The following is a 115,343-nucleotide window of genomic DNA, read 5'->3' as shown; positions in this document are numbered from 1 at the left end:
AAACATGGAGCTTAAGGTTCTGGTCATTCGGGCAATCGTTGATTTTTGTATGATAGATCCAAAAATTGGGAGACGCAAAAGAAAGTAATCAAGATAATATTTCGATTTCTTGTTTTGCTTCACCAGCATAAAGAAAACGACGATGAGAATTAAAAACAACACAACAAGATACCAATACTGCTGCATAAAGTGGCTGGAGTCGATAACAAATTGGGTAATAGCAGGCAGCTTCCCCCCAAATTGGCTGAACATGTTTACGAAAGTCGGCACAACGGCCACCAGTAAAAAAATGACAACGGCAATGGAAATGAAGGCAACAACAATTGGATAAGCCAGCGCCGATACGACTTTTTGCTTGGTATTATTTTGTTTTTCATAATGCTCACCAAGCCTGTCAAGTGTTTCATCCATGCTTCCAGAGACTTCTCCTGCCCTGACCATATTGACAAAGAGCGGCTCGAATATCCGATTGTGTTTTGCACAGGCCTCTGAAAAAGATTTTCCTTCACGAAGCTCCTGTTCAATTTCTCCAAGTGCCTTTCCCAGATGCTTGCTTTCCGTCTGGGCAGAAAGGATTCGTGTTGCATCGACAATCGTCACTCCCGCATGGATAAGTGTGGAAAATTGCCGCATAAAAATAACTAAATGCTTAAGCTTTACAGGCTTTCCAATGGAAATATCCTTAGTCAACAGGGTCTCTGGCATCTCCTGCATCTCAATCACTCGGATTCCCTGTTCTTTTAGCTTTATCATTGCCTCTCGTTTTGAATCAGCCGAGATGACACCTGATTTTTTTCCAGATCGGTCCCGGCCCATATATTTAAAGCGCGCCATCTATGACATCTGCTCCTTTAAATAGGGAAGTGCGGCTTCCGTCGAAATTTCCCCCGCCTGAGCCAGTTCCCTAATACTTGTTTCAATCATTTGCATGCCCAGCTCCTTGGATGTCTGCATGACATTTGGAATCTGGTGAACCTTTTCATTTCTGATTAAGTTGGCAACCGCTGCATTATTAATTAGAATCTCCAGTGCTGCTTTCTGTCCTTTTCGATCAGGCGTTGGAAACAGGCGCTGTGAGATAATAGACACAAGCACAGATGCAAGCTGTATACGGATTTGTGCCTGCTGCGAAGGAGGGAATACGTCAATGATACGATCAATTGTTGATGCAGCACTGGATGTGTGAAGGGTAGCTAGTACTAAATGCCCGGTTTCCGCTGCCGTAATGGCTGTATGAATCGTTTCCAGGTCCCTCATTTCCCCCACCAAAATGACATCCGGATCCTGTCTGAGCGAGCTCCTGAGGCCATTCGCAAAGTTTTTTGTATCGAATCCGATTTCCCTTTGATCAATAATCGAGAGCCTGTGCTTATGTAAATATTCAATGGGATCCTCAAGAGTAATAATGTGCTTGCTCATCCGCTCGTTCATGAAATTGATCATTGCTGCTAATGTAGTAGATTTTCCGCTCCCTGTTGGACCTGTAACAAGCACGAGCCCCTGAGGCTTTTCAGCAATTTTCTTCAAGATGTCGGGCAGCCCGAGCTCTTCTAACGTCGGAATTTTTGTCGGAACAACTCTGACTGCCATGGCAAGACAGGATCTCTGATAAAAGGTGTTGATTCGAAACCTTGAAACACCTGGTATGCCATAGGAAAAATCTAGTTCTCCCTGTTCTTTTAATTGGTCCCATAAATGATCTGGGATAATCGCTTTTGCCATTTCTTCGGTATCTGCCGGCTTCAAAATTTCTTTTCCAAACCGTTTGAGCTCCCCATTTAATCTGACGATTGGGGGAGTTCCTACGGTTAAATGAATATCAGAAGCCTTCAACTCAAATGCGGATCGCAGCAAATATTCTATTTTTTCTTTCATTTTCTCACCTATTCTGAGATGGCGACACGCAAGATTTCTTCCGTTGTCGTAATTCCCTGTTTTACTTTTAACAGCCCATCATCAATTAAGAATACCGTTTTGTTCTGGACCGCTATTTTTCTTAAATTCGCTAACGGCTCATTATTTAAGATAACCCGTTTCATTTCGTCATTGAAGACCAGCAGCTCGTGGATAGCAATCCGTCCCCGGTATCCCGTCATGCTGCAGGAGGAGCAGCCGCGCCCGCGAGTAATCTTCTCGATTTTCATCCCCCGTTTTGAGAATATTTCCACTTCTCTCTGGCTGGGTGTATGCTCTTCTGCACAGTCCCTGCATACCTTTCTCACAAGGCGCTGGGCTACAATTCCTGAAATGGATGTAGCAATAAGAAAAGGCTCTACACCCATATCAATTAATCTTGTAATGGTACTAATAGAATCATTTGTATGGATGGTACTTAGGACTAAATGCCCTGTCAAAGATGCCCGGATGGCTACCTCTACCGTCTCCTTGTCACGAATCTCTCCTACCATAATAATGTTGGGATCCTGCCGCAGAATGGATCTCAAGCCAGCTGCGAACGTCATCCCCACATTTTGATTTACTTGTATTTGATTAATACCTTCCAGCTGATACTCAACCGGATCTTCAATTGTAATAATGTTCACTTCTTCTTTGTTCAAATGGTTTAATGCTGCATATAAGGTAGAGGATTTCCCTGAACCTGTCGGGCCTGTAATCATGACAATCCCGGTTGGCTTTTTGATTAGGTTTTTAAAGCGTTGTAGATTCAATTTGTTAAAGCCAAGCTGATTCAAATCATTTAATGAACTACCAAGATCCAGTATCCGCAAGACGATTTTTTCACCGTAAACCGTTGGAAGTGTGGAGACCCGCAAATCAATCTGTCTAAAATCAAGAGTAGTTTTTATTCTTCCATCCTGAGGAATTCTGTGCTCGGTAATATCCAGATTTGCCATGATTTTTATTCTTGCTGTCAGCATGCTTTGTGTACTTTTGGGCAGAGCCCGTTCAGTTTTCAAAAGACCATCTACCCGATAACGAATGAGGAGCTTTGTTTCCTGGGGATCAATATGAATATCACTCGCTTTTTGGACAACGGCATTGGATAGAATCTGGCTGACAATCCGGACAATAGGAGAATCCTGATCGGTGATGGTTTCCTCCTGGAGTACTTCGGCTTCCTGCACTAAATTTTCCTCCAGCTCATCAAACCCTTCTTCAGAATTGTAATACTTGTTTATCGTCCGTAGAATATCATCCTTCGTCGCAATTGCAGATTCAATTTGAAAGCCGGTAGAAAGCCTCAAGTCTTCTATCAGGTAGAAATCCATCGGATCCGCCATTGCGACGAAAAGCTTATCCCCTTCTTTTCGCAATGGGATGATCAGGTTTCTCTTTGCCGTCTCTTTCGGAATTAAAGAAAATAGCTTTGAATCAAGTGGATAACGATAAAGACTGACATGGGGGATACCAAGCTGGAATTCCAGAACTTCAATCAGCTGCTGTTCGGTGATGAACCCCCTTTCCAGCAAGACTTCCCCAAGCCTCTGGCCCTTATTTTTTTCCTTGAGCGCTTGTTGCAGCTGCTCCTCAGTAATCAGTTCTGTTTCGACGAGCAAGTCCCCTAACCGTTTTCTCGTTTGTTTCATGTTTACTCCCCGCTTTTAGAATTACTGCTCTTTTTTGTCTGTGGCTTTGGCTGGCTTTTATCAGTTGGACTGGTGTTGTTTGTTGCACCAGGCTGTGATGTATTGCTATTTCCAGGCGGATTAGTCTGCTCTGAGCTGATACCAGAAGAGCTGCTTCCGATGGTATTTGGAGCTGTCCCTGTTCCAACTGATGGCTGGCCTGGAGCCGATCCATCCAAATTGTCCGTCTGTTGATCTATTAAACTGTGAAGCTCAATTTTAGGTACTGGCGGATAAAAATCTTCGGAAATTTTCTCACTCCCGATGAGAACGCCTGTCTGAGAATGTGTTTCTCGATATGTCTTAATTAAAATGCCGGCTGCCCCTTTATCTTCCAATAAGGGTGCTTGTCCATTCGGAACGGCAGAGCTATATTGAATAACCGTTTTCGGCTGAAAGGTTTGCTTATCTTTTAAAAGTTGATCGTAGCGGTAAGCGAATGGAATACCTTTCAGACTTGCATATAACCCGTTATTTACCTTTTGAAAACAAAGCTGGTAAGCTGTCTTATTTGGGTTAGCAAAAATAAAGTCCTGGTTCATTTGCGGGTCCACTTTTGCTTCAAGGCCAGCTGTTGTATTTGAAGGGAGCTGGGCACTTTGATTTTTTTCCAGAATCGGGAAATTCGTCTTTAGAACAAGCTGAAACATCAGCGAGGCTATGGTACTGAGATCCTTTGAAGATACCCATGTTAAGTTCGCTGTTTTTAACTCCTGTATAAAAGATACCTGGGATCCTGCAGGAATCTTCATTACCGGGAGCTTCTTCAGCACTATATTCATTTCTGAAGTAATAGATAGATTTTGATATGCATCCGCAATCGTCTGATTGGCATTTTTTCCTTTTATATATTGATCCAAGAGAATTTCATCAGGAGCTGAGCCTAATGTGACTGCCTCTTGAACGATGCTGCTTCTAAGAGAGGCTGTGTCAAATTGGTCAGCATTCAAGAATGGAAATTGATCCTCAATGAGCTGTTTCACATCATCCGTTGCGACATCTGCATAAATGGGATTTTGTTTATTTGGAACAGCCTCGGCAACGGACTCTTTGATATGGAATTGAACGATGGATTTTTCCCATTTCACCTTTTCTTCCACATACCTAACCTCAATGGCCCCCTGCTGCTGCCACTGATTGACTTTGTCATTCAACAACTGTTGAGCCTGTACTTTTGTCTTTCCGCTTACATCAAAAGGACCAATCATCGTTCCTTTTGGAAAGGCCCGGTCTGGTTTTAAATAATTATTAAATGCGTAGGCTCCTCCCTGTGAAAAAGCAAGGAGAAAAAAGGTACAAACGAAAAGTATAGAAAATATTTTTACCAGTCGAGTTGTATTCACATTGGCTTTTCCCTTCTGCGCAATTACTCTTCAATATTCATGGACAGCTTTACAAAAACGGTTGGTCCTGCGTCCTGAGCTGCTTCTATTTGGCTGGCTTCCAAGATGGATCCCGCTTCAATAATTAAATCGCCTGCTTGACTGAAGATATTCTCTGTTACTTTCTTCCCTGTAAGAAGCTCTATCTGTTTTTGTTTTAGAGCCCTCAGCTCTGTATCGCTTCCAGCATTTACACTAGTGGGTTCTTCTTGTTTTTCAATAATTAACGGCTTTTCTTCAAATAACTGCTCAGGAGAATCAACAAAAAAGTTTGCGGCCTGTTCGTCGACAATGATAATGTCCTTTCCATATGTCATAACATGGTCAGCATGGAGAATGACATCCCTCTCATTTGAATGCAAGCTTATTCCCACTATGTCGCCTGATTCATCATTTACAAAATATTCTGTCGCCTTTCCTACAAGCTGTCCTTTTCTGCTGATGATACGTGTATCTACAATCTTAATTTTCTTGTTGACAAGCTGATTGGCAATAGGGATTTCATTCAAATCGATGACCGAGCTTTCATTCTCAACCATGACCGCAAATTCTCCTATTCCAATGACTTTCTTAAAAGGGATTGCCTTGACGCTTACCTGCCAATCCTCCTGTTCTACAGTTAAAAAATCCACGGAGCCATTTTCAGGATCAATGACCAGGTCCTTCACTTTACCAAGCTGACTTCCATTTAATATGCTGATGATTGGCAAATTTGTAATTTCAACGCTTTTTTTCATAGTTAGAATTCACCTATTTCTATTTATTTTCTATCCTTTTCATAAGATGCTCAAGCTCTGCATTTACAACAGGATAGGTTTGGTATCTTGGATGTATATTGTTCAAAAAGACTGCTAATGATGAATATTTTTTCATAGAAATGTAATGTTCTATTAATAGTTGTGCAAAGGTTAAGTAATGTTGATCTGATAAGCTTGGTTCAAGATATTGAACGAGGAGCTTTTCATATTCATCATGGCTTAAATGCTGTTTCATCAGAATAACTTCCTCAACCAAACATGAAAACAGGTCCTTTTGAATCTGTGCTGATGGTTTAATAGTATCTGAGACTTCTTTTGAATCGGGAATTGATTCTTCCTCTTCTTTCACGGAACCCATCTCTGCTCCGGTTAGCATTACGAATTCCTCATTTGAAAGCGCAGGAAAGCCTTTTTGTTCTAGCACGTTCATTCCTTCAACTTCGGATGACTCTTTTCGCTCATCAAGAACTAAATTCGCTGTTTCTTCCGTGAGCAAAGGTTCAATGATCTCTGTTTCTTTCAGCAAAACTTCGTACACTAAAGCATCCTTATGATGGAATCTAGATTCATCTTCAGTGAAAGGTTCCGTTATTTCATTGAAATCAAGCGTTTTCGGTATCCCCTCAGATTCTTGTGGCAAAATGCTTTCTCCGCCAGTTTTGAAAGTGTCTCTGTATTCCTCAAAATTCAGTAAAAGCATTTCTATTTCGCTTAATTCAGACTTCTGTCCAACATGTGTTTCATAACTGTTAAGCTCATGTACTCCCTGAATGCTTTCAGCTTTAAACAGGTCAATTGAATCCTCAATGGAAGACATCTGCATTTCGGGGATGATTTCAGTCAGATCATTAACCTCTGCTTCAAGCAAGATTTCCTCTATTTCTATTTCTGTTTCACCGTTTCCTAACACTGTATTTCCACTATTTCCCGAAGACAATTCATTATTTTCAATATATTGCGTCAGTTCTTCGGATTCGTTATTTTCATGCAATGCTTGGATCCTGTCATTGTCGATGTAGCTGCTGTAATCCATCGAATCCATTAAGAGCATTTCCATTTCGCTTAATTCAGACATCATTTCTGTATCCGTAGTTCCGCTGCCGATTACCACATTATAATCCTCGGCTGCTTTCACTTCCTGCATTTCCATATCCGCAGGCTTTGTCTGTTCAAGAGTTTGTTTTTCAGCAGGCCCCTGCAGATAAATTTCCTTAATCTCTTTTTCTTGCTTTACATTTCCAATTGTACCGATAAAAAAATCGCCCTTTACTTCAGGCTGTTTATAGGCACCGGTAAGAATGCGTCCTTCTGTCCCCTTCACATCTGCGAATATGTTGTCTTCAAAGTCGGCTGCTTCTGCCGCTGCTGCCAGTTCAGAGCTTGTATAATAGTGAATAGACCTTTTTTCAAATAAATAGGAAAATAGTACGATTAATAGAAGTAATATCAGGCCGGTCTGCCAGAACGGAAATACACCATCTGCAGCAATTCCCAAGACAGTAAAGAGAAGTGCAGCGGCGGCAATAACGTACTTCTCACGGGGCGCTAGTCCAAGCGGTGCAAAGTATAGAATTGGCAGAAGAATTATTAATCCAATGACCGCCAATACGGTTGCGGGAATCATCACATCTCTCCTTTATAAGACTAATTGACTAAAAATTTAGCGAAATAAGACAGAATTTGACTAAACATATTGTATAATAAAGTGAGTTATTTTGAAAGAAGGTGTAGGGGTGAATCTATTAAAAAAACATGAGAATAGTGAAAATGGACTAACCTTAATTGAAGTTCTCATTTCAATTTCCATTTTGGGCATTCTCTTGATCGTTTTTATGAGGTTTTTTCTCCAGGCAGGTACTTTTACAAATTTAAACGAGAAAAGAACTGTTGGAATTAATGTCGCTAGAAATGCGTTAATGTTCATGGAAAAGCAGAATTTTTTACAGGTAAAAAACGAATTTTCCAGCAATCAAGTGCTAAATCTGCAAATTTGTGATAATCACTATACATACTTTGACCAGTCAACTGCCATACCTTCGAACTGTCAGCTCATTAAAATTAACAATATTCCTTATAATGTAACGATTCAAACTACAGAGGATTTATCGAATAATCAAAGGGCAAATTATTATATTCCTTTGAAAGTGGAAGCGGGGTGGAAAATCAATGACAAAGATTATACTTCCAGCGTCGATGGAACCATTAAAAGCGAGGATCTCAGATAGCAAGGGAATAACATTGATTGAACTTTTAGCAACGGTTGCCATTATGGGAATTTTGATGCCTGTTATTTACGGGGCTTATATGACGGGGTATCAGGTCTATGAAAAGATTGCAGTACAGTCACAATTAAGAGAGGATGCCGATTATGTATCTTCCATGATGATGCAGGCTCTTTACTCACAACCATTTGATGATGTCTCACAGTGCCAGAGCCCTTCTGGATCCTGCCTTGAGATTAAACAAGACTATGAAACTAGCATTGATGCAGTTGGAAAAAGCAACTTATATGATATTACCCAAAAAACGGCCCAAGGGTCCTTCACCATCATCCAAACCATACCCGATGAAAATGGAGAAGAAATTAAGATAGGTAATACTCAGCTGCATACTGACGCTGATTTCACGGGGTCGACCTTTACTGTCCATTGTACAGAGGGAGACCAGGTTTCCGATTGCAAAAATGGAGGCACAATCGAGTTAAACCTTAAAGTCAGCAATGACAAAAATAATCAAACATTAAACCTAAATAGTGAATTCGGTTTTTAGAGTGGAGAGATAAGCCATGAGGTTAAATTCAAAGGGAAACGCACTTATTACTGTTTTGCTCGTAACCATAGTGTTAATGACGATCGGCTTGTCCATTGTGACAGCCTCCATACAGTCAGCTAAAAGGACGATGGTCCGTGATACGGATGTTAATATAACATATGATGGTGTAACGCTATTGGATCAAATAACAGCGGATTTTTCCCTTGCTCTCTCTGGGACAAACGCCCCGCTTGCAGTCAGTAACGTTACACCCTCCACTTTTTCCAATCAGATTGCAAACACACTTACAGCCATTATTAATCAGGATAACCAGGACAAGAATACCTGTTTACAGGTGGAGGATCTAAGCGGAAATAGCCCTTTTGAGCTGTATAATAACCATTCCCCTACCTGCATGGATGAAAAGTCTGCTGCAACAGAAACCTTTGGGCTTCCAGTAGATTCAACATTAACACGTGTTTTGGGATTTACAGCCGTTACAAAAACAGCCGAAGGGAGCGGTAAAGGGGTCATTTCACGGACTATTCGCAAAAGAATTATCCTTTCCCCATTGCCAAGCTTTTTGAAATACGCAGCAGGAACAAATGGGAATCTTGTTTTAAATGGTTCGCCCAATATCGTCGGCAATGTTTATGCAGAAAACTTAAAAATAAACGAAAAAGCAAATTACCAGGTAGGAAATAATCTCCTTCAAGCTGATTCTCCCTTTCCATCCATACATGGGGATCTATATTCTAATTCTGCAGGAGCTGCAGGAATATTGCCGATACTGCAGCCAAAAAATTTTTATTTAGGGAACGTTCCGGTTTTGAAGAATGACAGCCAATTCACCAGCATTGATTTTCCTGAAGCGATCCAATCAGAAGGACAAGCCATTCTTTCGGACAGTGCCTTGGGGATTGCCCGTTCACAGAATCTGACAAACGATATTAGTAACAGCCTTGAAAATAACTATCATTTTAGTACGATACAGGCTATTCCAGATATTCTTTGTCAAAAGAATATAAATAACATCTGTGCGAATACCATTACCTCTTCCAGTACAATCGGCAATGTCAGCCTGCCTGATTCAGGATATAAGCTGATCGACCAGAATTCTACCTCTCCTCTTTTGGTACCGGGCAATCTGGTTATCTCAAATACGAATACTGCTATGACGCTTGACAACCTGATTGTCAAAGGAGATTTGTATGTTATCGGCAACCAGGATATTTCGCTGAAAAATATTGCCGTAAGCGGCGATATCCATTTAATTAATTCAGGTGGAAGCATCTCGGTGAACGGACAGGTGTATGCAAAAGGCAATATTGATATTGAAGCAAGTCAGGCTGTTCATTTTTACACAAATCCTGTTGCTGGCGCTCAGCCATATTCCATTACGGCAGGTGGAAATATAGACATTTCTAATCAAGGCAGCCTATCCATTGATGGGGATATCATTGCCGGCGGCGCTGTTTCGGTGAACAGCTCTCATGACTCTGTTATTTCGGGAAAAATTTATTCCAATGGAAATTTAAGTATTATATCAACCAATTCTTCACTTTCTCTGCTTAATGATGTTGTTACAAATGGGCAACTTTCCTTTAAAGGAGACAGTAATGACCCAACAGGAGAAAATGATGCCATTATTTTTAACTCTGTAATTTACGCACAAGGAGATTCTACCATTTCTAACTTAAACATCTTGGGTGCAGATGGGAACAATGACGAACTGATCCTCCTAACAGGGGGAAAGCTCATGATTACAAGAATGAATGAATTTAGTAATTATACAGACTCGAATGAAAAGACTAATGACAATGGAATTCCGCCTGCTGATTCCAATATTAAGCCATTAAAGGCCTTCTTTTATACAGAACAGAATGCAGAGCTGTATGGAGTAGGATCCCTTTTCTATATAGATGGAGGCATCTTTGCCAAAGGGATAGCGACAGCAGATCAGTCCTTGCTTGACCTGCAAATCAATGCTGTCCGCGGAGACGTACATGCGATTAATGATGTTTCCGGTATTACAGCATCAGGACAAACAAACAAGTATTCCCGTTTTATCGTAGTCTACAACAAGGATGTGCTGCTAAAAAGGATTGATGCACTTCCAAAAGTGACAAATCTGACCTTATTCCCTGACCAATTAACGATTCAATAAAAATCATTTTAGCTTTTTCTCTGAAAAACAGCTTCAAAAAAGATAAAAAGATGCTGTATCCATAGATATCAGATGATTTTGGGTACAGCATCTTTTTTCCTGCTGGTTGATTTCCGCTGCAGGCACTCGCTTTCCGCGGGCAGTTAGGGAAGCAAGCTTCTGCGGGGTCTCCCCTAACACGCATATACCGAAGGAGTCTCGCATATCCACTCCAATCAACCTTGAAGGTCAACATAGATTTTTTTAGAGGCCACCCTATTATGTTCTTCCTTCCATATCAATTAGACAATAATGATTACCATAAGTCGGTTTGGCTTAATTTTTGAACCCGCATGAATTGATTTCATGGTAGCCTAGTCTAAAACAAAATAGAAAAATCCCCCTACCTTTTTCCTTTTTTTTTCAGTAGTAAAAAAGGATGACTCTATTCAGCGGCATAGTCCCGCTTTTTGAGTCACCCTCTTTTTCTTTTTACTCTTTCCTTTTACCACTTGCCATCTGTTGAAGAGCCTGAGCTTCCGCCGCCACCGGAGGACCCGGCAGGATTTACTTGAATAACGGCTGTATCTGATAAATTAGCATTATCAGAGGATATAGCCTTAATGGTGGAATATCCTGATTGCAAGGCTTTTAGATACCAGGTTCCATCTGTACGTTGAACGATCGTGACAACACTATTATTTGTCGCTGTAACACTCTTAAGATTTTTATTCGTCGCGTTGGATGGATTAAAGATTATACTAGGATTAAGCTCCAGCGTATCGCCAACATTTAATGTGTATTTAGGCTGTGTAAATTGCATACCGGTAAGAGCAATATACGGATTCTGAACCGTAATAGGTACACTGACCTGAATATTCGAGCCATCAACCGATTTAATAATTAAGGTCGCAGTACCTGCCGACTGCCCAAGGATTGTATTATTATTAACCAGAGTGGCCACCGTTTGGCCGGCAGGATTCTGAATGGAATAATTCAAGGTTTTATTTAGTGCATCCGATGGTGACACGGTTACGGTAAATCCTAGAGATGAGCCAGCAAGGAGGCTTATCGGATTAGGCGAAACAGAAATGGAGCTAACAAGCCTTTGAATGACAATCGATTTCTCTACTGGAGTCTGATCTGGAGAAAATCCCCCTGTTGCCCGTATATCCACCTTAACATTCCCTAAATATCCGCTAGGGATGGATATGGTACCGCTTGGATCAAATGCAGTCCAGCTCGTACTTCCCGTATCAGATGTAATGCTGTATTCATATACTACATTTTTACCGCCAACAAGATTAGTAACCTTAAACGATACTGGTCCTGCTGTTGTATCCCCATTTGCAAGTATTTTTCCTGTCGGAGTCTCATTCAGCTGAAAGTCCGGTCTAAGATACAGATAACCTGTTGATTGATCGTTATAGGTAATTTGGATTTTTTGGCCGTTAACCAAAGTCATTCCCATAATCGGTTTGGCAGGGAGATTCGCATCTGAAGCCTGCGTTTCAGACACAATTTGTCCTATTGTATATCCATTGCTGTTCGTTGTACTTATTTTCTGCAGTGCCCCTGAATAATCTCCGGTATAGCAAAAATTACTGTCATTTATATTTACCTTCATATTTACTTTTGATGGAGGACCGCTCAGCGTTATAGTTTGCTGACCAAATCTCGAGTCTGAATATGTCATTGTTGAGTTTGGGATGGTTGTGCTCGATTGAGCCCAATCTGCTTTTAAAGTAACATCAAATGTAAAGTTAGTCAGATCAAAACTGCCATTTTTATACCCTATTGTAGAAGGAATGGTAATTTGAACAGCTTGTCCTGAAGCAGTACTAATCTGATTGGCTGTTGCACTTCCTAAAAAACTATTCCCGCTTTTTATGGTTAATTGGCTGCTTGCAAGAGATATACCGGCCGGTAAAGGCTGTATCATGGTAAAAGTATTTAAATTTCCCGCAGCAGCAGTATTCACAAGTCCTGTGGGAGTTATAGAATATTCAACCTGAAACTGATTTAATTCAGAATCAGTTGTGCCCTGTTTAATCAAACTCTCCGGAGGATTATGAACCGTATTCAGTGATACTGTACTATTGAATGTCGCCGCCATATCATTTGTTACATTAACAGTTATAGGAGATTGTGATTTCGTAACCTGATTTCCATTTAGGTCTGTATAATTTAATTTAATATTATCAAAAGTGTAAGTACCTGTACTGCTGAATGTTAGAGGCAAAGAATCATCTATTTCATTTGGAGTCGGACTCTTGTTTATTGGATAGCTGAAGTTAAAGTTTATATGGGCTACATTATTGCTGTCAATATAGGCATCCGAACCCGGAACTACTTGAACAGTATTTTTGTACTTACTAAGATCAATCGTTACTTCTCCGCTTATGGAAGGAGCGGTGAATTTGGATGTAATGTCTGCGAAGAGTGAAGAAAGATTACTAGGATCACCAGGAACTGCATAGCCTCCTGTTTTTTTGGACATGTTATCCAAAAGCTGAAAATTAACATCCCCTTTTTGCGCAAGAGCAAAACTGTACATTGTTATTTTATTTGCAGCAAGATTGTCTGCAGATGCCAGAGCCTGACTGTCAATAACAGACTGTATATAATTATAATCTGTGCTTAACGTTGTATTTTTATTATTTATTACAGCAACTTCACTTGCAGTATTATTTGAGTAAAGAGTATATGTTACAGGTGTATTGGTGTAGGTATTTTTATTGTAAGTAATTGTTTCATTTCTTTGAAGGGAAGTAGGTTCTCCATCTGTTAAAAAAATAATATATTTCTTTGTATTAGCTGATGTACTTGTTGAACTAGATATTAAATCGAGTGGCTGGCTATAGTTTGTTCCTCCATAACTAACAGAATCCAATCCATTAATCATAGTTTGAATATTAGTTATCCCTGTAGCGGGTTTTACCTCTCCCAGCTGACAACCACCAAACCAATAATTCCCAGTACAGTAACTGTAGAACTTATCACTTATAGTAGAGTCGAAAGGAATAAAAGTATACTGATCTAGAGGTTGAGAGTTTTGGCTAAAATAGTTCAATGCCTGAGAAAGGGCATTCTTTGCGGTTGTATCCTTTCGGGCACCATTGTATACATCGCTCATCGACCCCGATGTGTCCTCAACAAAATATACAGCTATCGGCTGTCTTTGTTCATTCGTTGCCATTCCCTTCGGAAAAATACTGACATTCAAATTTCCATTTGCTTTTCCCCCTGCCGGTAAAATATAGCTGGTTGCTGAAGGCTGTACACTAAAATCCACCGATGGAGCGGCTGTGGTTGCAGCAGCACTGGGAGCCGGCTGATAACCTATGGAGATAACAAATAAAAAAATCAGTAATAATCCTGCTTTGCTGAGATTTGGTCGCATCTCGTTCTCCTCTTTTATACTATTTTTAGCAATAGTAGAATGATATGGATAATTATATCAATCTACCCATAAATTTTATAGTACTTTTGACGGAGGTATCGATAATTTTTTTCATCATTAAAGTTCTTTTCCCAATCTTTTTATTCTTTTGGTCAAGGGATGCCGTTGTATTGCTTGTAATTTTGTTCAACTTATAAGTCCAATTGAAAGCACCCTTTAAATAAAGGATATCTTCGCATGAATTGTAGATTTAAGTAGAAGACATCATTCCGTATGTTGTCTGTATTCGTGGTATCTTTTCGTAAGCAATTTACATCTTTTATACTAAATCTTGATTTTTAAATCACTTTTTTGTGTTAATTAGAAGCAAACTTTACGAAAAGATCCTAGATAAAAATAAACCTGCAAAAAAACAATGCTTGATTTTTTGCAGGCTCTCATACTATTTATTAAGCTTTGACATACTCTGCCACACGGTTTTTTCCCGCGCGTTTCGCCCCAATGTACAGGGCACGGTCGGCATGCCTTATTAGAGAAAGGCCATCCTCTGCATCTTCTGGTGCAGCTGCTACGCCAATACTGACCGTCACATCCACTTGAATTTGGGTATAGTCCTCATCAAGTGAATCGTGAATCGTAAAAGAACGATTTGCAATGGTACCTCTTATTGTTTCGGCTAAGTGAAGAGCAGCACTCTTTTCCATATCAGGCAGCAAAATAACAAATTCCTCGCCTCCGTAGCGGGCAACCGTCCCCTGCTCCCCAATAAGGCTTTTAATTCTTGCAGCCATTTTCACTAAAATTTCATTCCCCGATTGATGGCCGTATGTATCGTTGATCTTCTTAAAATCATCAATGTCCAACATGATCAAAGAAAGGCACCTGCGTGTTTTTTTAGCAAGCTTTCGAAATTCGGCTGTTAATAAATTTTCAAAATAGCGATAGTTGTAAAGCTTTGTCAGGGAGCAGTGCTCACTCATGCTTTTCGTAATTTCGTGGTGGCGTGCGTTCATAAGTGCAACTACAAAATACGAGCAAAGAATATCAAGAATTGCCAATTGGTATTTTTCATACATATTTTTTCGTGTAGACCCGAGAAAAAGGACCCCCTCAACGCTTTGATTTTTAAATATAGGCACACAAAGGATGCTTTCCAGGTTTTCAGGAACATATCCTTCTATCTCATCTTTCCATTCCGACTTTTCCCTATACAAAACGGCTTTTCCTGTACCCCACACTCTTCCGGCAATTCCCTCATTTTTTCTTTGAGGAGAAAAATCTCCCTTCCATTGCTGGCCATGCTCTACTCCTCGCAGCAAAATCAGTTCATTATTAATAACGTCTAATATATACGCATAGTCTACTGTCAGGGTTTGTGAGATTTTCTGAATAAAAAAATCCAGAACCTCACCCACCTGCCATATCTCTGTTAACTGGTGCCCAATCTCTGCTGCTTTTTGCAAATACTCATTTACACGTTCAGAAGAATTATATAAACGGAGAATTAACGAAAAACTGACAAATGGAACACCGATTAGTATAAAAGAACTAACACCAATATATTGGTTTAAATAATACAGGCTTAAACTTAATGGAATGACCATCATCACCGTAAACAAATCCCAAAGAGTGTCACTGCCCACCACTCTTTTCTTCAATTTAAAAATACGACTGATGGTTTGAATCAAAGCAGCATTTAAAATAAAATAAACGCATTGATATACAATTAAAGGAAATAAATCTCCCGACAGGCTGGCTTGTCCGGTTCTCCCACCCATCACATAATACGCTAAGCCGCTAAATACCGATACGATAAGGAAAATAAGCGAATTTACGAAGTACCGAAATAACTCATCCTTCCTTCTTCTTAAGGATAAGGATAGAACAATAATAGAAAATTGTATAAGGACCAGGTCAAAAAACAAGCCATAGGTCAAAAAGCCTGCAAGAGTAATCCATGCCACCAAGAAGATAGGCGTTTCGTTAATAATGATGGGAAAATAAGAAATCACTCCTACTAACACCATAAAAGACAGCACTGTCCATATCGTTAATGAGTGAGGCGGAAAAAAATGAAAAGCTAGAAAAAAACCTGCTGGCACAAGAGCAACCCAACTTAAAAGAAAAAACATTTTTCTAGCAGCAGTAAATTTCATTTGAATCCTTCTCTCCGTTTAGTAAATTTGTCATGGTTTTTAAGATATTTTACCAAAAAAACAGACCTAAGTCATTAAATATTTCGAAATCTCTACCAATTCTTGTTTTTGCGAGCATTTTAAAAAAGAATTTTTTTCATATAATGCTTTACTTCAGAAATAAAATAAAGTGACCCCGAAATAACCAGCATTTCCTCTTCTTTTAAATCCTTTAGAAGTTCTTTTAACAGGCTTTTATAGTCCTCTGCTGCTGTTGCATTTTGAAAGCCGCTTTTTTCCAAAAGCTGTTCGGCACTCGAGGCCCTCTCGTAATCAAATTCTGTAAAATAGTAGTTTCCATCCAGCTGCTTTAGCTCTTTAAACATATCTGTCAGGTCTTTGTCCCTTAATGCAGCAAAAACAATCTTCTTCTTATAGGAAGCATAATGTAGTTGAACTGCCTTCCTCATTGCTCTGACACCCTCCGGATTATGGGCACCATCCACCAGCACGAGAGGATTTTTGTGCAGAACTTCCATTCTTCCAGGCCAAAAACCCTTTTTCAAGCCATTCCGTATGTGTTCTTCGGAAACAGAAAGACAGACTGCTGCCATCACAGCAAGGGATGCATTCTCAATTTGATGGACTCCAAGCATGGATATGGCTAAATCGTTATATTGCAAAGCCCCGTGTGTGAAGCTAAACTGCTCCCCTTCAGGCAGGACCGATTCTTTTGACACTATAAAGTCTTTGTTTTTTTCAAAAATAGTTACATTCAGCTGTCTTGCTTTCTCATAGAAAACCTTTAATGCATCCTCTTGAGCAGCTGCTGTAATGAGCGGGATTCCTTCTTTCATAATACCCGCTTTTTCTGTAGCTATTTCAGAAATGGTATTCCCCAAAATATTCATGTGATCCCACCCGATATTGGTAATCACTGTGAGGATGGGACTCAAAATGTTTGTTGAATCCAGGCGTCCGCCTAACCCTACTTCAAATATAGTGAAATCAACAGGGTTCACTTCACCAAAATAATAGATAGCCATGCATGTAATGATTTCGAATTCAGTAAGGCTTCCCAGGTTTGTCATTTCCAGTTCTTCTGCAAGGGGTTTGATTACCGTGACCAAATGAACAATTTCATCATCAGCAATAGGTTTGCCATTCACACTAATTCGTTCATTAAATTCTTCAATATAGGGAGAGGTAAAGGTGCCTACTTGTTTTCCTGCCTCATTCAGGATGGAACGTATATACGTAACGGTGGATCCTTTTCCATTGGTCCCTCCGACATGAACAACCTTAAGATTCCTTTCCGGGTTTCCAAGCTTATTCATTACCCAGTTCATCCTGTCAAGACCAGGCTTAATGCCAAATCTTAAACGGGAAGAAATCCAATGAATCGCTTCCTCGTAGGAATTTATCATATCCATCACCTATTTTCATTTAAATTGCACGCAAAAATCAGCCATCTTTAAGGGTGTCAGATTGGCCGCAAACGTTTATTATCACCATTTATATTAAGGAGGAAATTGAAAACAATTCCCTCCTTAAGTTAGAAGCAAAAACAAAATGTTATTCGCCCTTTAGTTCGTTAATTCTCTCTTTAACAGCTGCCTGTTTTTCAAGATAATCTCTTTCTTTGGCTTTTTCTTCGTCAACAACGCTTTGTGGGGCCTTGCTCACAAATTTTTCATTGCCTAGTTTTTTCTGGACGCGCTCAACTTCTTTCGTCCATTTCTCTAATTCTTTTCCAAGCCTTGCAAGCTCTTCTTCTATATTAATTAATCCCTCAAGCGGCAAATAAAGCTCTGCACCAGTTACAACAGCTGTCATAGCTTTCTCAGGTGCCGAAGCATCAACAGACACCGTCAGCTCCTCCGGATTACAGAACCGTACAATGTAGGCTTGATTGTTCGATAGGGAAGTTAAAATTTGTTCATCTTTTGCCTTAATGATTAATTTAATTTTTTTGCTTAACGGAGTGTTTACCTCTGCACGGATATTGCGTACTGCGCGGATAATATCCACAAGGAGCTTCATTTCTTCAGCTGCTGATTCATCATGCAATTCCTCTTTGAATTCCGGCCAGCTTGCAATGGTAATGGACTCCCCTTCATGAGGAAGGTTTTGCCATATTTCCTCGGTAATGAATGGCATAAACGGATGAAGCAGTCTCATCGTATTATCTAAAACATAAGCCAGAACGGAACGAGTCGTTTTCTTAGCTTCCTCATCGTCGCCATATAAAGGCAATTTGGCCATTTCGATATACCAGTCACAGAAGTCATCCCAGATGAAGTTATAGAGCGCACGGCCTACTTCCCCGAATTCATAACGGTCTGCCAGCTTTGTAACAGTATCAATGGTTTCATTTAATCTTGTCAGGATCCATTTATCCGCAACCGATTTTTTCCCGCTTAAGTCAATTTCATCATACTTAAGGCCTTTCATGTTCATCAATGCAAAGCGGGAAGCATTCCAGATTTTATTTGCAAAGTTCCAAACGGATTCAACTTTTTCGTAACTAAAGCGCAAATCCTGTCCAGGAGAGCTGCCTGTTGTCAAGAAATAACGAAGTGAATCAGCACCGTATTTCTCGATAACATCCATCGGATCTACTCCATTGCCGAGAGATTTACTCATTTTTCGGCCTTGTTCATCCCTGACAAGTCCATGAATCAGAACATCCTTAAACGGACGTCTGCCTGTAAATTCAAGTCCCTGGAATATCATCCTGGATACCCAGAATCCAATAATATCATAGCCGGTTACAAGGCAGTTTGTCGGATAATAACGGTTGAAATCAGGTGCTTCTGTATCTGGCCAGCCCATTGTGGAAAATGGCCATAAAGCGGAGCTGAACCAGGTATCGAGCACATCTGAATCCTGCTCCCAATTTTCAGAGTCACTAGGATCCTCCATACCTACGTATACTTCTCCTGTTTCTTTATGGTACCAGGCAGGAATCCGATGTCCCCACCAAAGCTGTCGAGAAATACACCAGTCGCGTATATTTTCCATCCAGCGCATATAATTTTTTTCAAAACGGTCCGGTACAAAGTGAACCTTGGTTTCTGATTCTTGAAGCTCAACAGCCGCATCTGCTAAAGGCTGCATTTTAACAAACCATTGAGTGGATAAATACGGCTCTACTACCGCACCGCTGCGTTCTGAATGGCCTACTGAGTGCAGGTGTTCTTCAATTTTAATAAGGACGCCCTGCTCTTTAAGATCCTTCACCAGCTGCTTACGGCATTCAAAACGGTCCATTCCATTGTATTGAAGAGCTTTTTCATTCATGGTTCCGTCTTCGTTCATAACAAGAATTCTTTCAAGATTGTGGCGGTTGCCGATTTCAAAATCATTCGGGTCATGGGCCGGTGTAATCTTTACTGCGCCTGAGCCAAATTCCATATCTACATAATCATCGCCAACAATGGGAATTTCACGTCCTGTAATCGGCAGGATAACGGCTTTACCAATTAAATGCTTATAGCGGTCATCTTCAGGATGAACAGCTACAGCTGTATCCCCAAGCATTGTTTCAGGGCGTGTTGTCGCAATTTCAATATAGCCCGTTCCATCTGAAAGCGGGTATTTCATATGGTAAAATGCGCCTTGGACATCCTTATAAATAACCTCGATGTCGGATAGAGCGGTTTTTGCTGCCGGATCCCAGTTGATAATATATTCTCCGCGATAAATCAGACCTTTATTATAAAGGGAAACAAATACTTTACGGACCGCATCTGACAGTCCCTCATCCAGCGTAAACCTTTCACGGGAATAATCCAGACCCAATCCAAGCTTCGACCATTGCTGGCGGATAAAATCTGCATATTCCTCTTTCCACTTCCAGGTTTCTTCTACAAATTTTTCACGGCCTAAGTCATAGCGTGATATTCCCTGACTGCGAAGCTTCTCATCCACCTTTGCCTGTGTTGCAATTCCTGCATGGTCCATTCCTGGCAGCCATAGGACATCATAGCCCTGCATTCTTTTCATTCTTGTTAAAATGTCTTGCAAGGCTGTATCCCATGCATGGCCCAGGTGAAGCTTACCAGTGACGTTTGGAGGAGGAATAACGATTGTATAGGGCTCCTTCTCCACATCGTTCTTCGCTTCAAAAAACTTTCCTTCAAGCCACCACTGATAACGGCCTTTTTCAATGGATGCCGGGTCATATTTTGTCGGCATTTTCACTTCATTTGTTTCCATTTCGTTCATCCCTTTCCTGTTTGGTACCCAAAAAATACAAAAGCTCCCCTCGTCAAAAGGACGAAGGGAGCGAATTTCGCGGTACCACCTTTTTTCACAGATACAAACAAAACAGGATGCCTGTATCTGGCTCTTGATGAGGTAACGGCTCTTCACCGGCTTCTGCTACTAAGTGGTTCACAAAAACTGCTCATGGGCGACTTTCCAACATTACCGGCATAGGAAATCTTTCAGCAGATGATTTCCCTCTCTAAAAGCGGAATCGGTTGTACTCTTCCCAGTCATTGCATTTCTTTTCATTTATTTATACTTTATAGTATCCAATTTTCATTGTTCCCGTCAATTATTTATTGCCCATTTTATAAAAAATATTCATGGACCTGGGTAAAAGACACAGAATTTATTTTCTATCATAGATTAAATACAGAATCTCTTGCAAGAAGGTGAAATTGTGAAGAATAAATTTAGTTTTAATAAATATACACTTCAAACCTGGGGAAGAAACATCAGGGGTGTTTGCAGGCAGCTGATTATTCCTTTTGCCATCTTTCAAGGAATACGTACTATTTTCTTTCCTACAACCTTTGATGTATTATTGCTGGCCATTTTTATTCTCGTTGCCTTAGGTTATCACTACGAATGGTTTTAATTATTTGAATGCCTGTTTTAATTTTAATATTTAACAAAGACGGTAGTTACTCAAATTTTTTATTCATAAGGCTACCCTATAAAAATCTTATTTCGAGTTTGTAGCATCAAACCAAACGGCCTCTGCTAATAATCATTGCCTTAACCTGTGGGTGAAAGAACAAATTTTCATGCGCCATCATGTGAATTTGATTAGCATGGTGGTTTTTGCTAAAGGATACTGTTGTTTTTTAGCTCATTCGTGTGAAACGGCCGTTTCACACGCCTTTCAGCATAGCTGAAAGGTTACAGTAAAGAAAGAAACCAAAAGCAAACAAGTTTGCTTTTGGTTTCTTTCTTTACTGTAAAATGAACTAAAAAACGAGCAGTTATCAAAAATCGAATGAACTTTACAGTTTGCAATTTTTATGAGTTAAATAAATACTTTTCACCATAAAAAATAGCCCTTTCCTTTGAATATACGATAGGAAGGGGCATTTCATTATTCAGGACTTGGCGGCGGCGCCATCTTCATCACTACATATTCGGAATTTTTCAAAAGCCAAAACTCTTTTTGGAATTTTTTCACAAACCGAAGCTCCGTTTTATTGCTCCTTTTAAAATAATAGTCCTGAACAGTTTCAACAATAGAGCCGGGATGGGCAAGATAACTTAGGAATAGCAGCTTTTCGTCACTTCTGAATGGGAAATAACGAAAATAGGTATTGATCCATTCAATCGTGTCATCGTATTGTCCAGGCTGTGCATGCAATCTTCTCACTAAAAAAGGAAGCAAATCATGGATAGGAGAAGCGATTTTTGAATCTTCGAAGTTTGTAAAATAACCATATCCTTTATCATCGTATAAAAAATGCTCAATCGAAACCTTCCCATGGGTCATAACCGTTCTTCCTTTAGTATCCTCTTTGGATACTTCGAGCCACTCCTCCAGTTTGGTTTTTGAAAAAGTCATTGCTTGATTTATACTTTGATAATAATTGCAAAACATGAGTTCAAACGGTGACATATACCATTTTCTTTCACAGTACTCCAAAAATTCTTCAAAGAACTCTCCTTCTCTTTCCCATTGCTCTACCGTTCTTTCATAATGCTCCTCTCTTGCTTCACTGGTGACGGCGATATCCTTTACAGACAAAGTGTGAAGCCTTGCCAGCTCCCTGAACATTTTTTGATGCTTGGCAAAGCGGTCTTCCTTATCCTCATTGGAAAGCCACGGCATTAAATAATACAGTGATCGTTCTTCAAGAATGGCATACCTTCCATCAAGAGTTGGAAAGATAGGAACAATTCGATTAAAGCCCCTTTGATAAAGAAGCTGAACGTTCCGTACAAAGTCGATGCCGCTTGTGGGAGAAATGATCTTCAAGGCATAGATTCCATTCTGTGAATAAACCTTGTATATTTTTCCGTATCTTTCAATATGGGGGTGATTTAATCCGTACTCCTTTAAAATTCGGACAATATCATTGTTTTTGTTTTCATTCATTCCATCACCTGCTTAAAAAATCAACCAGCGGATTTTAAGAAAAGCGAAAGCACCCTGCTCATCGGTGTACGGATTTCATAGTCCCCGACTGAGATAAAGGGAAGACAGCGAGGCCGTTCAGGAGCTGCTGTTGCCTTATCTTAGTGAGAGGACTTAGAAATCCGCTATCCGATAGGATCTGGAGCCAAACAGAGACTACATGGGTTACATAAATTTTCCAAAAAGGATATACCATCATAACATAATGGAAAAATTGAAAGGGAATAATAAAATCCTGTTAACACTTGACTCTGGGTTAAGAAACGGCTATTTTCTCACCACTGCATAGGAAGGTATGTATAATACCTGCCCTTCATGAACATCCTGGGTTAAGTCTAAATGATTCATTCTTAGAATCTGTTGAACATTAATATCATACTTCTCTGCTAAATAATCCAATGTCTCTCCATGCTGCACAATACAAACCTTTAGTTTTGCCGGTGCTTCTTCCTCTTTTCTAGCAAAGAAGTCTGTTAACGATATAGATTCATACTTATCCTTCTTTTTTGGTTTTTTCTCTTTTTCTTGTTTTTCTTCACCAGATTCCTCTTTCTTGCTAAGAGAGTCCTCATATTGATTTTTCTGAGAAGAAGAAGATTCCTCCTGATAATAATCCTGATGATCATAGTGAGATTGCTTCTCGTCACGATAAATCGTGGAAAGGTCATATTCATTATGCAGGTGCCCGTTCTCCTGCTCATTTGAAAAAGTAATAGACACTTCATTTTCTTCATGGTCATGAAGCGAGTCAGGGGCATCTGCTTCAAATTCCAGCTTGCGTTTAGCTTCTGCAGTAAATGGTTGGTATAAATCTTCATCCTCATTTTTATCTTCTGAATCTTTATCTGTAAAGCGTAATTCAGATGGTTCATTTTGGTTGACAAGCGGGATCAGTTCAACTTCTTCATATTCATCCAGTTCTTCAATGGGTTCAGCCTCTAATGAAATATCGCGATTTAGAGGCTCATATTCATACTCCTCGGCATCATATGTTTCTTCGTGCCCATACTCCAGCTTTGGATGCTCCTGATGATAATAGGCCTCTTCTTCAGTATGGTCATTTACGAGACCGTAGATAGTAATGTCAGCATTGAGCTTTAAACATCCTTTTTCAGGAAAGACATAGTCAAAAGAATCGATATGAACATCTACAGCCTCCAATTGCTCTATTCGCTCTTTCGGAATAGTGACATCCACGGGAAAAAGATGATAAAATTCAAAGCTTTCCTCTTCTTCGTGATATCTTATCTCATCTACATATGTTCCCTGGAAATCTGGGTAATCTTCTGTATAACTCGATTCTGATTTGAATTCACCAGCCAAACGCAAAGATCCTTGAATCAAGATATATTCCTCTTGTTCAAGAATAGAAATTTCCGGGTCTAAAGAAATGGACAATAGCTCTTCTACTTCCTGTCCTCTTTTAAACCAAATGGATTCTTCTAATGAAAATCGTAAAGACGATTGATTTTGAGACATAATGGATTTCCTCCCTTCGGATCCAATACAATAAATGACTATGTCATTAAAACTGTATGAGATAGGGAGAGGAAATATGATTCGTAATACGTGAACAGATTCTTTTTTTTTACATGGATCTTTTTTTAAATATATATAAAGCTCTCCTGCCAGAATATTGCGTCCCTTCCGCTTCAATCAACTTTTCGATCAATTTCAGCATTCGTTTTAACCAAAACACTGGTTACGCCTTGATTCTCCTGGTGGTGATTTCCACTGCAGGCATATGCTTTCTACGATATGGCTGGGAGCCTCCTGGTTAAATAATAAAATTATGCTTATATCCAAAAAAACCATCTAAAGATTAACGGGGTCTGTTTTCGAGTACTAATATTTAAAAAGTTAATTGTATGGGCCACCAAATCGCAGTGATTATGGTTGCCCTCTATTTATTGATATAAAGCCATTTTAATACAGAAATATATGTAAGGTGAAAATCCCTTGCTTTTTGATATACGAATTTAGGTGCGATTCTTAGGATCCCTAATCCAAATTCATTAGCAAAAATCTTATTAAATCAATGGTTTTGTAGTATTTCAATAAAAAATGGTCCTGCGAATCACAGGACCATTTCATATCTATTTTGGATATTAAGTAGGGTGCGTTTAAAGATTTTGTACTTCAAAACAGAACCCGCTATCCAAAGATGTTTTTTTGTTAATGTCTATTATAAATGAGGGCTTTATCCTCTTATCCTGCTGAAGGATTTTTCTGCTGCTTCAATGGTCTTTTGAATATCTTCATCGGTATGTGCAGTGGATAAGAAAAGACCTTCAAATTGAGACGGAGGCAAGAAAACACCATTCAATGCCATTTCACGGTAATAAGCAGCAAATAACTCCAGATCTGAAGTCTTTGCCGTATCATAGTTGAAAACTTCTTCGTTTGTCAGGAAAAGGCCGATCATGGATCCTGCCCGGTTAAAGGTATGTGGAATATCATATTTTTTTGCAGCTTTTGAAATGCCCTCTTCCAGTTTATCTGCCTTTTTCCTGAACTCTTTATACGTATCTGGTGTCAGCTGGCTCAGCGTTTCATATCCAGCAGTCATTGCTAATGGATTTCCTGACAGTGTACCCGCCTGATAAATAGGACCGCTTGGCGCAATTCTTTCCATTATCTCTGCTTTCCCACCGAATGCCCCAACCGGAAGACCTCCGCCAATCACTTTGCCCAGGCATGTTATATCAGGTGTAACCCCAAAATAGCCTTGAGCACATTGATAATCCACTCGAAAGCCTGTCATGACCTCATCGAAAATCAATAAAGAGCCGTACTGAGTGGTGATGTCCCGGAGCCCTTCCAGAAATCCCGGCTTTGGCGGCACAACGCCCATGTTTCCTGCTACTGGTTCCACAATTATGGCTGCGATATCATCCCCGAACCGGCTAAAAGCATAACGTACACTTTCCAGATCATTGTACGGCACGGCAATGGTATTCTTTGCAATACCTTCCGGAACACCAGGACTGTCAGGAAGACCAAGCGTCGCCACTCCGGATCCGGCTTTAATTAAAAGGGAATCCCCATGTCCATGGTAGCAGCCTTCAAATTTCATTATTTTATTGCGGCCAGTATACCCCCTTGCAAGGCGGAGAGCACTCATGGTCGCTTCCGTGCCGGAAGATACCATACGAACAATCTCAATAGAAGGCACGCGTTCCTGCACTAATTTTGCAAGTTTATTCTCGATTACAGTCGGTGCACCAAAGCTTGTTCCCATTTCAGCGACTTTTTTTATCGCATTAACTACACGTTCATTCGTGTGGCCAAGAATAAGCGGTCCCCATGATAAAACGTAATCAATGTATTCATTGCCATCAATATCATAGATTTTAGAACCTTTTCCCCGTTCCATAAAGATAGGATCCATATGGACAGAACGAAAGGCACGCACAGGGCTGTTAACCCCTCCCGGCATTAAAGTAACTGCCTCTTCATAGGCTTTTTTGGATTGATCATATGAGCGCATTCTACATCCTCCGTATGGGAAAAGCACTGATTCAGCCAGTGCTTTTATTCCCTTAAATTTATTCTGCTAACCAGCGTGCTGCATCCTTGGCATGATAGGTCATAATAAGATCGGCTCCAGCCCGTTTCATGCTTGTAAGAATTTCTAAGACAATGGTCTTTTCATCGATCCAGCCATTTTGTGCAGCAGCTTTAACCATTGAATATTCTCCACTTACATTATACGCTACAACCGGCACATTAAACTCGTTTTTCACATCTCTCATGATATCAAGATAGGATAAGGATGGCTTGACGATAATAAAATCAGCCCCCTCTTCCATATCTGATTGAGCTTCTCTCAATGCCTCCAGCCTGTTTGCAGGATCCATCTGATAGGATTTGCGGTCCCCAAATTGAGGTGCGCTTCCGGCTGCATCTCGAAATGGACCATAAAAAGCGGAAGCATATTTAACAGCGTAGGACATGATTGGGATATCCTCAAAGCCTGCTTCATCCAGCCCTTTTCGAATTGCTGCAACGAAACCGTCCATCATGTTGGATGGCGCAATAATATCCGCTCCTGCCTTTGCCTGGCTGACAGCTGTTCTGGCAAGCAGGTCAAGACTTGGATCATTTAAGATTTTTCCTTCTTCAATCACACCGCAGTGTCCATGGTCTGTATATTCGCAAAGACATGTATCAGCAATAACCATTACTTCCGGATAGCCTTCTTTAATCAGCCTTGTTGCTTCCTGAACGATGCCATGGTCATGATACGCCTCTGAGCCAACTGCATCCTTTACAAGCGGAATACCAAATAAGAGAACGGACTTTATTCCTAGAGCTACCACTTCATCCATCTCTGTCTTTAACTGATCAAGCGATAATTGCTCTACTCCAGGCATGGACGGGATAGGGTTTTTAATATTTTCACCTTCTACGACGAAAATTGGATAAATAAAATCTTCCACTTTCACATGCGTTTCACGGACCATTGCTCTTATTGTGGCATTGGAACGCAGTCTTCTATGGCGTTTAAATTGTAGTTCATTCATTTTGTTTGTTCCTCCCTGACAGAATATATTCTTTCAAGCTTTCAATCATTGCATCCATTGTATGGACAGCCGGAGTTAAGGAAGCTCGATAACCATAAGCTTCAACAGCTCTTGTAGTAGCTGGTCCAATACTGACAATCTCCATGCCTTCCGGAAAGTCGGCCTTTATGATTTCCAATACTTCTATGAAATGATGAAAAGCAGACGGAGAAGAAAAAAGAGCAAAATCAAACGAAATGGATAACAGTGCATCTTTCATTCTCTCTATACTTTTTTCCGGGAGAAAGGTTGTATAAACAATCCATTCTTCCACATGGATTTTCTTTTCTAACAAGCTTTTCGCTATAAAATTATTTGCAAGATTTCCTTTTGGAATCAGCACTCGGCCAGGGGCAGGGCAGCTTGTAAGAAATTCTGCTGCAAAGTCCCTGGCAGTAAAGGAAGATGGCATAAAGTCAGCTTGAATCCCAAAATGTTTTCTAAGATACTCTCTCGTTTTGCTTCCTATAACAGCAAATTTCAAAGACTTTTGATGATAAGGCAAGTCTTTTACCTGTTCAAAAAAATAGCGTACACCATTCTTGCTTGTAAAAATCACCCAATCGTAGGTGAATAACTCTTTTTTAAACCCAGCCTCTTTCACGCCTGTTTGAGGCTTAAAATCAATAAGGGGGATAACAAAAGGTGTCCCGCCAAGTTTTTCCACTTGGTCAAAAAGCTTTTTCCCCTCTCCTGATCCCCTTGTAATAAGCACTTGCTTGCCATCAAGAGGCAGGGTCATTAGTGATCCAGCTCCTGTTTCACTTTATCTATTAATTCCTTCGCCCCATAGCGGTTTAAAGCAGCGGCGGCCATCTTTCCGACCTGTTCAGGATCTTTACCGACTATTCTTTCTTTAAAGATTTTCTTTCCATCCGGTGATGCTACAAGACCATTAAGAGATATCTCTCCATCTTCGGAAAGAGAGGCATAGCCTGCGATTGGCACCTGGCATCCCCCTTCCATTTCCGCAAGAAAGGCCCGTTCTGCTTTAACCGTAAGGTCTGTCGCTTCCGATGTCAATTTAGCTAATTGATCTAGTAATTCCTGATCATCCTTCCGGCATTCAATTGCCAGGGCACCCTGCCCAACAGCTGGCAGGCATATTTCCGGATCAAGGAATTCAGTGACAGTGTCCTCACTCCAGCCCATCCGTTTTAACCCGGCAGCAGCTAAAATGATGGCATCATAATCCTCGTTTTGAAGCTTTTCCAAGCGTGTATCAATGTTACCGCGAATCCACTTAATCTCCAGGTCAGGACGACGGGATAACAGCTGTGCTCCGCGTCTAAGGCTGCTTGTGCCGACCACCGCTCCTTTTGGAAGATCATGTAAAGAAAACTTTTCTTTCGAAATTAAAGCATCTCGATGATCTTCCCGCGGAGGCACACAGCCAATGGTCAGATAATCCGGCAAAACGGCAGGCATGTCTTTCATGCTATGGACAGCCATATCAATTTCTTTATTTAAAAGCGCCTGTTCAATCTCCTTCACAAAGAGACCTTTGCCGCCCACTTTAGATAAGGTTACATCAAGGATTTTATCACCCTTTGTCACTATTTCTTTAATTTCAAATTCAAATGGAACGCCGAGCTGTTTCAGTTGGTCTGCCACCCAATTTGTCTGAGTAAGCGCCAGCTTGCTCCTTCTTGAACCAATAATAATCTTTCTCACCTTATATGCCTCCTAAGAATACCAAAAATGAAAAGCTGATAAACGGCTTATTAAAAAGAAATTGATAAGTACAATTAAAAAGGCTGCCATATTCCATAACGCCAGCGACTTTCCAAATACATTCTTTCTTACCCGAAGATATAGATAGATTCCATAAATGATCAAAAGAACAAATGAACCGATAATCTTAGGGTCGTACCATAAAAAATGAGGGAGCTTTAAAAAGGCCCATTGCAACCCAAGAATCAAACTTAATAGCAGCATAGGCACCCCGGCCACATTTAAGATATAGGACATTTTTTCAAGCTTTGAAAGATCCTGCATCCGCCATAGCCTGTGACCCCATTTTTTTTCTTTCAACAGCTTATATTGAAGCAGATACAATAAAGAAAATACAAATGAAAGCGAAAAAGCAGCATACGATAGGATGGCCATAGTAATATGAATAAGCAAAAGCTCCGATATTAATCTTTTTGCCATCGCTGTCGTGGGCATTTGCACAGGTGCAAATGTATGGATTGCCATAATAAAAAACCCAATAATATTGGTAAAAAAAACGGTGAAATCCACCCTCAAGATACGATTAATAAAAAGAGAGAGGGTTAACAGGACCCATGCGTAAAAATACAGCCCCTCAAAAAGGGTCAATACCGGAAATCGTCCGGTCCGGGCCATATACAAAAATAAAAAGATTGTTTGAAGGATCCAAACAATCGAAAGTAACCAGAAGGCGATACGGTTCGCCTTCTTATCATGATGTAAGAAATCCATAAAATAAAGCAGTATGCTGATTGCATAAATGACAATCATGCCTTCGTGCAGCCTGGACATAACCAAGTTAAACATCTTGTACCCTGCCCTTCATTAAGATTCTAGGGCTGGACTTACATTTAATAGGTAAGCTGCCTTCTTTGAAGCTGCAGCAGCCTGCTCTGGCACTCGTTCATTTTGATCTTGATCGCTCAGATTGAAGATTTGCTTAAACAATTCAAGCCTTTCAGCTGCATTTGCCTGTGCAGCAATCTCCTTTACCTGTGACACAGGATCTTTTAACAGCTGATTGACTATACTCTTGGTATGTTTATTTAAAACCTTCCTTTCACGCTCTGTAAGATTAGGCATTTTTCTTTCAATGCTCTTCATCGTATCGGCTTGAATTCCCATAGCTTTTTCCCTGAGCTCTGCTATGATGGGAACAACGCCAAGCATATGAACCCATTGGTTAAAGCTAACAATTTCGTCTTCAATCATCAGACTGATCTGTTCAGCTGCCTTCTGCCTTTCTGCAAGGTTAGCTTGGACAATTCCTTCGAGATCATCAATATCATAGAGGAAGACACTTTCCAATTCAGCTATTTCCGGATCAAGATCACGCGGAACGGCAATATCGACCATAAACAAAGGGCGGCCCTTTCTTTGTTTATTCACATCCTCCATCATTGCTTTTGTAATTACATAACCGCTCGCACTGGTAGAGCTGATTAATATATCTGCATCAGTAATCGCCTTGCTTAGCTCCGTTAGAACAAGCGCATTCCCATTATATTGATCTGCCAGGGCTCTCGCTTTTTCATAGGTTCTATTTATGACGGTAATGTTGGTTGCACCGCTTCCCTGCAGGTTTTGAATCGCAAGCTCACCCATTTTCCCTGCACCGAGAATAAGGACATGTCTAGCTTTTAGCGAACCGAATACCTTTTTCGCAAGCTCAACTGCAGCATAGCTGACAGAAACGGCATGAGATCCAATTTCAGTTTGAGAATGTGCCTTCTTGGCCAGCGTAATAGCCTGTTTAAAAAGCTGATTAAAAATAGTTCCTGTAACGTGTTCAGATTGTGCTATTAAAAAGCTTTCCTTCATCTGGCCCAATATCTGCGTTTCCCCAAGAACCATGGAATCCAAACCGCAAATCACTTTAAATAAATGCTCCATGGCCCCTTCTTGCTCATATATAAATAAATAAGGTGAAAAGACATCCTTGTCAATTTGAAACCATTCTGCAAGGAAGTCCTTAATATAGTAACGTCCAGTATGCAGCTGGTCCACCACAGCATATATTTCTGTGCGGTTGCATGTCGAAACAATGACATTTTCCAGCATGCTTTTTTTACGGCTTAAAGCAGCCATTGCAGCACCTAAATCTTTTTCGTCAAAAGCAAGCTTCTCACGAACCTCGACAGGGGCTGTTTTGTAGTTTAAACCAACCACTAAGATGTGCATAAAAGCACCCCCAATAATTTCAATACTTATATTATAACATGTACCAAAAATCCTAGTCTAAAAATATGTGAACATAAAATGAAACCTATGTTATCATATAAGTCAAAAGCTCTTACCTAAACTTTATTAATACGATCCAAGCCATTTTAAAGGAAAGCTGATGACTTGAACCCTGTGTATCTTAAGCCCATCATTCACCGTATCAAAAAACATAGGGATAATCAAGTAATCCGTACGAAAGGGGATTTTATGAAAAATCAGAAAATCTTTCCCGGAATCATCTTAATTGGTTTTGGATTATATTTTTATTTTCAGCAGCATCCTTCTGCCTTTTTGAAAGACTATCTCTCCTGGCCAGCTTTATTAATGATTGTCGGTTTGGCCTTTTTGGCTCAGGGCTATGGTGCTAAGGATTATGAAGCCATTCTCCCTGGTGTCATCCTTTTTGGATTTGGATTTCACTTTGAGGTAGTACATAAAATTTCAGTTTGGCCAAACAATATTGGTATCTTTATCTTAATTATTTCACTTGGTTTCTTGCTTCGATATCAAAAAACCCGGACTGGATTCTTTCAAGGTGCCCTTTTTCTTTTGCTTTCTATCATTCTTTTATTTTATGATAATATTCATCAAAATTTGGGAACCTTTGAAAACAAAGTTTCGTCTATCCAGAATATATGGCCCATTATTCTTGTTGTTGCCGGATTGCTGCTGATTGTTTTCAAAAAAAAATAAATTATGATCCATTTTCGTCGCAACTCATTGCTCCATGCCAAGGAACAAAGCTGTGTTAAAAACAAACTCACTAAATTTGTCTGACTGCAAAAGAGGTGTAATGTATTGAATATTTACCAGTACTCTGCCAAAACGATAAATGGCGAAGAGATTTCACTTAAAGACTTTAGCGGAAAAGTTCTTCTCATTGTAAATGTAGCAAGTAAATGCGGTTTTACTCCTCAATACCAGGAGCTGCAGGAATTGTACACTCACTATCTCGAAAAGGGATTTGAGGTCCTTGGATTTCCCTGCGGACAATTTATGAACCAGGAGCTTGATAGCAGTAAGGAAATTGCTGAATTTTGCACACTGAATTATGGCGTCACATTTCCCATGTTCGAAAAAATCGAGGTGAACGGAAACAACACTCATCCCCTTTTTGTTTACTTAAAAAAAGAGGCAAAAGGAGTCATGGGCAGCAGACAAATAAAATGGAACTTCACAAAGTTTTTAATTGACAGGGAAGGCCGGGTAACTGCAAGATACGCCCCAAGTACTTTACCCTCTCATTTAAAGAATGAGATTGAACAGCTGCTGAAATAGGCTCTTCCTCTTTTTTAAAAAGGATAACAATGAATAGCAAGAGACCCGGAAATGAATTTCCGGGTCTTTTTTACAAGATAAAGTATAAAAATGTTTATCGGCTAGCGTATTTCTACGTCTCCTCCCTGCGATAAGTCAACATCTAGTTTCCTTTATCTCTGTCAAAGACTCTGAAATCCGTACGCCGATGTGCAAGGCGCTCCCGCTTTTCTTTCTACATTGCCCTATTTATAGCTGCCCACATTTTATCTTTTCCTAGTCCTGTTTCGGAAGAAAAAAGGATGAGTTCATCGCTTGGATCAAAATCAAGCGTTTCTCTTGTAATTTTTAAATGCTTATCCCATTTTCCTTTCGGGATTTTATCTGCTTTTGTGGCAACGACTATACACGGAAGGCCGTGATGCTTAAGGAATTCATACATCGTGACGTCATCCTTAGTAGGAGGATGCCTTACATCTGTAATAAGAATAGCTGCCCTCAGCTGTTTCCTCGATGTAAAATAGGTTTCAATCATTTTCCCCCACTTTTCTCTCTCTGTTTTGGAGACTTTGGCATAGCCGTAGCCAGGAACATCTACAAAGAAAAGAGTCTCTTCAATCTTATAAAAATTAAGCGTCTGCGTTTTTCCCGGCTTGGAGGAAGTCCTTGCCATTGCTTTACGATTAATCAACTTATTGATCAACGAAGATTTCCCAACGTTAGATCTCCCTGCCAAAGCAAATTCGGGAAGCAGCCCATCCGGATACTGTTCCGGCCTTACTGCACTTATTACAAGCTCTACCTGGTTAACCTTCATATACATCACCTATTAAAGCCGTCTTCAACACCTGATCCATTTGAGATACAGGAACAAATGTTAAATCACGCCTTACACTTTCTGGAATATCATCGATGTCTTTTTCATTATCATGTGGAATAATGATCGTCTTAAGTCCCGCACGGTGTGCTCCCAGCGACTTTTCTTTTAAGCCTCCAATAGGGAGAACCCGGCCGCGCAGAGTAATTTCGCCCGTCATTCCCACTTCTTTGTGGATTGCATGCCCTGTTAAGGCAGAGATAAGCGCAGTGGCGATCGTTATGCCCGCCGATGGCCCATCCTTTGGTACAGCCCCTTCAGGAACATGGATATGAATATCATATTTTTCATGGAAATCTTCTTCTAAATGAAGATCCTTTGCTTTTGAACGGACAAAGCTAAAAGCTGTCTGGGCGGACTCCTTCATTACATCACCCAGTTTTCCGGTTAAGACAAGTTTTCCTTTGCCTGGCGAAAGTGAAACTTCAATTTGCAAGGTATCTCCGCCCACAGTTGTATAGGCTAGTCCTGTAGCTACCCCTACCTGGTCTTCTAGTTCAGCCTGGCCATAACGGAATTTCGCCTTGCCCAAATATTCATTAATATTCCTCCCGTTAATAATAACACGTTTCCTCTCGCTCGAAACAATGATTTTTGCTATTTTTCTGCAGATGGAAGCGATCTCCCGCTCCAATCCGCGCACCCCTGCTTCACGTGTGTAATAACGGACGATATTTTGGAACGCATCATCTCTTACCTGCATTTGGGATTTGGACAAGCCATGCTCCTTCATTTGTTTCGGAAGAAGATGGTCTTTTGCGATTCCAATCTTTTCAAGCTCCGTATATCCTGCAATCGTAATAATTTCCATACGGTCCCGAAGAGGTCCGGGAATGGTAGACAGGTCATTCGCTGTAGCAATAAACATGACCTTTGAAAGATCATATGTTTCTTCTATATAGTGATCGCTGAAATTATGGTTTTGTTCCGGATCAAGAACCTCCAGCATAGCGGAGGAAGGATCTCCCCTGAAATCACTGGACATTTTATCCACTTCATCAAGAAGGAAAACTGGGTTAACGGTTCCTGCTTTCTTCATTCCCTGGATAATCCGTCCCGGCATTGCCCCTACATAGGTTCTGCGGTGGCCTCGAATTTCACTTTCATCACGGACTCCTCCAAGCGAAACACGAACAAACTTTCTTCCAAGTGATTCCGCTATCGACCGTGCAAGACTGGTTTTCCCAACACCAGGAGGTCCTGCAAGACATAAAATAGGACCCTTTAAGGATTGCGTCAGCTTTTGAACAGCCAGATACTCAAGAACCCTTTCCTTCACTTTTTCAAGGCCATGGTGGTCCCTGTTTAAAATGTATTCCGCTTTTGAAAGGTCGAGGTCATCTTCGGTTGCGTTCGTCCACGGGAGGGATAGAATCCAATCCAAATATGTCCGGATGACAGAGCTTTCCGCTGAATTGGAAGGAACTTTTTCATAACGATCCAGTTCTCTAAGAGCTGTTTTTCTTACATGCTCCGGCATGTCGGAATTCTCGATTTTATCCGTTAAATCCGATACCTCACCCGTTTTCCCCTCTCTGTCTCCCAGTTCTTTTTGAATGGCTTTCATTTGCTCGCGAAGATAGTACTCTTTTTGTGTTCTTTCCATCGACTTCTTCACACGCTGGCCAATTTTTTTCTCCAGATTTAAGACTTCTTTTTCATTATTAATAATGTCGATGACTTTATTTAGACGATCTTTTACATTTACTGTTTCCAGTATTTCCTGCTTTTGAATAAGCTTCAATGGAAGATGAGAAGCAATAATATCCGCCATCCTTCCAGGCTCCTCAATATCCTGGACAGTTGCCAGGGTTTCAGCAGAAACCTTTTTGGAAAGCTTAATATATTGCTCAAAATACTCAAGCATAGTTCTCATGAGGGCTTCTGTTTCTACATCTGCCTTTTTGTCCTCTCCATATTCTTTGAGGGACACAGCATAATACTGCCCTTCATCATAAAAGCGGACAATTTCCGCCCTTTTTAACCCTTCTACCAAGACACGGATTGTCCCGTTTGGCAGCTTAAGCATTTGATTTACTTTCGTAAGAGTCCCGACTTGATAGAGATCCTCTTGTCCAGGTTCGTCTATAGAAACATCCTTCTGCGTTGTCAGGAAAATCATATGATCATTCATCATTGCTTCTTCAAGAGCCTGGACAGAATGATCGCGGCCCACATCCAAATGAAGGACCATAGTCGGGTACACAAGCAGCCCCCTTAGCGGAAGAAGCGGGACAAGCTTTTCAGATTTTTTTGCCAAAATACTACACCTCCAGGTAGGTAACACACACTTACATATATGTATCAAACATGAATTGTCAATATCCACTATCCGGTGAATCTTTTTACAATTCTAACGTATTTGGTTTTTCATGTCCATTTTATACACACTCTTTTATAATGACCATGGATTTTTTTTTCTTCTCATAGTATTCAACAATACCCTTAATTTATGATACATAAAACGAAAAGGCCTGGGATTATTCCTCAGCTTAATTAATCCTGCATACAGCTGGTCCAATCACGATTACATTCAATCAGCTTTCTAAAAATGCCAGCAGGAATCATTATGACCGAAATTTGCTCAATAAAAGAAATCGGCAAATGCCGATTTCTTTTATTAGCTTCATCTATTTACTTGCTTATGTTATTGTTGCCTGTTAATTTACACTCCAGGCATTTGCTTTTTTATAAGGCTCTGAAGTCTTCACCACTTCAAAGTTTCAAGGGATTCTCTTACCTGCTGTTCAAAGCAAAAATCCCCCTTCACCAATTCGTCAATGTCTCATTACACGCTTTGTTCATCAATCTGATCGCTAATCAGCGGGAATGGAACCTCAGTATCAAAGTGTTTGATAAGAGCCATATTTAGTATGTCTTCTAGCTGATACACCGGTATAATCTCGATTCCTTCGATTTCATTTAAAATAGACTGCATGTTCTCCGCAGGGATAAACACAGTTTTTGCCCCCGCCAGCTTAGCGGCTTTTACTTTTGCAAACACACCACCAACCGGCTTCACATTGCCATGAATACTGATTTCACCTGTCATGGCAACAGTGTGGTCTACAGGGATTTTATAAATGGCTGAATAGATTCCTACAGCCATGGATACCCCTGCTGAAGGTCCGTCAATGGGAATACCTCCAGGGAAGTTGACATGTATATCATACTGGCCAGCCGGTACCCCCATCGTTCTAAGAACCGTAAGAACATTTTCTATGGACCCTTTTGCCATACTTTTTCTCCGGATGGACTTCCCTTGCCCTCCAATACTTTCTTCTTCAACAATTCCGGTAATATTAATGGTTCCATTATCCTTTGCAGGAATTACAGTCACTTCTATTTCCAGTAGAGTCCCCGTGTTTGGTCCTGTCACAGCCAGTCCATTGACTAATCCGACCCTTGACTGTTCCCCAATCTTTTTCTGAAAACGAGGAGACAGCTGACTTGATTGGATAATCCATTCTATATCTTCATCCCGTATAGATTGCCGCTCTTCCTGGATTGCAAGACCGGCAGCAATTTGTACCATATTAACGGCTTCCCTGCCATTTGGCGCATAAGAGGATAGAATGTGAAGCCCGCTTTCACTAATCTCCATTTTCACTTTATGGGCAGCCTTTTTTGCCACCCTTGCTATCTCGTCCTGCTCCAATTCCCTGAAAAATACTTCCATACATCTAGAACGAATGGCAGGGGGGATCTCATTAGGTGTTCGAGTCGTAGCTCCAATCAACCGAAAATCAGCAGGGAGTCCATTTTGGAATATATCATGGATATGCGAAGGAATTTGGCTGTTCTCCGGACTGTAATAAGCACTGTCCAGGAAAACCTTTCGATCTTCCAGCACCTTTAAGAGCTTATTCATTTGTATTGGATGCAATTCTCCAATCTCATCAATAAATAAAACTCCTCCATGGGCATTGGTTACAGCCCCCTGCTTAGGCTGGGGGATGCCGGCCTGTCCCATGGCACCTGCTCCTTGATAAATAGGATCATGGACAGAACCAATTAATGGGTCAGCTATTCCTCTTTCATCAAATCTTGCCGTAGTGGCATCAAGTTCAATAAAAATTGAACTTGGTCTAAAAGGTGATTTACTGTTTCGTTTTGCCTCTTCTAAAACAAGCCGTGCTGCAGCAGTCTTCCCTACTCCTGGCGGCCCATAGATAATGACATGCTGCGGGTTCGGACCGCATAAGGCTGCCTTTAACGATTTAATTCCGTCACTTTGCCCCACAATGTCATCAAAGCTTGTCGGCCGCACACGCTCTGACAGCGGCTCTGTTAAGGATATTGCTCTCATTTTTCTCAATTGTTCCATTTCTTTGCGGGATTCTCTATCAATGGATATTTTTTGCGTCTTTTGGCTCTTAAGCAGGTTCCAAAAGTAAAGTCCTATAATGACTCCAAAAAATAATTGAATAAGTAACGCGATCCCAGTCCAGCTCATTGTAACCCCTCCAAAACTCATCAGTTGCGGCGAATTTACCCTTTATGGTGCAATCAGGTTCCAAAGCAAAGAATTTTGTATAATAATTTTTCTCCAATCATGCAAAAGCAAGACTCGGCAATGCAATAAAATTCTTTTCCTTTAAAACCTTTTTCTTTAGGTAAATCCATTTACATATGAACTAGTATCTCCGCGACCTATTGGGAATAAACCATTTTTTTGAAGGGGCTGAAGTTTCTTCGTAAAAATAAGCTGCGAACAAGCTGTAAGAAGATCCAATCTGGTCCATTTTTTTAAATAGAGAAAACAAAGGATCTGCCAAATATTCTTTGGCAGATCCTTCTGTTTAGGCAGATTTCGTTTCTTCTCTTACCACTGTACCATCTTCAAGAATCAGCTTTGGCGGCTCATTATTCAGAACAGCTTCTTTAGTAATGATACATTTTTTAATATCATCACGGGCTGGCAATTCAAACATTACATCAAGCATAATGCTTTCAATAATGGAACGGAGCCCCCTTGCACCCGTTTTTCTTTCGATAGCTTTCTTGGCAATTTCCGTAAGAGCATCTTCTTCAAATTCCAGCTCTACATCATCAAGCTCCAGCATTTTCTTGTATTGCTTTACAAGAGCATTTTTTGGCTGGGTAAGAATTTGAATCAATGCTGCTTCATCCAATTGTTCAAGGCTCGCAATAACTGGAAGACGGCCGATGAATTCAGGAATTAATCCAAATCGTAAAAGATCTTCAGGAAGCACTTTTGATAATAAGACTTTATCATCAATGTCTTTTTCAACCTTGTTGCCACCAAAACCAATCACTTTTTGGCCCAAACGGCGTTTGATGATTTGTTCAATACCATCAAAGGCACCGCCGCAAATGAAGAGAATATTTGTAGTGTCAATTTGAATAAATTCCTGATGAGGATGCTTGCGTCCACCCTGAGGAGGAACGCTTGCAACAGTTCCTTCAAGAATTTTCAGCAATGCCTGCTGAACTCCTTCACCAGAAACATCACGTGTAATAGACGGGTTTTCTGATTTTCTTGCTACTTTATCAATCTCATCGATATAGATAATTCCTTTTTCCGCTTTTTCTACATCATAATCTGCAGCCTGAATCAATTTAAGAAGAATATTTTCAACATCCTCGCCTACATAACCGGCTTCTGTTAATGATGTAGCATCAGCAATGGCAAATGGAACATTCAAAATTCTTGCGAGTGTTTGTGCCAGTAGGGTTTTCCCGCTTCCTGTCGGCCCGATTAAGCAGATATTACTTTTGGCAAGCTCTACTTCATCAATTTTACTATTGGAATTAATACGCTTGTAATGATTATAAACCGCTACAGCAAGCGCTTTCTTCGCCTGATCCTGGCCAATGACATACTCTTTAAGAATTTCACGGATCTCAGTTGGTTTAGGAATATCTTTCAGCTCAATTTCTTCTTCGGTACCAAGCTCTTCCTCTACAATTTCAGTACAAAGCTCAATACATTCGTCGCATATATAGACTCCCGGTCCTGCAACTAACTTGCGGACCTGATCTTGTGTTTTACCACAAAATGAACATTTAAGCTGCTGCTTTTCATCGTTGAATTTAAACAATGACTTTCACCCCTTATAAAGAATACTAGCCTCTCATTAGCTTAGACGTTTGAAAAGACAGGAAAGGAAGCGGGATTCCCTTTTCCTTGCCGCATTCTCCTGCATAGGCTAATTTTTTTTGTAAAGAACCCGTCTAAAAACAGTTATGTATTGGATTGTATCATACTTCTATGTAGGACAGGAAATTTTAAAGCTTACATATACATTCGCCATTGATCTCATTAAATCCTACTTAATCAAGATTTTCCCCAATTCGTATTTTATATTCTACTTTTATGTATGATTTTTGAAAAGAATTTTTTCTTACATTGTAGAAAACAAGGCACGAATAACGTCGTGCCTTGTTTTGGGATTGATCCAGAAATCTTATATTATTACTATTATGCAGCAGTCTTACTGTTTTGTACAAGAAATTCAACTGCTTTGCGAACTTTTAAATCGCCTTTAACGCCGTCAAGGCTGCCAAGGGCTTTTTTAATGTCCTCTGCAGACATATTGTAAGCTTCAGCCATTTTTGTTAATTCAGCTTCCACTTCTTCTTCGCTTACTTCAATGTTTTCAGCTTCTGCAATTGCTTCTAAAGTCAAGTTCATGCGAACACGTTTTTGTGCATCCTCTTTCATTTGGTCGCGAAGAGCCTTCTCATCCTGACCAGAGAATTGGAAGTACAGGTCAAGGTTTAAACCTTGCATTTGAAGACGTTGTTCGAATTCCTGCATCATGCGGTTTAGTTCTGTATCGATCATTGCTTCAGGAATATCAATTTCAGCATTTTCTGCAGCTTTTTCTACAATCGCATCCTCAGTTGCATGCTTAGCTTGGTGTTCTTTTGATTCTTTTAAGTTTTTCTCAAGCTTCTCTTTTAATTGGTCAAGTGTTTCCACTTCTTCATCTACGTCTTTAGCAAATTCATCATCTAACGCAGGAAGTTCTTTTGTTTTGATTTCATGGATTTTCACTTTGAATACTGCAGGTTTACCAGCTAATTCAGCAGCATGGTATTCTTCAGGGAATGCTACTTCGACATCCTTTTCTTCTCCTGCAGCTAAACCAACTAATTGCTCTTCAAATCCCGGGATAAAGCTTCCGCTGCCAAGCTCTAAAGAATAGTTGTCAGCTTGTCCGCCTTCAAATGCTTCTCCATTTACGAAGCCTTCGAAATCAAGGACAACTGTATCGCCGTTTTCAGCAGCGCCTTCTTCACGAACAACAAGTTCAGCATAACGCTCCTGAAGAGATTTCAATTCATTTTCAATATCTTCAGCCTTTACTTCTGTGTCAACCTTTTCAACTTCTAAGCCTTTATATTCTCCAAGCTTAACTTCAGGTTTAACTGTAACAGTTGCTTTGAAGATTAACTCTTTTCCCTTTTCCATTTGCTCGATATCGATGTTTGGCTGGTCAACAGGTGTAATGCCTGTTTCTTCAACAGCTTGAGCATACGCTTCTGGAAGAATTACATCCAAAGCATCCTGATAAAGTGATTCTACACCAAAACGCTTTTCAAAAAATGGACGAGGAACTTTCCCTTTACGGAATCCTGGAATATTAATTTGTTTTGATACTTTTTTGAAAGCTGCATCCAGACCGTTGTTAACAGTTTCAACATCAACTTCAACTGTTAATACGCCTTGATTGCCTTCAAGCTTTTCCCATTTTGCTGACATACCTTTCCCTCCAACAATCTATATTTGATAGTGTAATGAACTAATTTAATAGACAGGCATGTCCAATTCGACAGCCATAATCCATTTTAAAAAGAAAAATGAAAAGGGTTGAAAAAATTACACATTACAACCATTACATTATATCATAGGTTTTAGCTGTTTCAAGAAGGAGCTATACAATCGGCAAAGAAATTTCTTCTATCTCATCGATCCACCTGAGTGCCTTTTCCAGCGTTTCCCTATCCACGCCAAACTGTTGGGCGGTGATTTCAGGATCTATCCCATCCTGATACATTTCCTGGACAAAAAGGAAGTAGGCTGCTGCCCATACAGGAGCAGACATCGGGATTGGTTCGAAAGGATACAATATGAAAAAATGCCGGTCTACAACAATCTTTATTTGTTGATATAAAGTAGGGTTCTTATCCTCCACTTCTTTTCTTAGGTATTCTATAAATTCCAAATAAAAAGGGGTTTCAAAAACTGCCGGAAGCTCTGAAGGCACTACCTGCTCTTCAAAGGTAAATTTTCTAATAAACGCTGGCCTTTCAACCCCATGTTCCTTCAATACATTCACGACCATTGATTTCACAAACGGATGGTTATGAGGGTTTTCAAGAAACTCCCTTAGCTCAGCCATGTAAGGATAAATATTTTCATAGTTGAGCTGTGCTGCTCTAAATACCTGCTCTTTCACCTCAAGATTTCTTAAAATAGATGTTGGCTGCAAGTCCTCTGTATTTGGAAAATCCTTTTTCTCTTCCTTTTGGGGAATTCTTTTTTGGCTGAATTGAAGCAGCTTCTCGTAATGCTCCATTCTGTCTGCCGGAACCTCGCGTTCTTCAAATAAGGCAGTAATGGTATCTTTAACGGCTTTATGTTCCCCCAGCTGGATTAATATCATGATAAAAATATCAAAAATTTCGAAGTAATCACCGATCCCTTTGTGAAGGAGCTCCTCTCCCTGCTGTTTAGCTTTTTCGTAGTCACCTGCTTCATACAAAGCAACCAAATAGGCCATGCCAACTTCCGCATCATCTCTGTCGAGTTCCTTTGCCTGTGAAAGCAATTCTACTGCATCAGTGTATTTTTTTTCCTCAAGCCGCTCGATCCCAATAGCCATGAGCCTTTCTTTTAAGCCCGGGAAATGGATTACCTTGCCAGTTTTTCTATTATCCTTCATCTGTTTGTTCCTACCGCCTTTTATTCAGACCTATCCGCTTAAGTTGAATGGGTTATATACATTAAATAATCGAACTTAGTTTAGCATGTCCCCTCTTAATTTTCAAAAATCTCCTTGAAACAATGCAGATGAACTAAAAAATGCAGCTGTTCAAATCGCCCGGTGATTAGGATCCTCTTCGTAGCTTTGCTCCTGTGAGTCTCTCTTTGCCAGCATTTCTATGGAAGCGTGAACCTTCCGTTTAGTAGATTAACATTGAGCTTTACGCCATAACAAATAAAAAACATCCAAGAAGGATGCTTTTTATGGTTACGGCTCTTATTCAAACATTCAGCATATGCTGGTTAAAAGCAGGCGGATCATAGCAGGAGAGCAATAAAAAGACAGTTTTAGCTTTGTGTTTGCCAAACAGCCATACGAAGCGGATTCTATGAAAAATAATTTATTTTCTCAAGAGTATCTTTAATATATTGTAAATCTTTTCTATCGAATTTTACTTCTTTTGATTTAATTTGCTCTTCAAAGTAGTTTTCAAGTTTTTCTCTTGAGGTGCAGACCTCAACCTCTGTCATACGTGAATAATTTTGTGGTTCATCACCGTTATAGCTGTGATAGCCATAGTAGAGAATCGGTTTTACTTTATTGAATTTGGGACTGTAGTTCATAAGAAAATCTTCAAGCCTTTCGGCAGATTCCAAAGTTTGGTAAGCAGGATTCTCATAGCTGGCTACCTTTATATTTTTTTCTTGTTCATGTTCCTTCACGCTATCCTGGCTGTTATCATAAAAGACGATGGTTTGTTCTTTTCCCTTATGTTCAATAAATAAAGAATCAAAGTAATAGGCTAAATCCTCTAACTGTTCTTTCGATACACCATGGATGATTTTGCCGCGCCAATACTTCGTTTCTATGAGATAAATACCTTGAGGAAGGAGAACCAAGTGGTCCATCTTCCTTGTCTTAATCGTATCATTTACTGAAGGCAGCGGAATGAATACATTCCCCATAATGATCATTTCCGACTCATCCAGTACTCCTCTACTGACCATGGAAGTTTTCAGCTCTGTCAAAACCCTGTGTGTAATTATTTCTCCCTTATTTCTCGAATATTTCTCAAGGTTTCTTATATAATCATTGAACTTAAGACGGTCCTTTTCAAATTCTTCTGTTACCTTTTCGACACTTTCATTATAAACCAATTCCCGTTCTACTATTATATCTTCTAAATGCTGGTTATAGGCAGCTTCCTTTTCCTTAAGCTCGATTTCCTTGGTTTTATTTAGTTGATCTATTGCCGATTGATGTAATTGTTTTTGCTTGGAGGCCTGGGTAATAAAATAAATACATCCTCCCAATAGGATTAATATGATTAACACATAAACGATTGTCATCTATATCAGTCTCCGTTCATTTGATGATTAGACAGCAAACTTCTACTCACTCTATATTCCTACAAATAATTGCATTTTGTCCAATATAAAATGGTTTTTGTTTACAAATTTTTCACCCTGCTATTTTACTTTTTAGCCATCTTACGTTATTTTACTCCTATTTTTGCTCTTATTTTGTTTAATTCTACTTGCTTTTTATTGAATTTCTCTTAAAAAAGGAGCAAAATCTTCCTAAGCGGCAGTGTTTTCACTTTTTTTGCCAGAAGGTTTCAGCGCCAATCCTTCAATCACCATGTTTTTCAAATGAAAATTGACACAATATTCGAGAGGAACCAGCCTGGGATAAGATAAAAGCAAAAAAGACTGACACCCAAGTAGTTCAGTTAAGGATCTCACCTTAACAAAATCTTTGGTATCAGTCTTTCTGATTAGCGTCCCAGGAGAGATTCGAACTCCCGACCGTACGCTTAGAAGGCGTATGCTCTATCCGGCTGAGCTACTGGGACATGATCTTATTTTGACCATCATACTTCATCTTCCTAGTTTCATAAAAGACTAGCTTGATGACACTACTTATTATATAAGTAATAAAAAACAATGTCAACGGGCTTCCCCATTTTATTTTTCAAACAATTTCTTTACTCTTACTATTTCTTTTCATCAAAGCTCTTAAATGAACGGGCTGAGACTATTTTTGCAGCTCAGTTAATCTTTCCTTCAAATGTATGTTACTATTGTTTAATTGTCGCTGTTCAATTAACTTGTGGCCTAACATTAACCTTTAACAGAGTCCTTAAAGAAAATTAGTCCCGCGCTTCCCGCTCATTTTCTGCTACATTGTAAACCTTTGCTTTAGCTCCTTAATTTCCTTATGCTGGTCATCAAAAAAAGTAACAAAAACTTCTTGACCTTCTTTTTCTACCAATGCATATGTTTTTTCCTTTCGTCCTCTTGGCAGCAGAATACTTCCCGGATTCAAAAATATCGTACCATCAATAATCTCTACACCCAGAACGTGTGAATGCCCAAAAAAGACAAAATCAGCCTCAATCTCTTTAGCTTTATAAGATAGATTCAACAAAGTCATTTTTACATTATAATGATGTCCATGGGTAATAAAAATCGTGTTGTCACCAATAGTTTGACGAATATCCAAAGGAAATCGCCTTTCAAAATCACAGTTCCCCCTAACTGTCAAAAATCCTTCTATTTCTGGATGGCTCGCCTGAAGCTCTGAATCACCGCAGTGAATCATGGCATCAACTTGATTTTGATATATTTCCTTCAATTCCATTAATTCAGCAGTTAAACCATGACTATCACTTACTACAAGCAGTCTCATTTATATCATCCTATCCAAACAGTTCATTTAAAATGGCCGAAAGCTTTTTCAGTGCCATGCCGCGATGGCTTATTTTATTTTTTTCATCTGCCTGCAGCTGTGCGAGCGTTTGCTCTTTGGCTGGAACCCAAAAAATCGGATCGTATCCGAAACCGTTTGTCCCTTGAGGCTGCCTAAGTATTTTTCCTTCACAGGTTCCAGAGACCGTAATGGTTTTTTTTCCTGGAACTGCTACCGCTAATGCGCAGTAGAATCGCGCCGTTCTTTGTGAATCTGGTATAGTTTCCATTTCAATCAACACTTTATCCATGTTTTCCTGATCGTTTTTTGCTTCACCTGCATATCTTGCTGAATATACGCCTGGACGGCCGTCCAAAGCATCAACTACTAAGCCTGAGTCATCTGCTATGGTTATTATATTATACTGCATCGAAATCGCTTCTGCCTTCAATATTGCATTTTCTTCAAAAGTAGACCCTGTTTCATCAACATCTATGGAATTTGGAATATCTAAAAGTGTCTTTACCCTAAATCCATATGGTTCTAACATATCGGAAAATTCATTTGCTTTGCCTCTGTTTTTAGTAGCAATGATAATATCCAGCATTTTTTTACTCCTTTGCCTCTGCGTTATCCATTATTTTAATTGCAATGTCTCCCAATGCCTTCTTCTGTATTTCAAACAACTGATTAAGTCCATTCTGCGCCATATCCAATAATTGCTGAAGCTCACTTATTGAAAAGGTTGCTTCTTCACCTGTTCCTTGAAGTTCAACAAACTGTCCAGCCCCGGTCATTACAATGTTCATATCCACAAATGCCTTGCTGTCTTCAGCATAATTTAAATCCAGAACAATACCGCTCTCAGGAACAATACCGACACTTGTAGCTGCCAGAAAATTTGTAACAGGAAATTTTTTCATCTTCTTTTTTTCATGCAGCTTAGCAAGGGCCAAAGCCATAGCAATAAAGGAACCTGTTATGGAAGCGGTTCTGGTTCCCCCATCTGCCTGAATCACATCACAGTCAATCCAAATCGTCCTTTCTCCTACACTCTCAAGATCGACCGCTGCACGAAGGGACCGTCCGATCAGGCGCTGAATTTCCATCGTTCTCCCCGTTACTTTCCCCTTCGAGGACTCTCTTATGTTTCGTTGTTCTGTTGCTCTTGGAAGCATGGAATATTCTGCAGTTATCCATCCTTTCCCCGTATTTCTCATAAAATGTGGAACCCGATCCTCAATACTTGCAGCACAAATTACCTTTGTATCTCCAACTGAAATTAAAACAGAGCCTTCCGGATGCTTTAAATAATTTGTTTCAATATGTACATGTCTTAATTCCTGTGCTTCTCTTCCATCTGCTCGCACGGTGTTCATCCTCTCTTTTATCCATTACCATGTTTATTTAATAGGCTTATTCTGCCTCTACTATTGTTTTAAGTTTCGAAAGCATGGCCAATAAAGAAGAGGCTGCATGCGCAAGCCCCTCCTAAGCATAGTATATAGTATATCAAATTTCTCCCGTTAAAAACTACCTGTGTTTACCTTTAAAGGCCTTGTAACCGGTTTTGTTAAGGATTTTCCTTCCTCATTCACCAAATGGTTATTGCCATCCACTTCAACTGTCACACTGTCAATTCCCTGCTGCTCAGTTAATGAGAGCACAAGTGCATTTAAAACGTCGTCAGAAATCATCTTATGATCAAAGTTATCGAGAATAGATTTGTTAAAATTAAGCGTAACATTCCCATTTACAACCTTCGGCTTGCTGATTAAAGCAGCATCAGGGAGAAAACCGCTTACGAGAGTGGATTGCAAGTCAGGACCTTGAATTAATTCATTTACCGCTGCAGAAATATCATCCGTTTGGGTATTCGGCACGCGTTTAGTAACAGGCACATAATAATAGTCCTTTCCATTTTGAGCAATATAATAAACTGTTAATGGATGGGTATTTGTAATATCAGTCACCCCTGAGGTATCCACATTTATACCATCCGCACGTGACAAGCCATCTGGATTAATTGGAGTACCGTTAACAGGCATGGCTGTAAGCGGCTTCCCATTTACTTGTATTTGGACGTTTTTAATGGAATTAAACTGAGTCAGGGTCCATGTGATTGACTGAAGAATCCGTTGTTCGTCCTGTGCTTGATAATTTTTAAATTGAGAAGAAAAATCAGCAATGGCCGTTCCATCCTTAATATTTAGGCTTACGTCTGTATTCGCAGGAAGAACCGCTCTAAACCCATTAGGAAGCATATCCTCAACTGGTCCGCCGTTTACGAGATATTCAAGCGCCTGTTTAGCAACACTTGAGCTTTTAGGAAGAGGAAGGGTTTTCGATACGACATATCCATTCCTGTCCACTAAATAAAGCTCTGTCATGACTGAATTTTTTGTTGCCTTTGCATCCATATTTTTTGAGGCTACAGGTTCTGTTTGCTTTGTGTATGAAATATTTTGCGGAGGATCTATCTTATCTTTTTGTCCAACGCTGAATAAACCGCAGCCAGACAAGTATACGCTTGAAGCCAATACAGTAATGGCAATTGCCGTTGTTTTCTTTGCCAACGTCTATCCCTCCCAAGACAGTTTGTACTAAATGTATACGAGCTGTCCCGGATTTTTAGACCGCTTATCAAAAAACTATTTATGAAGAAAAGCGAAAGCGCCTTGCTCATCGGCGTATGGATTCCGTAGTCTTTGATCAGCGAGGAACGAGCTGATGTTAACTTATCGCAGGGAAAAGACGGAGAAATCCACTAGCCGATAGGCGCTGGAGCTGGACAAAGATAAGCGAAAGCGCCTTGCTCATCGGCGTATGGATTCCGTAGTCTTTGATCGAGATAAAGGAAACACAGTGAGGAACGAGCTGATGTTAACTTATCGCAGGGAAAAGACGGAGAAATCCACTAGCCAATAGGCGCTGGAGCTGGACAGTGACGACTATGTTAAATGAATTTGTTGTTTATTAGCTCATTTCACTGTAAAGAGGCTGCCCCAAATGGTGCAAAGATACCAAATGACCTTGGCAACAGCAACTTTTTTTGCTTGTTGGTTTCCAATGTGCAAGCATTCCTTTTCGCTTCAATAAACTTTGAGTTCAAATCAACATTTGGAACAAATTGAAACATTGATAACGCTCTGGTCATTCTGCAGGTTGATTTGCGCTGCAGGCACTCGCTTCAATCAACTTTAGATTCAGATCATCAATAGAATTTAAGATATACATGGGAAGTGCCCTGGTCATCCTGCTGGTTGGTATTCGCTGTAGAATCTTGCTTCAGGAATCGGTAGAGGATGCTCCTCGTCGCAGCGCTCCTGAGGGGTCTCCCTAAAGTCAGCTAATCTCTCAGGAGTCTCGCGTATCCACTCTAATCACCCTTTGAATTAAATCCAAATTAAGAATGGATCATTCTGCCGGTTGATTTCCCTCGGAATACTCGCTTTTCGTGGGCGGTAGTGGAACCACATCGTTGCATGCTTAAGGTGATCCCCCCCAATTACTCGCTTAACTTCAGGAGTCTTTTGCCTCCCACTCTAATTAACGTTGAAACCAAACGATTTTTAGATATTACTAGATATGCTCAGCGCTATTCGTCCTGCCTGTTCTTTTCTGCTCAAATAGATTCTTAGCAGATAGACACCACGCTATTATTCGCATATTGTTCTTCTCTCCTTTTCCTTTTTCTTCCCAAAAATAAAAAAAGAGGTAACTCAAAAGGCAGCTTATTACCGCCTTTTGAGTCATCCTCCTTACTGTAAGATAAAAAACGAGCAGTTTTTAACTTAAAATTTGGCTGTTTTCGAAGGGATTGTTGCTTTACGTACAAAAAATAAATCCGTATTTTGTCCGTCTTTGTGGCATCATTTCGTAAACAATTTGGTTTACTACAGAACCGTAAATTTCATCATTTTTTTGTGCTAAATAGCAACAAAGTTTACGAAAAGAGCCTAAAATTTTAACAGAACCAACCCTTTTAAAAAACTATATACTTAGGAGGTTACTCCTCTCCCAAGTATATAGTTTCTACAGGCAAGTCATCCTTCTTCAGCCAATCACAAGCAATCTTTGAAAAAATCTTCTTTGAACCCGTTGTAAAAAAACGGTGTTTTGGAATGACGGTTTCGTTCATATTGAAACGATCATGAAAATAAAGCAGTGTACTGATTTCCCTTGCTGTTTCTTCGCCGGAACTAATGATTCTGATATGGCTGCCCATAACATTTTTAATAGATTCCTGCAGCAATGGATAATGTGTGCAACCCAAAATCAGTGTATCAATACTCGTTTGTTTCATCTCTGTCAATGTTTCTGCTACAACCCTTTTGGCAATCGGACTGTCGTATTCACCGCTTTCCACAAGCGGCACAAATTTAGGACAGGCAAGTGATATCACTTCAACATCCTTATTAATTGATTTTAAGGCTGTTACATAAGCTTGGCTCTTAATGGTTCCGATTGTCCCCAAAACTCCTATTTTATAATTCCGTGTGTTTTTCAAAGCTGCCCGGGCTCCCGGGTATATGACTCCAAAAACAGGTATCTTAACATGTTCCCTGATTTCATCCAGGACGACAGCAGTAGCCGTGTTACATGCAATGACAAGCATTTTAATATTCTTCTTTAATAGAAAACGTGTCATTTGCCAGGTGTATTTCTTCACTTCGTGGACTGGCCGGGGGCCGTACGGACAGCGGGCAGTATCCCCAACATAGTAAATGGTCTCTCTGGGCAGCTGTCTCATGACTTCCTTTACTACTGTCAGGCCGCCTACACCTGAATCTATAATTCCAATTGGTTGTTCCAAAATTCTCGCCTCATTCTGTTTTCATTTCATGATGTAATTTAATCAAGGAATCTTTTAAAATGGATACTTCCTCTGGAGAAAAATCCAAAAGCACATCATGGAGATATTTTTGACGTTTCTTAATTACTTCATCAATCATTTCCTTGCCTTTTGTCAACAGGTGGATGCGCACTACCCGCCGGTCATGCGGATCCTTCACCCTCATTACCAATTCGTTCTTTTCCATGCGATCAATTAAATCGGTTGTCGTACTGAATGCAAGGTACATTTTATTCGATAATTCGCCTATCGTCATATCGCCTTCTTCAAACAGCCACTGAAGCGCAACAAATTGAGGAGGCGTGATGGTATAACTGCTTAATAACTCCCTGCCTTTTTGCTTGATAATGGCCGCTATGTACCGCAGGTCTTTCTCTATACGGGAAATGACATCTATGTCATGCTGCTTTAATTGTTTTTCATCTTTCATCTTTTTGGACTACCCCCTGTTTAAATGGAAAAATACAACAATTTATCTATAAATCTACAAATCAATACAGTAAGGTGTTTCATTCGCAAAAACAGTAAAATCACTCTTAAAGGTATTTTCACCTTTTTCACTTAAAAATTCAAGAAAAGAATTACGAGTGCTATTTCAAGCAAGAAAAACCGGCTGCCTTAAAGCAGCCGGTTCCCCTTTATAGCTTTAGCTCTCCCATGCGCAGAAGCTCCACGACAGCCTGTGAACGACCCTTGACTCCAAGCTTTTGCATGGCATTGGAAATATGATTTCGAACTGTTTTCTCACTTATAAACAATTCGCCTGCAATTTCTTTCGTTGTCTTATCCTGAACCAACAGTTCGAACACTTCTCTTTCTCTTTTTGTAAGCAGCGGTTTGTGAGTGAATTCGTTGTCCTTCAACTATTGTAACCCTCCTTGCCTTCGCCAGCTCTAAACCGCGGGGATGGGTAATTTATTGTCAGGATATCATATGTGAAAGAAAGTTTGGGAGTGACACGCATAAGGCAAGGAATCGATTAAATAGGCAAAAATGTGTTAATTTCTTATTTTATTAACTTGTCCCTTGGCACCAAAATGCCTTCTTTTCTTTAAAAAAGGAATTTCACCCAATTTGTATTTGTGCTGTGAACAATTGTCCTATACTTCCATCATGACTGAACTGGAAAGCAGCCTTTGCTTTTCCTCGTCAGTAAAAGCAATTCCTTTCCCAGTGCCCATGGACATTTGCACCATGGCACCGCGGCCGACAAAACAAACCTCTCCTTTTGTGTCCACTGCCATATAGTGAATATCACAAGAGGAGCTGCCCACCTTTTCCACCTTTACATACACCTGCAGTAATTCATCAAAAAATACCTGTTTTATATAATCACATTGCAAATCCGCCACAACAGGAATGGCTTCATGGTCTTTCCGGACCCAATCCTGCATAAATTGTTTTTTCTTCAAAAATTCAATTCTTGCCTCTTCGAAATAAGCAAAAGGGACAGTATTATTTAAATGTCCAAACATATCTGTTTCTGAAAACCGCACTTTTACAGGATGAAAAAATGAGAATTCATTTTTCCATTCTTGAAAGTTATGTATATATGATATGTTTCTCAACTTTTTTCTCTCCTCAGCAAATGAATGAATTACCATTCATTTTTTCTTTTATTATAACTGGTTCTCCGTAAAGTTTAAAGGGAAATGATAAAAAGATCCCCATTATAGGAGATCTTTTTATCATTGTTGATTAGTCCACCATATGGTCGCTTCCAAAGAAATTTTTAAACATTTGGAACGTTGTAGAACGGTTTAAGGACGCAATCGATGTTGTTAATGGAATGCCTTTAGGACAAGACTGAACACAGTTCTGGGAATTTCCGCAGTTGGCAAGTCCTCCGTCGCCCATAATGGCTTCCAGACGTTCATCCTTGTTCATGGCACCTGTTGGATGGCTGTTAAATAACCGAACCTGTGACAGCGGTGCAGGACCGATAAAGTTAGATTTGCTGTTTACATTTGGACAAGCTTCCAGGCAGACTCCGCAAGTCATACATTTTGAAAGCTCATAGGCCCACTGACGCTTTCTCTCAGGCATTCGCGGACCTTCACCAAGGTCATACGTTCCGTCAATCGGAATCCATGCTTTCACCTTTTTCAAAGAATCAAACATTCTGCTGCGGTCTACTTGAAGATCGCGTACGACCGGGAATGTACGCATTGGAGCAAGACGGATAGGCTGCTCAAGCTGGTCAACCAGCGCAGAACAGGATTGTCTCGGCTTTCCGTTTATCACCATTGAACAAGCACCACAAACTTCTTCCAGACAGTTCATATCCCACGTAATCGCTTTAGTTTCCTTGCCCTGTGCATTAACTGGATTGCGCCGGATTTCCATTAAAGCTGACACAACGTTCATATTAGGACGGTAAGGAATAGCAAATTCTTCCTCGTAGGGTGCGGAATTGGGATTATCTTGACGAGTTATAATAAAGCGTACTGTTTTTTGTTCACTCATCCCTATTCTCCTCTTTTCATTCAGATTCAACATGCATAAGCTGGTAAGCTAGTATACACGAAGTTTTTAAGTATATCGGGACTATCCTGCATAATAGTAAACAAGTTTTATAAAGTCTTTTTAAAGAGTCCTCATTAATGTTTCTTGCTGTAATCTCGTTCACGTGGAGCAATAAGAGAAACATCTACCTCTTCATAGCTGAATTCAGGAGTATTTGTATCAGCATCATAAGCAGCGATGGTAGTCTTTAAAAATTCCTCATCGTTACGCTTAGGGAAATCAGGCTTATAGTGCGCACCGCGGCTTTCATTACGGTTAAGGGCACCAATTGTAATAACACGGGCTAATTGAAGCATGTTGCCAAGCTGTCTTGTAAATGCAGCTCCCTGATTGCTCCATTTTCCTGTATCATTTACATTAATTTTCTTCCAGCGCTCCATCAGCTCAAGAATTTTGTCATCTGTCCTCTGAAGTCTGTCATTGTAGCGGACAACTGTTACATTGTCTGTCATCCATTCTCCAAGCTCTTTATGAAGCAGATATGCATTTTCGTTTCCATCCAATGAAAGGATGTTGTTCCATTTTTCCTCTTCATGTCTAACCGCATTGTCAAATACAGAAGAAGAAACGGCATCAGTACCTTTTTGCAGGCCTTCCACATAATGAACAGCTTCAGGACCGGCAACACTTCCTCCATAAATGGCAGAAAGCAGCGAGTTTGCACCAAGACGGTTTGCACCATGCTGAGAGTAGTCGCACTCACCTGCAGCAAATAATCCAGGTATGCTTGTTTGCTGTTTATAATCTACCCATAAACCGCCCATAGAGTAATGGACTGCAGGGAATATTTTCATCGGAACCTTGTGAGGGTCTTCGCCGACGAATTTCTCATAAATTTCAATAATTCCGCCAAGCTTAACATCAAGCTCATGAGGATCTTTATGAGAAAGATCAAGATAAACCATGTTCTCACCGTTAATGCCCAGCTTCATGTCCACACATACATTAAAGATTTCACGAGTTGCGATATCACGAGGCACAAGGTTTCCGTAAGCAGGATAACGCTCTTCAAGGAAGTACCAAGGTTTTCCGTCTTTATATGTCCATACGCGTCCGCCTTCACCGCGTGCAGATTCACTCATGAGGCGAAGCTTGTCATCCCCGGGAATTGCCGTAGGATGAATTTGAATAAATTCACCATTCGCGTACTTTGCACCCTGCTGATACACGATTGACGCTGCAGAGCCAGTATTAATAATAGAGTTTGTTGATTTTCCGAAGATAATTCCAGGACCTCCGGTAGCCATAATAACAGCATCAGCCGGGAAGGATTGGATGGCCATTGTTGTAAGGTTTTGAGCCATAATGCCTCGGCATACTCCCTCTTCATCCTGAACAATTCCAAGGAATTCCCAGCCTTCGAATTTATTAACAAGGCCAGCTACTTCGTGTCTTCGAACCTGTTCATCTAAGGCATATAAAAGTTGTTGTCCGGTAGTCGCACCCGCAAAAGCTGTTCTGTGCATTTGAGTTCCGCCAAAACGCCTGAAATCAAGAAGACCTTCCGGTGTACGGTTGAACATAACACCTAAACGGTCAAATAAGTGAATAATTCCCGGTGCTGCTTCACACATTGCCTTTACCGGAGGCTGATTCGCTAAAAAGTCTCCGCCATAGATCGTATCATCGAAATGGAGCCATGGTGAGTCGCCTTCACCCTTTGTATTAACCGCTCCGTTAATTCCACCTTGTGCACACACAGAGTGAGAACGCTTAACTGGTACCAATGAAAATAGATCTACTTGCTTGCCTTCTTCGGCTATTTTAATTGTTGCCATCAAACCGGCTAGTCCACCGCCGACAACAATGATTTTTCCTTTGCTCATTTCACTCACTCCTTTTCCAAACCCAATCTTCTAACCTCAAGCTCTATAACCTATTGTTTCTATTAATGAATAAATAAATCCGGATAGGCAAAAGCAAGAGCTGCACGAACACCTATAATAGATAACACAAGGAACACAACAAGCATTACATAAGACGAGATTTGTTGTGAACGTGGAGATTGTGTAATTCCCCAGCTAACCATAAATGACCATAATCCGTTTGAAAAATGGAAAGTAGCACTGATAATCCCGATTATATAGAATGCAACATTCCAAGGATTGCTCAGGATGTTTGCCATTACATCGAAGGTTAAGGCATGTACGTGGATGCGTGTTTCAAAAACATGCCATGCAAGGAATATAAGAAGAATTACTCCAGATACACGCTGCAATAAAAACATCCAATTTCGATAATAACCAAGCTTCGAAACATTGTTTTTGGCTGTAAATGCAATATAAAGTCCATATATTGCGTGGAACAGCAATGGAAGATAGATCAAAATGATTTCAAGAAAAATGACAAATGGAAGACTCTCCATATTCTCAGCCGCTTTATTAAAAGCCGCCGCTCCGTGAGTTGCACTATAGTTTACTACAAAGTGAATGACCATAAATAAACCAATTGGTACAACACCGAGTAAAGAATGCAGTCTGCGGTTCAAAAATTCGCGATTACCAGCCATATTTTACCCCCCTTAAGATGTACGCCTTCATGCATAGAGAAAACTTAAACTATAAATATGTAAGTCTATTTGCTATGCATAAAAAATTTTATAACAATTATGTGACATATACATTTTACTCCCGGGAATTAGGAGCGTCAAGGAAACGCATACATAAAATCTAGTGAAAAGTATAACTTTTTAGCAAGATTACTCGTCTAATTTTTCAGAAAATTGTTTTATTACAATAATGAGTTTTTTCGCCTTTATGTAAAAATGAATAGGAAGCGAAATAAGAAAATGTGACATAATTCTTATTATTTTTTAACACTAAGCCAATCTAGAGTTTTATCATGATTCCTTTCGTAAACTTTGTTGCTATTAAAAGAATACATCCATTTTACTAAAAGGCTTTGTTAGGGGACTCTGTTGTTTTTTAGCTCATTCGTGTGAAACGGCTGTTTCACACGCCTTTCAGTACAGCTGAAACGTTACAGGAAAGAAAGGAACAGTTATCAACATAGAAATTCAACAGAGCTTACGAAAAAGAAGCAGTCTTAGCGAAAAGATCCTTTATCATTTTCAGTTAAAGATTCATGATCATTTTAAACCTATGTTGATTGAAGCAGAAAGCGAGTGCCTGAAGCGAAAATCAACATGCAAGATTAATAGATCCTATCATTTAAATGGCAGCCAATACACTTGTATGCAAACCCGGCATCTGTATGATTGAAAGCTGAAAATAACTTTATGATGCCGTTATTTTTACAATAAGCAGGGTATATTTTTTAAAAATAGAGTATCGTATTTTTTATAAATATTTATCTATTGTTTTCTTGCAACGTTATAGGTTCTGTTAAATTTCTTTAATATTGAAAACTGCTTTTAGATTAGCTGAAAAAGCGTTTGAAACCGCCATTTTACACAAATAAGCCAATAAACAACAGAATTTCATACTTTTAAAGATTTTCTCATAAAATTTTATATTAAAATCACCGCTGTTTTTGTATATAATAATCATAGAGAAAGAGGGGAATAACGTGAAAGCTGCTACTGAAATGGAAATGGAATTGGAACAAACCACCAACCAAACGAATGAAAAAGAAGAGCTGACAGTTCCAGCCTTCGCTTATGAATTACTAAGGAACATTCTTATACCTGAACTGCTTGGTAAAGATACCTCCGAAATTTTATATTGGGCCGGCAAACATTTAGCCCGAAAATTCCCTCTAATGTCTATGGATGAAATTATTGCATTCTTCAACGAAGCCGGGTGGGGAAATTTATCCGTCTTAAAACAAGATAAGCATGGAATAGAACTTGAACTGACAAGCGAGCTTATTACAAGACAGTTTGAACGTAAAGCGGAGACTCGCTTTAAACTGGAAGCAGGTTTTTTAGCTGAACAAGTGCAAACACAGAGGAATGTCCTTACAGAAGCTAACGATGAAATCATCAAAAAAGGAAAAAAGGTTCATTTCATTGTCCAATGGGATTCAAGAGACTCAATTTGATAAACATGTAAAAAGGACTCCTTATTGTACTGAACCCCAAAAGTTAGACTAAATATTAAGCAGCTAATTGGCTGGTATGAAGACGGTATTCAACCGGGCTCATGCCAGTCAATTTTGCTTTTATTCGTTCATTATTATAATAAAAAATATAGTTTGTAATGGCCTGTTTTAACTCTTCAAAAGAGTGATAGATTTTGCCGTAATACATTTCTTGCTTCATAATACCGAAGAAATTTTCCATTGGCGAATTATCTAGACAGTTACCTTTTCTTGACATGCTTTGAAATATATTATTATCTTTTAGTTTTTTTACATATGCCTTCATTTGATATCCCCACCCCTGATCAGAGTGGATAGTCGTTCGATATGGGCAATCTTTTGTTATATCAATGGCTTCATCCAAAGCCTCTATAATAGCTTTTGCATTTGGTTGTTCTGATACGCTAAAGGATAGAATTTCACCGTTAAACATATCTAGAAATGGATCTAAATATGCCTTCTTGATGATCATTTTCCCATTAGAATCGGTCGTGTAGTATTTGAATTCTGATGTATCAGTTGTTAATTTTTGATGTGGAATGTTCGTATAGAATCTTCGGTGGATAAGGTTTTTTGTAATCTTACCGATCGTTCCTTTGTAAGTGCTAATTTTACGAGACTTACGTGTGTACGACTTACAAGTAATGTCAAGTTTATTTGTAATCCGTAGAATTTTCTTATGATTTACTACATAACCATTCTTACGTAATTCCATATCAATTCGGCGATATCCATAATTTCCTTTATGTTTATCAACGATATCTTTAATAACTCTTTCTATTTCTTCATCTGGACTGGGTTCATTCAATCGTTTTTGCCAGTACATGTAAGTTGCCTTTGGAAAGTCTATTGCTTCAAGGATAACAGCTAGTTTGAATTCTTTTCTGAGTACATGGATTACTCTCGATTCTGTTTTAGCAGTCGGCTCGGAATATTTATCCCTGAAGCTCGGAGCTTTTTTAAATAGGCATTCTCAGCACGAAGTAACTCTATCTCTTTTTCGAGTTGTTGTTCCTTCGTCAATTTTTTCTCTGACTCTTTTTTCTTCGGTTTATTTGACATAAATGGATGCCCCTTTATTTTGGAGAGTCCTTCAACGCCTTCCTTTTGCCATGAATTCATCCAATTCACAATCAATGGCGGCTCATGAATGCCAAATTCTAAAGCAACTGATTCAAAAGATTCTCCTGTTTTTAATTTATAGTTTAAGACATCTAACTTAAATTGAACAGGATATGTAGTTTTAAGTTTCTTTCTAAGTAACCCATCCTTGCCAAATTGTTCAAACGCACTCACCTATTTTCTTACATTTGTTTTACTCCGAACCCCAAACTTCTTAGCTATATAAGAATAGCCACCCTCTCCAGCGAGATAAGCGTCCACAACCTGTTGCTTAAATCCTTCATCATATTTAACCATAAAAAACACCCCAAAAGTTAGAGTTTTTGGTCTAACTTTTGGGGTGCTCATTATATAAAGGGGTCCTTTTTACATGTGTCCAGCTCCACATAAGACTGCGAAATACGTATGCTGATGAGCAAGACGCTCCCGCTTTTCTTATGGCATTTCTTTATTCTTAATTTTTTATTTCTTCTTTTACGGTATCCAGTTCAAATGTTTTGTGAAGAATGTTTGCCGCATTCACCATCTCATTTTCATCTATAACAGCCGATACTTTAATTTCAGACGTACTAACCATTTTAATTCTGATATTCCCAGCTGCAAGTGCCTCAAACATTTGAGCAGCAACACCAGGGTTTGAAATCATGCCCGATCCTATTATAGAAACTTTGGCAAGTCCGGTTTCATATTCAAAATGTTCAAATACTCGATTTTCCTGGTACCCTTCCAGTACTTCTATTGTTTCTTTCAAATCCTCCGATTTAATAGAAAAAGAAAGATACGCATTTTCAGTAGCAGCTTGATTGTGAATAATGATATCTACGTTAATATTTTTTTCTGCAAGTGCCGTAAAGATGCCAGAAAGATTCTGCAGTCCCTTCTCAAGCTCAAAAACTGTAATTCGTGTGATTTCTTTTTCAAAAGCAACGCCTCTGACAATTAAATTGTTTTCCACTGTAACTTCCTCCTCTATGATTGTGCCTGGTTCCCTTACCATACTTGAACATACTTCAAGCGGTATTTGAAAGTTTTTCGCAAACTCTACGGCTCTCGCATGTAAAACGCCTGCACCAAGATTGGCCAATTCCAGCATTTCATCATACGAAATAGATTCCAGTTTTCGTGCAGCAGGGATATAACGGGGATCCGACGTATACACACCTGTTACATCTGTATAAATCATGCATTTATCCGCCTTAAGAGCAGCTGCAAGTGCTACAGCCGTTGTATCTGAACCGCCTCTGCCCAGTGTCGTAATCTCTCCATTCACCGTTACGCCCTGAAAACCGGCTACGATTACGATTTGATTGCTGTCTAAATGATGTTTAATTTTTTCTGTTTGGATATCCACAATCCTGGCATTGCTATGTACTTCTTCGGTCAAAATTCCCGCCTGCCAGCCTGTAAATGAAACGGCATCATAGCCTCTTTCAGCAAGCGCCATAGACAGCAGTGAAATTGTGACCTGTTCTCCAGTTGATAGCAGCATATCCATTTCGCGCTTACTTGGATTCTCTGAAAGCTGCTTTGCCATGCTGACAAGCTGATCTGTCGTTTTCCCCATAGCCGATACTACTACTACTACCTGATTTTCATTTATAATTTCCTCAATTATTCGTTCTGCCGTATTTTGTATCCTCTCAACAGTGCCAACTGACGTTCCGCCAAATTTCTGTACGATTAGTCCCAATACGCTCGCCTCTTTCTATAGAAGTAATTATTGATCTTTCAGAATATAAAGGACAAAAAATAATTCAATCTCGTGACTTTTGCTGCCATCAAAAATGAAATCAAATTAACCAGGGGAAACTGAAACTATAGTCTCAGCCCTTACCATCCTGCTGGTTGATTTCCTCTGCAGTTACTCACTTTCCGCGCTGGGCAGGGCGCCTCATCATAGCAAGCTCCTGCGGAGTCTCCCATATGCCAGCTTTTCCCGCAGGAGTCTCGTGCCTTCCGCTGCCATCACCATAAACATTTAAGAGAGAGTTTAAATAATAAAAAAAGCAATGAGAACACTATCCCATTGCATGAAGTAATAACCGTACGATTATCTATTTCATAAATGAGATAGCTCTCCAAGACAGACATCTTGACAATCCCGGTACTTGTTCAATACGGGACCAGCGAAAAGAAAAATGAGATTTCTTTCCACTTCGGCAAAACTCCCTTTCAAAGCTTTTCAACGAATCTCACTCTTCTCCAAGCTTTTACTGATTAGTTTCGCACCTCTATCACTTTTAATGAATCATTATTTAATTTTTAATAGTATAACACAGCTACTATATTCTGACTATATTATCCTTGAAATTTTTTTACTAGAAGCTCTGCTGAAGGTTTTGGAATACCGAGCTCTATAAATTCTTCAAGGGATGCTTCTTTCATTTTTTTTATAGAACCGAAATGGCTCAAAAGCTGTTTTTTGCGCTTAGGACCAATCCCGGCAATATCATCAAGACTTGATTGAAATGCACTTTTTCCTCTTAGATCACGATGAAAGGTAATAGCAAAGCGATGCACTTCATCCTGTATTCTCTGAAGCAAATAAAATTCCTGGCTGTTCCTTTCAAGTGGTATTATTTCCAAAGGACTTCCAAACAGCAGTTGGGATGTTTTGTGTTTATCATCCTTAGCCAGCCCTGCAACAGGAATTTCCAATCCGAGCTCGTTCTCCAGGATATCCCTTGCAGCCTCGATTTGGCCTTTGCCGCCATCAATAATAATGAGATCTGTAAGCGGGAGCCCTTCTCTTAATACACGGGTATATCTTCTCCGGATGACTTCCCTCATAGACTCATAATCATTCGGACCTTCAACCGTTTTTATTTTATATTTCCGATATTCTTTTTTCTCTGCCTTCCCATCAATAAAAACGACCATCGCTGAAACGGGATTTGTCCCCTGTATGTTCGAGTTATCAAATGCTTCGATTCTGTAAGGCGTATAAATCCCCATGGCTGTGCCCAAATTTTCCACCGCTTTAATCGTTCTTTCTTCATCTCTTTCAATCAAAGAAAATTTTTCGGTTAAGGCAATAGAAGCGTTTTTTTCAGCCAGCTTTACTAATTCCCGTTTTTGTCCTTTTTTAGGCTGCAGCACCCGTGTTTCCAGGAGCTGTTCTGCCAATTCTTTATCAGCATGCTCATTTATCAATATTTCTTTAGGCTTAATGTGGCTGGGCTTTGAGTAAAACTGTCCCAGAAATGTTAAAAATTCTTCTTCAGGCTCATTATAAATCGGGAACATCGAAACATCCCGCTCTATCAATTTCCCCTGTCTGATAAAAAAGACCTGTACACACATCCAGCCTTTATCATAAGCAAAGCCAAAGACATCTCTGTCTACCAGATCATTGGTGGTCATTTTTTGTTTTTCCATTGTGGCATCAATGTGGGAAATTTGGTCGCGATATTCCTTAGCACGTTCAAACTCCAGATTTTCAGCAGCATCCTGCATTTTCTTGGTAAGTTCTTCTTTTATCTCTTTGTAACCTCCATTCAAGAACCTGGATATTTGATCAATGATCTCTTTATATTGGGCTTCCTGAATATCCTTCACACATGGTGCCAGGCATTGACCAAGATGATAATACAGACACGCCCTGTCCGGAAGTGTTGTGCACTTACGAAGGGGATAAAGTCGGTCGAGCAATTTTTTTGTTTCATTCGCTGCCTGTGCATTAGGATAAGGGCCGAAATATTTCCCCTTATCTTTTTTGACTTTACGAGTAATGATTAACCTCGGGTGTCGTTCATTTGTCAGTTTTAAATAAGGATATGTCTTGTCATCCTTTAGCATGATATTGTACTTTGGATCATGCTTTTTAATTAGATGAAGCTCCAGAATGAGTGCTTCAAGATTGGAAGAAGTAACAATATATTCAAAATCCTCTATTTCAGAAACCAGCCTTTGCGTTTTCCCATCATGTGAGCCGGTAAAATAAGACCTTACTCGATTTTTTAATACCTTTGCTTTTCCTACATAGATAATGGTGCCTTGACGGTCCTTCATTAAATAGCATCCTGGCTGATCTGGAAGAATGGCCAGTTTATTTTTTATCGTTTCATTCATATCCTCATCACCTCAGGCTTGTTTAGGCTGTATTCATACGATAGGAGTGGATATATGAAGAGTAAAATTCATGTTTTATTATTTCCTTGCAACTACCTATTATCACACATACGTTCGATTTCAGCAAGAGGAAGTATGAATTAACATTGGGGATTTTAACCAACATGAACCTGTTAAAGGAGGCGGCTTTCTGTTGGGAGAAAAATTTTGAGGTTTTCTATAATGGAATTTGAGGATTTTTTATAATCCTTTACATTGGTTAAATAATAAGTTATTTTATATTTTCTTATTCCATTGAAAAATCCGAGTCCTGGGACTCGGATTTATTGACCTTACAGGTGCTTGTTAACTAATTCAACCAAAGCTTCTTTCGGTTGGTAACCGATCACTTTATCAACTTCTTTGCCGTCTTTCATAACGACTAAAGTTGGAATGCTCATAATGCCATATTTGCTGGCAGTTTCTTGGTTTTCGTCAACATCTACTTTTACAATTTTCACTTTATCGCCAAGTTCTGCATCAAGTTCTTCAAGAACCGGTGCAATCATTTTACAAGGTCCGCACCAAGTTGCCCAGAAATCTGTTAATACTAAACCTTCACTGATTTCAGTTGAAAAATTTTTATCTGTAGCATGTGTAATTGCCATGTATTTAACCTCCTAATTATAACAAAAAAATGGTGATACTAAAGTCAGTATAGCACCGATTAACTAAGGATGCTAATATTTTGCTCGATGTTACTATACCCTTTTAGACAGTGTATATTCAAAAGAAACAGGCTTAAGTATGCATTTATTTAGACAGGCAGGCTAATAGTAATTCAGTTCCTTTCATCCCCATTTTATGGATGATGAACATCTCAAAGCCGGATAACACCAAATCATATTTCGTATTAAATGGAAAAGGGACGAAATGACGATAGTCCTTTGGCATACATATTCCTAACATATTGGAAAACATATCGGTTTCTGTTGAAAAAAATGAATAGAGCACAAGAAAAATACATGATGGCAGTATCAAAATGACGCTTAAGGTTTTATAGGACAAACACAAAGGGCTTCTTTTTTCCCCATCCCCTAAACTCATTAATGGAATCCAGGCTCCCAATGCGAATATAAACAGCCCCCATTCGTAAAGATTATTAGGAAATGGAGATGACATCAAAAGGGATTGGATGAAGGGGATATGATAGAGGAAAAGCAGGATTGCAAATAATGAGAGAAACACACGACTCCAGCCTCTGCTTGGTCTCTGAGTAATTTTCTTCGGGAGTCCAGCCAGAAGGAAAGGAGGAACAAGGAAGCACAAAGAGCTTAAAATGAGCATATGCAGACTCATCGAGCCATTTTCAATAACAGCGAAAGGACTCCCTTTTAAAACCCACAAAAATCCTAGACCCATAAAAAAAAGGATGATTTTCTTACAGTCTTTTTTTCCATTAAACCAAACAAAGCACATCCTTACATAAAGGCTTACACTGCACAGTAAAAGACAATTCAGAATCGGATTGTCTTTATAATTAATCATAGCCCAATCAAACAAATTCATTACTTTTTCCACTGCCTTCTTCCCTTTTAACACTATCCTATTCATTGGCAAGCTAAGATGCTTATATGGTGAATCCAAGGAAAAAGCAAATGAAATAAGAAAATATCGGCGTAAGCATATCGTAGAAGGAAATACACCGAGGTTGTTCAAAATCTGATATTGTCGTATCCAGGGAGAAGTTAGAAATAGCGTTGGAGCTAAATAGAAACTGCATTGGGTAAATAATTTATTTAATAAAAAGGCTTTTTATAAAGTACTCTGTTGTTTTTTTAACTCATTCGTGTGAAATAGAAGTTTTAAACGAATGAAAAGCGAGCAGTTTTCAATATAGAAAACTAACAGAGCCAATAAAAAAAGACAGGAGCAAAATCCCCCTGCCTCTTCCTATTCACGATTCATTAAGCTGTTGTTACTTTTAGTTTTTTGAATTCTTCTGTCAATAGAGGCACAACTTCGAATAGATCGCCGACAATTCCATAGTCTGCAACCTTGAAGATATTGGCTTCCGGATCCTTGTTAATGGCAACGATGACTTTAGAGTTCGACATACCAGCCAAATGCTGAATAGCTCCTGAAATACCGCATGCAATATATAGGTCTGGTGTAACCACTTTACCCGTTTGACCGATTTGCAGAGAGTAATCACAATAATCCGCATCACATGCTCCACGGGAAGCCCCAACAGCCCCTCCAAGAACCGCAGCCAGCTCTTTTAAAGGCTCGAAGCCATCTGCGCTTTTCACTCCGCGGCCTCCTGAAACAATAATTTTTGCCTCCGATAAGTCTACACCCTCAGTAGCTTTGCGCACGACATCCTTAATAATCGTACGTAGATCCTTTATTTCAGCAGAAACGGAGCTTACATCCCCGGAGCGTGACTCATCCGCTTCTAAAGAAGGGATATTATTTGGACGAATGGAAGCAAAAATAATTCCGTCTGTTACAATTTTCTTTTCAAATGCCTTACCTGAATAAATTGGTCTTGTAAATACCAGATTTCCGCCTTCCACTTCAACACCAGTTGCATCGGAAATCAAACCAGTGCTGAGTCTGCTTGCCACTTTAGGAGAGAGGTCTTTCCCAAGTGCTGTATGACCGAAAACAATCCCCTCAGGGCTTTCAGATTCAACAACCGCTAAGAAGGCTTGAGAAAAACCATCTGAAGAATAGTTTTTCAATTTCGGATCCTCCACTACGACAACCCTGTCGGCCCCATAGTGAATGAGTTTATCAGCTAAAGCGGTTACAGAGTCTCCCAGTAATACCCCTACAACTTCTCCGCCTTCTGCTATTGTTTTTCCAGCTGCAATTGCTTCAAAGGAAACATTGCGAAGCGCTCCATCCCGAACTTCTCCTAAAACCAATACTTTTCTAGCCATTTGATATTACCTCCTGTTTGTCCTGATTAAAACGATTTTATAAAAACCCAACAAGTGTATTGAAATGACTCGCAGCAGCGATCTTAAGATCAGACTACTTTCGCTTCTTTATGAAGCAGCTGAACAAGCTCCTGAACCTGGCTTGTCAATTCGCCTTCCAGCACTCTTCCAGCTTCCTTTTTAGGAGGCAGATAGACTTCAATTGTTTTGGTTTTAGCTTCTACATCCTCTTCTTCTAAATCCAGATCATCTAATTCAAGCTCTTCAAGCGGTTTTTTCTTTGCTTTCATAATCCCTGGCAAAGAAGGATATCTTGGCTCGTTAAGTCCCTGCTGTGCTGTTACTAGGAGCGGCAAGGAAGTTTCAATTACCTCGGAATCCCCTTCAACATCGCGTGTTACCGTTACTGTGCTGCCGTTGATTTCAAGCTTCGTAATTGTTGTGATGTATGGAATATCCAGCAAATCAGCCACACGAGGGCCCACTTGACCGGAAGCATTGTCAATCGCAACGTTTCCGCCAATAATGATATCCGCTTCTTTATCCTTTAAATACTCAGCAAGAATTTTAGAAGTAGTATATTGGTCATGATGATCAAGGTCATCCTCTGTATTAATTAAAACTGCTTTATCAGCACCCATTGCAAGAGCCGTACGCAATTGTTTTTCTGTTTCTTCATTTCCTACTGAAACGACGGTCACTTCTCCTCCGTTTTCATCGCGAAGGCGGATCGCTTCTTCTACCGCGTATTCGTCGTAAGGATTAATGATGAATTCAGCGCCATCCTCATGAATGGAATTATTGGAGACGGATATTTTTTCCTCTGTATCAAATGTTCTTTTCAAAAGCACGAAGATATTCATTAAAGTCCCTCCTATGATTTAAAACATTGCTCCAGTTATAAATATTGAGAAAATTTATGTTAAAGAAAAGCATTATTCACCTTTGAAAATCGGTGTACGCTTTTCAATAAACGCGTTAATTCCTTCCTGGCCATCCTTAGAAACAAATACTTCTCCAAACAGTTCGGATTCTCGGATGGAACCCTCATAAAAGCGCTTACTCTTATGATAGTTTACCAGTTCAATAGCAGCTTTTAAAGCTAAAGGACTCTTTTTTGCAATTTTTTGTGCAAGTTCTTTTGTTTTGTCCAGCAGTTCTCCCTCTAGGTAAGCCTGGTTAGCAAGACCCCATTTCACTGCTTCAGTTCCAGAGATTGGTTCACTTGTAAAAAGCATTTCAAATGCTTTCGCTTTCCCTACGTAATAAGGAAGGCGTTGAGTACCGGCAAATCCAGGTACCAGTCCAAGCTGAAGCTCCGGAAGTCCCAGTTTCGCATTCTCGGAAACAAGTCGGATATGGCATGCCATGGCAAGCTCTAATCCCCCGCCTAAAGCTGCACCATGGATGGCTGCAATGACCGGCTTGGGAAAGGACTCAATTCTCTCGAATACAGTCTGCCCAAATGTGCCAAGCTGCCCAAATTCCCCTTCGCTTTCAACAGTAGTGAATTCCTTTATGTCTGCTCCTGCAGAAAAAAACCTGCCTTCTCCGTGCAGGATAAGCACTCTGATCTCTTTGTCGTTTTCCACTTCATTCAGCAATTCGGAAATCTCAGAGATTAACTCACCTGCCAGGGCATTGGCAGGCGGTCTGTTTATAGAAGCGTAAGCAATACCATCTTCCTTTGTCAAAGTTAAAAAGTTCATTGCAAGCATCCCCTTTTCTGTCGAATCCTTTTACAGCCCCCGGCAGCCGTTTGTAAGAAGCTTGTGTACGGCCGGCGCGAGTGCAACAAGATCATATTTTTCTTCGTTCATCACCCATGTTGTAACGGTTTCATCAATGGTGCCAAATACCATTTGTCTCGCTAATCTGACATCTAAGTCCTTGGAAAATTCTTCTGTTTCAATGCCATACAGGAGAATTTCATCTACCAGTTGAAGATATTCTTTCAGGACATCATTGATTTTTAAACGAAGCTCCTTGTTGGATTGGCGCAGCTCCAATTGCGTTACAACTGCCAATTGATGATCATCAGATAGTATTTTAAAATGGTTTTCCACCATCACTAATAATTTCTCCGAAGCTTTTTGTTTTCCTGCAATAACTTCGTTAATTTTGTCGATAAATATGCCCATCTTTTCTTCAAACAAGGATATTAGGATATCTTCTTTGTTTTTAAAGTACAGATAGATGGTGCCATCAGCAACTCCTGCTTGCTTTGCTATTTTTGAGACTTGGGCTTGATGATAGCCATTTTCTGCAATAATAATGACAGCTGCATCGATAATTTGTTTATACTTCGGTTTGTTTTTCTTCAAGAGGCTATCACCTTCCGTTTATATACAAAATAATAAGAATGAATGGAAAATGAATGACCATTCATTCATAACTTAATGATAAAAGGATATTATTCTTCTGTCAAGTTATGTTCACACAAATTAACAAAAAGTGCAACCTCTCTGCTGAAATTGCACTTTACTCTACTAAAGGGGTCAGACCCCTTTTGTACGTTAATATATAAAAGTGCTGCCACAGAGCTTCTCTCAGGCCCAAAAAAGAAGAATGTCCTCCAATAGGGACATCCTCCATACATCATTTATGTTCTCCACAAACAATCAATAACATAGCCATACTCTCTTTCTTTACAATGGCCGTTTGCAAACATACCAGCTTTATTCCTTGCTCACCCGATGATTTCCTCATTTTGAAGTTTTTTGCGTTCTTCTTCGACCAGTGATCTTCTCAAAATTTTTCCTACCGCTGTTTTGGGCAATTCCTTTCTAAACTCATACACTCTCGGAACCTTGTAAGCAGCCAAATATTGTCTCGTAAACGCATTAAGATCTTCTTCTGTAATGGAGGCATCGTCTTTCAGCACAACGTAAGCTTTTACTGTTTCTCCTCTATAAGGGTCCGGAATACCTGCAACCACAGCCTCCTGTACACCAGGATGTTCATAGAGGACTTCCTCCACTTCGCGAGGGTATATATTGTACCCTCCCGCAATAATAATATCTTTCTTTCTGTCTACGATATAAAAATAACCATCTTCGTCCATATACCCTAAATCGCCTGTTAAAAGCCAGCCATCTTTCAGGACAGCGTCCGTTTCTTCAGGGCGTTTCCAGTAACCTTTCATGACCTGAGGGCCTTTGACTGCCAGCTCCCCAACCTCATTGGGCGGCAGGGGTTCGCCTGTTTCCAATGAAAAGATAGCTGCGTCCGTATCGGGCCAAGGGACTCCAATGCTGCCTGAAACTCTGTTTTCCCAAATGAAATTACCATGTGTGACAGGGGATGATTCTGATAAACCATACCCTTCCACCAGCTTTCCTCCCGTCACTTCCTCAAACCTGTGCTGAACCTCAACAGGAAGCGGAGCGGACCCGCTTATACAGGAATCAATGGATGATAGATCATATTTATTGATTTTCGGATGATTTAATAAACCGATATAGATTGTGGGAGCACCCGGAAAAACGGTTGGACGCTCCTTTTGAATCGTTTTAAGAGTTGTTTCTGCATCAAATTTAGGTAATAAAATCATTTTATAGCCCTGCATAACAGAAAGAATCAAGACCGTTGTCATTCCGTATACATGGAAAAATGGAAGCATGGCCAGAACGATCTCCTTGCCTTTTTCAGCCTTGTACATCCACGCATCGCACATGGAAGCGTTCGCAATCAAATTTTTATGGGTTAGCATGACTCCTTTCGGCATGCCCGTTGTACCGCCTGTATACTGCAATATAGCCAAATCCTCTTCGAAGTTGAATGCAGGATCCTCCCAGGCTGCAGGACTGGTGCCCGACATAATGGATTTAAACAGATGATGGTTCCCTTCATGCTTTACTGAAACCACTATTCCTGATTGTTTTTTCTGTATAAATGGATATGCAACGTTTTTAGGGAATGGCAGGTAGTCCTTGATAGCGGTTACGATAATATGCTCTAGGTCGGTGTTTTTTCTGATCTTTGAAATACGAGGAAATAAAATATCCAAACTTATAATGGCCTTTGCTTCTGAATCTGCCAACTGATATTCCAGCTCCCTTTCTGTATAAAGGGGGTTGGTCTGCACTGCAACTGCACCTGCGTATAAAACACCATAAAAGGCGATAACAGCCTGAGGACAATTTGGAAGCATGATGGCCACTCTGTCTCCTTTTTTAATGCCAATGGTGTTTAAATAGCGGGCAAGCTTTAAAGAGGATTGATACACTTCTTTATAAGTAAGCTCCTTTCCCATAAAATGAAGCGCACTTTTATTGGCATAGATACGTGCTGATTCCGTTAAATAAGCATGCACTGGCTTTGGTTCATATTCAAGCTCTGCCGGAATTTCTTTTGGATATTGTAGCAGCCAAGGTCTGTTATCCATAAGATTCCCCTCCAAATTATCAAAATCATAAAAAAATTCCACGATTATACATTCATTATAAGCCAATGTACTTCAGCTGACAATTTCAAACCCCATACAACATACAACCTGATGCATCAGCTTCTATGCTCGCTATGCTAAAGCCTGTTAATCGCACTTTTCTCTAAAATAAAGTAGAAATGCTCTGCTATAGCGGCCTGTTGTTTTCTGCAGCTGACGATTCCGAATTTTGCCTGCACCGATTTCCTAAAATCCCCTATTCACCAAATAAAACCCACATATCAAATTAGCATTCAGCGCTTAAAAGAGCATAAAAAAAGAGGCAAGAACGATAATAACGCCTCTGCCTCTTACTTATATAAACATCATGATAAAATTAAATAAAAGATTCCCGCCACCACAAACACAATACAACTGACAATTAACACTTTTGCTAATTTCTCCATCAGCATATGAGCATCCCCTATCTCTGCGGCTTTGTTTAGGCTGTTACGAGCATTCCACACATCAGGAAATTCCTGCACCAATTACAAAGGATAATCCTACTGATATAGCCATGGAGATAAATCCCACAGCCCTGTTATCCTCCTGTATTTCATCATCAATTCTGAACTTGGGCGTAAGAAATTCGAAAATAAAGTAACCAATCAATAAAAGGAAAAATCCAAATACCCCCCACTCTATCATGACAAATAAAGAGTCATGATGAAGAATGGACTGACTGAATATATTGGCAATCCCAAAAATTTTCCCTCCTGTAGCCATCGCCACAGCAAGGTTCCCCTTTTTAATTTCATCCCAATTTCGGTATTTGGTTACAAGTTCAAAAACAGCCAGAAATAAAACCGTACAAAGTACAACGACACTGTAATAACCGGCAGTATGGATGAAATGATTCTCCCAAAAATGACTTTTCATCCTTGTAGGCTCCTTCTCAATAATTTAAGAAGAGGGAACCAGCGGGAGTGGGCCTTATTTAAACTCCACTACAGTGATCCCGCTTCCGCCTTCTCCTGCTTCTCCCAATCTAATACGTTTTACAGAGCGGTGATGTTTCAAATATTCTTGAACACCGGTTCTAAGAGCTCCGGTTCCTTTCCCGTGAATGATAGAAACACGCGGATATCCGGCTAAAAGAGCATCATCGATGTATTTTTCAACTTTAAGAATAGCATCCTCATATCGTTCGCCGCGCAGATCCAGTTCGAGGCTGACATGGTAATCCCTTCCTTTAACAGTTGCCAAAGGCTTCGTTTCAACTTTCTTCGGAGCCTGCAGGAATTCAAGGTCTCTTTCTTTCACCTTCATTTTCATGATGCCCATTTGAACTTGCCATTCCTGTTCACCTGTTTTCTCAATCAAGGTTCCTTTTTGATTAAAGCTAATGACTTTCACTTCATCGCCAGGATGAAATTCCTGCTTTTTCTTGACCGCCTTCTTGACACTGCTCTTTTCCATGGTTGGAACAGCATTTTCAAGCCGTTTTCTTGCCTCAATTAATTCATGTTCTTTGACTGAGGCATGGCTGTTTATCCTCATCTTGCGCAGTTCCCGAATGATGTCTTCCGCTTCATCTTTGGCTTCTTCTACCACTTTTTGCGCCTTGGCTTCAGCCTTTTCAAACAGAGCATCCCGATGACTGTAAAATTCCGCCATCTGTTTTTGCATATCCTTATGAAGCTTTTCAGCATCCTTCAAGTAGTCCTGTGCTTCTAAAAGCTCCCGCTCCGCTTCTCTCTTGCTTTTTTCAAGAGATGCAATCATATTTTCAACTTGATTAGTGTCGGCCCCAATATACGATTTAGCATGATGTATAACATGATCGGAAAGGCCAAGCCTTCTTGAAATTTCAAAAGCATTACTTCTTCCCGGGACCCCTATGAGGAGTTTATAAGTCGGGCTCAATGTTTCAACATTGAATTCGACGCTCGCATTGATGACTCCTTCTCTATTGTAACCATATGCCTTTAATTCAGGATAATGTGTGGTTGCGATAACTCTTGCTCCTCTCCCGTACACCTCGTCCAATATCGAAATGGCAAGAGCAGCCCCTTCCTGAGGGTCTGTCCCTGCTCCAAGTTCATCAAATAACACAAGGCTTTCATGGTTTACAGACTTGAGAATGTCCACAATATTGACCATATGGGAGGAGAAGGTACTAAGGCTTTGCTCGATCGATTGCTCGTCACCGATATCTGCAAATACCTCTTCAAACACTGCCACATCTGACCCGTCCAATGCCGGAATGGGAAGTCCCGCCTGTGCCATCAATGTACATAAGCCGATAGTCTTTAAGGTGATGGTTTTACCGCCTGTATTTGGGCCTGTAATGACAATAGTCGTATACTCCTTCCCCAATGTTATGTCATTGGGTACAGCTGTATCCATAGGTAAAAGAGGGTGTCTTGCTTTGATTAAACGGACAAAACCCTCATGATTAATCCGGGGCATAGACCCTTTAATGGTTTTGCCATATTTCGCTTTTGCAAAAATAAAATCCAAAATCCCCAGCGTTTCGGTCAAAACAGATAATTCCGCACCTGCTTCTGCGACTTCCGCTGACAGTTCACTTAAGATCCTCTCAATTTCTGCCTGTTCTTTCATTTGCCATTCCCTTAGCTGATTATTTAAATCAACAACAGACTGCGGTTCAATAAAGAGGGTCTGTCCTGAGGAGGATTGATCATGGACAATCCCACCATAATTAGAGCGGTACTCTTGTTTCACCGGGATCACATACCGGTCATTCCTAATCGTGATAATGGCATCTGACAACATTTTAGCTGCATTTTTTGAGCGGATCATGCCTTCAAGCTTTTCACGGATTCTGCTTTCATTTCCGCGGAGACGCTGTCTGATTTGGCGCAGATTTTCACTCGCCGAATCCAGCACTTCGCCATTTTCGTTGATGGCATTCTTAATCTTATGCTCAAGTGGAGTAAGCACTGCAATTTGTTCAGCCTTGCTTTCCAATATTGGTATCTCCATTTCGTTTTCAAGAAGCCCTTCAATAAATCGTTTAATGGTTCTGCCTGCATATATGGTGCTGGCCACCTGAACCAGTTCCATTGCATTCAGGTTCCCCCCAATGTCTGCACGTTTTATGTGTGGGCGGATATCATGAATTCCGCTTAATGGAACATGGCCCTTTATTCTTAAAACGTGAGAGGCTTCATCTGTTTCTGCCTGCATTTGAACAACTTCCTCAAAAGAAGAAGAAGGTTTAAGCTCTTTCACCTTTGCAATGCCGAGCGACGATGAAGCATGCTCTAAAAGCAATTCAATAATTTTAGTAAACTCCAATGTTTTTAATATTTTCTCTTGCATCTAGTTGCAAGCCTCCTACTTCCTTATTCAGTGTGATGGCGATTCAAAAATGAAATTAAACCCTCTTGATCCATTGCATTTAAAACGTTTTTTTTCTCGATCCAGCCCCTTCTCGCAGTTCCTATTCCATATTCCATATTTTGAAGCTGCTCTATTTCATGAGCATCCGTATTAATGACGATCCTTACCCCGTTTTCCTGTGCCTTGCGCACGTTTTCTGCCGATAAGTCAAGACGGCTGGGGCTTGCATTAAGTTCGAGTGCAGTATTGGTTTCTTTTGCCCATTTAATCAACGTATCCATATCTGCCTGATAGCCTGGACGTCCGCCAATCAAGCGGCCTGTAGGATGGGCAATAATATCCACATGCGGGTTGTCCATTGCTGTCTTCAATCTATCCATAATTTTTTCTTGGGACTGGCTGAAGCTGGAATGGATGGATGCAATCACGATATCCAGCTGAGCCAAAACTTCATCATCAAAATCCAGGCTGCCATCTGGCAGAATATCCATTTCAATTCCTGACAATATTAATATGTCATCGTACTTCTCATTTAAACGTTGAATCTCTTCATTTTGGCGCAGGAGCCTCTTTGCGTCCAGCCCGTTTGCCACCTTTAAATACTGGGAATGATCCGTTATCGCCATATATTTATAGCCCTTTTGCCTGCACGCCTGCACCATTTCCTCAAGTGAATGCCCGCCATCCGACCAGGTGGTATGCATGTGAAGATCTCCTTGAATATCCTCCAGTCTGACCAGTTCCATTCCCTGTTTATATTCCTCTACTTCCCTTCCATCCTTTCTTATTTCAGGCGGAATAAATGGAAGGCCAAAATGATTGTAAAAGTCCTCTTCGGAATGGAATGTCAGGACTTCACCTGTTTCCAGCTTTTCTACTCCATATTCACTGATTTTTTCACCGCGGTCTTTTGCCAGCTGGCGCATTTTCACATTATGATCCTTTGATCCTGTGAAATGGTGAAGGGCGGTTGCATACTCATCAGGACTTACAAGTCTAAAATCCACAGAAATATCAAATTCACCCGAAATCGTAATCGAAACCTTTGTATCTCCACTTGCAATCGCCTCAGCCGCTTCATTTAACTGAAGAAGCTGTTTCTTCACTAGACTGGGGTCATTTGTAGAAATAACATAATCCAAATCCTTCATCGTTTCACTATAACGTCTTAGACTCCCTGCCCGTGAAAATTGCTCTATTCCTTCCATATGAACAAGCTGATTTTCAAGGGCCAGAGCATGCTTCTTCATATATGCGATTGGGAACCTTTCAGGGCGTTTTCCATAGGCCTCTATAGAAGCCAGGATTTTTTCCTCTGTCTTTTCTCCAAATCCCTTTAATGCCCGAACTTTCCCTTCAAGGCATACTTCCGTTAAAGTGTGAACATCCACAACCCCGAGTTCTTTATGGAGCTTGGCAATTTTCTTTGCACCAAGCCCTTGGATTTGAAGCAAAGGAATCAGCCCTTTTGGCACCTCGTCCTGCAGCTGTTCCAAGAGCTCTGACTTTCCCGTTTCTTTGTACTCCATAATGATAGCCGCTGTACCTTTTCCAATCCCTTGAATGTCGGTCAGCTCATGAATTTCTTCAAGGCTCCTATTATCAAATTCCAGAGCAGAAGCTGCTTTTCGATAAGCTGCTACTTTAAACGGACCTTCCGCTTTTAATTCCATATATATAGCAATTTGTTCTAATAATTTTATCACCATTTTTTTATTTACTTTCATTTTTTCACCAACCCTGCTGAACAGACTTTCAACACCCCTCATCTATACTAGCAAAAGGGAATGCTGTACCGCTACTTTTTACATCATGGCTCTTTTTAATTTCTATCTTGATAACTGCTCATTTCCAGCTCTTTTTACAGCTTTAAGGCGTGTGAAACAGCTAGCTAAAACACAACTGAGCTCTTTGAGAATGCCCAGGTCATTAAAGCGTTCACAAAAGACTATATAAAAGAACCTGACTCAGGCGTTGCATAAAAGCGCCAGTCAGGTCCAGTTTTTACATTTTTTGCTTCGTTTTCATGCAAGGCCTTTATACCATTTCATTATCCTACGTTATGGAGCCACCATTGCTCTACTTGTCCTGAAACAAATGGAGTATTTTTAATCATTGCTTGAGCAATAAAGGAATTGTTTAAGGCGGATTGAATCCAATCTACCGGAAGGGTTGCTCCTATATATAATAGGATAAATAAGATAAGATAGGATTCCAAAAATCCAAGAATGCCTCCCGCCCACACATTTATAAATCTCAGAATTGGAAGCTGGGCAACAAAATCAAGGGCAGAACCGATGATATGCAAAAGAATTCGAACGGCAAAAAAGATTAGGGCAAATGCAATGACTCGATAATAGGCTTCTTCCATATTGCTTCCGTGAAGAAGCATGGAAAAGGTGTTATCGGCTTTAAAGGAAGGATAAGGAATCCATAGCTTCAATTTAGCAGCTAAATCCTCGTAATACATGTAGGCTGCAAATGCAGCAGCTACAAAACTGATTAAATGGATCGCCTGAAGGATAAATCCCCTTCTCAGCCCTGCAAAGAAACTTAAAAGCAATAATATTATAATGGCTAAATTCAGCATGCCACTCAGTCCTTTAATTTGTATTCTTTTTCAAGAAGCTCATACTGCTCCTTTAATTTGATGAAATCATGGACAGCGTTGATGGCTGTCAAAACGGCTACTTTACTTGTATCTAATCCCGGATTCCTGGAGCTGATTTCTCTCATTTTTTCATCTACCAATGAGGCAACATAACGAATATGGTTTGCAGGATCTGTTCCGATGATGGTATATTGCTGCCCGTAAATACCAACCGAAGTACGGTTTTTTTCTGCCACTTACATGCCCCTCCTTAAAAGAATCCTAAACTGTATTTTAACATGATTCTTAAGGGTTGGGAAGAATTTGACGGTGATTGTCAAAAAGTCAAAAATAGAGTATTGAGTGTGATATAGTCTATATGGTTCTATTGTTTTGGATTTTTTCGCATATTTTGCTCCTTTTCGTGCATTAGATAATTTCCTTTTTATCCATCTTAAAGGCATCCTTTCGTGGGCCCATTACAGGTTTTAATTCTTTATTTTTCAGTTCTGTTCATATTGCCTGTTGATTTTCCTCTGCAGGGAATCTCCCTAACACGCTTTTCTAAGCAGGAGTCTCGCTTATCCGCTCCAATCATCATAAAATAAACATTGTTTTTTGACAGAGTCTATTTTTTAAAATCTGACAGAGTAAAGTTACAACAATAAGTTCCTGATTATTTTTGCCCATTGGCATGAAAATGAAAATCAACTGGCTTTGCGGTTGAAAAAGTATATCATAAAAGAGAAAAGTTAAAATAGGTGAACTGAAAAATATCCACTAATTCCAAGGAGGTCATTATGTCCAATAGCGTGTTGCAAGTATCCTTAAGTAAAGCCAAAGAAATGGAGGAACATTATAAGTCTTTTCTTATGCCAAAAGTGCCGCAGGGTGGGCTTTTTTCAGCAAAGATACCCGGCTGCACTATTACAGCCTACCGATCAGGCAAGGTAATGTTTCAGGGAATGAATCATGCCGAGGAGGCTGGAAAGTGGGGAAATGTTCTTATAAAGAAAACAGCCACTGTAAAAACAAAAACCTCCGGAGATTCTCTGCCTCCTGCCATCTCTTCCATGTCCTTCATCGGATCAGATGAAGTTGGAACAGGGGATTATTTCGGACCGATTACCGTAGTCAGTGCATATGTACGCAAGGATCAAATCCCCCTTTTAAAGGAGCTGGGAGTAAAAGACAGTAAAGATTTAAATGACGTTCAAATTTCCAAAATTGCTTCCAATCTATTGTCTGTCATTCCCTATAGTTTGTTAAAGCTTCCAAACCAAAAGTATAACCAGCTCCAGCAATCGGGAATGTCACAAGGGAAAATAAAAGCCCTTCTTCATAACCAGGCGTTAAATCATCTGCTCAAAAAAATTTCACCTGAAAAACCAGAAGGTATTTTGATAGATCAGTTCGTTGAAGCAGAAACCTACTTTCGATATTTAAAAGGGCAAAAAGAAATCTGCAGAGAAAAAGTATATTTTAGTACAAAAGGGGAAAGTGTACATATTGCAGTTGCTGCCGCTTCCATTCTTGCAAGATATGCGTTTGTCCAGGCCTTCGAGGAGCTTAGTAAAAAAGCCGGTTTTACCTTGCCAAAAGGCGCCGGGCCACAGGTAGACCAGGCAGCTGCCCGATTAATCAAGGCAAAAGGGGAAAGTGCCTTAAAAGAATTTACCAAGTATCATTTTGCTAACACACAAAAAGCAATGAAAATTGCTTATAAATAGACTCTGTTATTTTGCCTGTTGATTGCCGCTTCAGGCACTCGTTTCTCGTGGGTGGTTTGGGAGCCTTCTCGCCGCTTCTTAGCCTGAGGGTTCTCATTTAACCCGCTTTTCTAAACAGGAAACTCGCACATCCAATCCAATGACTATTGTGCCCAGCTTACCATTGGGCTTTTACACAACCTTTAATTACCCCGCCCGCTTTGCTGTTCCCATTTGGATGTTTTAATTTTAATCAATCTTTACATTCAAGAAGCACTCATCTGATATTGTGATGAGTGCTTTTATTAACCCATACTCGGTCTTAATTAGACATGGGATCATTAGTAAGCAGGTTGGGACAATTCGGGCACATTCAAGCGGAGGGGAGGCTTCCAAACTGCTGGTTAAACGTGCACTATTTAGAGGAAATGATGGATTTACATTTTTCCATTATTTACTTATCATAATCAAAAAGAGGTGGTGCGCAATGGAATTCATTCAAAAAAATGGATTAGAGGCTTCCGCAGTTAACGCAAAAAAGAAGCAATCTTTTTTTATTTCTTTAAGCACGACGGTTTGGCATTCCCGCTGGACAGCAGATCTTTCTTTATTGCTGGTAGCAATGATTTGGGGAACGACTTATGTCGCATCAAAAGATATTGTCTCAAGTGTGCCTGTCATGCAATTTATCTTTATCCGTTTTTTTATCACGACCATTGCCATGATGCTCCTGACGTTCAAAGAAATCCGCAAAGCAGGTAGGGCTACCTGGATAGCAGGAGTCGTATTCGGTTTATTTCTGTTTGCCATTTTTACTCTTGAAACCTTTGGTGTGGCTAACACCACAGCCTCCAATGCTGGATTCATTATCAGTTTATTTGCTGTTATGGTTCCTTTATTCCAAAGCATTATTTATCGGAAGTTTCCCGACATCACTATACTTTCTGCTATTCTATTATCCGTTATCGGAACAGCATTGCTCACTCTTCACGGATATCACGTTAATATTGGTGATTTTTTAGTACTAGGTGCTGCATTTTGCAGAGCGATTCAAATGACCTTTACCAAGCGATTAACAGATGGGAAAGAAATGAATTCCGGTGCACTTGCAACAATTCAGCTTGCTGTCGTAGCAATTGGATCTGGATGTTTGACAGCTTTCCAGGATCAAGATACTCATTTATCCATATCATTTTGGCTGATTACAGGATATCTTGCTGTATTTGCAACCATGTTTGCTTTCTTTGTCCAAATGACCATGATACGAAGAACATCCCCTTCAAGGGTAGCAATCCTTTTGAGCAGCGAGCCTATTTTTGCTGCCTTTGCCTCTGTACTTCTTCTAAGTGAGCACTTATCGGCAGCCTCTTTAATTGGAGGTGCCTGTATCGTAGCAGGCATGTTATGGGCAAGAAAACGGGCATGATAGATTCGTTCTTTAAAGCTAAGCTCTGTTAAACTCTATGTTGAAAACGGCTCGTTTTTTAGCTCATTTTACTGTAAAGAAAGGAAGATTCACAATAATAAGCTAAAAAGTCCATTAGCAAAGCCTAAAAGTAAAAGGATAGATAAGACAGCATATACGCGTCTCATCTATCCTTTTCTTTTGCGCCATTTCATAAGGCGAATTTACTTCTGTTGCCTTATCCTCTTAGTTCTGCACCTGCTTTTTCGCTAACAGCGGATAATACTTTTGTATGAACCGCTACAACTTCTTCATCCGTAAGCGTCTTTTCAGGATCCAAATAGGTTAATGAAAAGGCAATGGATTTTTTGCCTTCCTCCATATGCTCCCCTTCATAAAGGTCAAAGATGGAAACTTCTTTTAAAAGCTTACCGCCAGCTTCCATGATGATTTGTTTCAACGTATCTGCAGAAACACTTCGATCCACTACTAATGCAATATCCCGTGTAATTGATGGAAAACGCGGAATTTGTGTATAGTGCAATGGCTCGCCTTTATAAGCATAAAGGGCTTCAGCGTTCAATTCAAAAACATAGGTTTCCTTTAAATCCAACTCTTTTTCGATACGAGGGTGTACCTGCCCCAAGCACCCAATCACATTGCCCTCTAAAAGAATTTCCGCAGAACGTCCCGGATGAAGCCCATCGAACGCCTTTGCCCTGAATTGGACAGCCTGCTCAACTCCAAGCTTAGCAAACAGCCCTTCAAGAACACCTTTAGCTGTATAGAAATCTGCAGGTTTCTTTTCTCCCTGCCATGGATGAGAATGCCATAAGCCAGTAATTGCACCTGCCAAGTGTTCTTCTTCCTTCGGCTGGTCGTGATCAGTTGTTTTGAGGAAAACAGCGCCCAATTCATATAAGGCAAGTGAATCGGATTTTCGCGCTAGATTGTAAGACACTGCTTCAAGCATTTGAGGTAAAATGCTTAAACGTAAATAGCTTCTTTCTTCGCTCATCGGCATAGCAAGCCGGATTGGCTCACGTTTATCCAAAGCAAATTTCCCAGCTTTCTCACTGCTTGTTAAAGAATACGTTACTGCTTGATGTAAGCCGGCGCCTTCTAAGAACCGTTTCGTAATTCTGCGTTTTAATTGCGCTTCATTTAAGCGGCCCGGAGTAGCGGCACCTTTTGGCAGTGTGGATGGAAGGCGGTCATATCCGTAAATACGTGCCACTTCTTCTATTAGATCCTCTTCTATGGTAATGTCTCCACGTCTTGTTGGAACTTCTACTGTAAAAGTGCCATTTTCCTCACTTATCTTGAATTGGAGACGGTTAAAAATAGCCACTACTTCTTCAGCAGTTATTTGCGTGCCTAAAACACGATTGATTTTTTCGTTGGTAATCGTTAAAATAACTGGTTCTGATCTCAGAGTGTTTATTTCAACGATTCCTTCCAGAACCTCTCCTCCGGCATATTCTGCCATAAGCTGTGCAGCCTTATTGGAAGCAGCATGCACCCGATTTGGGTCAACCCCTTTTTCGAATCTTGCACTCGCTTCACTTCGAAGGCCGTGATCTTTCGATGCATTTCGGATTGTCTGGCCGTCAAAATAAGCTGATTCCAGCAAAACGGTTGTTGTCATTTCCCCAACTTCTGAATTGGCACCACCCATGACACCTGCGAGTGCAACCGGCTCCTTGCCATTTGTAATGACAAGATGATTTGTTTTTAAAGTACGTTCCGCCTGATCCAGTGTCATGATTTTTTCATTATCATGTGCAAGGCGTACAACAATCTCTCTTGAGCCCAATTTATCATAATCAAATGCATGAAGCGGCTGGCCATATTCAAGCAAAATATAGTTGGTGATGTCCACGATATTATTATGTGGACGTATTCCTTCTGACATAAGGCGTGCCTGCATCCATAAAGGTGATGGACCTATTTTAACATTCTTTATCACTCTAAGAGTATACAATGGGCTTTGGCTGTATGCATCTACCTTAACTGAAACATAGTCGGATGCCTTTTCAGAGGATTCTTGTACTTCTGCAGAAGGCAATTTCACTTCTCTGCCCAAAATAGCTGCCACCTCATAAGCAACTCCTAGCATGCTTAAGCAATCAGAACGGTTTGGAGTCAGGCCGAGCTCCAATACTTTGTCATCTAAATATAGAAGAGTTAAAGCATCTGTGCCTGGTTCTGCATCATTCGGAAAAACAAAAATGCCTTCTGAGTACTCTTTTTGAACAAGCTTGCTCTCAATCCCCAGTTCCTGAAGAGAACAAATCATCCCATTGGATTCCTCTCCGCGGAGCTTTGCACGTTTTATCTTAAAATTACCCGGAAGCACTGCGCCTACCGTAGCAACCGCAACCTTTTGCCCCTTCGCTACATTCGGCGCGCCGCAAATGATTTGAACAGGGTTTTCTTCACCAATATCAACAAGGGTTTTATTCAGTTTTTCTGCGTTTGGGTGCTTTTCACATTCCAGTACATGGCCGACAACAATCCCCTTTACGCCTTCCCCTTTTACTTCTACTCCTTCGACTTCGATTCCGCTTCTTGTAATTTTTTCAGCAAGCTCTAAAGCCTTTACACCTTCTAAATCGACATAGTCCTGCAGCCATTTATAGGAAACAAACATTTGTACTCTCCTCCGTCATCATTATTCATGTTTTGCAAATTGTTTTAAGAACCGCACATCATTCGTATAGAAGTGGCGAATGTCATCTATTCCGTACTTAAGCATGGCAATTCTCTCAGGCCCCATTCCGAATGCAAAGCCTGTATATTTAGAAGAATCAAAGCCTGCCATTTCCAATACGTTCGGGTGCACCATTCCTGCACCAAGGATCTCAATCCAGCCTGTTCCTTTACAAACGCTGCAGCCGTGGCCGCCGCAAATTTTACAGGTAATATCCATTTCAACAGATGGCTCTGTAAATGGAAAAAATGAAGGGCGCAGCCTAATTTCGCGGTCCTCTCCAAACATTTTCTTTGCGAATACCTGAAGGGTTCCTTTTAAGTCACCCATTGTAATGTTTTCATCAATTACTAGACCTTCAATTTGCATGAACTGATGGGAATGGGTAGCATCATCGTTATCACGGCGATACACTTTTCCTGGACAAATAATTTTAACAGGGCCTTTGCCTTTATGTTTTTCCATCGTGCGCGCCTGTACAGGAGATGTATGAGTTCTAAGCAGAATCTCATCTGTAATATAGAAGGAATCCTGCATATCACGTGCAGGGTGTCCTTTTGGCAGGTTCAAGGCTTCAAAGTTATAGTAATCCTTTTCAACCTCAGGGCCTTCTGCTACCTGGTATCCCATACCAATAAATAAGTCTTCAATTTCCTCTACAATTTTTGTAAGAGGATGATGATTTCCCGTTTTTACAGGACGTCCTGGCAGGGTAACATCAATCGTTTCTGCAGCCAGCTTCTTTTCCACTTCTTCTGCTTCAAGTGCAGCTTGCTTGGTTTCAATTTTTTTAGCGATTGTGTCCCTGACCTCATTAGCTAGAGCACCCATTTTCGGTCTTTCTTCTGCTGATAATTTTCCCATTCCTTTTAAGACCTCTGTGATTGGGCCTTTTTTTCCTAGATATGCAACCCGAATATCATTTAGTGACTTTAAATCAGAAGCTGTTTCAATTTGAGCCAGGGCTTCTGTTTGAAGTTCTTTTAATTTTTGCTCCATGGTAATGCCTCCTATAATTTTTTGCATACAAAAAACCCCGTCCTGGAAAAGGGACGAGGTTAACGCGGTACCACCCTAATTAACATATACGCTTCATATGTTCACTTCATTGAGATAACGGCTTTTCTGCCGAGTCCATCTTTACGCTTCCTAAAGAAAACGGTCCCGATGCTGACTCAAGGGGTGAATTCACTTAATGGTTTGCCATAAAAATGCTTGCAGTCAACGGCATTTTCTCCCTTGATGGCTTTCAATAGGCTACTGATCCCTGTCAAAGTCTTTGACTTTCATTCAATTGTTTCTATTATAGTATGCTGAATAACAAAATTCAAATGTATTTTATAAAGATTGGTCCTACGCCCTTAGGTAGTAAAGTAAAATTCCTGCGGCAATGGCTACGTTCAACGATTCACTTTTTCCGTAGATAGGAATATACAGGTTTTGGTCTGTAAGCTCAAGTAGCTCCTTCGATACTCCATTCCCTTCATTCCCCATCAGCAGAGCGAATGTTTGTCCTGGTTCTGCCTCTTTAAAAGAAGATGCTCCCTCCAAGGCAGTTCCATATACAGGGGTTCCCGCCGTTTTTAGCCGGTCAATCCACTCTTTTAAATCCCCCGCCAAAATATCAAGGTGAAAATGACTCCCCTGCGCTGAACGAAGAGCCTTTGAGTTGTAGAGGTCGACCGTTCCTTTCCCAAGTATCACCGCATCAATACCAGCTGCATCTGCTGTTCTAATCATCGTCCCAAGATTACCTGGATCCCGGATGGCATCCAGAAGCAAATACTTCTTGTTTTCTAAAGAAGATATGTTTGCCTTCTTCATTTCACAAAGAGCAAATACGCCTTGGGACGTTTCAGTATCCGATATTTCTCTGCTGATTTCAGGTGAAATATAAGTCAATGGAATATTGCTGAGATCCCAGGACGTTGGCAAATTGGTATCTTCCGTAATAATGAGCTCCACGACTTCATCTTTATGGTTTAATGCTTCCTCAACAAGATGAAATCCTTCAATTAAATATGTATGTGTCTTTTCCCGTTCTTTTTTAGTTAATAGCTTTTTCCACTGCTTTACTTGTGGATTCTTAGCAGATTGTATATGTTTCACAGAATATAAACTCCTTTTTTTGCACTCATATGCTTTATTATATCTTAAATTTCATACATATAAAATTCCAATTAGCAAATGCTAGTTTAGACACTATTACTAAAAGGAGTGCGCCATAGATGAATTTAAATCTCCGTAATGCCGTCATTCATAATGTCAGCGGAAACACGCAGGATCAGCTAAAGGATACCATTGTCGATGCTATTGAAAGAGGCGAAGAAAAAATGCTTCCAGGCCTTGGAGTTTTATTCGAGGTAATTTGGAATAACGCTGATGAAAAAGAAAAGAGTATGATGCTTGAAACATTAGAAGATGGATTAAAGCATTAAACTCTTTCTCAATGAAGAAGAAGCACATGAAGCCGCCGCAGGAATGATAGTACAATTTTTGCGGCGGCTTTGTTGTATTTGGGCGGTTTAATTGTCAGCAGCTAAATCACATAATCCATTCCTTTTTTCCTAATAACTCCGTTTATCATGTGAGTTACAGAACTTTATAAGAAATAAAAAGCCAGTGAATCACCGGGCTTATTTTTATTAAAAACGCCAACCTTTAGTCAAATGTAATCGCATTCACTGCGTCGCGATCCAGACGTTTGATGACTTCTGTGATCAGCTTAACAGCATTCTCATAGTCATCTCGGTGGAGCATGGCAGCATGTGAATGGATGTAGCGTGTTGCAATGGTAATAGATAGTGACGGCACACCATTTGCAGTTAGATGAATGGAACCTGAATCTGTTCCCCCGCCTGGAATGGATTCAAATTGGTATGGGATGTTTAATTCATCCGCAACGCCAACCACCACATCCCTCAAACCTTTATGAGAAATCATCGATGCATCATAAAGGACAATTTGAGGTCCTTTGCCCATTTTGCTCATTGCTTCTTTTTCCGTAATGCCAGGTGTGTCTCCTGCAATCCCTACATCGACACCAAACGCAATATCTGGCTGAATTTTTTGCGCAGCCGTTTTAGCACCGCGAAGGCCCACTTCTTCTTGAACCGTTCCTACACCATACACTACATTTGGATGATCTTCATTTTGAAGGTTTTTCAGAACATCAATGGCAATGGCACAGCCGATGCGGTTATCCCATGCTTTTGCCAAAAGCATTTTTTCATTATTCATGACGGTGAACTCAAAATAAGGTACCACCATATCGCCTGGTGTCACGCCCCACTCAACAGCTTCTTCACGGCTTGAAGCTCCGATATCAATGAACATATCTTTAATTTCGTAAGGCTTCTTGCGTGCTTCAGGAGATAACACATGCGGAGGCTTTGAGCCTATCACACCAGTAATGTCCCCTTTTTTGGTGACGATGGTGACACGCTGTGCAAGCATAACCTGTGACCACCAGCCTCCAACCGTCTGGAAACGCAGGAAGCCTTTATCATCAATTTTTGTAATCATAAAGCCAACTTCGTCCAGATGGCCGGCTACCATAATTTTCGGACCGTTGCTGTCGCCGATTTTCTTAGCAATTAAGCTGCCTAGTCCGTCTGTTTCTACTTCGTCTGCCAATGGCTCTATGTATTTTTTCATTACCTGGCGCACTTCGTATTCATTGCCAGGGATGCCTTTTGCATCCGTTAATTCCTTAAGCATGGTTAAGGTTTCGTCCAGCTTTGCCATAATAGAATCCCCCCGTATAGTTTTGTACTGTCTTATTATAATCCAAACGATGTAAATGTACAAAAATTCAGCCATTAACCTGAGGTACTTTCTGCTCTCCTGCTGGTTGATTTCCGCTACAGGCACTCGCTTTCCGCGGGGCGGTAGAGGAGCCTATTGTTAGCAAGCTTCTGAGGGGTATCCCTTTGGCCAGCTTTTCCCGCAGGAGTCTCGCGCCTTCCACTTCAATCAACATGGGTTTCAAATCTACATTGGACTATAGCTGGGACATTGGGTACGTTCTAATCTTCCTGCTGGTTGATTTCCGTATCGTTCATCATACTTCACTTTAAGATACCTAAAGTAAAAGCAGCCAAAGAAATATAAAAGCCATCCCCGACTCATTCAGGAATGGCTTTTCGTTTAATCTATTAAAGAGCTGTTTTTGCTTTGCTTGCTAATTCAGCGAATGCTTTTTCATCGTGAATTGCAAGGTCAGCAAGCATTTTACGGTTTACTTCGATGCCAGCAACTTTAAGTCCGAACATTAAACGGCTGTAAGAAAGACCGTTCATGCGAGCAGCTGCGTTGATACGAGTGATCCAAAGTTTGCGGAAGTCGCGTTTTTTCTGGCGACGATCGCGGTAAGCATACATATAAGATTTCATTACTTGCTGGTTAGCAACTTTGAATAATGTATGTTTTGAACCAAAATAACCTTTAGCTAATTTAAGAACTTTTTTACGACGTCTGCGGGTAACTGTACCGCCTTTTACACGTGGCATATTATTTCCCTCCTATTTAAATCTCGATCATTACTTAATATTGTCAAGCATATGGCGAATGCGTTTGAAATCACCTTTAGAAACGATCGCTGCTTTACGAAGCTTACGTTTTTGTTTTGTAGATTTGTTGGCAAATAAATGGCTAGTGTAAGCGTGAGAACGTTTTAATTTGCCGGAACCTGTTCTTTTGAAACGCTTTGCTGTGCCGCGGTGAGTTTTCATTTTTGGCATGTGCTATTCCTCCTCAATGCATCACTTTTCATTTTTTGGTGCTAATACTAAGAACATGCTGCGACCGTCCATTTTCGGTTTTGATTCAATTGTGCTGACTTCTGCACATGCTGTTGCAAAGCGGTCAAGAACTCGCTGGCCAATTTCCTTATGTGTAATGGCACGGCCCTTGAATCGGATTGACGCTTTTACTTTGTCTCCATTTTCAAGAAACTTAATCGCATTGCGAAGCTTTGTATTGAAATCATGTTCTTCGATTGTCGGGCTCAAACGAACCTCTTTTAAGTTGATAATTTTTTGATTTTTACGTGCTTCTTTATCTTTCTTCTGCTGTTCAAAACGGTACTTTCCATAGTCCATGATACGGGCTACAGGCGGTTTAGCATTTGGAGCAACAAGAACAACATCAAGATTTACACGGGAAGCAATTTCCATTGCTTCATTTCGAGATTTGACACCAAGCTGCTCGCCGTTTTGATCGATAAGACGAAGTTCACGGGCACGAATACCTTCGTTAACCATCATGTCTTTGCTAATAGTTAGCCACCTCCAAGGTTTTTTCGCGAAGAAATGGATCTTCGCATAAAAGCTGCTTAAGCTGCAGACTTTATAAAAAGTCTTACAGTTCACAGTTGCTTTTGTAACTGGTTTTGAATCAGAATATCATCTTTACAAACCCACCTGCACACCTGTCCCGCGCATATTGAGTGACTTTTTACGCAATAAAAAAGTGCGGGACGTTGAAGGAACCCGCACTACATTCGCATGAATAGTCTTGAATGTTATGAAACCTAAAACCTGTCAACTACAACTATGCGTCAATCAGGTGAGAAGCGGGCTGCCTCTTCTTGCTCGATCTGATATTCAATTTACCTTAGATACTATATCACAAAACAGATTTTCATGTCAAATCCTAGACTTAGTAAAGTTCATTTATAACAACATTGTTTATGATATCAAAGACTGGATTCAAGTGCAAGACCTTTTTATAATATTCTTCCTCGGAAAAAGCTAATTTTTGACTAATATCCTTTACAAGTCCTCTAAATCCTTTCTATTCTCTCAAAAAAACAAGGGAAATCACTCTCCCTTGTCTGTTGTTTTCTATTATCTCTTTACTTCTTTTTGAAGTGCAGCCAGGAAATCATCAAAAGAAATCGTTTCTGATTTTTGTTCACCGTATTTACGGACATTTACGGCTTTCTCCTGCATTTCATTATCCCCCACTACCAGCATATAAGGAATTTTTTGCATTTGGGCTTCACGAATCTTATAGCCCATCTTCTCATCCCTGTTATCAAGCTCCACCCTAAACCCTTCACGTTGAAGCTTTTCTTGAATTTCTTTAGCATAATCATAATGGGCTTCATTCGAAACCGGAATGACTTCCACTTGAACAGGAGCCAGCCAAGTTGGGAATGCACCCTTATATTCTTCAATCAAAAAGGCCACAAAACGCTCCATTGTTGAAACAACTCCTCGATGGATAACAACCGGGCGGTGAGGCTTTCCATCTTCCCCTACATACGTTAAGTCGAAACGCTCAGGAAGCAAGAAATCAAGCTGTACAGTTGAAAGAGTTTCGTCTTTTCCAAGAGCTGTGCGAACCTGAACGTCGAGCTTTGGACCATAGAATGCTGCTTCGCCTTCCGCTTCATAATAGTTAAGGCCGATTTCATCCATTGCTTCCTTCAGCATGCTTTGTGCTTTGTTCCACATTTCATCATCATCGAAATACTTCTCTTTATCTTCAGGATCACGGTAGGATAAACGGAAAGTATAATCATTAATATCAAAGTCCTTATACACTTCCAAAATCAAATTAACCACACGGATAAATTCATCTTTAATCTGGTCAGGACGGACAAAGACATGGGCATCATTCAGTGTCATTCCGCGCACCCTCTGCAGCCCGGCCAAGGCACCCGACATTTCGTAACGGTGCATTAATCCAAGTTCCGCAATACGGATTGGAAGCTCGCGGTAGCTGTGAATGGCGTTTTTATAAATCATCATGTGATGAGGGCAGTTCATAGGGCGAAGGACCATTTGTTCATTGTCAAGATCCATAACCGGGAACATATCCTCATGATAGTGATCCCAGTGGCCGCTTGTTTTATAAAGTTCCACATTTGCCATAATTGGTGTATAAACATGGCTGTAGCCCAAGCGTTCTTCTTTATCCACGATATAACGCTCAATTGTTCGCCTAATTGTTGCACCCTTTGGAAGCCATAACGGAAGACCCTGTCCAACCTGCTGGGAGTTCATAAACAAGCCTAATTCCTTCCCAATTTTCCGGTGGTCACGTTCTTTTGCTTCTTCCAGGAATTTTAAATGCGCTTCAAGTTCTTCCTTTTTGAAAAACGCTGTACCATAAACACGCTGCAGCATTTTTTTGTTGCTGTCTCCGCGCCAGTATGCCCCTGCAATGCTTAGAAGCTTGAATTCCTTGATTTTTCCTGTTGATGGGACATGAACTCCGCGGCAAAGATCAAAAAACTCACCTTGTTCGTAAATGGTTACCTTCTCATCAGCCGGAATGGCATCAATCAATTCCTGCTTGTATTCATCACCTGCAAAAAGCTGTTTCGCTTCTTCGCGTGATACCTCTTTACGGACAACTTCCAGGTTCTCGTTTACAATTTTTTTCATTTCTTTTTCAATCTTAGGCAAATCTTCAGGAGTTATAGACACTTCCAAATCCATATCATAGTAAAATCCGCCGTCAATGACAGGTCCCACTCCGAGTTTTACATTGCCGTATAAGCGTTTAACAGCCTGTGCCATTAAATGTGCAGTACTATGGCGAAGCACTTCAAGCGCGTCTTGATGATCCGGGGTTACGATCTCAATAGATCCGCCTTCTTCAAGCGAACGGCGTAAATCCACTAATTGGCCATTCAATTTGCCTGCTATCGCTTTTTTCTTTAAGCCAGGGCTAATAGATGCAGCGATATCTTCGGTTGTTGTTCCTTGTGGAAATTCCTTTATAGCTCCATCAGGGAAAGTCATTTTTAAAACGTCTGACATGTTCGTCACTCCTTTATCTTTCTAAAGAATATAAAAAAACCCGCCCCTGGAAAGGGACGAGTTTTGTTCACACGTGGTTCCACCCTAATTTCCATTTCATTTCAACAGAAAATAAAATGGCTTTCGGCTTTTTTAACGGAATAACCCGTCAACCGCTAGTGATTCCTATTATTAAGGCTGTTCACGGTTGAAGTTTAAAGGCGGTAAGTATCCAATTCGTGTTGGAAAGGTTGCAGCCTTGCCTTTCCTCTCTGAAAACCGTAAAAGAATACCCTTGTCCTTATCATTACCTTTTACATTATGGTAAATGGAATTTATTGATATGTACGTAATTATAAAAGGTTATTTAGAAAAAAGCAAGGGAGAAAAAGGTTAAGGCTCTTTTCGTACACTTTGTTGCTATTTGATATAAACAAATCTTAAAAATCCAGGTTCTATATCAAAACTTGTGATTTACTAGCGAAAAGATGCCACGAAAAAAGACAGCTCACAGAATGTTCCATTTTACGCAAAGCAGCAATCTATGCGAAAACCATCAAGATTAAAAATCATTCACCGCATCCCGGGTATATCCGCATTTTTGATTCCAGAAATCTTCTTTCCTTAATAAAGTGATCCGTTCTTCAAAGATATTTTGAATGGTCCTGATTAAGGCTACATCAGGATTGTCTGTATACAAATAAATAGAAGCAGGCGCAAGGGACAGAAGGGGTGCAATGGTTACCGAATCAATGTATACGGGATGGTTTGTGAGAAGCCGGCGGTCGATCAGTTCTTCCATATCTTTTTTTGTCATTTTTTCAAAGTCTTCATGAAAAAACTCTCCATATTCTTCAAAATAAATACGAACTATGTTTTTTCTCGGCTTGCGGTTTTTAACATAATCCCGGAGCATCTGGATAAATACCTGGTAATCTTGCTCCATCTTATACTCATCAATGGCCATTTCAATATAGCTTGTTAAACATTGAAAATAATCCTTTAACCGAAATGTTATAAACGAGTCAAATGAGATGGAATCCCCCTGTCGGATAAAAGAAGAAACAGCATCATGGATCATCCGTGTTTCATCCACTTCCCCAACAAGCGAAGTCAGTTCCTTGCGTTCTCCTTTAAACATGCCGTCAACTATTTCTGTTATGTTGTCCTGTTCCTCCGCTTCTTTAAAATAGTACATATCACTGAGGATATCTTTTACCCAGTCATTCCGTTTTTTTATCATAATAAAGTGGACAATGGCCTCCTGAATCTCTATTGTACCAGTATCCACTTCGGAAATGGTCATAGTGTACTGCTTTTGATTCTGAAAGATCGTTTCTGAGAAATAAATGCTTCTTCCTCTTTTTGCAAAGTATTCTTTAAGCCATACGGCATCATCAAAGCCTTTTACGATAAGTTCCACTCTTGGCCCCCCTTAACCTGACATTCATCCTGCTAAATCCTTATTTCTGCCTCAAGCTCAATATGGAATTCCTATGACAGGAGTTACTAAATTATATGGAGGGCTTGTTTGATTTAGAATAGAAAAAAGCAAAAGGACAGGCGTTTACATGCCTGTCCTTCTGTTGGGTCCTTCCACCCTGACCGGAGTCGTAAGATATTTTATCCTCTCCATTATGCGGGCAGCCTTCAATTTTTCCTCTTCGCCTCTTTGCGTGTAGCTTAAATGATGCTGAAGACCTTGATAATCAAAATTCGAAGTGAAAATGGTTGGCAGATTTTCCTGCATCCTGAATTGGACGATCGAACCTAAAATTTCATCTCTTGTCCAGCTCGTCATTGCTTCCGCACCAATGTCATCAAGCATAAGAATAGGGGCTTTTTTTACTCTCTCAAGCTTTTCGCTTAAAGTGTGATCACCAAGAGACTGCTTCATTTCCCTAAAGAATTCAGGTACATATACAATCAATGAGGCTATTTGTTTTTCTGCAAGCTGATTTGCAATGGCACCAAGCAAATAGGATTTCCCTACACCAAAGTTACCGTATAAATACAGGCCCTTCATCTTTTTGCCCGGCTCATATCTGCTTGCAAAGTCAACTGCAAATTCATAGGCATTCAGCCTGCCCTCTGTATCAAGAGAGAAATCACCAAAAGACGCTCCAAGTATGTCCTTTGGCATATAAATGCTTTGGATCATTTTTTCTAGTTGTTTTCTTTCATCATCAATTGCCTTGCGATGACACTTTCTGTAATGAATGTCGATTGAGCTGCCTCTTAAGGAAAGCTCCGGCTCGTATCCATTCATCATGTTGGCGCATTCCCCAAGACTCGGGCAATTTCGGCAATTCTTCGCCTGAGAAATATATTCATACAGCTTCATCATGCTGTTTTTAAGCATTGTCTGGGTAATTTCACCAGTGTGTTCCCTTAAAAAGGCTTGAACATCAGGATGTGACATAATCTCCTGCTTCATTTGCTCATACCTTTGCTGAAAGCCGCCGCTGTTCATCATTCTCCCAAGGGTCTGGTCAATCCTGTCCATTCAATCACCGCCTATTTCTTAAATTTCTTTTGAAGTTCTTCCAATCTCTTACGTTTTTCTTCTATTGATTCCTGATCCGGCTTTGCCTGGACACTTTGATTTTCTGTCTCATCATTTTCCACAAACCAGTCAGGAAGCTTTTCCTTTCGGATTGGCTGTTTCCGGACGTTATTCTGGGTTTTCTTGTTTTCCGCCCACTCCTGATACTGGCGATGCTCATTCTTTGCCAGCTCCATTGCCTCTTTAACAGACTTAACCTTTTTCCTGGACCAATGAGAAGCAATCTTTTCCAAATAATTCTTTGAAAGCTTCATATCTGTCTTCAGCATAACATATTGAATGAGAACATTGGTAACACCAGGTGACAGCTGCTGCTGGAACATCACTTCTTCAAGAGCCTGCAGATCACCCTTGGAAGGCTCCGCTCCATCTGAAATATCAATGAGGAGCTGTCTAGGAGAAGTCGTTTCAAGATAAGCAATCAGTTTTTCTTCCTGCGTAGACACCTTTTCAGTACTTCCCCGGTAAACTGGGGGCTGTATCCTGTCAACAAGATTCGGCAATTCATTTGCATTCTCAATTTGATACCAGTCTCTGGCAGCTTTGCGGAGTTCCTCAATATCAATCTCCTGCTCATCATTTAAAGCAGTAAGCAGGAGATTTTTCATGTCAACTGCGTTAATATTGTATAAAAATGATAATTTAAGAATGGCTTCTTTCACTGGAGCCGTCAGTGCCCTCTGTGGCAGTATCATTTCGTGAAGACCGGCTTTTAGTATTTCAAAATCAAAATCCGTATTTTCGATTTTGATCGAGCTTGTTTCTTTCCGTGTAAAATATTCATGGTCGGACATCACCCTGCTTTCATGCTGTCCCTCTTCATCCATAAGAATGTTTGCCCCGCCAGCTTGTGACGCAAAGACATCCTGAAAGGTACGTGTAATTTCCTGATATTCATGAGTAATTGGTGATTTGTCTGAAAAGTATTTTTTCAAACGGGAGAAATGAGCTTTCCCAAGCTTTCTATAAAGAAATACATTTAACATGCCATCAGTAAAAAACTGTTCCGGGGATAATGGAGGCTGCAATTCATAAATAAACATCCGCTCATCCCCCGTTTTTTGAACAAAAGATTTTAACAGTCCCATTCCTTCCAGCTTTATTCGGTATTCATATATCTCCCTTAAATTTACAGATAAAAAATTCATAAGATGGTAATGAGTCCATTCCTCTGATGAAAGCCGGTTCTCCTCCACTTCGCTCCAAAGAGTCATGTAAAGACTAAAGCATCCGGCGCCAATTAAAGGCTGATATAATAATGATAGCACCTTTCGGTCAAAATCATGCAAAATCCCATTTAAGGCTACTTGGTAACGATCCACAGGCTGCATATGATTCCATAATTGATTCATGGATGGCACATCCTTAACTTTTTGTGCATGGATAAGCAAAGTTGAGTGAGGCTCATTTAACAGTCAATGAAAAAAGACAGTCAAACGAGCCTGCAAGTCAATGTCTATTAGGATGAAGCTGAGCTTCATTTTAAGATCAATCTTTTTTTAAAAGATCCTTCAGCTCTTCTAAAAAAACATTTAAATCTTTAAATTGCCTGTAGACGGAAGCAAATCGGACATAGGCAACTTCATCAAGAGCTGCAAGCTTATCCATAACCATTTCACCGACAATTTCAGAATTCACTTCAGAATAGCCTTTGCTGCGAAGGCTGTTTTCTATTTCCATCGGTATTTTTTCTAAATCAGCCAACGCCACAGGCCGCTTTTCACACGCTTTAATGAGTCCACGCAAAATTTTGTCACGGTTAAACTCTTCCCTGACTCCTTCTTTTTTCACAACAATCAGCGGTGTTTCTTCCACTTTCTCGAATGTTGTGAAACGATATAGACACTCCTCGCATTCTCGCCTTCTTCGGATGGAACGTCCTTCATCAACAGGGCGCGAGTCAACTACCCTGGTGCTATTATGATGGCAAGACGGACATTTCATTTAATCAGCTCCGTTCAAACGAACACTATTATCTACATGATATATAAAAGCCTCAAAAATCACAAGAATTTATTATAGGAAAAGCGAAGTGTGCCCGCTTATCGGCGACCAGCATAAGACAAGGCGGCTAAGAGGTTCGCTCTTTAACCTCTTTGATGGCTTGGATTATGACCTCGAGCCGATGGCACACGGAGCTGGACAGGGAAAAGCGAAGTGTGCCCGCTTACCGGCGACCAGCATAAGACAAGGCGGCTAAGAGGTTCGCTCTTTAACCTCTTTGATGGCTTGGATTATGACCTCGAGCCGATGGCACACGGAGCTGGACAAAAGGAAAAGCGGAGGGCATCCGTTCAGCGATGTCCGGTGTGAGTCAAGTCGGGCAGTATTGCGCAAACTCCAAATTGCACCAGTAAATTACCTCTATAACAAAAAAGAGTGCGCCAATGTAATCATCGGCCACTCTTTTCGTTTTTATTTTCATGTCCATATTGACTTTAGTTACAGATTAGTGTGCTGCCACTTTTGCTTTCTTCATTTGGACTGGACCCATACCTCTAGGCAGTTCCATTTTTTCACATGTTTCAGCTTCCAACGCTTCAGCAATGTAATCCGCTGCAATATTCGGATCAAGATCACCACATGTATAGACATCTATACTTGCGTAACCATGCTCGGGAAAGCTATGAATGGTTAAATGTGATTCAGAAATGATCACAACACCGCTCACACCTTGTGGAGCAAACTTGTGAAAAGCTACTTCCCTTATTTCGGCACCGGACTTTAATGCTGCATCAACAAACGTTTTTTCAATAAAATCCATGTTGTTCAGTTTATTAAAGTCACAACCCCATAATTCAGATATTACATGACGACCCATTGTTTCCATCGATCGTTCCCCCTTAAAGATAGATTTTAGCGATCTAAGAACAATTTGCAATATTTGAGTTATGCAACTACCACGGGGGAAAGTTAGTCCAGAGAGGTCCTAACCCTTTAAGTAACTGCAAGTCTATTCAATTTTCTGCATCTTGTCATTCATGAGCTAATAAGTTCACGAAAAATAGTATACTTGGTTTAGAGTGGTTTTGCAACATGTGAATATGATTTTATTTTGTGAATCTCGAAAAACCAAAGAATTTTAGGTGGGAAATGCCATTTCACTTTGTCTTCGCCAAAGTCACCTGATTACGGCGACATCATCAGTTGGGATCGTCCAAACTGTTTCATTTTAGTCAGTTGTTCAACTCCCTTCACTTTTGTTAAAGCTGTTTTCACTTCGATTGCTGCCTTCTTAGAGGCATCATTACTCGCTCTGTTTAGAAGCTTGCATATTGAATTTGTTTTACAATTTCATTCACCAAACAGCAACAAAGTTTAGAGAATAAGCTTCGAAATATAGCTCTGGCTGTAAAGGTAAAATTACAGCCGTCCATTAGACCGCTCGGTACCTTGTTCCCTTTTTTCAACTGTTTTAAAAGTAATACGACATTTTTTTATTAACTTGACCTAAGTGGACAAATAACAATCGTTGAAAATGTTGAGGAAAATGGGATGTCTTAAGGTGTTTGCTGCAAAAAATAAGAAAAGCGCAAGCGCTGGGCTAGACAGTGAATATGAATAAATAAAAACCCATTTGTCAAGGATTTCTCCTTTAACAAATGGGCTTCTATAGAAAAACAATATTCCTTTACCCAATATTCAGCTTAATTTCACTATTCATTTCAGCAGCCACCAATTTAGCTAAGTCCACTACTCTGCAGGAATATCCCCACTCATTATCATACCAGGCAAGGACCTTCACTTTTTTCCCTTCCATCACGATGGTAGATAAGCCGTCAATAATACTGGAATAAGGATTCGTATTAAAATCCACAGATACCAATGGCTCATTCGTAATATCCAGAATACCGTACAGCGAACCGTTTGCTGCAGTTCTAAAAGCATCATTCACCATTTCTACCGTCACATTTCCTTTTAAATCAACGACTAAGTCGACCAATGAAACATTCGGAGTTGGAACTCGAAGTGCCATCCCGTGGAGCTTTCCTTTTAAATGAGGGATAACCAAAGCCAGTGCTTTTGCTGCCCCCGTAGTGGTAGGAATGATTGATTGACCGCAAGCCCTTGCTCTGCGCAAATCCTTATGTGGATTATCAATGTTATTTTGATCATTTGTAAAGGAATGGATGGTTGTCATAAGACCGTTTTCAATCCCGAATTGTTCATCAAGCACTTTTATTACAGGTGCCAGACAATTCGTTGTACAGGAAGCATTGGAGATAATATGATGCTCTTTAATATTCAGCGTGTCCTGATTTACTCCCATTACAATGGTAACGTCTTCATTTTTGCCTGGGGCAGTCAGAATAACTTTTTTAGCTCCCGCCTCCAGATGCATCGAAGCTTTTTCACGGCTGTTAAATTTCCCTGTCGCTTCAATGACGATATCTATATCCATTTTCCTCCAAGGAAGTTCTTCTGGATTTCGGTTATTTAACAATTCAATACGATGGCCATTTACAATAATAGAATTTTCATCTGTCAGCACAGTTGCATCAAATTTCCCATGAACTGTGTCATACTTTATTAAATGAGCTAATGTTTCAGCTGGATAGCTCGCATTAATAGCAACGACGTCTAGATTCTCATCTAGAACAGCCCTTCTAAATACCATGCGGCCTATACGGCCAAATCCATTAATAGCTACTTTTGTTCTCATCTTAGCAGCTCCCTTTAATTAGTGTTATACTTAATGATTGTTTCAACCAAAATTAGTATAACATAATTAAATAAATTTTACATGATTAATTTTGTCCTTTTTTGTTAAATTCAAAATAAACGATTCCATAAAAAAGGGCCATCAGAGGGAACTGCCTCCAATGGCCCGCGTGCTAGGGGATTAACTTCCATTCATGTATATAAGAGTTTAGTTGTTTTTCCGTTTCAACCAAAGATCCATTGTTATTAATAACCGCATCTGCTAAAAGAATTTTTTCACGCAGCGGCATTTGGGACGATATCCTGGCCCTTGCATCCTGTTCAGACAATTGATTCCGAAGCATCAGCCTTTCCAGCTGCACATCCTCATCCACAAATACAAGGATTGTTTTTTCCACCATACTCATCAGCTTGCTTTCGAAAAGCAGCGGAATATCCAGAAAGATAGTATGCCTTCCATCAGCAATTGCTGCATTTTTTTCCTTATTCATATAGGCTCTAACAGCTGGGTGAACAAAGCTGTTCAGCAGCAATCGTTTGTCATTATGATTAAAAATAATGTCGCCAAGTGCTGTGCGGTTTATACTTTTGTCCTCATTTAAAATGCTTTCACCAAACTCACGGACAATTTGGTAATAGGCGGTTTCCCCTTTTTCCACTACCTTCCTTGCAGCAAGATCTGCGTCAACAACGATAAAGCCCTTTTCAATTAACATTTTAGCAACTGTGCTTTTTCCACTGGCAATGCCGCCTGTCAAGCCTATAATAGATGCCATTATCCTGCTATCCCCTCTAACGTTAAGATACAAAATAAAATTTTATTGCCCATAAAGGCTATAGGAAAGGTGCTATCTTATATCTCTTAGATAATAAAATTCTTTTATGTTTCCTTTTGGCACTTCGGACAATAATGGGTACCTCTGCCTGCTGAAACTCTTTTTTCAATCACGGTTCCGCATTTACGGCATGCCTCTCCATTGCGCCCATAAACAAATAATTGAAGCTGGAACATACCGATTTGTCCCTGTGAATTAATATAGGAACGTATCGTGCTTCCTCCCTGTTTTACTGCTTCACTCAGAGTTGCTGCGGCTTCCTTAGCAATAAGGCCGATTTCTTCCTCCGAAAGTGATTTGGCTTTTCTTTCCGGATGAATTCCAGCCCGGAAAAGCGCCTCATCTACATAAATGTTTCCAAGCCCTGTCAAGATTGTTTGATCAAGGAGGACGGCCTTTATCTTTCTTTCCGTCTTAGTAAATTTATTTTTTAAATAGTCTGGAGTAAATTCATCAGAAAAAGGTTCAGGGCCAAGCTTATCCAGCGGCTCGGATTTAAATTCCTCACCCCTTAAAAATAAATGCATGGTGCCGAATTTACGAACATCCTTATACCGCATTTCCATTCCATCTGTAAAATGGAAAATAACATGGGTATGCTTATCCAGCGGTTCTCCTTCCGGAAATACTCCATATTTCCCTTCCATTCTCAAATGCGATACTAACGTAAAATCATTTGTATAGAAAAGCAGGAATTTTCCCCTTCTGCCAATATCATCAATTACCTGACCTTTTAATGCATCCGTGAATTCTTCAACTTCCACAGGCTTTTTAATAATTTTTGGCCAGTACACTGAAATATGGTCAATCTCTTTTCCTGTTACAAGTTCTTTCAACGTTTTTCTGACGGTTTCTACTTCTGGCAATTCAGGCATCTGCTTCTCCCCTCTCTTTGCTGTGTTTCTTCTTCAAATGAAATGAAAGTTTTATGCCTATTTTGCGTCAAACCATGTTGGGCCATAGGAGAAATCAACTTTTAACGGGACCTTGAGTTCTAACGCATTTTCCATTACTTCCGGAACGAATTCCTTCAATAACTCAATTTCTTCTTTAGGCGCTTCAAAAATTAATTCGTCATGGACCTGAAGCAATAATTTTGTTTTTAATTTCTCCGCTTGAAGTTTGTCCGCCATTTCAATCATGGCTTTTTTGATAATATCGGCAGCACTTCCCTGTATCGGCGTATTCATGGCTGTTCTTTCCGCAAAACTTCGTATATTGAAATTTCTGCTAGTAATTTCAGGAATATATCTTCTGCGATTAAGAAGCGTGCTGACGAACCCTTTTTGTTTGGCTTCCCTGACAATCTCCTCCATATATTCTTTCACTTGAGGATAGCTCTGGAAGTATCGATCAATAAATTTGGCTGCTTCTTTCCTTGTGATTCCCAGGTTTTGTGAAAGCCCGAAATCGCTGATGCCATAGACAATTCCAAAGTTAACGGCTTTCGCCTGCCTTCTCATATTGGAGGTAACCTCACTCTCACTTACATGGAAAACATCCATGGCCGTTTTCGTATGGATATCCATGTCTGCGTTAAAGGCTTCAATCAGCTTTTCATCGTCTGCAATATCCGCTAAGACCCGTAATTCAACCTGTGAATAGTCGGCTGAAAAAATGACCCAATCCTTTTCAGAGGGAATGAAAGCCTGTCTGATTTTCCTGCCTTCTTCAAGACGGATTGGGATGTTCTGTAGATTCGGATCAGTAGAGCTAAGTCGTCCTGTTTGGGTAAGTGCTTGATTAAACCGCGTATGGACCTTTTGGTCATCATCATGAACCACTTTTAAAAGCCCTTCAATATAAGTAGATTGCAGCTTACCTAATTGGCGGTATTGAAGAATTTCTTTTACAATCTCATGTTCGCTTTCAAGCTTTTCCAGTACATCGGCTGAAGTGGAATATCCTGTTTTCGTTTTTTTCACTACAGGCAGCTGGAGTTTGTCAAAAAGTATACTTCCCAGTTGCTTAGGCGAATTGATATTAAATACCTCTCCAGCCAGGGAATGTATCTTCTCTTCTATTGCGGAAAGCTTTCCGTTTATTTCCGCTCCCATTTCTTTTAATCTTTCTACATCAACCCGAATTCCGGTTGATTCCATTTCCGCCAAGATAAAGGATAAAGGCATTTCCAGTTCTTCAAACAGCTTTAATTGTTCATTCTGCTCAAGCTCAGAAAGACATCTGCTATAGACCTGATCAATTCCTTCCGCTTTTCTTGCTATATGATCTGCAAGTGCCTGTACATCCGGAAGCTTTCTTTTTGCCCCCTTCCCGTATACAAGCTCGTCTTTTTCAATATTTTCAAATCCGTGTCTTGAAACGACAGAGGTGAAATCTTCCACATTTTCTGATGGATTTAATAAATATGAAGCAATCAGCAAGTCAAAATCGATCCCTTTCAGCTCGATGCCCCTTCTCTTAAGGGCAACAATCGAACGCTTTGCATCATAGACATGCTTTATAGCCGATTCATCCTCTGCCCACTTTTTAAAAGACTCAGAGGAGATAGCTGCTTCCGCTGTAAAAAAGAATAAACCCTTATCATTTTTCAAACTAAGGCCGGCTATTTCCCCATGCTGATAGTTTTCTTCAAGAATCTCAAGATAAAGAGACCCGTCACTTGTAAAAATATCCTCTGTAATCGTCTCGATGATTTCAAATGAAATTTCTTTTATTTCTTCTTTAGGAGATGCCTGGACTTTTCCATCGAGCTTTTCTAGTAGTGAGTTAAATCCAAGTTCTTTAAATAAATCGATTAACTGGTCTTGATTAATGCCTGTATACTCAATGTCTTCCACATTAATTTCTATCGGGGATTCGAGGTCAATCGTAGCCAGTTTCTTGCTCATGATAGCCTGATCCTTAAACTCCGTCAGTTTTTCCTTCAGTTTTTTCCCGCTGACGCTTTCTACCGATTCAAGGAGCTGTTCAAGAGTATGGAACTCTTTTAAAAGCTTAATAGCGGTTTTCTCTCCGACTCCAGGTACCCCTGGAATGTTATCGGACGTATCTCCCATCAGACCTTTCATATCGATGATCTGTGCAGGAGTCAACCCATACTTCTCCTGGATATGCTCAGGTGTGTATACTTCGATATCGGTAATCCCTTTTCGGGTAATTCCTACCGATACATTCTCAGAGCTTAGCTGAGTTAAGTCCTTATCGCCTGATATGACTTTTACTTCGTAGTTTTCTGCTTCAGCCTGTTTAGACAGGGTACCTATAATATCGTCCGCTTCATAGTTTTCCAGCTCATACCTTTTAATTCCGTAAGCATCCAATAACGCTCTGATAAATGGAAATTGTTCCGACAGCTCAGAAGGGGTCTTTTGCCTTGTCCCTTTATATTCCTGGAACGTTTTATGTCTGAATGTTGTTTTGCCTGCATCAAATGCAACAAGAATATGAGTAGGTTTTTCTTCCTCCAAAATTTTCATTAGCATCGTTGTAAAACCATAAATGGCATTTGTATGAATTCCCTTATCATTATTTAAGAGAGGCAGGGCAAAAAAGGCTCTGTATGCAATACTGTTGCCATCGATTAAAATTACTTTCTTTTTCAAATGTCATTCCTCCTGCAGCCTGGAACTAGACCGTTTTCTACTTAAACTCATTCTATCATGTTCATTGTAAAAGGGAAAATTGCCTGACTTCTGAGTGGTTTAAATGCTTTACCGTATTTTGAAGCACAGCATGGGGAATTGATCTAATCATTTTATTTATAGAATGGAGTATCACAGGGTTATGCGGAAATAAAAAGTATGAGGCAGAAAGCTTTCTAGTGGAAATGCCATCATTATTTAATAAGGCTCTTTTCGTAAGCTTTGTTGCTATTTATAAATGAATCTTGAATACACAGGGTTCAGGCTTGAAAACAAAATGACTGAAAACGAAAAGATGCCACGATCCCCCATTTGTTATGGATTCAACACTTTTGCGAAAAGCAACAAACTATGAGAAAACAGCCTTTAATAAAATGCAGCTGATTTTCGAATAAATACCTTAACTTTTCAACTAATTGCAGCCCTTTTAAAGAAAAATTCCTTAACTCAACAAAAAAAAGCTGGCCCTATTAGATCGCTGCTCCTTATGAACGAATATTCAATAGCCGATAGGTGCTGGACAAGAAAACATCCTCAGGTTTAGCATTTTATAGAGGGATGCAATAAAAAAACATATCCTCCGCAAAGGAGGATATGCTTTTCATTTAACCTGGCAGTACTTAAGCAAGCACAGCCATTACATTTTTTACGGACTCTGCAGACTTATCCAGCATTGCCTTTTCTTCTTCCAGCAAATCCAGCTCAATGACTTTTTCAATGCCATTCGCGCCTAATATTGTTGGAACACCAAGGTATATACCCTCATAGCCATATTCTCCTTCTAAATAGGCGATCGAAGGAAGTACGCGTCGCTGGTCTTTGACAAGTGCCTCCACCATTTCAACAAGTGACGCGGCTGGTGCATAATAAGCGCTTCCGTTCCCTAAAAGGTTAACGATTTCTCCGCCGCCCTTGCGTGTGCGCTCAACAATTTGTTCTAAACGCTCCTTCGGTATCAATGTTTCCAAAGGTATTCCCCCAGCGTAGGAATAACGTACCAACGGAACCATATCATCTCCGTGGCCGCCCAGAACAAAGCCTGTTACGTCTTTTACAGAAAGATTCAATTCCTGTGCTACAAACGTGCGGAAACGAGCACTATCCAATACGCCGGATTGCCCGATTACACGGTTTTTAGGGAAGCCGGATTCTTTAAAAACGGTGTAGGTCATTGCATCCACCGGATTTGTAAGAACTATGATAAAGCAGTCAGGAGAATATTTTACAATTTCCTGTGTAACACTTTTCATTACCTTTTGGTTGGTTTGAACAAGATCATCTCGGCTCATACCAGGCTTGCGGGCAATCCCTGCAGTAATGACGACAATATCGGAATCCTTTGTATCTTCATAGCTTGAAGTACCGGTAATATTGGCATCAAACCCCTGAACAGGGCTTGCCTCAAGCATATCTAAAGCCTTTCCTTTTGTCGGGTTTTCCATTTGTGGAATATCAACCAGTACCACATCTCCAAGCTCTTTTTGAGCTAATAAAAATGCTGTAGTCGCACCTGTAAAACCACTGCCGATAACAGAAATCTTTTTTCTAATCAATGACATTTGAAACCCCCCTAAAGATTATTTGAATGCAACGTGCTCTTATGTTAGCAGGTTAATAAAGTTCCGCTCATAGCAAATGGGGGATAAATCCCCCATTACCAAAACAGCTATTAATCCATGTTTTTAATTAATTCAGAGCCGAACTCAGAAGTTTTCACTTCAGTTGCACCGTCCATTAGACGTGCAAAATCATACGTTACTACTTTAGAAGCGATTGTTTTTTCCATTGATTTTGTAATTAAGTCAGCCGCTTCTGTCCATCCAAGGTGTTCAAGCATTAATACACCTGAAAGGATAACGGAAGAAGGATTTACTTTATCAAGTCCTGCATATTTAGGTGCAGTACCGTGTGTTGCTTCAAAGATCGCATGGCCAGTTTCGTAGTTGATGTTAGCTCCTGGAGCAATACCGATACCGCCTACTTGTGCAGCTAATGCATCAGAAATGTAGTCCCCGTTTAGATTCATTGTTGCTACAACGTCAAATTCACGTGGACGAGTTAAAATTTGCTGTAAGAAGATATCAGCAATGGAATCCTTCACGATGATTTTTCCAGCTGCTTCTGCTTCGCTTTGAGCTTTATTCGCTGCATCCGTTCCTTGCTCTTCTTTAATTTTGTCGTATTGTGCCCATGTGAACACTTTATCACCGAATTCTTTTTCTGCTAATTCATAACCCCAGTTTTTGAACGCACCTTCTGTAAACTTCATGATATTTCCTTTATGTACAAGAGTTACAGATTTGCGGCCTTCTTTGATTGCATAATTGATAGCTGCACGCACAAGACGGCTTGTTCCTTCTTCAGATACTGGCTTGATGCCGATACCAGATGTTTCTGGGAAACGGATTTTATTTACTCCCATTTCGTTTTGAAGGAATTCAATCACTTTTTTCACTTCAGGCGATCCTTCTTTGTATTCAATACCTGCATAGATGTCTTCAGTGTTTTCCCGGAAGATAACCATGTCAGTATCTTCTGGGCGCTTAACCGGTGAAGGTACACCTTCAAAGTAACGGACAGGGCGCAGGCAGACAAACAGATCCAATTCTTGGCGAAGTGCAACGTTCAATGAACGAATCCCGCCGCCTACTGGAGTTGTAAGAGGACCTTTAATCGCAATTAAGTATTCACGAATCACATCAAGTGTTTCAGATGGAAGCCATTCACCAGTTTTATTGAATGCTTTTTCCCCTGCATATACTTCTTTCCACACAATTTTCTTTTCGCCTTTGTAAGCTTTTTCTACAGCAGCATCAAGAACACGCTGAGATGAAGCCCAGATATCAGGACCCGTTCCGTCACCTTCGATGAATGGGATGATTGGATTGTTTGGTGTTTTCAATACTCCGTTTTCAACAACGATTTTTTCGCCTTGTGTCATTTTTAATTCCCTCCAATTTCAGTATCAAAGGTTAGAAGAACAATATCCTTCTAACCTCTTGTTCATTTAATATTAGAACAATCTTTTTGCGATTTGTAAATATTCGATTAGCGTTCTTCTACAGGAACGTACGTTTGAATTCCAGGGCCTGTATATTCAGCACGAGGACGGATCAAGCGGTTGTTTGCATACTGCTCAAGGATATGAGCGAGCCATCCAGACACGCGGCTTACAGCAAAAATTGGCGTAAACAGGTCATGATCAATTCCAAGTGAATGATAAACTGATGCAGAATAGAAATCTACATTTGGCGGTAATCCTTTTTCTGAAGTGACGATATCTTCAATTTGGATGGACATTTGATAGTATTCAGGCTCACCAGTCAGTTCAGTAAGCTTTTGGGACATTTCTTTAAGATGCTTGGCACGAGGGTCACCTTTTCTGTATACGCGGTGGCCGAAGCCCATAATCTTTTCTTTATTTTCCAGCTTTTCATGGATGTAGCTTTCCACATTCTCAACAGAACCGATTTCAGAAAGCATTTTCATAACTTGTTCGTTCGCTCCGCCGTGCAGAGGGCCTTTTAGTGCGCCGATTGCCGCGGTTACTCCAGAGTAGACATCAGAAAGCGTTGCTACACATACACGAGCGGTAAATGTAGATGCATTCAATTCATGGTCTGCATGAAGTACAAGCGCTTTATTAAACGCTTCCACTGCAATTGCATCAGGGTCTTCCCCTTTCAGCATATACAGGAAGTTCGCCGCAAAGCCAAGATCCTTGCGAGGAGCGATTGGTTCTAGTCCTTTACGGATACGTGCAAATGCAGCTACAAGAGCCGGCATTTTTGCTTGAAGGCGAATAGACTTTCGATAATTTGCTTCGTCTTCCATTACATCTGCTTCTTCATCGTATAGCCCAAGGGATGATACAGCTGTACGCAATGCAGCCATAGGATGAACCTCAGTGATTGGGTACATTTTAAAGCTTTCTACTACTTCTTTTGGCAGCTCCATATTGTCAGCAAGCTGCTGTTTTAATTCATTTAGTTCTGTTTCCGTTGGCAATTTTAAATGCCATAATAAATAAATAACTTCTTCAAAGCTTGCGTTTTCTGCTAAATCATCGATATTGTAGCCAACATATGTAAGCGTGTCATCGATAATGGAACTAATTGAAGAAGTTGTTGCTACAACACCTTCCAGACCACGAGTTGCTGTCATAATATCCCTCTCCTTTTGTTACAATTTCTTTCCCTGCATACTGGTAACTCTACTAGTAAATTAGTAAATGATAAATAATTACCGAAAAAACCGGTAATCGAATGTACAAAAGAATGGCACATTCAAAAAATGCAAACGGTCACATAACCTATTATAATATAATATTTAAAAATGTCTATTTTTTGACATAAAGTTGTCCGCTTACAAACATATTATAAACAATTATCTGATTCTTGTTAATGGAAACCTTTACATCTTTATAATGATTGTTTTTTTAGAAAAATTGCAATCCAGGCATTCACATCGGGTACTGCCGTTAACTGAAGCATTTCCTCCAATGTCATTTTTTATCACGGCCATTCAATAAATTCTCCTCTCACGATTTACTACTACAATTCCCTTTCCTTACTGAAAAAAACCTGGCTATTGAATTCTGTCGAACATTAAGGAACACACAAGCCTTCAGTGGCTATGTGTGTTCCTTAAACAGAGTCTATTACTATTACTGAATAATTTAATAAAAAACACATGCCAGCTTATTTCTTTTGTCGTACGAACTAGTGAAAAAAATCTACTATTCTCATGGCCATATAAGCAATTCCTGCTCCAATTAATGGTCCGACTGCCACCCCCCTGAATAGAGAAACAGCCAAAATCGTTCCTAGTACAAGAGCAGTAGTGATTTCCGGATCTGTTGAAAGAAGCTGTATTCCGTTCTTTGCAATTAACGCAACTAACATACCGGCACCTAATGCAATCCAGGCATAGGGCGACTTCATTGAGTCAAGCAAGTCTTTAAACCCTATCTGTCCGCTTGCAATCGGAGCTAGAACAGCAATAGTAATGACGGTAACTCCCCAGTTAATGCCCTTTGATTGAATTGCAGAAAAAACCTTGCCATCCACACCCACAACCTTAATGACAAGCAAGATTCCCACAGCAATCATGAGAGACTGATTTTTTGCAACAAATCCGATTGCCAGCAATAAAGCGAGAAATAAATACGCTTGATTAAACATCCATATCTTCCTTTCCAAAATTTATTTTTAAGTGCAATTCAAGCTTTTTTTTGACTCTTTAACCATGTAAAATGAATAATAACTGACTCATTAGGAGGTAGAGGATTGAATCCTGAATACATCTATCGATTCATCCGGTTTTTGATCGTAATCGGCATTATCTTTTTGGGCGGATTTGCATTCTTAATGATTGCAAAAGTGGCCTATCCTTTTTTGATTGCTATCGTTATAGCGATGATGATTAACCCCTTGGTCAATATTCTCGAAAAAAAAGCAAGGCTGCCCAGATCACTCGCCGTTATTATATCCATTATTATCATTATTGGTGTATTTATTGGTCTTGTCACCCTCTTAGTTACAGAAATTGTTTCAGGGGCTTCTTATCTGGCGAACGTTCTACCCGAGCATATCCAAACACTTGTAAATTATATTGAAAACTATGTTACTTCAAAAATCGTTCCACTTTATGAAAAAGGAACAAGCTTATTTAAAAGCCTGGGGGCAGGCCAGCAAGACACAATCATCAAAAACATCCAGGCTGCAGGGCAAAAAGTGGCTTCAAATGCTGGTGATTTCCTCCAGAATTTATTCCAAAAACTCCCTGTTTTTGTTGCGTGGATTCCAAACGCTGCAACGGTATTAGTATTTTCTCTCTTAGCCACTTTCTTTATTAGCAAGGATTGGTACAAGCTTACCGGCTTTTTCGGAAGGTTTCTTCCTGTAAAAGCAAGAACAAGCAGCAAATCTGTATTTGAGGATTTAAAAAAAGCACTTGTAGGCTTTATTAGGGCTCAATTAACACTTATATCCATTACACTCGTTATAGTTTTAATTGGATTATTAATTTTGCGTGTTGACTATGCCATTACCATAGCCCTTGTTTGTGGAATTGTTGATATTCTGCCATACCTGGGTACAGGAGTCGTTTTTATCCCATGGCTCATCTATGAATTTATCACGGGACATATACCGCTCGGTGTAGGTCTTGCCGTCCTTTATACAGTAGTAGTTGTACAAAGACAAGTAATGGAACCAAAGATCCTTTCTTCGAGTATTGGCATAAATCCGCTCCCAACATTAATTGCATTATTTGTCGGCTTTAAGCTCTTAGGATTTCTTGGACTCATCTTAGGACCCGTTACACTCGTTGTCATTACGACTTTAAATAAGGCGAATGTTTTTACAGATTTATGGAATTTCATTATGGGTAAGCCTAAGATAGAAATTAAGAAATAAAGCTGATCCTCTAGAATGATTCATATATAACAAGAAAAAGAAGCTAATCTGCAGTAAATTAGCTTCTTTTTTCATATGTGTGTAATTCGTTAACGAAGAATAACGGTTTTACGCCGCATCCATTTTCTGAATATGCGATATAAAAGCGGCTTGAACCATTTTCTTGTAGCCGGCATAAGAAGGAGCAAACCGAGAATATCGGTAATAAATCCAGGAGTGATTAAAAAAATCCCCCCGCTCAAAATACAGACACCATCTGTAATGGCTTCCCCCGGCATTCTCCCGCTCCTGAGATCCTCCTGCAATCTTCTCAGCGTTTCTATTCCCTGCTTCTTCGCCAGATAAGCTCCTAATATGCCTGTAAAGATAATAAGACAGATTGTAGGGAAAACACCTATCAGTTTCCCTGAAAGTATAAATAACCCAATTTCAATAGCAGGAACAACAATAATTAAAAAGAACAGATACCGCAAAAGTATTCCTCCTTTAAAGAAAAGCGGAAGATGCCTTCAAAACCTGCAGCTGGACAATCAGAAAAGCAGAAAACGACGTTCAGCGATAGATGGACTGCACGACTTTAATTAGATAAAGGAAACACGAAAATGAGCTTTCCCAATGAATTTACCCCATTATAAAAGAAAATTGCAGAGTTTGCCCCTGCAATTTTCTTATTTAAACTCTTACAGCACTCCGGCGTGTCCGTTATAGATAATGCCGTGTGATGTATCAACAGTGATTTCCTGGCCGTCATGAAGCTTGGAAGTAGCACCTTCTACACCTACAATGACAGGAATGCCCATTGAAATACCAACTACAGCAGCATGGCTTGTCAATCCGCCTTCTTCCGTAATTACAGCACTGCAATGTTCCATTACAGAAACCATATCTTTATCTGTACCAATTGTGACAAGAATAGATCCAGGAGTCACTTTTTTCTGTGCTTCTTTACTGGATTTTGCTGTTACAACTTTTCCATAAACCGTTTTGCGGCCTAAACCTTGACCTTTCGCCAAAAGGTCCCCTACAACATGGACCTTCATGAGGTTCGTTGTGCCTGCTTCGCCTACTGGTACACCAGCTGTAATGACGACAACATCACCATGTTTCACAACTCCGCTTTCAATACTTTTTTCAACAGCCAAATCAAGCATTTCGTCCGTAGAAGACATTTTCTCTCCAAGCTCAGGGTACACGCCCCAAACTAGCGCTAAGCTTCTTAATACTTTCTCTTGAGAAGTGACCGCAATAATAGGTGACTTCGGACGGTATTTAGAAATCATGCGGGCTGTATGACCACTCTCTGTAGGAGTCACAACTGCATTAACATCTAGATTAATGGCTGTATGAGCAACAGATTGACAGATGGCATCTGTTAAATTGCGGCCGCTGTCTTTGCTGCGGTTAGCCAAAATAGCCTGATGATCCAAAGCCTTCTCAACATGAATCGCGATGTTGTACATGGTTTGGACAGCTTCAGCCGGATAGCTTCCTGCAGCCGTTTCACCAGAAAGCATTATGGCATCTGTACCGTCAAAGATAGCGTTGGCAACATCACTTGCTTCCGCACGTGTCGGCCTTGGATTGCGCTGCATAGAATCAAGCATTTGAGTCGCTGTAATAACAGGCTTACCCAGCTCATTGCATTTTTTAATTAGTTCCTTCTGAACAAGTGGAACTGCTTCAGTTGGGATTTCAACACCTAAATCTCCCCTTGCTACCATTAATCCATCAGAAACAGCAAGGATTTCGTCTATATTGTCAACACCCTCCTGATTTTCAATCTTAGGGATGATTTGGATATGTATTGCATTATTTTCTTCTAATATTTGTCTGATTTCCAACACATCAGATGCACGTCTTACAAAGGAAGCCGCAATAAAGTCAACACCCTGCTCAATACCAAAAAGAATATCTTTTGCATCCTTTTCCGTAATACCAGGCAGACTGACAGAAACACCAGGGACATTTACACCTTTTTTATTTTTAATCATGCCTGTATTAAGGATTTTTGTATTAATTTCCTTTTTATTCCTATCGATTCCAATCACTTCTAATTCAATTAATCCATCATCTAATAAAATTTTAGACCCTTCTTGGACGTCATCGATTAAACCTGGATAGCTAATGGAAAACTTCTCAGGAGTACCAAGAACTTCTTCCATTGCAATCGTAACCGTTTTGCCTTGTGTTAATTCAAAACCGCCATTTTCCATATTGTGTGTACGAATTTCCGGTCCTTTTGTATCAAGCAGGATCGCAACATTTTTTTTCGTATTTTTAGCTGCTGTCCGTATATTGTTGATTCTTGCACCATGCTCTTCAAAATCACCATGTGAAAAGTTTAATCGAGCAACGTTCATTCCAGCATTCATGAGTTTTTCCAGCATTTCCACACTTTCGCTGGCTGGTCCAATTGTACAAACTATTTTTGTTTTCTTCACTTTAATTCCTCCGATAGTTCATCTGTTATATCGATAAAACATGGGATAGTTTATAGATATCCATGTTTATCTGGTGCGGCCTTCTTAAGATTTCCAAAATATCATCATCTACTAATTCATTTTTGACAATACCTACGGCCCTGCCGCCCCTGCCTTCCATCAACAACTCTACTGCCCTTGCACCCAAACGGCTTGCCAGCACCCTGTCAAATGCAGTCGGTGTGCCGCCGCGCTGCACATGGCCCAGTACGGATACCCTTGTATCATAGGTTGTTACTTTTTCAAGTTCTTCGGCAATTCTGTGGGCCTTAACGACTCCTTCAGCCACAATAATAATACTGTGTTTTTTACCGCGTTCACTGCCATTTTTAAGTCTTTCCGTTATTTCATCCATACTATACGCTTCTTCAGGGATCAGGATTGTTTCCGCACCGCCTGCAAGACCAGACCATAGAGCAATATCTCCTGCGTGCCTTCCCATTACTTCAATAACAAAAGTTCTCTCATGTGAGGATGCAGTGTCCCTAATTTTATCGATTGAATCAAGAACTGTATTTAAAGCAGTATCAAAACCGATGGTGAAATCTGTTCCTGGAATATCATTATCAATCGTGCCAGGTACTCCCACACAAGGGAAACCTTGCTCTGTTAAGGCTTTCGCTCCCTGATAGGATCCATCGCCTCCAATGACAACCAGCCCTTCAATTCCATGTTTCTTTAACTGCTCAATTCCTTTTGCCTGGCCTTCTTTCGTTTTAAATTCTTCACAGCGTGCAGAGCGGAGAACGGTTCCTCCCCTTTGGATAATATCTCCAACAGAACCAAGCTCCATTTTTTCTATTTTACCGTTTATAAGACCATTATACCCTTGCTTAATGCCATAAACCTCTAAACCATGATAAATTGCTTTACGGACAACCGCTCGAATGGCAGCATTCATGCCGGGCGCATCGCCCCCGCTTGTCAGAACTCCAATACGTTTCACACTTATCACCCCAAAATAGTAATAAAAAGATCTTGTCTGCTTGAAGAAACGCTTAAAAGAATAAATAAGAGCCCTTGAATAATTCTAAAATACCACTTTCGCCATGTATTCTCAACGAATTCAAACGAAAGGAAATACATTCAAAAATATAAAATTACTGTAAGCGTTACCTTCACATTAAAATTCATATGTTGATTTCGCTTTAAAATGATATGTAGATGTTTAAAAACAAATATAGTAGGCAATTGAATACCATCAATTGCCTAACCATTTTAAATATTTGCGTAATCCTTCTCTTCAGAGAACTTGCCCATCATCTTGTATTTTTCATAACGGCTTTCAATAAGCTGTTCCGATGTTAATGGCAGCAATTCCTTCAGGGATTTTTCCAGAGCACTTCCGATAAATTCGGCTTGAGCCTTAATATCCCTGTGTGCACCGCCTTTTACTTCCGGAATAATATCATCAATGATTCCAAGCTCTTTCAAATCCGGAGCTGTAATCCTCATTGATTCTGCAGCCAGCTTGGCTTTTGATGCATCCTTCCAGAGGATGGATGCAGCTCCTTCTGGTGAGATAACGGAATAGATGGAGTTTTCAAGCATGTGGATGTGATTCCCAAGTCCAAGCGCTAAAGCCCCTCCGCTTCCGCCTTCTCCAATAACAACACAAATGACAGGAACGCTTAATCCAGCCATTTCAAATAGGTTTCTAGCAATCGCTTCGCTTTGTCCCCGCTCTTCCGCAGCCTTGCCCGGATAAGCTCCTTTTGTATCTATAAAACAAATGATCGGACGATTAAATTTATCCGCCTGCTTCATTAAGCGCAATGCCTTTCGATATCCTTCAGGATGGGGCATGCCGAAATTCCGTCTAATATTTTCTTTTGTATCCTTGCCTCGTTGATGGCCCATTACTGTCACAGGAAGTCCTTTATACTTGGCAATGCCCGCGACAATGGCTTCATCATCCCCAAATAACCGGTCTCCATGAAGCTCAAAGAAATCAGTAAACAGATGCTTAATATAATCCAAAGTAGTCGGCCTGTTTGGATGCCTTGCAACCTGAACCCTATCCCAAGGCTTCATGCTTTGATAAATTTCATTTTCGAGTTTTTTATATCTGGCTTCAAGTTTGGTAATTTCAGAAGTAAGGTCCACATCTGAATCCTTTGTAAACTCTTTTAATTCCTCTATTTTCTTTTGAAGCTCGACTAATGGCTTTTCAAATTCTAATTCATTTACCATGTTAATTCACCTTCTTGTTGATGAATTTCAAGGACTGTGGTGATTTTATCCCTTAGTTCTTCCCTTGGGATAACAGCATCCAGCTGTCCATGCTTAAGAAGAAATTCAGCAGTTTGGAAATCCTCAGGAAGTTCTTCCCTAATGGTTTGCTCGATGATGCGCCTTCCGGCAAAGCCAATTAATGCCTGTGGCTCGGCAAAATTAAAGTCTCCTAAAGACGCGAAACTGGCAGAAACCCCGCCTGTTGTCGGATGCGTCATGATAGAGATGATTAATCCGCCATTATGGCTGAACTTTTGAAGAGCCGCACTTGTTTTTGCCATCTGCATTAAGGACAAAACGCCTTCCTGCATTCTGGCCCCCCCGGAGGCTGTAAAGATAATAAAAGGAACTCCCAGCTTATCTGCCTCTTCAATTGCCCTGGTTATTTTTTCTCCAACAACAGAACCCATGCTTCCCATTCTGAACGTAGAATCCATAATGGCTGTTACAATGTCATGATTGTTTATTTTTCCCGACCCTGTCAGTACTGCTTCATTCATATGGGTCTTTTTAATATCTTTTTCCAGCTTCTCCACATAATCAGGAAAATTCAAAGGGTTTACGGATTTCAAATCGTGATCGAGTTCCTTAAAAGTCCCTTCATCAAGAAAACTGTCTACCCTTTCAAATGCATTCATTGGATAATGATAATGACAGTGCAGGCATACCTTTAAATTTTTTTCCAGCTCTTTTGTATACATAATTTTACGGCAGCTTGGACACTTTGACATAATACCTTCAGGAACATCTTTCCTTGTAGAGTCTGAAGGTATCGTTGCGTATTTTTTCTTTTTTGGTTTTGAAAAAAAGTCTTTTAGCAAAGGTTGCTCCTCCTTTGTCTGGCTTTTAGGGGGCTGTCCGCCCCTTCTGCTTTTTTTAGTTTTGTAGCCGATGATTATTTATCAGCTGCAGGGGTTCTAATCCTCTGCATTTAGAACTAGCATGTAAATTAAAAATGCAGATTTTATAATATGTTTTCTTCTTGTATCTTCCTGTGTAAATGTAACGTATGAAAAATTAAAATTTTGTTAGACCATGTCAATTGCTTAACGACATTTCCCGCAGCTCCCCGTGTACATTAAGAGCACGGCCAAGGTCTCGGTTCAGGATAGCATCTAAAAGCTTGAGTTTGCAGTCAGTAATTTTTTCTTCCCTCACCGTATGCAAACCTGATGAATAGTCCTTGAGGATCAACCAAATTTTATAAAGCAGCTTATTTGGCGTTACCGAATACAAATCGTTCCAGAATTCATCCGTATTTCCGTAATAGCCTTTGGTTAATTTCAATTTTAATTCTTCAATGGCTTGTACATTGAAATCATTATCAACCATAGTGCGGATTGCATCCATTTCTATTAGGCCTTTCGTAACTAAGACATCCAGCTTTACTTTTTCATCCTGTAAAATGAACGTACTGATTAATTCCACTAAATGATGGTTAGTAAAATCTCGAAGAAAAGTGCCTTCCCCTCTTCTTGTTTCTATCAATCCAAGCAGCTCCAGCGCCCTCAATCCTTCACGCACAGAAGAGCGTCCTGCATGGAGGCGCTCTGATAATTCACGTTCCGAAGGGAGCTTATCTCCAGGCAAAAGCTTATCATCTGAAACGATTTGTCTTATTTGGCCTACTATTTCCTGAAATACCTTAGTATTACTATTCGCTGATTTCACTAACTCATCACTCATCCTCACGTAAAAGCAAGAATTATTTATTGTTTTATTCACACGCATTCCATTGCAGCAAACTGGCAATTCCTTTAATTTTCCAGTGGTCAGACCACAATGTCTCTACAATAATATACCATAATCGTCTGCGGGATGAAATACTATTTCAGGATGACGTTCGAAACACCCAGCAATGCTTTTAATTCATCAAGGAAGTTCGCCACCGGTTGAATCCAATCTTTTTCAGACAGCTGGAGGGTTTGGTTCCGGTCCTCGTAATACAAAATAACCGGCGTATTGCCTTTGTATTTTTTTAAAATGGCATTAATTTCTTTAAGCATTTCGGTATCGTGATGATCTTTCGGGACTCTAATGTACAGTTTTTCTTTCGTCATTTCCAGGTTCTTTATGCTCTCTGCTTCCTCAAGTTTTTGGACAATAAATTGCAATTTCCCATTTCTCTCTTCAACATGACCTTTCAGCAATACTACGCTGCCTTGCTGGCATATAGCAGAATGAAGCCTGTAAACCGCCGGGAAGATCACTCCCTCGACGTCGCCAGTCGCATCACTTGCAGTCAGAAAGGCCATCATTTCGCCTTTTTTTGTGCGGATGGGTTTTATCTCGGTCAAATAAGCCCCCACTATGGCATTTCGCTGCCCGGCTTTCAATTGAAAAACATGAGTTGAGCCTGCTTGCGTCAATGCTTTCTCGTACGGGCTGACAGGATGGTCTGATAAATATAACCCAAGTACCTGCTTTTCCAGTGCCAGCTTGTCACTCATTTCCATCGGCTCAACTTCAATATACTTGGGCTCAAGTTGAAAGAGCTCCTCGTTGGAAAATAAATCTGGCCCCTCCCCTGATGGACGCATTAATTCTGCGTGTTCTAGCGCAACATCAATATTTGCCAGCAGTACAGCCCTGTCCATGCCAAATTCATCAAGCGCACCAGATAAAACAAGACTTTCGAGCGTTTTCCGATTAATTCCAGGAGCACGCAGGCAGAAGTCAAATAAATCTTTAAATGGCTTGGACTGGCGTGCAGCCAGAATTTGCTTTAGTACAGAAGCACCGATGCCTTTGATTCCTGCAAGGCTGTAACGGATGGCTCCCTTCTCTACACTAAACGGAAACAGGCTGTGATTGATGGATGGAGGAAGAATCTCAATTTGAAATTGATTTGCCTCCCTTACGTATTGGGCTGTTTTATCTTCATTCCCAACAACAGACGTTAAAAGAGCTGCCATAAAGTACAATGGATAATGAGCTTTCAAATAGGCTAACTGATACGCAATTAAACTGTATGCGACAGCATGACTCCGGTTAAATCCATAGTTTGCAAAGCGCACAATTAAGTCATAGATCTCATTGGCCGTCCTTTCGTCATAACCTTTTGTTAAAGCTCCATCTACAAAATGGGTTCTTTCGTAGTCCAGCACTTCTTTCTTTTTCTTGCTGACTGCCCGGCGAAGCAAATCTGCTTCCCCTAATGAAAAGCCGGCCATTTTTGAGGCAATCTGCATAATTTGCTCTTGATAGACAATTACACCGTATGTTTTCTCCAGGATCGGCTTCAAATCAGGATGGGGATAGGAATTTTTGGCCTGTCCGTGTTTTCTTTCAATGTACATCGGAATATTTTCCATAGGACCCGGCCGGTATAATGCATTTACTGCGACAATATCCTCAAAATGGGTAGGCACAAGTCTTATCAGGACATTTCGCATTCCCTCTGATTCCAGCTGGAAAATCCCTGTTGTAAAGCCGCGGGATAAAAGCTGATAGGTCTCTTTATCGTCCAGAGGAAGCTGTTTGATGTCGAGCCTTTTCTTTGTGCCTTTTTGAATATTGGTGACAATTCTTTCAAGAATGGTGAGGTTGCGCAGGCCAAGGAAATCCATTTTCAAAAGGCCGATTTCCTCTAGGACCTCCATTGGATATTGGGTTAAATAAACGCCATCGTGGCCTTCCTGAATGGGAATAATGTTTACAAGCGGCAGCTCGCTCATGACTACCCCTGCCGCGTGCGTTGAAGCGTGGCGCGGCAGCCCTTCAAGCCGCATGGCCGTATCGAAGAGTTTGGTGTTTAAATCAGATTCTTCTACAAAGCTCCTGAGTTTTTCTGACTCCTTCAAGGCATTCCTTAAACCGCTTCGTGATGAAACATGGCGGGAAAGAAACTCGAGTTCTTTCGAATTAAATCCGAAGATCCTTGCCACATCCCGAACCGCAGCCTTAGCAGCAAAGGTGCCAAAAGTGATAATTTGTGAAACATGAAGGGAACCGTATTTATTGGTTACGTATTGAATCACTTCTTCCCTTCTGTGATCAGGAAAGTCGATATCAATATCGGGCATGGAAACCCGTTCGGGATTTAAGAAACGCTCAAACAACAAATCATATTCTATTGGGTCTACGTCTGTTATGCCGAGTGCATATGCCACTAATGATCCGGCTGCAGATCCCCTTCCCGGACCCGTCAGGATACCTTGTCTCCTCGAAAATTCCATGAAATCCCAAACAATTAGAAAGTAATCATTAAAACCCATCTCATCAATGATTTTCAGTTCATAATCCAGCCGTTC

General features: G+C 40.2%; 92 protein-coding genes, 1 tRNA gene, 1 pseudogene, 1 riboswitch and 3 other annotated features (2 of these 98 cut by a window edge). Of the genes and pseudogenes, 11 read left to right on the top strand and 83 right to left on the bottom strand.

Annotated elements, in window-relative coordinates; all coding sequences use genetic code 11:
- The 6 genes in view from A5N88_RS00695 to A5N88_RS00670 are tightly spaced (at most 23 nt apart) and all read right to left on the bottom strand, a layout consistent with a single transcriptional unit that may run on beyond the window.
- A protein-coding gene (locus A5N88_RS00695) for a type II secretion system F family protein (protein WP_066261813.1) crosses the window boundary here: on the bottom strand, positions 1-834 show its 5' portion. The gene continues 381 nt to the left of window position 1, outside the view; the window shows 834 of its 1,215 coding nt (coding positions 1-834); it begins with the start codon at positions 832-834; its stop codon lies beyond the left edge, outside the window.
- Entirely contained in the window at positions 835-1,875 is a 1,041-nt protein-coding gene (locus A5N88_RS00690; protein WP_066261810.1) for a type IV pilus twitching motility protein PilT, read from the bottom strand.
- A gap of 8 nt (positions 1,876-1,883) precedes the next feature.
- Complete coding sequence (locus A5N88_RS00685; RefSeq protein ID WP_066261806.1) at positions 1,884-3,548, bottom strand: GspE/PulE family protein; 1,665 nt, start codon at positions 3,546-3,548, stop codon at positions 1,884-1,886.
- A 2-nt stretch (positions 3,549-3,550) separates the two neighbouring features.
- Positions 3,551-4,930: a VanW family protein gene (locus A5N88_RS00680; RefSeq protein WP_066261804.1), complete on the bottom strand. Its 1,380-nt coding sequence runs from the start codon at positions 4,928-4,930 to the stop codon at positions 3,551-3,553.
- A gap of 23 nt (positions 4,931-4,953) precedes the next feature.
- Positions 4,954-5,706: a PRC-barrel domain-containing protein gene (locus A5N88_RS00675; protein ID WP_066261802.1), complete on the bottom strand. Its 753-nt coding sequence runs from the start codon at positions 5,704-5,706 to the stop codon at positions 4,954-4,956.
- Positions 5,707-5,725: 19 nt separating this feature from the next.
- Positions 5,726-7,351 (bottom strand): hypothetical protein, encoded by a 1,626-nt coding sequence (locus A5N88_RS00670; RefSeq protein ID WP_066261799.1) that lies wholly within the window; start codon positions 7,349-7,351, stop codon positions 5,726-5,728.
- A 109-nt stretch (positions 7,352-7,460) separates the two neighbouring features.
- Here A5N88_RS00670 and A5N88_RS00665 point away from each other — a divergent pair, with 109 nt between their 5' ends.
- Genes A5N88_RS00665 through A5N88_RS00655 form a run of 3 tightly spaced genes read left to right on the top strand, consistent with a single transcriptional unit; the run spans position 7,461 to position 10,645 of the window.
- Positions 7,461-7,952 (top strand): type II secretion system protein, encoded by a 492-nt coding sequence (locus A5N88_RS00665; protein ID WP_066261797.1) that lies wholly within the window; start codon positions 7,461-7,463, stop codon positions 7,950-7,952.
- A complete protein-coding gene (locus A5N88_RS00660) occupies positions 7,894-8,496 on the top strand; it encodes a PilW family protein (protein ID WP_083952963.1) in 603 nt (200 codons plus the stop codon). The genes A5N88_RS00665 and A5N88_RS00660 overlap by 59 nt, the downstream gene beginning before the upstream one ends.
- 16 nt (positions 8,497-8,512) lie before the next feature.
- Entirely contained in the window at positions 8,513-10,645 is a 2,133-nt protein-coding gene (locus tag A5N88_RS00655) for a hypothetical protein (protein WP_066261790.1), read from the top strand.
- 33 nt (positions 10,646-10,678) lie between these two features.
- Here A5N88_RS00655 and A5N88_RS24620 read toward each other — a convergent pair whose 3' ends face one another.
- From A5N88_RS24620 to A5N88_RS00635, 5 genes are all read right to left on the bottom strand, one after another.
- Positions 10,679-10,855 (bottom strand): hypothetical protein, encoded by a 177-nt coding sequence (locus A5N88_RS24620; RefSeq protein WP_157090563.1) that lies wholly within the window; start codon positions 10,853-10,855, stop codon positions 10,679-10,681.
- 274 nt (positions 10,856-11,129) lie between these two features.
- A complete protein-coding gene (locus tag A5N88_RS00650; protein WP_066261787.1) occupies positions 11,130-14,027 on the bottom strand; it encodes an Ig-like domain-containing protein in 2,898 nt (965 codons plus the stop codon).
- Between the two features lie 449 nt (positions 14,028-14,476).
- Positions 14,477-16,183 carry a sensor domain-containing diguanylate cyclase gene (locus A5N88_RS00645; RefSeq protein ID WP_083952962.1) on the bottom strand — a complete coding sequence of 569 codons (1,707 nt, stop codon included), beginning with the start codon at positions 16,181-16,183 and terminating at the stop codon, positions 14,477-14,479.
- Positions 16,184-16,302: 119 nt separating this feature from the next.
- Positions 16,303-17,589 carry a bifunctional folylpolyglutamate synthase/dihydrofolate synthase gene (locus A5N88_RS00640; protein ID WP_066261784.1) on the bottom strand — a complete coding sequence of 429 codons (1,287 nt, stop codon included), beginning with the start codon at positions 17,587-17,589 and terminating at the stop codon, positions 16,303-16,305.
- A 148-nt stretch (positions 17,590-17,737) separates the two neighbouring features.
- Complete coding sequence (locus A5N88_RS00635) at positions 17,738-20,383, bottom strand: valine--tRNA ligase (protein ID WP_066261782.1); 2,646 nt, start codon at positions 20,381-20,383, stop codon at positions 17,738-17,740.
- A 53-nt stretch (positions 20,384-20,436) separates the two neighbouring features.
- Positions 20,437-20,677, bottom strand: a binding site (T-box leader).
- A gap of 157 nt (positions 20,678-20,834) precedes the next feature.
- Between A5N88_RS00635 and A5N88_RS00630 the strand changes: the two genes are divergently transcribed.
- Complete coding sequence (locus A5N88_RS00630; RefSeq protein WP_066261781.1) at positions 20,835-21,032, top strand: YszA family small membrane protein; 198 nt, start codon at positions 20,835-20,837, stop codon at positions 21,030-21,032.
- A 480-nt stretch (positions 21,033-21,512) separates the two neighbouring features.
- On the opposite strand, the gene ysxE is transcribed toward A5N88_RS00630, so the two are convergent.
- The 8 genes from ysxE to hemA form a co-directional block, all read right to left on the bottom strand.
- Positions 21,513-22,517, bottom strand: a complete 1,005-nt coding sequence (ysxE, locus tag A5N88_RS00625) for a spore coat protein YsxE (RefSeq protein WP_066261777.1) — start codon at positions 22,515-22,517, stop codon at positions 21,513-21,515.
- Between the two features lie 306 nt (positions 22,518-22,823).
- Entirely contained in the window at positions 22,824-24,035 is a 1,212-nt protein-coding gene (gene spoVID, locus A5N88_RS00620) for a stage VI sporulation protein D (protein ID WP_066261775.1), read from the bottom strand.
- A 721-nt stretch (positions 24,036-24,756) separates the two neighbouring features.
- Positions 24,757-26,046, bottom strand: coding sequence for a glutamate-1-semialdehyde 2,1-aminomutase (hemL, locus tag A5N88_RS00615; protein WP_066261773.1), 1,290 nt, complete (start codon positions 26,044-26,046; stop codon positions 24,757-24,759).
- A 58-nt stretch (positions 26,047-26,104) separates the two neighbouring features.
- Positions 26,105-27,082 carry a porphobilinogen synthase gene (hemB, locus tag A5N88_RS00610; RefSeq protein ID WP_066261770.1) on the bottom strand — a complete coding sequence of 326 codons (978 nt, stop codon included), beginning with the start codon at positions 27,080-27,082 and terminating at the stop codon, positions 26,105-26,107.
- Complete coding sequence (locus A5N88_RS00605) at positions 27,075-27,863, bottom strand: uroporphyrinogen-III synthase (RefSeq protein WP_066261767.1); 789 nt, start codon at positions 27,861-27,863, stop codon at positions 27,075-27,077. Before A5N88_RS00605 ends, hemB begins: the two co-directional genes overlap by 8 nt.
- Positions 27,863-28,795, bottom strand: a complete 933-nt coding sequence (gene hemC / locus A5N88_RS00600; RefSeq protein WP_066261765.1) for a hydroxymethylbilane synthase — start codon at positions 28,793-28,795, stop codon at positions 27,863-27,865. The genes A5N88_RS00605 and hemC overlap by 1 nt, the downstream gene beginning before the upstream one ends.
- Before the next feature lie 12 nt (positions 28,796-28,807).
- Positions 28,808-29,641, bottom strand: coding sequence for a cytochrome c biogenesis protein CcsA (ccsA, locus tag A5N88_RS00595; RefSeq protein ID WP_066261760.1), 834 nt, complete (start codon positions 29,639-29,641; stop codon positions 28,808-28,810).
- Positions 29,642-29,659: 18 nt separating this feature from the next.
- Positions 29,660-31,015 carry a glutamyl-tRNA reductase gene (hemA, locus tag A5N88_RS00590; RefSeq protein WP_066261759.1) on the bottom strand — a complete coding sequence of 452 codons (1,356 nt, stop codon included), beginning with the start codon at positions 31,013-31,015 and terminating at the stop codon, positions 29,660-29,662.
- 249 nt (positions 31,016-31,264) lie between these two features.
- Here hemA and A5N88_RS00585 point away from each other — a divergent pair, with 249 nt between their 5' ends.
- Positions 31,265-31,750: a LiaI-LiaF-like domain-containing protein gene (locus A5N88_RS00585; RefSeq protein WP_066270086.1), complete on the top strand. Its 486-nt coding sequence runs from the start codon at positions 31,265-31,267 to the stop codon at positions 31,748-31,750.
- A gap of 105 nt (positions 31,751-31,855) precedes the next feature.
- A complete protein-coding gene (locus A5N88_RS00580; RefSeq protein WP_066261752.1) occupies positions 31,856-32,335 on the top strand; it encodes a glutathione peroxidase in 480 nt (159 codons plus the stop codon).
- Between the two features lie 214 nt (positions 32,336-32,549).
- On the opposite strand, the gene yihA is transcribed toward A5N88_RS00580, so the two are convergent.
- The 19 genes from yihA to A5N88_RS00485 form a co-directional block, all read right to left on the bottom strand.
- Positions 32,550-33,131: a ribosome biogenesis GTP-binding protein YihA/YsxC gene (yihA, locus tag A5N88_RS00575; protein ID WP_066261751.1), complete on the bottom strand. Its 582-nt coding sequence runs from the start codon at positions 33,129-33,131 to the stop codon at positions 32,550-32,552.
- On the bottom strand, positions 33,121-35,451 hold the full coding sequence (gene lon / locus A5N88_RS00570) for an endopeptidase La (protein ID WP_066261750.1): 2,331 nt from the start codon (positions 35,449-35,451) through the stop codon (positions 33,121-33,123). Before lon ends, yihA begins: the two co-directional genes overlap by 11 nt.
- A gap of 528 nt (positions 35,452-35,979) precedes the next feature.
- Positions 35,980-37,647, bottom strand: coding sequence for an ATP-dependent protease LonB (lonB, locus tag A5N88_RS00565; protein ID WP_066261745.1), 1,668 nt, complete (start codon positions 37,645-37,647; stop codon positions 35,980-35,982).
- A 346-nt stretch (positions 37,648-37,993) separates the two neighbouring features.
- Complete coding sequence (gene clpX, locus A5N88_RS00560; RefSeq protein WP_066261742.1) at positions 37,994-39,256, bottom strand: ATP-dependent protease ATP-binding subunit ClpX; 1,263 nt, start codon at positions 39,254-39,256, stop codon at positions 37,994-37,996.
- A gap of 380 nt (positions 39,257-39,636) precedes the next feature.
- Positions 39,637-40,923 (bottom strand): trigger factor, encoded by a 1,287-nt coding sequence (tig, locus tag A5N88_RS00555; protein ID WP_066261740.1) that lies wholly within the window; start codon positions 40,921-40,923, stop codon positions 39,637-39,639.
- A 172-nt stretch (positions 40,924-41,095) separates the two neighbouring features.
- Positions 41,096-42,106, bottom strand: coding sequence for a tetratricopeptide repeat protein (locus A5N88_RS00550; protein WP_066261738.1), 1,011 nt, complete (start codon positions 42,104-42,106; stop codon positions 41,096-41,098).
- A gap of 428 nt (positions 42,107-42,534) precedes the next feature.
- Positions 42,535-43,497, bottom strand: coding sequence for a nuclease-related domain-containing protein (locus A5N88_RS00545; protein ID WP_066261736.1), 963 nt, complete (start codon positions 43,495-43,497; stop codon positions 42,535-42,537).
- A 432-nt stretch (positions 43,498-43,929) separates the two neighbouring features.
- A tRNA-Arg gene (locus A5N88_RS00540) sits at positions 43,930-44,003 on the bottom strand.
- 326 nt (positions 44,004-44,329) lie between these two features.
- A complete protein-coding gene (locus tag A5N88_RS00535) occupies positions 44,330-44,839 on the bottom strand; it encodes a metallophosphoesterase (RefSeq protein ID WP_066261735.1) in 510 nt (169 codons plus the stop codon).
- A gap of 10 nt (positions 44,840-44,849) precedes the next feature.
- On the bottom strand, positions 44,850-45,446 hold the full coding sequence (locus A5N88_RS00530; protein ID WP_066261732.1) for an XTP/dITP diphosphatase: 597 nt from the start codon (positions 45,444-45,446) through the stop codon (positions 44,850-44,852).
- A gap of 4 nt (positions 45,447-45,450) precedes the next feature.
- Entirely contained in the window at positions 45,451-46,209 is a 759-nt protein-coding gene (rph, locus tag A5N88_RS00525; protein WP_066261730.1) for a ribonuclease PH, read from the bottom strand.
- 156 nt (positions 46,210-46,365) lie between these two features.
- Positions 46,366-47,415, bottom strand: coding sequence for a GerMN domain-containing protein (locus tag A5N88_RS00520; RefSeq protein WP_066261728.1), 1,050 nt, complete (start codon positions 47,413-47,415; stop codon positions 46,366-46,368).
- 1,433 nt (positions 47,416-48,848) lie between these two features.
- Positions 48,849-49,655, bottom strand: a complete 807-nt coding sequence (gene racE / locus A5N88_RS00515; protein ID WP_066261726.1) for a glutamate racemase — start codon at positions 49,653-49,655, stop codon at positions 48,849-48,851.
- 10 nt (positions 49,656-49,665) lie between these two features.
- Entirely contained in the window at positions 49,666-50,124 is a 459-nt protein-coding gene (locus A5N88_RS00510; RefSeq protein ID WP_066261724.1) for a MarR family winged helix-turn-helix transcriptional regulator, read from the bottom strand.
- 208 nt (positions 50,125-50,332) lie between these two features.
- Complete coding sequence (locus A5N88_RS00505; RefSeq protein WP_066261722.1) at positions 50,333-50,557, bottom strand: helix-turn-helix domain-containing protein; 225 nt, start codon at positions 50,555-50,557, stop codon at positions 50,333-50,335.
- Between the two features lie 237 nt (positions 50,558-50,794).
- Positions 50,795-51,262, bottom strand: a complete 468-nt coding sequence (locus tag A5N88_RS00500; RefSeq protein ID WP_066261719.1) for an acyl-CoA thioesterase — start codon at positions 51,260-51,262, stop codon at positions 50,795-50,797.
- A 130-nt stretch (positions 51,263-51,392) separates the two neighbouring features.
- On the bottom strand, positions 51,393-52,160 hold the full coding sequence (gene sdhB / locus A5N88_RS00495; protein ID WP_066261716.1) for a succinate dehydrogenase iron-sulfur subunit: 768 nt from the start codon (positions 52,158-52,160) through the stop codon (positions 51,393-51,395).
- 134 nt (positions 52,161-52,294) lie between these two features.
- On the bottom strand, positions 52,295-54,046 hold the full coding sequence (gene sdhA, locus A5N88_RS00490) for a succinate dehydrogenase flavoprotein subunit (RefSeq protein WP_066261714.1): 1,752 nt from the start codon (positions 54,044-54,046) through the stop codon (positions 52,295-52,297).
- Between the two features lie 62 nt (positions 54,047-54,108).
- Complete coding sequence (locus A5N88_RS00485; RefSeq protein WP_066261713.1) at positions 54,109-54,729, bottom strand: succinate dehydrogenase cytochrome b558 subunit; 621 nt, start codon at positions 54,727-54,729, stop codon at positions 54,109-54,111.
- A gap of 1,043 nt (positions 54,730-55,772) precedes the next feature.
- On the opposite strand from A5N88_RS00485, the gene A5N88_RS00480 reads away from it, so the two are divergent.
- Positions 55,773-56,222 (top strand): YslB family protein, encoded by a 450-nt coding sequence (locus A5N88_RS00480; protein WP_066270084.1) that lies wholly within the window; start codon positions 55,773-55,775, stop codon positions 56,220-56,222.
- 55 nt (positions 56,223-56,277) lie between these two features.
- Here the strand turns inward: A5N88_RS00480 and A5N88_RS25700 are convergent.
- The 17 genes and pseudogenes from A5N88_RS25700 to zapA all read right to left on the bottom strand — a co-directional run.
- Positions 56,278-57,165 (bottom strand): annotated as a pseudogene (locus A5N88_RS25700) (IS3 family transposase); the annotation flags it as partial.
- A complete protein-coding gene (locus tag A5N88_RS25695) occupies positions 57,159-57,557 on the bottom strand; it encodes a hypothetical protein (protein WP_232317494.1) in 399 nt (132 codons plus the stop codon). The pseudogene A5N88_RS25700 and the gene A5N88_RS25695, both read right to left, overlap by 7 nt.
- Positions 57,558-57,680, bottom strand: a complete 123-nt coding sequence (locus A5N88_RS25690; protein WP_232317493.1) for a transposase — start codon at positions 57,678-57,680, stop codon at positions 57,558-57,560. It abuts the gene before it with no gap.
- Between the two features lie 157 nt (positions 57,681-57,837).
- Positions 57,838-59,073, bottom strand: a complete 1,236-nt coding sequence (locus A5N88_RS00465; protein ID WP_066261710.1) for an aspartate kinase — start codon at positions 59,071-59,073, stop codon at positions 57,838-57,840.
- A gap of 373 nt (positions 59,074-59,446) precedes the next feature.
- Positions 59,447-59,625: riboswitch (Lysine riboswitch) on the bottom strand.
- Between the two features lie 56 nt (positions 59,626-59,681).
- Positions 59,682-61,454 carry an excinuclease ABC subunit UvrC gene (gene uvrC / locus A5N88_RS00460; RefSeq protein ID WP_066261709.1) on the bottom strand — a complete coding sequence of 591 codons (1,773 nt, stop codon included), beginning with the start codon at positions 61,452-61,454 and terminating at the stop codon, positions 59,682-59,684.
- A gap of 332 nt (positions 61,455-61,786) precedes the next feature.
- On the bottom strand, positions 61,787-62,101 hold the full coding sequence (trxA, locus tag A5N88_RS00455) for a thioredoxin (RefSeq protein WP_066261704.1): 315 nt from the start codon (positions 62,099-62,101) through the stop codon (positions 61,787-61,789).
- A gap of 145 nt (positions 62,102-62,246) precedes the next feature.
- Complete coding sequence (locus A5N88_RS00450; RefSeq protein ID WP_066261703.1) at positions 62,247-63,014, bottom strand: cytochrome c oxidase assembly protein; 768 nt, start codon at positions 63,012-63,014, stop codon at positions 62,247-62,249.
- Positions 63,015-63,400: 386 nt separating this feature from the next.
- Positions 63,401-64,381 (bottom strand): electron transfer flavoprotein subunit alpha/FixB family protein, encoded by a 981-nt coding sequence (locus tag A5N88_RS00445; RefSeq protein WP_066261702.1) that lies wholly within the window; start codon positions 64,379-64,381, stop codon positions 63,401-63,403.
- A gap of 89 nt (positions 64,382-64,470) precedes the next feature.
- Entirely contained in the window at positions 64,471-65,244 is a 774-nt protein-coding gene (locus tag A5N88_RS00440) for an electron transfer flavoprotein subunit beta/FixA family protein (RefSeq protein ID WP_066261699.1), read from the bottom strand.
- A gap of 72 nt (positions 65,245-65,316) precedes the next feature.
- Positions 65,317-66,090, bottom strand: coding sequence for an enoyl-CoA hydratase (locus tag A5N88_RS00435; RefSeq protein WP_066261697.1), 774 nt, complete (start codon positions 66,088-66,090; stop codon positions 65,317-65,319).
- A gap of 30 nt (positions 66,091-66,120) precedes the next feature.
- Entirely contained in the window at positions 66,121-66,705 is a 585-nt protein-coding gene (fadR, locus tag A5N88_RS00430; protein WP_066261695.1) for a fatty acid metabolism transcriptional regulator FadR, read from the bottom strand.
- 365 nt (positions 66,706-67,070) lie between these two features.
- Positions 67,071-68,768, bottom strand: a complete 1,698-nt coding sequence (locus A5N88_RS00420; RefSeq protein ID WP_066261691.1) for a long-chain-fatty-acid--CoA ligase — start codon at positions 68,766-68,768, stop codon at positions 67,071-67,073.
- Between the two features lie 507 nt (positions 68,769-69,275).
- Positions 69,276-69,686 (bottom strand): DUF350 domain-containing protein, encoded by a 411-nt coding sequence (locus A5N88_RS00415; RefSeq protein WP_066261685.1) that lies wholly within the window; start codon positions 69,684-69,686, stop codon positions 69,276-69,278.
- A gap of 54 nt (positions 69,687-69,740) precedes the next feature.
- A complete protein-coding gene (locus A5N88_RS00410) occupies positions 69,741-72,095 on the bottom strand; it encodes an endonuclease MutS2 (protein ID WP_066261682.1) in 2,355 nt (784 codons plus the stop codon).
- Between the two features lie 23 nt (positions 72,096-72,118).
- Complete coding sequence (polX, locus tag A5N88_RS00405; RefSeq protein ID WP_066261680.1) at positions 72,119-73,843, bottom strand: DNA polymerase/3'-5' exonuclease PolX; 1,725 nt, start codon at positions 73,841-73,843, stop codon at positions 72,119-72,121.
- 323 nt (positions 73,844-74,166) lie between these two features.
- Positions 74,167-74,706 (bottom strand): CvpA family protein, encoded by a 540-nt coding sequence (locus tag A5N88_RS00400; RefSeq protein ID WP_066261678.1) that lies wholly within the window; start codon positions 74,704-74,706, stop codon positions 74,167-74,169.
- A gap of 5 nt (positions 74,707-74,711) precedes the next feature.
- Entirely contained in the window at positions 74,712-74,963 is a 252-nt protein-coding gene (gene zapA, locus A5N88_RS00395; RefSeq protein WP_066261677.1) for a cell division protein ZapA, read from the bottom strand.
- Between the two features lie 543 nt (positions 74,964-75,506).
- Between zapA and rnhC the strand changes: the two genes are divergently transcribed.
- Together rnhC and A5N88_RS00385 are read left to right on the top strand one after the other, a co-directional pair.
- Positions 75,507-76,436: a ribonuclease HIII gene (gene rnhC / locus A5N88_RS00390; RefSeq protein ID WP_066261676.1), complete on the top strand. Its 930-nt coding sequence runs from the start codon at positions 75,507-75,509 to the stop codon at positions 76,434-76,436.
- Between the two features lie 466 nt (positions 76,437-76,902).
- The gene (locus A5N88_RS00385) at positions 76,903-77,841 is read left to right on the top strand and encodes a DMT family transporter (protein WP_198160143.1); all 939 of its coding nucleotides are present in this window, start codon (positions 76,903-76,905) and stop codon (positions 77,839-77,841) included.
- A gap of 217 nt (positions 77,842-78,058) precedes the next feature.
- On the opposite strand, the gene pheT is transcribed toward A5N88_RS00385, so the two are convergent.
- The 3 genes from pheT to A5N88_RS00370 form a co-directional block, all read right to left on the bottom strand.
- Positions 78,059-80,473 (bottom strand): phenylalanine--tRNA ligase subunit beta, encoded by a 2,415-nt coding sequence (gene pheT, locus A5N88_RS00380; protein WP_066261673.1) that lies wholly within the window; start codon positions 80,471-80,473, stop codon positions 78,059-78,061.
- A gap of 21 nt (positions 80,474-80,494) precedes the next feature.
- A complete protein-coding gene (pheS, locus tag A5N88_RS00375; protein WP_066261671.1) occupies positions 80,495-81,532 on the bottom strand; it encodes a phenylalanine--tRNA ligase subunit alpha in 1,038 nt (345 codons plus the stop codon).
- A gap of 354 nt (positions 81,533-81,886) precedes the next feature.
- The gene (locus A5N88_RS00370; RefSeq protein ID WP_066261669.1) at positions 81,887-82,642 is read right to left on the bottom strand and encodes a TrmH family RNA methyltransferase; all 756 of its coding nucleotides are present in this window, start codon (positions 82,640-82,642) and stop codon (positions 81,887-81,889) included.
- A gap of 119 nt (positions 82,643-82,761) precedes the next feature.
- Here A5N88_RS00370 and sspI point away from each other — a divergent pair, with 119 nt between their 5' ends.
- Positions 82,762-82,971 carry a small acid-soluble spore protein SspI gene (gene sspI / locus A5N88_RS00365; protein WP_066261667.1) on the top strand — a complete coding sequence of 70 codons (210 nt, stop codon included), beginning with the start codon at positions 82,762-82,764 and terminating at the stop codon, positions 82,969-82,971.
- Between the two features lie 223 nt (positions 82,972-83,194).
- Here sspI and A5N88_RS00360 read toward each other — a convergent pair whose 3' ends face one another.
- The 18 genes from A5N88_RS00360 to A5N88_RS00275 form a co-directional block, all read right to left on the bottom strand.
- Positions 83,195-84,280, bottom strand: a complete 1,086-nt coding sequence (locus A5N88_RS00360) for a M42 family metallopeptidase (protein WP_066261663.1) — start codon at positions 84,278-84,280, stop codon at positions 83,195-83,197.
- 410 nt (positions 84,281-84,690) lie between these two features.
- Positions 84,691-85,044, bottom strand: a complete 354-nt coding sequence (gene rplT / locus A5N88_RS00355; protein ID WP_066261662.1) for a 50S ribosomal protein L20 — start codon at positions 85,042-85,044, stop codon at positions 84,691-84,693.
- A gap of 30 nt (positions 85,045-85,074) precedes the next feature.
- Positions 85,075-85,275 (bottom strand): 50S ribosomal protein L35, encoded by a 201-nt coding sequence (rpmI, locus tag A5N88_RS00350; RefSeq protein WP_066261660.1) that lies wholly within the window; start codon positions 85,273-85,275, stop codon positions 85,075-85,077.
- A 21-nt stretch (positions 85,276-85,296) separates the two neighbouring features.
- Positions 85,297-85,800 carry a translation initiation factor IF-3 gene (gene infC / locus A5N88_RS00345; RefSeq protein ID WP_157090562.1) on the bottom strand — a complete coding sequence of 168 codons (504 nt, stop codon included), beginning with the start codon at positions 85,798-85,800 and terminating at the stop codon, positions 85,297-85,299.
- Between the two features lie 193 nt (positions 85,801-85,993).
- Positions 85,994-86,131: a sequence feature (ribosomal protein L20 leader region), on the bottom strand.
- A 251-nt stretch (positions 86,132-86,382) separates the two neighbouring features.
- A complete protein-coding gene (gene thrS, locus A5N88_RS00340) occupies positions 86,383-88,308 on the bottom strand; it encodes a threonine--tRNA ligase (RefSeq protein WP_066261654.1) in 1,926 nt (641 codons plus the stop codon).
- A gap of 49 nt (positions 88,309-88,357) precedes the next feature.
- Positions 88,358-88,604, bottom strand: a binding site (T-box leader).
- Positions 88,605-88,849: 245 nt separating this feature from the next.
- Positions 88,850-89,710, bottom strand: coding sequence for a putative sporulation protein YtxC (gene ytxC, locus A5N88_RS00335; protein ID WP_066261652.1), 861 nt, complete (start codon positions 89,708-89,710; stop codon positions 88,850-88,852).
- Between the two features lie 144 nt (positions 89,711-89,854).
- Positions 89,855-90,793, bottom strand: coding sequence for a primosomal protein DnaI (gene dnaI, locus A5N88_RS00330; RefSeq protein ID WP_066261650.1), 939 nt, complete (start codon positions 90,791-90,793; stop codon positions 89,855-89,857).
- A gap of 11 nt (positions 90,794-90,804) precedes the next feature.
- Positions 90,805-92,205: a replication initiation and membrane attachment family protein gene (locus tag A5N88_RS00325; RefSeq protein ID WP_066261648.1), complete on the bottom strand. Its 1,401-nt coding sequence runs from the start codon at positions 92,203-92,205 to the stop codon at positions 90,805-90,807.
- A gap of 136 nt (positions 92,206-92,341) precedes the next feature.
- On the bottom strand, positions 92,342-92,797 hold the full coding sequence (gene nrdR, locus A5N88_RS00320) for a transcriptional regulator NrdR (protein WP_066261638.1): 456 nt from the start codon (positions 92,795-92,797) through the stop codon (positions 92,342-92,344).
- Positions 92,798-93,302: 505 nt separating this feature from the next.
- Complete coding sequence (gene speD / locus A5N88_RS00315) at positions 93,303-93,683, bottom strand: adenosylmethionine decarboxylase (protein ID WP_066261636.1); 381 nt, start codon at positions 93,681-93,683, stop codon at positions 93,303-93,305.
- Between the two features lie 801 nt (positions 93,684-94,484).
- A complete protein-coding gene (locus A5N88_RS00310) occupies positions 94,485-95,516 on the bottom strand; it encodes a glyceraldehyde-3-phosphate dehydrogenase (protein ID WP_066261635.1) in 1,032 nt (343 codons plus the stop codon).
- Between the two features lie 172 nt (positions 95,517-95,688).
- Complete coding sequence (gene coaE / locus A5N88_RS00305) at positions 95,689-96,291, bottom strand: dephospho-CoA kinase (RefSeq protein ID WP_066261633.1); 603 nt, start codon at positions 96,289-96,291, stop codon at positions 95,689-95,691.
- 104 nt (positions 96,292-96,395) lie between these two features.
- Positions 96,396-97,226: a DNA-formamidopyrimidine glycosylase gene (gene mutM, locus A5N88_RS00300; RefSeq protein WP_066261630.1), complete on the bottom strand. Its 831-nt coding sequence runs from the start codon at positions 97,224-97,226 to the stop codon at positions 96,396-96,398.
- A 57-nt stretch (positions 97,227-97,283) separates the two neighbouring features.
- Entirely contained in the window at positions 97,284-99,917 is a 2,634-nt protein-coding gene (polA, locus tag A5N88_RS00295) for a DNA polymerase I (protein WP_066261627.1), read from the bottom strand.
- Positions 99,918-100,576: 659 nt separating this feature from the next.
- Entirely contained in the window at positions 100,577-101,515 is a 939-nt protein-coding gene (mdh, locus tag A5N88_RS00290; RefSeq protein ID WP_066261621.1) for a malate dehydrogenase, read from the bottom strand.
- Positions 101,516-101,625: 110 nt separating this feature from the next.
- Positions 101,626-102,897, bottom strand: coding sequence for an NADP-dependent isocitrate dehydrogenase (gene icd, locus A5N88_RS00285; RefSeq protein ID WP_066261618.1), 1,272 nt, complete (start codon positions 102,895-102,897; stop codon positions 101,626-101,628).
- A gap of 107 nt (positions 102,898-103,004) precedes the next feature.
- Complete coding sequence (gene citZ, locus A5N88_RS00280) at positions 103,005-104,120, bottom strand: citrate synthase (protein ID WP_066261617.1); 1,116 nt, start codon at positions 104,118-104,120, stop codon at positions 103,005-103,007.
- A 557-nt stretch (positions 104,121-104,677) separates the two neighbouring features.
- Entirely contained in the window at positions 104,678-105,139 is a 462-nt protein-coding gene (locus A5N88_RS00275; protein ID WP_066261614.1) for a DUF441 domain-containing protein, read from the bottom strand.
- Between the two features lie 105 nt (positions 105,140-105,244).
- Here A5N88_RS00275 and ytvI point away from each other — a divergent pair, with 105 nt between their 5' ends.
- A complete protein-coding gene (gene ytvI / locus A5N88_RS00270; RefSeq protein WP_066261607.1) occupies positions 105,245-106,375 on the top strand; it encodes a sporulation integral membrane protein YtvI in 1,131 nt (376 codons plus the stop codon).
- Between the two features lie 89 nt (positions 106,376-106,464).
- On the opposite strand, the gene A5N88_RS00265 is transcribed toward ytvI, so the two are convergent.
- The 7 genes from A5N88_RS00265 to dnaE form a co-directional block, all read right to left on the bottom strand.
- Entirely contained in the window at positions 106,465-106,848 is a 384-nt protein-coding gene (locus A5N88_RS00265) for an FxsA family protein (protein WP_066261603.1), read from the bottom strand.
- Between the two features lie 207 nt (positions 106,849-107,055).
- On the bottom strand, positions 107,056-108,816 hold the full coding sequence (gene pyk, locus A5N88_RS00260) for a pyruvate kinase (protein ID WP_066261600.1): 1,761 nt from the start codon (positions 108,814-108,816) through the stop codon (positions 107,056-107,058).
- 25 nt (positions 108,817-108,841) lie between these two features.
- On the bottom strand, positions 108,842-109,801 hold the full coding sequence (pfkA, locus tag A5N88_RS00255) for a 6-phosphofructokinase (RefSeq protein WP_066261593.1): 960 nt from the start codon (positions 109,799-109,801) through the stop codon (positions 108,842-108,844).
- A 272-nt stretch (positions 109,802-110,073) separates the two neighbouring features.
- Positions 110,074-111,048, bottom strand: a complete 975-nt coding sequence (gene accA, locus A5N88_RS00250; RefSeq protein ID WP_066261591.1) for an acetyl-CoA carboxylase carboxyl transferase subunit alpha — start codon at positions 111,046-111,048, stop codon at positions 110,074-110,076.
- The gene (gene accD / locus A5N88_RS00245; RefSeq protein ID WP_066261588.1) at positions 111,042-111,911 is read right to left on the bottom strand and encodes an acetyl-CoA carboxylase, carboxyltransferase subunit beta; all 870 of its coding nucleotides are present in this window, start codon (positions 111,909-111,911) and stop codon (positions 111,042-111,044) included. Before accD ends, accA begins: the two co-directional genes overlap by 7 nt.
- A 217-nt stretch (positions 111,912-112,128) precedes the next feature.
- Positions 112,129-112,761, bottom strand: a complete 633-nt coding sequence (locus A5N88_RS00240; RefSeq protein WP_232317492.1) for a FadR/GntR family transcriptional regulator — start codon at positions 112,759-112,761, stop codon at positions 112,129-112,131.
- A 155-nt stretch (positions 112,762-112,916) separates the two neighbouring features.
- On the bottom strand, positions 112,917-115,343 hold the 3' portion of the coding sequence (dnaE, locus tag A5N88_RS00235) for a DNA polymerase III subunit alpha (protein WP_066261585.1). 921 nt of this gene lie beyond the right edge of the window; the window shows 2,427 of its 3,348 coding nt (coding positions 922-3,348); its start codon lies off the right edge, out of view; its stop codon occupies positions 112,917-112,919.

This window comes from Heyndrickxia acidicola, assembly GCF_001636425.1.
In the GTDB taxonomy this organism is placed as follows: Bacteria; Bacillota; Bacilli; order Bacillales; family Bacillaceae_C; genus Bacillus_AE; species Bacillus_AE acidicola.
The sequence above is the reverse complement of the archived record's forward strand: the minus strand, read 5'-3'. Positions and strand labels throughout refer to the sequence as shown.

Excerpts from the sequence above, each read along its gene's own strand:
- A5N88_RS00690 (WP_066261810.1), bottom strand. The coding sequence starts at position 1,875 with ATGAAAGAAAAAATAGAATATTTGCTGCGATCCGCATTTGAGTTGAAG.
- A5N88_RS00685 (WP_066261806.1), bottom strand. The coding sequence starts at position 3,548 with ATGAAACAAACGAGAAAACGGTTAGGGGACTTGCTCGTCGAAACAGAA.
- A5N88_RS00675 (WP_066261802.1), bottom strand. The coding sequence starts at position 5,706 with ATGAAAAAAAGCGTTGAAATTACAAATTTGCCAATCATCAGCATATTA.
- A5N88_RS00670 (WP_066261799.1), bottom strand. The coding sequence starts at position 7,351 with ATGATTCCCGCAACCGTATTGGCGGTCATTGGATTAATAATTCTTCTG.
- A5N88_RS00660 (WP_083952963.1), top strand. The coding sequence starts at position 7,894 with ATGACAAAGATTATACTTCCAGCGTCGATGGAACCATTAAAAGCGAGG.
- A5N88_RS00655 (WP_066261790.1), top strand. The coding sequence starts at position 8,513 with ATGAGGTTAAATTCAAAGGGAAACGCACTTATTACTGTTTTGCTCGTA.
- A5N88_RS00650 (WP_066261787.1), bottom strand. The coding sequence starts at position 14,027 with ATGCGACCAAATCTCAGCAAAGCAGGATTATTACTGATTTTTTTATTT.
- A5N88_RS00645 (WP_083952962.1), bottom strand. The coding sequence starts at position 16,183 with ATGAAATTTACTGCTGCTAGAAAAATGTTTTTTCTTTTAAGTTGGGTT.
- A5N88_RS00640 (WP_066261784.1), bottom strand. The coding sequence starts at position 17,589 with ATGATAAATTCCTACGAGGAAGCGATTCATTGGATTTCTTCCCGTTTA.
- A5N88_RS00635 (WP_066261782.1), bottom strand. The coding sequence starts at position 20,383 with ATGGAAACAAATGAAGTGAAAATGCCGACAAAATATGACCCGGCATCC.
- ysxE (WP_066261777.1), bottom strand. The coding sequence starts at position 22,517 with ATGAATGAAAACAAAAACAATGATATTGTCCGAATTTTAAAGGAGTAC.
- spoVID (WP_066261775.1), bottom strand. The coding sequence starts at position 24,035 with ATGTCTCAAAATCAATCGTCTTTACGATTTTCATTAGAAGAATCCATT.
- hemL (WP_066261773.1), bottom strand. The coding sequence starts at position 26,046 with ATGCGCTCATATGATCAATCCAAAAAAGCCTATGAAGAGGCAGTTACT.
- hemB (WP_066261770.1), bottom strand. The coding sequence starts at position 27,082 with ATGAATGAACTACAATTTAAACGCCATAGAAGACTGCGTTCCAATGCC.
- A5N88_RS00605 (WP_066261767.1), bottom strand. The coding sequence starts at position 27,863 with ATGACCCTGCCTCTTGATGGCAAGCAAGTGCTTATTACAAGGGGATCA.
- ccsA (WP_066261760.1), bottom strand. The coding sequence starts at position 29,641 with ATGTTTAACTTGGTTATGTCCAGGCTGCACGAAGGCATGATTGTCATT.
- hemA (WP_066261759.1), bottom strand. The coding sequence starts at position 31,015 with ATGCACATCTTAGTGGTTGGTTTAAACTACAAAACAGCCCCTGTCGAG.
- A5N88_RS00585 (WP_066270086.1), top strand. The coding sequence starts at position 31,265 with ATGAAAAATCAGAAAATCTTTCCCGGAATCATCTTAATTGGTTTTGGA.
- yihA (WP_066261751.1), bottom strand. The coding sequence starts at position 33,131 with ATGAAGGTTAACCAGGTAGAGCTTGTAATAAGTGCAGTAAGGCCGGAA.
- lonB (WP_066261745.1), bottom strand. The coding sequence starts at position 37,647 with ATGAGCTGGACTGGGATCGCGTTACTTATTCAATTATTTTTTGGAGTC.
- tig (WP_066261740.1), bottom strand. The coding sequence starts at position 40,923 with ATGTCAGCAAAATGGGAAAAGCTTGAAGGCAATCAAGGCGTATTAACA.
- A5N88_RS00550 (WP_066261738.1), bottom strand. The coding sequence starts at position 42,106 with ATGAAGGATAATAGAAAAACTGGCAAGGTAATCCATTTCCCGGGCTTA.
- A5N88_RS00545 (WP_066261736.1), bottom strand. The coding sequence starts at position 43,497 with ATGACAATCGTTTATGTGTTAATCATATTAATCCTATTGGGAGGATGT.
- A5N88_RS00535 (WP_066261735.1), bottom strand. The coding sequence starts at position 44,839 with ATGAGACTGCTTGTAGTAAGTGATAGTCATGGTTTAACTGCTGAATTA.
- A5N88_RS00530 (WP_066261732.1), bottom strand. The coding sequence starts at position 45,446 with ATGCTGGATATTATCATTGCTACTAAAAACAGAGGCAAAGCAAATGAA.
- A5N88_RS00510 (WP_066261724.1), bottom strand. The coding sequence starts at position 50,124 with ATGAAAGATGAAAAACAATTAAAGCAGCATGACATAGATGTCATTTCC.
- sdhB (WP_066261716.1), bottom strand. The coding sequence starts at position 52,160 with ATGAGTGAACAAAAAACAGTACGCTTTATTATAACTCGTCAAGATAAT.
- sdhA (WP_066261714.1), bottom strand. The coding sequence starts at position 54,046 with ATGAGCAAAGGAAAAATCATTGTTGTCGGCGGTGGACTAGCCGGTTTG.
- A5N88_RS00485 (WP_066261713.1), bottom strand. The coding sequence starts at position 54,729 with ATGGCTGGTAATCGCGAATTTTTGAACCGCAGACTGCATTCTTTACTC.
- A5N88_RS00480 (WP_066270084.1), top strand. The coding sequence starts at position 55,773 with ATGGAATTGGAACAAACCACCAACCAAACGAATGAAAAAGAAGAGCTG.
- A5N88_RS25690 (WP_232317493.1), bottom strand. The coding sequence starts at position 57,680 with ATGGTTAAATATGATGAAGGATTTAAGCAACAGGTTGTGGACGCTTAT.
- uvrC (WP_066261709.1), bottom strand. The coding sequence starts at position 61,454 with ATGAATGAAACGATAAAAAATAAACTGGCCATTCTTCCAGATCAGCCA.
- trxA (WP_066261704.1), bottom strand. The coding sequence starts at position 62,101 with ATGGCAATTACACATGCTACAGATAAAAATTTTTCAACTGAAATCAGT.
- A5N88_RS00445 (WP_066261702.1), bottom strand. The coding sequence starts at position 64,381 with ATGGCTAGAAAAGTATTGGTTTTAGGAGAAGTTCGGGATGGAGCGCTT.
- A5N88_RS00440 (WP_066261699.1), bottom strand. The coding sequence starts at position 65,244 with ATGAATATCTTCGTGCTTTTGAAAAGAACATTTGATACAGAGGAAAAA.
- A5N88_RS00435 (WP_066261697.1), bottom strand. The coding sequence starts at position 66,090 with ATGAACTTTTTAACTTTGACAAAGGAAGATGGTATTGCTTACGCTTCT.
- A5N88_RS00420 (WP_066261691.1), bottom strand. The coding sequence starts at position 68,768 with ATGGATAACAGACCTTGGCTGCTACAATATCCAAAAGAAATTCCGGCA.
- A5N88_RS00415 (WP_066261685.1), bottom strand. The coding sequence starts at position 69,686 with ATGAAAAGTCATTTTTGGGAGAATCATTTCATCCATACTGCCGGTTAT.
- A5N88_RS00410 (WP_066261682.1), bottom strand. The coding sequence starts at position 72,095 with ATGCAAGAGAAAATATTAAAAACATTGGAGTTTACTAAAATTATTGAA.
- polX (WP_066261680.1), bottom strand. The coding sequence starts at position 73,843 with ATGAAAGTAAATAAAAAAATGGTGATAAAATTATTAGAACAAATTGCT.
- A5N88_RS00400 (WP_066261678.1), bottom strand. The coding sequence starts at position 74,706 with ATGCTGAATTTAGCCATTATAATATTATTGCTTTTAAGTTTCTTTGCA.
- rnhC (WP_066261676.1), top strand. The coding sequence starts at position 75,507 with ATGTCCAATAGCGTGTTGCAAGTATCCTTAAGTAAAGCCAAAGAAATG.
- A5N88_RS00385 (WP_198160143.1), top strand. The coding sequence starts at position 76,903 with ATGGAATTCATTCAAAAAAATGGATTAGAGGCTTCCGCAGTTAACGCA.
- pheT (WP_066261673.1), bottom strand. The coding sequence starts at position 80,473 with ATGTTTGTTTCCTATAAATGGCTGCAGGACTATGTCGATTTAGAAGGT.
- pheS (WP_066261671.1), bottom strand. The coding sequence starts at position 81,532 with ATGGAGCAAAAATTAAAAGAACTTCAAACAGAAGCCCTGGCTCAAATT.
- sspI (WP_066261667.1), top strand. The coding sequence starts at position 82,762 with ATGAATTTAAATCTCCGTAATGCCGTCATTCATAATGTCAGCGGAAAC.
- A5N88_RS00360 (WP_066261663.1), bottom strand. The coding sequence starts at position 84,280 with ATGGCAAAGCTGGACGAAACCTTAACCATGCTTAAGGAATTAACGGAT.
- rplT (WP_066261662.1), bottom strand. The coding sequence starts at position 85,044 with ATGCCACGTGTAAAAGGCGGTACAGTTACCCGCAGACGTCGTAAAAAA.
- rpmI (WP_066261660.1), bottom strand. The coding sequence starts at position 85,275 with ATGCCAAAAATGAAAACTCACCGCGGCACAGCAAAGCGTTTCAAAAGA.
- infC (WP_157090562.1), bottom strand. The coding sequence starts at position 85,800 with ATGATGGTTAACGAAGGTATTCGTGCCCGTGAACTTCGTCTTATCGAT.
- thrS (WP_066261654.1), bottom strand. The coding sequence starts at position 88,308 with ATGTCAGACGTTTTAAAAATGACTTTCCCTGATGGAGCTATAAAGGAA.
- dnaI (WP_066261650.1), bottom strand. The coding sequence starts at position 90,793 with ATGGACAGGATTGACCAGACCCTTGGGAGAATGATGAACAGCGGCGGC.
- A5N88_RS00325 (WP_066261648.1), bottom strand. The coding sequence starts at position 92,205 with ATGAATCAATTATGGAATCATATGCAGCCTGTGGATCGTTACCAAGTA.
- nrdR (WP_066261638.1), bottom strand. The coding sequence starts at position 92,797 with ATGAAATGTCCGTCTTGCCATCATAATAGCACCAGGGTAGTTGACTCG.
- speD (WP_066261636.1), bottom strand. The coding sequence starts at position 93,683 with ATGGAAACAATGGGTCGTCATGTAATATCTGAATTATGGGGTTGTGAC.
- A5N88_RS00310 (WP_066261635.1), bottom strand. The coding sequence starts at position 95,516 with ATGAGAACAAAAGTAGCTATTAATGGATTTGGCCGTATAGGCCGCATG.
- coaE (WP_066261633.1), bottom strand. The coding sequence starts at position 96,291 with ATGGCATCTATTATAGGCTTGACAGGCGGCATTGCCAGTGGAAAAAGC.
- mutM (WP_066261630.1), bottom strand. The coding sequence starts at position 97,226 with ATGCCTGAATTGCCAGAAGTAGAAACCGTCAGAAAAACGTTGAAAGAA.
- mdh (WP_066261621.1), bottom strand. The coding sequence starts at position 101,515 with ATGTCATTGATTAGAAAAAAGATTTCTGTTATCGGCAGTGGTTTTACA.
- icd (WP_066261618.1), bottom strand. The coding sequence starts at position 102,897 with ATGACACAAGGCGAAAAAATCGTTGTTGAAAACGGAGTATTGAAAACA.
- citZ (WP_066261617.1), bottom strand. The coding sequence starts at position 104,120 with ATGACAGCAACTCGTGGTCTGGAAGGTGTTGTAGCAACAACTTCTTCA.
- A5N88_RS00275 (WP_066261614.1), bottom strand. The coding sequence starts at position 105,139 with ATGTTTAATCAAGCGTATTTATTTCTCGCTTTATTGCTGGCAATCGGA.
- accA (WP_066261591.1), bottom strand. The coding sequence starts at position 111,048 with ATGGTAAATGAATTAGAATTTGAAAAGCCATTAGTCGAGCTTCAAAAG.